This window comes from Paenibacillus sp. Y660 (genome assembly GCF_057221575.1).
The window spans coordinates 115,343-225,144 of sequence record NZ_JBXBBJ010000006.1 but is presented as its reverse complement, the minus strand read 5'-3'; the positions used below and the strand labels follow the sequence as shown (position 1 = coordinate 225,144).

General features: G+C 47.1%; 121 protein-coding genes, 1 tRNA gene, 1 pseudogene and 2 other annotated features (1 of these 125 cut by a window edge). Of the genes and pseudogenes, 100 read left to right on the top strand and 23 right to left on the bottom strand.

All coding sequences use genetic code 11. From position 1 onward, the window contains the following. Both AC2TDN_RS10370 and fni read left to right on the top strand, forming a co-directional pair. Window positions 1–238, top strand: a 238-nt coding sequence (locus AC2TDN_RS10370) for a hypothetical protein (RefSeq protein WP_484687904.1), incomplete at its 5' end; no start/stop codon positions are given. 295 nt (window positions 239–533) lie between these two features. After that, window positions 534–1,589 carry a type 2 isopentenyl-diphosphate Delta-isomerase gene (gene fni, locus AC2TDN_RS10365; RefSeq protein ID WP_482066398.1) on the top strand — a complete coding sequence of 352 codons (1,056 nt, stop codon included), beginning with the start codon at window positions 534–536 and terminating at the stop codon, window positions 1,587–1,589. 78 nt (window positions 1,590–1,667) lie between these two features. On the opposite strand, the gene AC2TDN_RS10360 is transcribed toward fni, so the two are convergent. Genes AC2TDN_RS10360 through AC2TDN_RS10350 form a run of 3 tightly spaced genes read right to left on the bottom strand, consistent with a single transcriptional unit; the run spans window position 1,668 to window position 5,184 of the window. Continuing rightward, a complete protein-coding gene (locus AC2TDN_RS10360) occupies window positions 1,668–2,762 on the bottom strand; it encodes a Ger(x)C family spore germination protein (RefSeq protein ID WP_484687903.1) in 1,095 nt (364 codons plus the stop codon). Then, window positions 2,759–3,856, bottom strand: a complete 1,098-nt coding sequence (locus tag AC2TDN_RS10355) for a GerAB/ArcD/ProY family transporter (protein ID WP_482066400.1) — start codon at window positions 3,854–3,856, stop codon at window positions 2,759–2,761. The genes AC2TDN_RS10360 and AC2TDN_RS10355 overlap by 4 nt, the downstream gene beginning before the upstream one ends. Continuing rightward, window positions 3,853–5,184 carry a spore germination protein gene (locus AC2TDN_RS10350; RefSeq protein ID WP_484687902.1) on the bottom strand — a complete coding sequence of 444 codons (1,332 nt, stop codon included), beginning with the start codon at window positions 5,182–5,184 and terminating at the stop codon, window positions 3,853–3,855. The genes AC2TDN_RS10355 and AC2TDN_RS10350 overlap by 4 nt, the downstream gene beginning before the upstream one ends. A gap of 184 nt (window positions 5,185–5,368) precedes the next feature. Here AC2TDN_RS10350 and AC2TDN_RS10345 point away from each other — a divergent pair, with 184 nt between their 5' ends. From AC2TDN_RS10345 to glpX, 3 genes are all read left to right on the top strand, one after another. Then, window positions 5,369–6,115: a class I SAM-dependent methyltransferase gene (locus AC2TDN_RS10345; RefSeq protein ID WP_484687901.1), complete on the top strand. Its 747-nt coding sequence runs from the start codon at window positions 5,369–5,371 to the stop codon at window positions 6,113–6,115. Further along, window positions 6,112–7,170 (top strand): MBL fold metallo-hydrolase, encoded by a 1,059-nt coding sequence (locus tag AC2TDN_RS10340; protein WP_484687900.1) that lies wholly within the window; start codon window positions 6,112–6,114, stop codon window positions 7,168–7,170. The genes AC2TDN_RS10345 and AC2TDN_RS10340 overlap by 4 nt, the downstream gene beginning before the upstream one ends. A 310-nt stretch (window positions 7,171–7,480) precedes the next feature. Continuing rightward, complete coding sequence (gene glpX / locus AC2TDN_RS10335) at window positions 7,481–8,452, top strand: class II fructose-bisphosphatase (protein ID WP_484687899.1); 972 nt, start codon at window positions 7,481–7,483, stop codon at window positions 8,450–8,452. Window positions 8,453–8,886: 434 nt separating this feature from the next. Here glpX and AC2TDN_RS10330 read toward each other — a convergent pair whose 3' ends face one another. Next, a complete protein-coding gene (locus AC2TDN_RS10330) occupies window positions 8,887–9,567 on the bottom strand; it encodes a TIGR00266 family protein (RefSeq protein WP_484687898.1) in 681 nt (226 codons plus the stop codon). A 367-nt stretch (window positions 9,568–9,934) separates the two neighbouring features. Beyond that, a complete protein-coding gene (locus tag AC2TDN_RS10325; RefSeq protein ID WP_482066406.1) occupies window positions 9,935–10,474 on the bottom strand; it encodes a phosphatidylglycerophosphatase A family protein in 540 nt (179 codons plus the stop codon). Between the two features lie 131 nt (window positions 10,475–10,605). On the opposite strand from AC2TDN_RS10325, the gene AC2TDN_RS10320 reads away from it, so the two are divergent. The 3 genes from AC2TDN_RS10320 (at window position 10,606) to rdgB (ending at window position 13,270) form a co-directional block, all read left to right on the top strand. Continuing rightward, a complete protein-coding gene (locus AC2TDN_RS10320) occupies window positions 10,606–11,658 on the top strand; it encodes a GerMN domain-containing protein (RefSeq protein WP_484687897.1) in 1,053 nt (350 codons plus the stop codon). 200 nt (window positions 11,659–11,858) lie between these two features. Next, the gene (gene rph, locus AC2TDN_RS10315) at window positions 11,859–12,596 is read left to right on the top strand and encodes a ribonuclease PH (RefSeq protein WP_482066408.1); all 738 of its coding nucleotides are present in this window, start codon (window positions 11,859–11,861) and stop codon (window positions 12,594–12,596) included. 5 nt (window positions 12,597–12,601) lie between these two features. Next, the gene (rdgB, locus tag AC2TDN_RS10310) at window positions 12,602–13,270 is read left to right on the top strand and encodes an RdgB/HAM1 family non-canonical purine NTP pyrophosphatase (protein WP_484687896.1); all 669 of its coding nucleotides are present in this window, start codon (window positions 12,602–12,604) and stop codon (window positions 13,268–13,270) included. Between the two features lie 73 nt (window positions 13,271–13,343). On the opposite strand, the gene asnB is transcribed toward rdgB, so the two are convergent. Then, window positions 13,344–15,188 (bottom strand): asparagine synthase (glutamine-hydrolyzing), encoded by a 1,845-nt coding sequence (asnB, locus tag AC2TDN_RS10305; protein ID WP_482066410.1) that lies wholly within the window; start codon window positions 15,186–15,188, stop codon window positions 13,344–13,346. Window positions 15,189–15,328: 140 nt separating this feature from the next. Here asnB and AC2TDN_RS10300 point away from each other — a divergent pair, with 140 nt between their 5' ends. Continuing rightward, window positions 15,329–15,661 carry a hypothetical protein gene (locus tag AC2TDN_RS10300; protein ID WP_484687895.1) on the top strand — a complete coding sequence of 111 codons (333 nt, stop codon included), beginning with the start codon at window positions 15,329–15,331 and terminating at the stop codon, window positions 15,659–15,661. Window positions 15,662–15,863: 202 nt separating this feature from the next. Beyond that, complete coding sequence (locus AC2TDN_RS10295) at window positions 15,864–16,472, top strand: P-loop nucleotide/nucleoside kinase family protein (RefSeq protein WP_484687894.1); 609 nt, start codon at window positions 15,864–15,866, stop codon at window positions 16,470–16,472. Between the two features lie 82 nt (window positions 16,473–16,554). Here the strand turns inward: AC2TDN_RS10295 and AC2TDN_RS10290 are convergent, their stop codons facing one another. After that, a complete protein-coding gene (locus tag AC2TDN_RS10290; protein ID WP_482066413.1) occupies window positions 16,555–17,448 on the bottom strand; it encodes a LysR family transcriptional regulator in 894 nt (297 codons plus the stop codon). A gap of 117 nt (window positions 17,449–17,565) precedes the next feature. Here AC2TDN_RS10290 and AC2TDN_RS10285 point away from each other — a divergent pair, with 117 nt between their 5' ends. Further along, entirely contained in the window at window positions 17,566–18,030 is a 465-nt protein-coding gene (locus AC2TDN_RS10285) for an HPP family protein (RefSeq protein WP_482066414.1), read from the top strand. Window positions 18,031–18,123: 93 nt separating this feature from the next. Here AC2TDN_RS10285 and AC2TDN_RS10280 read toward each other — a convergent pair whose 3' ends face one another. From AC2TDN_RS10280 to AC2TDN_RS10250, 7 genes are all read right to left on the bottom strand, one after another. Then, window positions 18,124–18,696, bottom strand: coding sequence for a YdcF family protein (locus tag AC2TDN_RS10280; protein ID WP_482066415.1), 573 nt, complete (start codon window positions 18,694–18,696; stop codon window positions 18,124–18,126). 179 nt (window positions 18,697–18,875) lie between these two features. Further along, complete coding sequence (locus AC2TDN_RS10275) at window positions 18,876–19,691, bottom strand: GNAT family N-acetyltransferase (RefSeq protein ID WP_484687893.1); 816 nt, start codon at window positions 19,689–19,691, stop codon at window positions 18,876–18,878. Window positions 19,692–19,847: 156 nt separating this feature from the next. Next, window positions 19,848–20,651 (bottom strand): LysM peptidoglycan-binding domain-containing protein, encoded by an 804-nt coding sequence (locus AC2TDN_RS10270; protein WP_484687892.1) that lies wholly within the window; start codon window positions 20,649–20,651, stop codon window positions 19,848–19,850. 471 nt (window positions 20,652–21,122) lie between these two features. After that, window positions 21,123–22,229 carry a site-specific integrase gene (locus AC2TDN_RS10265; protein WP_484687891.1) on the bottom strand — a complete coding sequence of 369 codons (1,107 nt, stop codon included), beginning with the start codon at window positions 22,227–22,229 and terminating at the stop codon, window positions 21,123–21,125. An 18-nt stretch (window positions 22,230–22,247) separates the two neighbouring features. Continuing rightward, window positions 22,248–22,628, bottom strand: coding sequence for a hypothetical protein (locus AC2TDN_RS10260; protein WP_484687890.1), 381 nt, complete (start codon window positions 22,626–22,628; stop codon window positions 22,248–22,250). A 1-nt stretch (window position 22,629) separates the two neighbouring features. Further along, window positions 22,630–23,241, bottom strand: a complete 612-nt coding sequence (locus AC2TDN_RS10255; protein ID WP_484687889.1) for an ImmA/IrrE family metallo-endopeptidase — start codon at window positions 23,239–23,241, stop codon at window positions 22,630–22,632. A gap of 68 nt (window positions 23,242–23,309) precedes the next feature. After that, a complete protein-coding gene (locus AC2TDN_RS10250; protein ID WP_484687888.1) occupies window positions 23,310–23,687 on the bottom strand; it encodes a helix-turn-helix domain-containing protein in 378 nt (125 codons plus the stop codon). A 150-nt stretch (window positions 23,688–23,837) separates the two neighbouring features. On the opposite strand from AC2TDN_RS10250, the gene AC2TDN_RS10245 reads away from it, so the two are divergent. From AC2TDN_RS10245 to AC2TDN_RS10010, 48 genes are all read left to right on the top strand, one after another. After that, window positions 23,838–24,098: a helix-turn-helix transcriptional regulator gene (locus AC2TDN_RS10245; protein ID WP_484687887.1), complete on the top strand. Its 261-nt coding sequence runs from the start codon at window positions 23,838–23,840 to the stop codon at window positions 24,096–24,098. Next, window positions 24,082–24,414, top strand: coding sequence for a DUF771 domain-containing protein (locus AC2TDN_RS10240; RefSeq protein WP_484687886.1), 333 nt, complete (start codon window positions 24,082–24,084; stop codon window positions 24,412–24,414). Before AC2TDN_RS10245 ends, AC2TDN_RS10240 begins: the two co-directional genes overlap by 17 nt. Before the next feature lie 180 nt (window positions 24,415–24,594). Continuing rightward, complete coding sequence (locus AC2TDN_RS10235; protein ID WP_484687885.1) at window positions 24,595–24,846, top strand: helix-turn-helix domain-containing protein; 252 nt, start codon at window positions 24,595–24,597, stop codon at window positions 24,844–24,846. A 214-nt stretch (window positions 24,847–25,060) separates the two neighbouring features. Further along, window positions 25,061–25,378 carry a hypothetical protein gene (locus tag AC2TDN_RS10230; protein ID WP_484687884.1) on the top strand — a complete coding sequence of 106 codons (318 nt, stop codon included), beginning with the start codon at window positions 25,061–25,063 and terminating at the stop codon, window positions 25,376–25,378. Further along, window positions 25,375–25,506: a hypothetical protein gene (locus tag AC2TDN_RS10225; RefSeq protein WP_484687883.1), complete on the top strand. Its 132-nt coding sequence runs from the start codon at window positions 25,375–25,377 to the stop codon at window positions 25,504–25,506. Before AC2TDN_RS10230 ends, AC2TDN_RS10225 begins: the two co-directional genes overlap by 4 nt. 339 nt (window positions 25,507–25,845) lie before the next feature. Continuing rightward, window positions 25,846–26,031, top strand: a complete 186-nt coding sequence (locus tag AC2TDN_RS10220; protein WP_484687882.1) for a hypothetical protein — start codon at window positions 25,846–25,848, stop codon at window positions 26,029–26,031. Continuing rightward, window positions 26,024–26,242, top strand: coding sequence for a hypothetical protein (locus tag AC2TDN_RS10215; protein WP_484687881.1), 219 nt, complete (start codon window positions 26,024–26,026; stop codon window positions 26,240–26,242). Before AC2TDN_RS10220 ends, AC2TDN_RS10215 begins: the two co-directional genes overlap by 8 nt. A gap of 126 nt (window positions 26,243–26,368) precedes the next feature. Continuing rightward, window positions 26,369–26,689, top strand: a complete 321-nt coding sequence (locus tag AC2TDN_RS10210) for a hypothetical protein (RefSeq protein ID WP_484687880.1) — start codon at window positions 26,369–26,371, stop codon at window positions 26,687–26,689. A gap of 13 nt (window positions 26,690–26,702) precedes the next feature. Continuing rightward, entirely contained in the window at window positions 26,703–27,911 is a 1,209-nt protein-coding gene (locus AC2TDN_RS10205; protein WP_484687879.1) for a replication protein, read from the top strand. Window positions 27,912–27,915: 4 nt separating this feature from the next. Then, window positions 27,916–28,182 carry a hypothetical protein gene (locus AC2TDN_RS10200; RefSeq protein ID WP_484687878.1) on the top strand — a complete coding sequence of 89 codons (267 nt, stop codon included), beginning with the start codon at window positions 27,916–27,918 and terminating at the stop codon, window positions 28,180–28,182. A gap of 22 nt (window positions 28,183–28,204) precedes the next feature. Then, window positions 28,205–29,296: a DNA polymerase III subunit beta gene (dnaN, locus tag AC2TDN_RS10195; protein ID WP_484687877.1), complete on the top strand. Its 1,092-nt coding sequence runs from the start codon at window positions 28,205–28,207 to the stop codon at window positions 29,294–29,296. A 112-nt stretch (window positions 29,297–29,408) separates the two neighbouring features. Next, window positions 29,409–30,731 (top strand): DNA cytosine methyltransferase, encoded by a 1,323-nt coding sequence (locus AC2TDN_RS10190; RefSeq protein ID WP_484687876.1) that lies wholly within the window; start codon window positions 29,409–29,411, stop codon window positions 30,729–30,731. A gap of 24 nt (window positions 30,732–30,755) precedes the next feature. Beyond that, entirely contained in the window at window positions 30,756–31,337 is a 582-nt protein-coding gene (locus AC2TDN_RS10185; RefSeq protein ID WP_484687875.1) for a hypothetical protein, read from the top strand. Between the two features lie 51 nt (window positions 31,338–31,388). Continuing rightward, on the top strand, window positions 31,389–32,150 hold the full coding sequence (locus tag AC2TDN_RS10180; RefSeq protein ID WP_484687874.1) for a ParA family protein: 762 nt from the start codon (window positions 31,389–31,391) through the stop codon (window positions 32,148–32,150). A gap of 30 nt (window positions 32,151–32,180) precedes the next feature. Then, window positions 32,181–33,080 (top strand): Lar family restriction alleviation protein, encoded by a 900-nt coding sequence (locus AC2TDN_RS10175; RefSeq protein WP_484687873.1) that lies wholly within the window; start codon window positions 32,181–32,183, stop codon window positions 33,078–33,080. Window positions 33,081–33,120: 40 nt separating this feature from the next. Then, window positions 33,121–33,339 carry a DUF3310 domain-containing protein gene (locus tag AC2TDN_RS10170; protein ID WP_484687872.1) on the top strand — a complete coding sequence of 73 codons (219 nt, stop codon included), beginning with the start codon at window positions 33,121–33,123 and terminating at the stop codon, window positions 33,337–33,339. Between the two features lie 91 nt (window positions 33,340–33,430). Continuing rightward, the gene (locus AC2TDN_RS10165; protein ID WP_484687871.1) at window positions 33,431–33,826 is read left to right on the top strand and encodes a hypothetical protein; all 396 of its coding nucleotides are present in this window, start codon (window positions 33,431–33,433) and stop codon (window positions 33,824–33,826) included. 815 nt (window positions 33,827–34,641) lie between these two features. After that, window positions 34,642–35,382, top strand: coding sequence for a hypothetical protein (locus AC2TDN_RS10160; protein WP_484687870.1), 741 nt, complete (start codon window positions 34,642–34,644; stop codon window positions 35,380–35,382). Window positions 35,383–35,440: 58 nt separating this feature from the next. After that, complete coding sequence (locus AC2TDN_RS10155) at window positions 35,441–35,986, top strand: tyrosine-type recombinase/integrase (RefSeq protein WP_484687869.1); 546 nt, start codon at window positions 35,441–35,443, stop codon at window positions 35,984–35,986. 382 nt (window positions 35,987–36,368) lie between these two features. Further along, entirely contained in the window at window positions 36,369–36,905 is a 537-nt protein-coding gene (locus AC2TDN_RS10150) for a hypothetical protein (RefSeq protein ID WP_484687868.1), read from the top strand. Next, complete coding sequence (locus AC2TDN_RS10145) at window positions 36,889–38,733, top strand: phage terminase large subunit family protein (RefSeq protein ID WP_484687867.1); 1,845 nt, start codon at window positions 36,889–36,891, stop codon at window positions 38,731–38,733. The genes AC2TDN_RS10150 and AC2TDN_RS10145 overlap by 17 nt, the downstream gene beginning before the upstream one ends. A 12-nt stretch (window positions 38,734–38,745) precedes the next feature. After that, a complete protein-coding gene (locus AC2TDN_RS10140; RefSeq protein WP_484687866.1) occupies window positions 38,746–38,982 on the top strand; it encodes a DUF6148 family protein in 237 nt (78 codons plus the stop codon). A 38-nt stretch (window positions 38,983–39,020) separates the two neighbouring features. Further along, window positions 39,021–40,616 (top strand): phage portal protein, encoded by a 1,596-nt coding sequence (locus tag AC2TDN_RS10135; protein ID WP_484687910.1) that lies wholly within the window; start codon window positions 39,021–39,023, stop codon window positions 40,614–40,616. Continuing rightward, the gene (locus AC2TDN_RS10130; RefSeq protein WP_484687865.1) at window positions 40,609–41,724 is read left to right on the top strand and encodes a head maturation protease, ClpP-related; all 1,116 of its coding nucleotides are present in this window, start codon (window positions 40,609–40,611) and stop codon (window positions 41,722–41,724) included. The genes AC2TDN_RS10135 and AC2TDN_RS10130 overlap by 8 nt, the downstream gene beginning before the upstream one ends. A gap of 1 nt (window position 41,725) precedes the next feature. After that, a complete protein-coding gene (locus AC2TDN_RS10125) occupies window positions 41,726–42,109 on the top strand; it encodes a head decoration protein (RefSeq protein WP_484687864.1) in 384 nt (127 codons plus the stop codon). Between the two features lie 14 nt (window positions 42,110–42,123). After that, complete coding sequence (locus tag AC2TDN_RS10120; RefSeq protein ID WP_484687863.1) at window positions 42,124–43,176, top strand: major capsid protein; 1,053 nt, start codon at window positions 42,124–42,126, stop codon at window positions 43,174–43,176. A gap of 12 nt (window positions 43,177–43,188) precedes the next feature. Then, a complete protein-coding gene (locus AC2TDN_RS10115; RefSeq protein WP_484687862.1) occupies window positions 43,189–43,497 on the top strand; it encodes a hypothetical protein in 309 nt (102 codons plus the stop codon). Further along, window positions 43,497–43,826 (top strand): hypothetical protein, encoded by a 330-nt coding sequence (locus AC2TDN_RS10110; protein ID WP_484687861.1) that lies wholly within the window; start codon window positions 43,497–43,499, stop codon window positions 43,824–43,826. Before AC2TDN_RS10115 ends, AC2TDN_RS10110 begins: the two co-directional genes overlap by 1 nt. Further along, a complete protein-coding gene (locus AC2TDN_RS10105; protein ID WP_484687860.1) occupies window positions 43,823–44,407 on the top strand; it encodes a phage tail protein in 585 nt (194 codons plus the stop codon). The genes AC2TDN_RS10110 and AC2TDN_RS10105 overlap by 4 nt, the downstream gene beginning before the upstream one ends. 10 nt (window positions 44,408–44,417) lie before the next feature. Then, window positions 44,418–44,867: a hypothetical protein gene (locus tag AC2TDN_RS10100; protein WP_484687859.1), complete on the top strand. Its 450-nt coding sequence runs from the start codon at window positions 44,418–44,420 to the stop codon at window positions 44,865–44,867. After that, window positions 44,864–45,157, top strand: a complete 294-nt coding sequence (locus AC2TDN_RS10095; protein ID WP_484687858.1) for a hypothetical protein — start codon at window positions 44,864–44,866, stop codon at window positions 45,155–45,157. The genes AC2TDN_RS10100 and AC2TDN_RS10095 overlap by 4 nt, the downstream gene beginning before the upstream one ends. A gap of 10 nt (window positions 45,158–45,167) precedes the next feature. Beyond that, a complete protein-coding gene (locus AC2TDN_RS10090; RefSeq protein ID WP_484687857.1) occupies window positions 45,168–46,622 on the top strand; it encodes a phage tail sheath family protein in 1,455 nt (484 codons plus the stop codon). A 10-nt stretch (window positions 46,623–46,632) separates the two neighbouring features. Then, window positions 46,633–47,148: a phage major tail tube protein gene (locus AC2TDN_RS10085; protein ID WP_484687856.1), complete on the top strand. Its 516-nt coding sequence runs from the start codon at window positions 46,633–46,635 to the stop codon at window positions 47,146–47,148. 14 nt (window positions 47,149–47,162) lie between these two features. After that, the gene (locus tag AC2TDN_RS10080) at window positions 47,163–47,450 is read left to right on the top strand and encodes a phage tail assembly protein (RefSeq protein WP_484687855.1); all 288 of its coding nucleotides are present in this window, start codon (window positions 47,163–47,165) and stop codon (window positions 47,448–47,450) included. A 155-nt stretch (window positions 47,451–47,605) separates the two neighbouring features. Then, window positions 47,606–50,275 (top strand): phage tail tape measure protein, encoded by a 2,670-nt coding sequence (locus tag AC2TDN_RS10075; RefSeq protein WP_484687854.1) that lies wholly within the window; start codon window positions 47,606–47,608, stop codon window positions 50,273–50,275. Continuing rightward, window positions 50,272–50,469 carry a tail protein X gene (locus AC2TDN_RS10070; protein ID WP_484687853.1) on the top strand — a complete coding sequence of 66 codons (198 nt, stop codon included), beginning with the start codon at window positions 50,272–50,274 and terminating at the stop codon, window positions 50,467–50,469. Before AC2TDN_RS10075 ends, AC2TDN_RS10070 begins: the two co-directional genes overlap by 4 nt. 3 nt (window positions 50,470–50,472) lie before the next feature. After that, window positions 50,473–51,495, top strand: coding sequence for a phage late control D family protein (locus AC2TDN_RS10065; RefSeq protein ID WP_484687852.1), 1,023 nt, complete (start codon window positions 50,473–50,475; stop codon window positions 51,493–51,495). A gap of 1 nt (window position 51,496) precedes the next feature. After that, a complete protein-coding gene (locus tag AC2TDN_RS10060) occupies window positions 51,497–51,904 on the top strand; it encodes a phage baseplate assembly protein V (protein ID WP_484687851.1) in 408 nt (135 codons plus the stop codon). After that, window positions 51,901–52,305 carry a phage tail protein gene (locus AC2TDN_RS10055; protein WP_484687850.1) on the top strand — a complete coding sequence of 135 codons (405 nt, stop codon included), beginning with the start codon at window positions 51,901–51,903 and terminating at the stop codon, window positions 52,303–52,305. The genes AC2TDN_RS10060 and AC2TDN_RS10055 overlap by 4 nt, the downstream gene beginning before the upstream one ends. After that, window positions 52,302–52,619 carry a GPW/gp25 family protein gene (locus tag AC2TDN_RS10050; RefSeq protein WP_484687849.1) on the top strand — a complete coding sequence of 106 codons (318 nt, stop codon included), beginning with the start codon at window positions 52,302–52,304 and terminating at the stop codon, window positions 52,617–52,619. Before AC2TDN_RS10055 ends, AC2TDN_RS10050 begins: the two co-directional genes overlap by 4 nt. Next, window positions 52,619–53,746, top strand: a complete 1,128-nt coding sequence (locus AC2TDN_RS10045; protein ID WP_484687848.1) for a baseplate assembly protein — start codon at window positions 52,619–52,621, stop codon at window positions 53,744–53,746. The genes AC2TDN_RS10050 and AC2TDN_RS10045 overlap by 1 nt, the downstream gene beginning before the upstream one ends. Beyond that, a complete protein-coding gene (locus tag AC2TDN_RS10040; RefSeq protein WP_484687847.1) occupies window positions 53,739–54,602 on the top strand; it encodes a phage tail protein I in 864 nt (287 codons plus the stop codon). Before AC2TDN_RS10045 ends, AC2TDN_RS10040 begins: the two co-directional genes overlap by 8 nt. Continuing rightward, window positions 54,602–54,898 carry a hypothetical protein gene (locus tag AC2TDN_RS10035; RefSeq protein WP_484687846.1) on the top strand — a complete coding sequence of 99 codons (297 nt, stop codon included), beginning with the start codon at window positions 54,602–54,604 and terminating at the stop codon, window positions 54,896–54,898. Before AC2TDN_RS10040 ends, AC2TDN_RS10035 begins: the two co-directional genes overlap by 1 nt. 12 nt (window positions 54,899–54,910) lie before the next feature. Next, a complete protein-coding gene (locus AC2TDN_RS10030; protein WP_484687845.1) occupies window positions 54,911–58,759 on the top strand; it encodes a LamG-like jellyroll fold domain-containing protein in 3,849 nt (1,282 codons plus the stop codon). Window positions 58,760–58,774: 15 nt separating this feature from the next. Next, a complete protein-coding gene (locus AC2TDN_RS10025; protein WP_484687844.1) occupies window positions 58,775–59,584 on the top strand; it encodes a hypothetical protein in 810 nt (269 codons plus the stop codon). Window positions 59,585–59,672: 88 nt separating this feature from the next. Beyond that, the gene (locus tag AC2TDN_RS10020) at window positions 59,673–60,158 is read left to right on the top strand and encodes a phage holin family protein (RefSeq protein ID WP_484687843.1); all 486 of its coding nucleotides are present in this window, start codon (window positions 59,673–59,675) and stop codon (window positions 60,156–60,158) included. Next, window positions 60,151–60,891, top strand: coding sequence for a peptidoglycan recognition protein family protein (locus AC2TDN_RS10015; RefSeq protein ID WP_484687842.1), 741 nt, complete (start codon window positions 60,151–60,153; stop codon window positions 60,889–60,891). Before AC2TDN_RS10020 ends, AC2TDN_RS10015 begins: the two co-directional genes overlap by 8 nt. 93 nt (window positions 60,892–60,984) lie before the next feature. Further along, window positions 60,985–61,680 carry a DNA-methyltransferase gene (locus tag AC2TDN_RS10010; protein WP_484687841.1) on the top strand — a complete coding sequence of 232 codons (696 nt, stop codon included), beginning with the start codon at window positions 60,985–60,987 and terminating at the stop codon, window positions 61,678–61,680. Window positions 61,681–61,725: 45 nt separating this feature from the next. Here the strand turns inward: AC2TDN_RS10010 and AC2TDN_RS10005 are convergent, their stop codons facing one another. The 8 genes and pseudogenes from AC2TDN_RS10005 to AC2TDN_RS09970 form a co-directional block, all read right to left on the bottom strand. After that, window positions 61,726–61,965: a Spo0E family sporulation regulatory protein-aspartic acid phosphatase gene (locus tag AC2TDN_RS10005; protein WP_484687909.1), complete on the bottom strand. Its 240-nt coding sequence runs from the start codon at window positions 61,963–61,965 to the stop codon at window positions 61,726–61,728. Window positions 61,966–62,193: 228 nt separating this feature from the next. Further along, the gene (locus tag AC2TDN_RS10000) at window positions 62,194–62,490 is read right to left on the bottom strand and encodes a hypothetical protein (RefSeq protein WP_339208316.1); all 297 of its coding nucleotides are present in this window, start codon (window positions 62,488–62,490) and stop codon (window positions 62,194–62,196) included. 172 nt (window positions 62,491–62,662) lie between these two features. Beyond that, a complete protein-coding gene (locus AC2TDN_RS09995; RefSeq protein ID WP_484687908.1) occupies window positions 62,663–62,746 on the bottom strand; it encodes a hypothetical protein in 84 nt (27 codons plus the stop codon). 17 nt (window positions 62,747–62,763) lie between these two features. Then, a pseudogene (locus AC2TDN_RS09990) lies at window positions 62,764–62,952 on the bottom strand (helix-turn-helix domain-containing protein); the annotation flags it as partial. 101 nt (window positions 62,953–63,053) lie between these two features. Continuing rightward, window positions 63,054–63,692 (bottom strand): hypothetical protein, encoded by a 639-nt coding sequence (locus AC2TDN_RS09985; protein WP_484687840.1) that lies wholly within the window; start codon window positions 63,690–63,692, stop codon window positions 63,054–63,056. 292 nt (window positions 63,693–63,984) lie between these two features. Next, window positions 63,985–64,185: a hypothetical protein gene (locus AC2TDN_RS09980; protein WP_484687839.1), complete on the bottom strand. Its 201-nt coding sequence runs from the start codon at window positions 64,183–64,185 to the stop codon at window positions 63,985–63,987. 23 nt (window positions 64,186–64,208) lie between these two features. Further along, entirely contained in the window at window positions 64,209–64,625 is a 417-nt protein-coding gene (locus AC2TDN_RS09975; RefSeq protein ID WP_484687838.1) for a type II toxin-antitoxin system HicB family antitoxin, read from the bottom strand. 56 nt (window positions 64,626–64,681) lie between these two features. Then, a complete protein-coding gene (locus AC2TDN_RS09970; RefSeq protein WP_484687837.1) occupies window positions 64,682–64,897 on the bottom strand; it encodes a type II toxin-antitoxin system HicA family toxin in 216 nt (71 codons plus the stop codon). A gap of 162 nt (window positions 64,898–65,059) precedes the next feature. On the opposite strand from AC2TDN_RS09970, the gene AC2TDN_RS09965 reads away from it, so the two are divergent. Next, window positions 65,060–65,254, top strand: a complete 195-nt coding sequence (locus AC2TDN_RS09965; RefSeq protein ID WP_484687836.1) for a hypothetical protein — start codon at window positions 65,060–65,062, stop codon at window positions 65,252–65,254. Between the two features lie 293 nt (window positions 65,255–65,547). Then, entirely contained in the window at window positions 65,548–65,859 is a 312-nt protein-coding gene (locus AC2TDN_RS09960; protein ID WP_484687907.1) for a YolD-like family protein, read from the top strand. 210 nt (window positions 65,860–66,069) lie between these two features. Here AC2TDN_RS09960 and AC2TDN_RS09955 read toward each other — a convergent pair. Further along, window positions 66,070–66,146, bottom strand: a tRNA-Arg gene (locus AC2TDN_RS09955). Between the two features lie 239 nt (window positions 66,147–66,385). Between AC2TDN_RS09955 and AC2TDN_RS09950 the strand changes: the two genes are divergently transcribed. The 39 genes from AC2TDN_RS09950 to AC2TDN_RS09760 all read left to right on the top strand — a co-directional run. Continuing rightward, window positions 66,386–67,291, top strand: coding sequence for a hypothetical protein (locus tag AC2TDN_RS09950; protein ID WP_482066418.1), 906 nt, complete (start codon window positions 66,386–66,388; stop codon window positions 67,289–67,291). A gap of 88 nt (window positions 67,292–67,379) precedes the next feature. Beyond that, window positions 67,380–68,669 (top strand): trigger factor, encoded by a 1,290-nt coding sequence (tig, locus tag AC2TDN_RS09945; RefSeq protein ID WP_482066419.1) that lies wholly within the window; start codon window positions 67,380–67,382, stop codon window positions 68,667–68,669. Between the two features lie 232 nt (window positions 68,670–68,901). Next, on the top strand, window positions 68,902–69,495 hold the full coding sequence (gene clpP, locus AC2TDN_RS09940) for an ATP-dependent Clp endopeptidase proteolytic subunit ClpP (RefSeq protein WP_053374767.1): 594 nt from the start codon (window positions 68,902–68,904) through the stop codon (window positions 69,493–69,495). 16 nt (window positions 69,496–69,511) lie between these two features. Then, on the top strand, window positions 69,512–70,768 hold the full coding sequence (gene clpX, locus AC2TDN_RS09935) for an ATP-dependent protease ATP-binding subunit ClpX (RefSeq protein WP_053374768.1): 1,257 nt from the start codon (window positions 69,512–69,514) through the stop codon (window positions 70,766–70,768). 192 nt (window positions 70,769–70,960) lie between these two features. Then, window positions 70,961–72,070 (top strand): flavodoxin-dependent (E)-4-hydroxy-3-methylbut-2-enyl-diphosphate synthase, encoded by a 1,110-nt coding sequence (gene ispG, locus AC2TDN_RS09930; RefSeq protein WP_482066420.1) that lies wholly within the window; start codon window positions 70,961–70,963, stop codon window positions 72,068–72,070. Window positions 72,071–72,338: 268 nt separating this feature from the next. Beyond that, window positions 72,339–72,818: a GerAB/ArcD/ProY family transporter gene (locus AC2TDN_RS09925; RefSeq protein WP_484687835.1), complete on the top strand. Its 480-nt coding sequence runs from the start codon at window positions 72,339–72,341 to the stop codon at window positions 72,816–72,818. A 488-nt stretch (window positions 72,819–73,306) separates the two neighbouring features. Then, a complete protein-coding gene (gene lonB / locus AC2TDN_RS09920) occupies window positions 73,307–75,010 on the top strand; it encodes an ATP-dependent protease LonB (RefSeq protein WP_482066422.1) in 1,704 nt (567 codons plus the stop codon). 37 nt (window positions 75,011–75,047) lie between these two features. Continuing rightward, complete coding sequence (lon, locus tag AC2TDN_RS09915; protein WP_482066423.1) at window positions 75,048–77,417, top strand: endopeptidase La; 2,370 nt, start codon at window positions 75,048–75,050, stop codon at window positions 77,415–77,417. Continuing rightward, a complete protein-coding gene (gene yihA, locus AC2TDN_RS09910; protein WP_482066424.1) occupies window positions 77,414–78,001 on the top strand; it encodes a ribosome biogenesis GTP-binding protein YihA/YsxC in 588 nt (195 codons plus the stop codon). Before lon ends, yihA begins: the two co-directional genes overlap by 4 nt. A 213-nt stretch (window positions 78,002–78,214) precedes the next feature. Continuing rightward, window positions 78,215–78,805 (top strand): non-ribosomal peptide synthetase module, encoded by a 591-nt coding sequence (locus tag AC2TDN_RS09905; protein ID WP_484687834.1) that lies wholly within the window; start codon window positions 78,215–78,217, stop codon window positions 78,803–78,805. 165 nt (window positions 78,806–78,970) lie between these two features. Next, window positions 78,971–79,654, top strand: a complete 684-nt coding sequence (locus AC2TDN_RS09900) for a DUF4309 domain-containing protein (RefSeq protein ID WP_482066426.1) — start codon at window positions 78,971–78,973, stop codon at window positions 79,652–79,654. Window positions 79,655–79,933: 279 nt separating this feature from the next. After that, entirely contained in the window at window positions 79,934–80,332 is a 399-nt protein-coding gene (speD, locus tag AC2TDN_RS09895; protein ID WP_053374775.1) for an adenosylmethionine decarboxylase, read from the top strand. Between the two features lie 198 nt (window positions 80,333–80,530). Further along, complete coding sequence (gene hemA, locus AC2TDN_RS09890; protein ID WP_484687833.1) at window positions 80,531–81,913, top strand: glutamyl-tRNA reductase; 1,383 nt, start codon at window positions 80,531–80,533, stop codon at window positions 81,911–81,913. A 22-nt stretch (window positions 81,914–81,935) separates the two neighbouring features. Further along, window positions 81,936–82,748 carry a cytochrome C assembly family protein gene (locus AC2TDN_RS09885; protein ID WP_484687832.1) on the top strand — a complete coding sequence of 271 codons (813 nt, stop codon included), beginning with the start codon at window positions 81,936–81,938 and terminating at the stop codon, window positions 82,746–82,748. A gap of 34 nt (window positions 82,749–82,782) precedes the next feature. Further along, window positions 82,783–83,427 (top strand): precorrin-2 dehydrogenase/sirohydrochlorin ferrochelatase family protein, encoded by a 645-nt coding sequence (locus tag AC2TDN_RS09880; protein ID WP_484687831.1) that lies wholly within the window; start codon window positions 82,783–82,785, stop codon window positions 83,425–83,427. Further along, a complete protein-coding gene (gene hemC, locus AC2TDN_RS09875) occupies window positions 83,427–84,398 on the top strand; it encodes a hydroxymethylbilane synthase (protein WP_484687830.1) in 972 nt (323 codons plus the stop codon). Before AC2TDN_RS09880 ends, hemC begins: the two co-directional genes overlap by 1 nt. 5 nt (window positions 84,399–84,403) lie before the next feature. Then, the gene (gene cobA / locus AC2TDN_RS09870; protein WP_484687829.1) at window positions 84,404–85,954 is read left to right on the top strand and encodes a uroporphyrinogen-III C-methyltransferase; all 1,551 of its coding nucleotides are present in this window, start codon (window positions 84,404–84,406) and stop codon (window positions 85,952–85,954) included. Window positions 85,955–85,974: 20 nt separating this feature from the next. Then, window positions 85,975–86,973, top strand: a complete 999-nt coding sequence (hemB, locus tag AC2TDN_RS09865; RefSeq protein ID WP_484687828.1) for a porphobilinogen synthase — start codon at window positions 85,975–85,977, stop codon at window positions 86,971–86,973. A gap of 4 nt (window positions 86,974–86,977) precedes the next feature. Next, on the top strand, window positions 86,978–88,279 hold the full coding sequence (hemL, locus tag AC2TDN_RS09860) for a glutamate-1-semialdehyde 2,1-aminomutase (RefSeq protein ID WP_484687827.1): 1,302 nt from the start codon (window positions 86,978–86,980) through the stop codon (window positions 88,277–88,279). A 9-nt stretch (window positions 88,280–88,288) separates the two neighbouring features. Beyond that, entirely contained in the window at window positions 88,289–89,299 is a 1,011-nt protein-coding gene (locus AC2TDN_RS09855) for an RluA family pseudouridine synthase (protein WP_482066434.1), read from the top strand. An 86-nt stretch (window positions 89,300–89,385) separates the two neighbouring features. Then, window positions 89,386–90,714, top strand: a complete 1,329-nt coding sequence (locus tag AC2TDN_RS09850) for a LysM peptidoglycan-binding domain-containing protein (RefSeq protein WP_482066435.1) — start codon at window positions 89,386–89,388, stop codon at window positions 90,712–90,714. 118 nt (window positions 90,715–90,832) lie between these two features. Next, window positions 90,833–91,073: a binding site (T-box leader), on the top strand. Window positions 91,074–91,129: 56 nt separating this feature from the next. Continuing rightward, window positions 91,130–93,772, top strand: coding sequence for a valine--tRNA ligase (locus tag AC2TDN_RS09845; RefSeq protein ID WP_484687826.1), 2,643 nt, complete (start codon window positions 91,130–91,132; stop codon window positions 93,770–93,772). A gap of 31 nt (window positions 93,773–93,803) precedes the next feature. Continuing rightward, the gene (locus tag AC2TDN_RS09840; RefSeq protein WP_484687825.1) at window positions 93,804–95,189 is read left to right on the top strand and encodes a bifunctional folylpolyglutamate synthase/dihydrofolate synthase; all 1,386 of its coding nucleotides are present in this window, start codon (window positions 93,804–93,806) and stop codon (window positions 95,187–95,189) included. A 7-nt stretch (window positions 95,190–95,196) separates the two neighbouring features. After that, the gene (murC, locus tag AC2TDN_RS09835) at window positions 95,197–96,591 is read left to right on the top strand and encodes a UDP-N-acetylmuramate--L-alanine ligase (RefSeq protein WP_482066438.1); all 1,395 of its coding nucleotides are present in this window, start codon (window positions 95,197–95,199) and stop codon (window positions 96,589–96,591) included. Window positions 96,592–97,390: 799 nt separating this feature from the next. Then, window positions 97,391–98,800 carry an SPOR domain-containing protein gene (locus tag AC2TDN_RS09830; protein ID WP_484687824.1) on the top strand — a complete coding sequence of 470 codons (1,410 nt, stop codon included), beginning with the start codon at window positions 97,391–97,393 and terminating at the stop codon, window positions 98,798–98,800. 61 nt (window positions 98,801–98,861) lie between these two features. Next, window positions 98,862–99,104, top strand: coding sequence for a DUF4321 domain-containing protein (locus tag AC2TDN_RS09825; protein WP_169082749.1), 243 nt, complete (start codon window positions 98,862–98,864; stop codon window positions 99,102–99,104). 54 nt (window positions 99,105–99,158) lie between these two features. Then, the gene (locus AC2TDN_RS09820) at window positions 99,159–99,788 is read left to right on the top strand and encodes a Maf family protein (protein WP_484687823.1); all 630 of its coding nucleotides are present in this window, start codon (window positions 99,159–99,161) and stop codon (window positions 99,786–99,788) included. 92 nt (window positions 99,789–99,880) lie between these two features. Next, complete coding sequence (gene radC / locus AC2TDN_RS09815) at window positions 99,881–100,573, top strand: RadC family protein (RefSeq protein ID WP_482066441.1); 693 nt, start codon at window positions 99,881–99,883, stop codon at window positions 100,571–100,573. Between the two features lie 38 nt (window positions 100,574–100,611). After that, entirely contained in the window at window positions 100,612–101,640 is a 1,029-nt protein-coding gene (locus AC2TDN_RS09810) for a rod shape-determining protein (protein ID WP_484687822.1), read from the top strand. A 37-nt stretch (window positions 101,641–101,677) separates the two neighbouring features. Continuing rightward, entirely contained in the window at window positions 101,678–102,562 is an 885-nt protein-coding gene (gene mreC / locus AC2TDN_RS09805) for a rod shape-determining protein MreC (RefSeq protein WP_484687821.1), read from the top strand. Then, complete coding sequence (mreD, locus tag AC2TDN_RS09800; protein WP_482066444.1) at window positions 102,559–103,083, top strand: rod shape-determining protein MreD; 525 nt, start codon at window positions 102,559–102,561, stop codon at window positions 103,081–103,083. Before mreC ends, mreD begins: the two co-directional genes overlap by 4 nt. 65 nt (window positions 103,084–103,148) lie before the next feature. Next, the gene (locus AC2TDN_RS09795; RefSeq protein ID WP_484687820.1) at window positions 103,149–103,814 is read left to right on the top strand and encodes a septum site-determining protein MinC; all 666 of its coding nucleotides are present in this window, start codon (window positions 103,149–103,151) and stop codon (window positions 103,812–103,814) included. A 3-nt stretch (window positions 103,815–103,817) separates the two neighbouring features. Continuing rightward, window positions 103,818–104,609, top strand: coding sequence for a septum site-determining protein MinD (gene minD / locus AC2TDN_RS09790; protein WP_169082743.1), 792 nt, complete (start codon window positions 103,818–103,820; stop codon window positions 104,607–104,609). 7 nt (window positions 104,610–104,616) lie between these two features. Then, window positions 104,617–105,765, top strand: a complete 1,149-nt coding sequence (locus AC2TDN_RS09785; protein WP_484687819.1) for an FtsW/RodA/SpoVE family cell cycle protein — start codon at window positions 104,617–104,619, stop codon at window positions 105,763–105,765. A gap of 164 nt (window positions 105,766–105,929) precedes the next feature. Next, window positions 105,930–106,847 (top strand): peptidoglycan DD-metalloendopeptidase family protein, encoded by a 918-nt coding sequence (locus tag AC2TDN_RS09780; RefSeq protein ID WP_484687818.1) that lies wholly within the window; start codon window positions 105,930–105,932, stop codon window positions 106,845–106,847. Beyond that, window positions 106,840–107,721 carry a M50 family metallopeptidase gene (locus AC2TDN_RS09775; protein ID WP_484687817.1) on the top strand — a complete coding sequence of 294 codons (882 nt, stop codon included), beginning with the start codon at window positions 106,840–106,842 and terminating at the stop codon, window positions 107,719–107,721. Before AC2TDN_RS09780 ends, AC2TDN_RS09775 begins: the two co-directional genes overlap by 8 nt. Before the next feature lie 38 nt (window positions 107,722–107,759). Next, window positions 107,760–109,007: an Rne/Rng family ribonuclease gene (locus tag AC2TDN_RS09770; protein ID WP_482066449.1), complete on the top strand. Its 1,248-nt coding sequence runs from the start codon at window positions 107,760–107,762 to the stop codon at window positions 109,005–109,007. An 84-nt stretch (window positions 109,008–109,091) separates the two neighbouring features. Further along, window positions 109,092–109,181, top strand: a sequence feature (ribosomal protein L21 leader region). A 15-nt stretch (window positions 109,182–109,196) separates the two neighbouring features. After that, window positions 109,197–109,508 (top strand): 50S ribosomal protein L21, encoded by a 312-nt coding sequence (gene rplU / locus AC2TDN_RS09765; protein WP_053374798.1) that lies wholly within the window; start codon window positions 109,197–109,199, stop codon window positions 109,506–109,508. 11 nt (window positions 109,509–109,519) lie between these two features. After that, window positions 109,520–109,802, top strand: the 5' portion of a protein-coding gene (locus tag AC2TDN_RS09760; protein ID WP_308998526.1) for a ribosomal-processing cysteine protease Prp. The gene runs 56 nt beyond the window's last position; the window shows 283 of its 339 coding nt (coding positions 1–283); the start codon lies at window positions 109,520–109,522; its stop codon lies beyond the right edge, outside the window.

Below are 109,802 nucleotides of genomic sequence, written 5' to 3'. Positions count from 1 at the left end.
CGATGAGCATCCAGAGATCAATCCGATGACGTACATAAAGCAAAGCATCCATGACGGTGCTCCGCTTCGTTTGAATATCCCGGATTGTGTCAAGAGCAATGAAAAGTCGAACTTTTCCCAAAGAGATCGCAAGATTGGCGCTCCTGCGCATTCGCCTTGTGAAAGCTTACGAAATCGTGGATTTTCAAGGGTTTGTTTCACTGAAATCACCTATTATCTTGAGAGATATACCCGTTAGAAAAGGTATTCTTCGCGATTATTGGTGTGATTTCCAAAAGTCAAGGGGTTTTCCGGTTTTTAGCTTACATTTCTATGACTATTAATCGGTTTCCATCGCTTGGAATGAACTGCATAAGTCATGCAAAGTCGTGGAGCAAGGAGCATGAATCAGAAAATTATGCTATGCTAGTAGGTAGTCGTTTTACACCATTGCACGGAGCTAAGGCACATAATAATTGATGAAGATAGAGAAGCGGAACGTGAGCTGCGCTGCCATAAAAGGCGCTAGCCGTTAGCGCTTGGGAGGAACAAGCATGACAGTAGATCAGCAAGCCGCAACCGCGAAGCGCAAAGGGGAGCATATACGCATTTGCTTGCAGGAGCAAGTAAACAGCGTTGGCATTGAAACGGGCTTGGAGCAATATCGCTTTAAGCATAATGCGCTGCCCGAAGTTTCCTTCAGCGAGGTGAGGCTGGATACGGAATGGTTTGGCAAAAAACTCGGTGCTCCGCTGCTCGTCAGCTCCATGACGGGGGGAACGGATGAAGCGGGCGCAATCAATCGACGTTTGGCTGTGGTGGCGGAGGCAAGAGGCTGGGCAATCGGTCTTGGCTCGATGCGCGCCGCAATTGAAAATGAGCAGCTTGCTGCTTCTTTCTCCATACGCAAGGATGCCCCTACCGTACCTGTTATCGCCAATATTGGCGCGGTTCAGCTTAATTATGGGTTCGGAATTGATTCCTGCCGCAAAGCGGTTGAAATTGCGGAAGCGGACGCGCTCGTCCTGCATCTTAATTGCATGCAGGAGGTGTTCCAGCCTGAGGGAGATACGGATTTTCGCAATCTGCTTCAATCGATTGAGCAGGTTTGCCAATCATTGCATGTGCCGGTTGGCGTAAAAGAGGTCGGTTGGGGGATCGATGCCGATACTGCAGAAGCGCTCGCTGGGGCAGGGGTTGCGTTCATTGATGCAGCTGGAGCTGGAGGCACCTCTTGGAGTCAGGTCGAGAAGTTTCGCTCGCAAGACGAGCTGAGAAGGCAGGCAGCCGAGGCGTTCACGGATTGGGGAATACCAACAGCCGAGAGTGTCATGGAGATTCGCATGCGGCTGCCGCATGCGAATATTATTGCTAGCGGCGGCCTACGGACCGGTGTTGACGCAGCGAAGGCGATAGCGCTTGGCGCTGATCTGGCCGGATTTGGGCGAGTGCTGCTTCCGCAAGCGGCAAACGGCACGAATCAGGTGTCGCAGGAGCAACTGCTTCAGCAATTCGAGCGTATTGAGTTTGAACTCCGGACGGCGATGTTCGGCATTGGGGCAGGCTCGATCAACGAGCTGCGCCAAACGAATCGACTGGTTCGCAAATAGAACAAGAGAGGGGTATCTTCAAGGTCCAATAGGACCTCGGAGATACCCCTTTGCCATGTGCATGCCTTCTTCACAGCTTTATTTGATAAGCCCTGTGCCTTCTATTTTAATATTCGCTCGAACGTTGAATTTAGCATTCGGATAAATCGATTTCCATTCCTCCCAAGCTCCCTTTCCGGGATGGGTAGCGCGATACCGAAGGCCAAACCCCATAGGATCAACGCCAGCCTTTTGAATTTTTCGCAAGAGGGCAACGCAGGTTTTGGCATATTCCTGATTCAGATGTTTTTCGATTGGCGCCCATTGTTCCTCATAGAGGTCCTTAGGCGCTTCCTCGAACACAACCTTCATTTTGACATCCATCGTAATCGTATCCTCGCCGTCGTGGTTGCCAATATGAAAATTGGAATGAATTTCAGTGAGGGCAACAACAAGATCCATTCCTTCAAACATGCCATGCATGGAAGACTTGGTGAAATTGCTGGAAAGCTGATTGTAAAGCTGTGACTCCTTGGGAGAGAGTATAAGCTTGATCCTTTTCTTATTAAGAAGAGCCGTACGATTGATAACAAAGCTTTCACTTTTATCTTTGGCGATAACAGGCATCAGTGGGTCAAGTCCTTCCTCAGTGGCACGCCTAGAAAAGTCTGATAAAGATTCTACATAAGTGTAGGAAGATTCTGTTCCGTCAGCTCCAAAGCTCAGAAATAACGTATTTCCTGGATAGCGCTCGGAGACCGGCTCCACATTAAGCAGGCTCTCAGCATCCGGCTTGCCAATGGCGATGTCGGCTACGCTTTGTATATCTCTCCTTCTCGTCATCCACTCCAGAAGGTTTTGATAGTCTTTACGTGCCAGCTTCTCGCCGATTAGAAATACTTTGCAATGCCCGAAATCGATCTCTTTGTCGACATAGGCTTTCAGCATCCGCACACCCTCGGCAATGCTTTCGGTATCAATCGTTTCGATTTGCGTTTTGGAAGCGCCTGGCTCGATTTTTGGAGAGGGCACAGCTAGCTGAAGCGTAAGGCGATAAGGTTTTTTTTCATTATCGGATAGGTCGATGCCGAGCGCAACGACAAAGAAGCGTTTGTCGATGTCTTTAAAGCCGCAGCCGCTAAAGAGCAAAGCAAAAATACCGATAATCAGAAAGGTTCGTGGCCATTTGTTCATGCTGTTTTTGACCTCCTGCTTAGCACGAATATCCATAGTACAGTCAGGATTTCAGCAATCATACGAATAATGAGCCAATACGTTGTAAGGAACAGGTTCATTTTTTCGTTCGTCAATACAAGATAGAGTATAGAAAGCACCGCAAAAATGCTGATAATTACATAGTTGGATGTTGGTGTTTTGGGACTGTCGATTTCCGGTTTGTTGTTTTTGAAGCAGACTTTAATAAATTCCATCGCTTGATGCCAGCCGGCCATTGTATAGACAAGCGTCAAATTCAAAAAAACAATTAAGAAAAGAAACAACACACGCTCAATAAACCCATACTGCATAAGCATAGAGTCGGCGGTAATGCTCCAGATATAAATATATTGGTTTACGCCTTCCGTACCGTGAAAACCGATCGGGACAAAAAAAGTAATAAGCAAAATCAGAGTACCGAAGAGCGGATAAACCCAGCGGAATTTAAAGCGGAAATTTGGCGGAAAGAGCCTATTAAATAAGGATAGATTAATATATCCGGTGAAAATATAAGTTGCTGCTGCAACTGACGTCAAGGTGGGCATTTCGGTTACATAATTGGCTACGACTCGAATCGCATCCCAGTTTAATTGCGGACTCCTTACTGCTTTGAACAAAATAAATATAATAATCGGAGCATTGACGATTAAGCCAATCTCCATGACAAACATGACGGAGAGCGTCGAGCGAGTGGCCGCGTAGCCGCATGCAAGGATCAGCATCACCAAAATGACAATCGTATTCGCGTCAGGGTTGAAAAAACGATTGATAAGGATGGCGTAAGCGACGACAACGATTGTTGACCCCATCCACCACATCATCGCAAAAAAAACCATTGAGATGACGACGAGCCAATGCGGGCAATGCAGCTTTAATATATCAGGCAAGCCCTTGCCGGGATACCTTGCCATAGCGCTCGTGTACATATAGACCAGTATCGTGCCAATAACAATGCCTACAAGAATGGAAGATACAGCGCCGTTATAACGGGCCTTAATTAAAATATGCGGAACGAACAGCATTAAGTTGATGAAGCTGACTAGTGTGAAGTTGTAAAAGACATACCGATTCACTTTAATCCCACCTGCCCGACATCGCCTTCTAACGGCCTTAATTTTCCGAATATACGCATATACGGTTTTCCGAAGCTTCTAAGATTGCAAAGATAAGTGAGATAGACAAACATGCCGACAGCGACTCCTGAAATGCCAAAAAAAATGGAGACGAGTATTAACGGATATTTTAAAAAACGGACTGCAAACGACAGTGAATTAACAGGAATAACGAAATTGGATATCGCAACGAACGACGTCACGATGATCATGATGCTGCTTACAAGTCCAGCTTGCTGTGCAGCTTGTCCGAGAATAAGCCCGCCAACAGTGGTGGCTGTAGAGCCAATGTAACGCGGCAAGCGGATACTGGCCTCAATAAGCGTCTCGATCATGAAGAGCATAATAAACACTTCAACAAACGAGGGGTAAGGAACGGCAGAGCGGCTGCCTGCAATCGAGAAGGCTAACTGAACGCGAAACAGCTCCGGGTTGTAGGATACGACCGAAATATAGAGAGCGGGAAGCGTGATCGTAAGTACAATGGAGGCGTACCTTAGAAATATAAGAAAACGAGTCATCCAATAAGCATCGTAGTCATCCTCCATCGCATGCATGAAATCGAAGAAGGTCGCGGGTAAAATGATCGCGAACATATTTCCTTTTAGAAGAATCACAATTTTGCCTTTGGATAACGCTTTTGTTATACGGTCAGGCCGTTCTGTGATTAGAAGAGTCGGAAACAAATGCTTCCGTTTGCCGACGAGAAGCTTCTCCAAATCCCCTGCAGCTTGAAGCATTTCAACATTAATCGTCGTTAATTTCGAACGGACATTTTCAAGCACAGTAGGATCGACACGGCGCTGATCATACAAGGCAAACACGGGCGTTTTGGACAAAGATCCGATCGTATACTCCTCCACGGACAGTTCCGGAGAAGGATACATGCTGCGCACGAGGTTAAGGGAAATATTTATATTTTCGCTGAGCGCAAGCTGCGGTCCTTGAATGGCGCTCTCTACCTGTGTTTGCGGGTTCTCAATGCTGATGATACGGACGACTTCCAACGAGTAAATGGCTTGATTTGCCTCGATCAAGACGTTTCCGCGTAGCAGAAGATCCTGCCATTTGGCGACATCCTCGATCTGCAGGTAATCGGGGTTCGTGTCCAACTGTTTTTGGAAAGAGTAGTTTTCTCTTGTAAAAGGGACGATGATAAAATCGTTAACTTTCTTTTCTTCACATAGAGGGGCGATATAAGCGATTTCGATGGTCATTTCGCTATTTTGTAACGTTTCGAGCTTGATATCGACTGCTTCGGCGAACAATAAGCGAATACGTTCAATCATGCCGATTCCCCCTTCGTTAAGCTGACAATGCATGGACTAAGCAATTGGATAAGCTTCCATAGTTTGTGCAAAAATCCAAAAACCATGCTTGGCGGGAACTGTTTTGCGGGCTGGGTGGAATTCAAGTACAATTAATCCATTATAAGCATGGGATTAGCGTGCTCATTACGAAGGAGAACAAGACATGAAACCATGGTATGAACAAAGCTTTGGCTCCGATTATATGCTCGTTTACAAACATCGAAACTACGAAAACGCGAATAAAGAGGTTCGAAAAATGATTGCATGGCTGAAGCTGCAGGAGGGTGCTGACGTACTGGACATTGGCTGTGGAACGGGCCGGCATGCACTAGCGCTAGCTGACTTTGGTTACACAGTAACAGGCGTGGATCTATCTCCTACTTTGCTGGAAGAGGCTGATCGTCACGATGAGAATAGCATGGTTAAGTGGGTGCAGGGAGATATGCGCGAACTGCCGTTCGAGGAAAGCTGCTTCGATGCAACGGTCAATTTATTTACTTCCTTCGGTTATTTCAGTGCTGAAGAGGACAATATCAACGTGCTGCGGCATATTCGGCGAGTGCTGCGTCAAGATGGCTCGTTTCTAATTGATTTTCTCAATCCTACTTACGTGGAGAAAACGTTAGTGCCCCAATCTGAACGGGTAGACGAGGAGTGCGGCTTGCATATTCAGGAGATTCGCTCCATTCGTGATGGGTGGGTGCAGAAAGAGATTACAATATCCGATCCGCAGTCGAAGGAGGAGCCGCGTCAGTATTTGGAGAGAGTAAGGCTGTACGATCTCAGTTGGTTCGATCAGCATCTTGCGGCTTGCGGCCTCGCGCTAGAACAGCTTTACGGGAATTACAATGGCTCGACCTACGATCAGGCAGCCTCACCGCGCATAATTATGGCAGGAAGGGCGAGATGACGATGGCAGAGCGAAATGGCGAGTTGACGATGACAGGGCGAAATGGCAGGACAAGCTTAACGGACCGATCCGTACTTACGGCAATGTGGCATGAGGGCTGGCTGCAGGTCAAGGTGCCGGTCCCCTTTTCGCTGAAATGGGTGAATAGCTATCTAATTCCTGAAGAACAAGGCTACACGCTTGTTGACCCTGGCCTGCGAACGAATGAAGCCATCGAGGTGTGGGCCGATGTCATGGAGCAATATGGCCTGCAGTGGCAAAATATTACGCGCATTGTGCTGACGCATCAGCATCCCGATCATTATGGGTTGGCTGGTTATGTGCAAGAAAGAAGCGGGGCGCCCGTATTCATGACGCGCGAGGCTCATAGCTACGCGAGAAGGCTATGGGGTGAGAACAGCGATTTTTCCGAGCATCTGCTATCACTGTATGCGGAGCACGGAATGCCGGCTGAACTAAGGGCGGCTATTGCGGAAAATCTTGATACATTCGTGAGCATGGTATCGCCGCAGCCGAAGGTAACTTATTTCGAGTCTGGAAGCCAGATGATGATCGGCGGCTTAAGCTGGCTTTTAATCGATGCGCCTGGACATGCGAGGGGGCAGGTCTGCTTCTATCAGAAGGAACGGCAGTGGATGCTGTGCGGCGATCAGGTGCTGCCGCATATTACCCCGAATGTAAGCGTTGTGCCGGGAGAGGAAGGCGATCCTTTAGCGGATTTTTTGAATAGCTTGCAAGAGCTGGGGACGTTTGAGGTCAAACTCGCTTTTCCCGGGCATCGTGATCCTTTTACCGATTTTAAAGGCAGAATTGCAGAACTGCAGCAGCATCACACACGCAGGCTAGACAAGATGGCGGCTATGCTGGAAGAAGAGCCCCTCACCGCCTATGGCATGTGCGAAGCTCTATTCGGCAGCAGGCTCAGCGGCAATGCCCATCAATTGCGATTCGCGATGTCGGAGACGCTAGCTCATTTGGTTTATTTGGAGCGAAAGGCTAGAATCGTTTCAACGGTCATCGATGGCGTTTATCGTTATTCCGCGCTCACGACGTAACGATCGCGGAAGATTGGGTCGAAGTCGAGATTTATGAATAGCCGATCCTTTTCCTATATGTGATAAGTATCGTTATAAAAGAGCATACTCTTACAGGACAACTCTGTGAGATGTGCTCTTTTCTTGTCCTATAGGGCAAATTGGGTAAACATAATAGGTCATGTCATCATATTAATGATTATTTAATGAAGATATCGAAATATATATTGCGACATAAATAAATATATGTTACATATTAAATAACGGAAACGACTTGAACATGTATGCTATTGAACTATTCCGTCATATGAGACCAAAGGGAGATTGGATTATGGAGAGAGAATTGGCATTAGAGCTGGTAAGGGTAACGGAATTGGCGGCGCTAGCTTCTGCTCCATGGATGGGAAGAGGCGATAAGAATAGTGCGGATGGAGCAGCAACGTCGGCGATGCGATATATGTTTGATTCAGTGTCCATTCGGGGAACGGTTGTCATTGGCGAAGGCGAAATGGATGAAGCGCCAATGCTCTACATTGGAGAAGAGGTAGGCAGCTTGAACGGTCCAGAGGTTGACGTTGCGGTTGATCCGCTTGAGGGAACGGAAATTGTTGCGAAAGGATTAAACAATGCAATGTCGGTACTCGCGGTCGCAGGGAAAGGACAACTGCTGCATGCTCCGGATATGTACATGGAGAAGCTGGCATTTGGTCCTGCATTAGTTGGCAAGCTGTCGATTACGGACCCAATGGACGTGACGCTTCGCAAGGCGGCAGATGCCTTAAATAAGAAGGTGTCGGATTTGACCGTTATGATTTTGGATCGCGCGCGACATGAGTCAATCGTAAAGGTGCTGCGCAAGGTGGGCGTTCGCATTAAGTTTTTGTCGGACGGGGACGTTGCGGGCGCGATGGCGCCAGCCTTTCCCGAGGCGGGCATCGATCTATACGTAGGCTCGGGCGGAGCACCTGAGGGTGTGATTGCTGCGGCTGCGTTAAAATGTCTAGGCGGAGAACTGCAGGGGCGATTGATGCCGGCAGACGGCAACGAATACAATCGCTGCGTCCAAATGGGAATAGACGATCCGTACCGCGTGCTGACGATGGAGGATATGATCGGAACAGGCGATGTTTATTTTGCGGCAACGGGCGTAACGCCAGGCGAGTTTTTGGGCGGGGTGCAGTATTTTCCGGATCAAAGGGCCGAGACGCATTCCATCGTCATGCGGGCAAAGACCAAAACGATACGCTTCGTCCGCGCGCTGCATTATTTGCCGAACAAGACGTTTCTGAATACTACTAAATAAAAAGGGAGCTGCTCCTTGAGGCTGAAAATCAATAAGGAGCAGCGCCCTTTCGTTCATATGCTCAACATTCTAATTGCTAGCTCTTGAAATCTTTTGCGATTGTGAGACTAGCTTAGGGAGTAACAGGAATTTCTCCTGTTAAATTCTCTATAATGGAGCTAATTTACTGTTTAACAGGAAAATCTTCCGTTAATTTGAGCACATTCACCATAATTGGTTGAAATGTGGAGAATTAACGGGAGATTTTCCATCTAAATGGGGATAAACACTGTATGCAGTAAAATTAGCTGGAGGTTTTCCAGCAAAACCTGGAAAACCAGCAAAACCAGCAAAACCAGCAAAACCAGCAAAACCAGCTGAAGAGCGTTGGCGCAAACTGTTATGTTATAAAAAATCAGAGTGTATCTCCACTGCGTTTCAAGAACATACAGCAGCTAGTTGCCGCCTGGTATGAACTTTTTCAGCCAGGTTCCGAAGCTTGCCGGATTGCGGGACTGGATCAGGACAACGCCTTCACCACGGAAGCGGCATACAAGTCCTTCGCCGCTCGTAATGCTTGACAGCCAGCCCTTCGATGCCTTTTCAATCTTATAATTCATGTAGCCAGGCCAAGCGACCAAGTGGCCGTTATCGACAATGACCTCTTCGCCTGCGCTCAGGTTTAGTGCATGGATCGCGCCATATGAGGAGAGAAACACGGTGCCTCTGCCGCTGATTTCTACGATAAAGAAGCCCTCGCCAGACAAGAGCCCCTTGCCTAGATTTTGCATTTTTGTGTTGACCTCTATTCCGCTGGTGCCAGCCAAGAAGCCGTCCTTCTGAACATATAGCTTATAAGAGCCATCGAGCTCGATCGCTTCTATATCGCCTAGTGAAGGCGGAGCCAAATGAACTTCACCTTGCCCACGATTCGCCGTCATCTCTTGGAAAAAAAACGTTTCCCCACTAAGCATCCTACCAAGCCCGCGCATGAATCCGCCGTCAGTGGTACCTTTTAGGTCGATAGTTGGCGACATGGAGACCATTGCGCCCATTTCGGCTTTAACGCTCTCGCCTGGATTCAGCTTCACTCTCAGCATGGCAAAGGAGCCTTTATAAAAAATATCGTAATTCATAAGTTATCCTCCTAAAGGTTTTGCGTAAGCAAAATCCTGCATCGTAAGAGTAGACCTAAAGGTTTTGCGTAAGCAAAATCCTGCATCGTAAGAGTAGACCTAAAGGTTTTGCGTTAGCATAAACCAAGTTCGTAATTGGCACTAAAGTGCTGCATCAGCAAAACTCTACATCGTAAAGGTACACGTAAAAGTTTTGCATGAGCAAAATCTGCTTCCAAGTCTATTTCTAAAGTTATCATCGACTATAAATATCCTAGTTCATAAGTGGATCTAGGGTTTACGTAAGCAAAACCCTAGATCCAGGTATTCCTGAAGGTTTTGCGCTGGCAAAACCCTTCCTACACTAATGCTATGTTTTGCATTTGCCCTAATCGAGCGGAGGCTGGGTAACGCCCTCTCGCTCCGCTTGTCTGCGGTGAGCCATTCGGCTGGCTGCAGAGGCAGCAATAGCGCCGACGATATCGTCGAGGAACGTATGTATCTCGCCGCTGGTCTTGTCATTCAGCCTAACCAGAATGCCAGGCTTTAGCTTATCGACGTAACCGAAATTCGTAAAGCCGATGCTTCCATAAACATTGACAATCGAAAGCGCCAAAATTTCATCACAGCCATAAAGGCTCTCGTCATGCTTGATCATATCCTGCAGCGGTGCCATCAGCTTGCCTTCCTCGGCGAGGATATCGAGCTGAATGCCGGTCAATACAGCATTTTGCACCTCGCGCTTTGACAGGACGGCATCTACGTGCACAATGCAATCCTCAGGCGTCAAACCGGGGAAATAGTCCTTTTGCAGAAAATGCACAAGCTCGGCGATTGCGAGCTTTGTTACTCCGCGCTTAATGAGCCATTCGTCTGTAGCATCAGCCACTTTGCGGCTATTGAGGCTATAAATTTCGGGATTGGACATGTTTTTGTTCCCCCTTAGGATTTTATGGACAAAACTGGTCTAAATCAGGGAAGGGCTCGTATACATAGTACTACAAATAAGGAGTTGTACAAAGCCGCCAGGCAAAACTTGATTAGGGAGGAAAGGTCAATATGATTCAAAAAAGATGGATTAGGGGTGCTGTACTTTCTGGAGTTTTGGTTCTGCCCATACTAACTGCAGGCTGCGGCCTGTTCCCGCAAGAGACAAGCAAGTCAATCGATCCGCCGCAGATCGAGGTGAAGGATGGGGTAGAGGGCGCAGAAACTGGACAGGCAGTAGGTGTTGGCGAAGAATCGCAAATGACTGTTTATCTCGAAGACCGCAATGGCTATCTGGCGCCAATCTCTCTCCAAACAACGATTGGAGCCAATGAGGCAGCGGGACAGAAAGCACTTGAAATGATGGTGGAGAACGGCGCCTACGCGAACCAACTGCCAGAGGATTTCCGAGCGGTTATTCCGCAAGGCACGCAAATTAAGTCCTACAAAATCGATAAAGAACAAAAGCTTGCTATCGTCGACTTTTCCGAGCCTTTCACAGGCTACAACCCGCAAGACGAGCGGACAATCGTAGAGGCCATCACATGGACGCTGACAGCTATGCCTGGAATCGAAGGGGTTGAAATCTGGTATGAAGGCGCGAAGCTGCCGGAAATGCCAGGCGACGGCTACCCGCTTGACGATACGCTGACGCGGGCAGTTGGCATCAATATCGAGGCTGCTGAAGGCGTGAACTACGCGCAATCCACACCGGTTACGCTGTACTTCTCGGCTCAAACCTTAAACGAAGAACAATATTACGTACCGGTAACCCGCTTGGTTGCTCGCTCTGCGTCTCCTACGCAAGCAGCGCTTGAGCAGCTTATCTCAGGTCCGCTTGACAAAAAAGAGCTGACCAGCGTTATTTTGCCCGATGTTCAAGTGAAGAACGTTGTTCTTGAGGGCGATGTCGCCACTGTAGATTTGCAGGATGAGGCGTATCAGGAAGGGCAGAAGCTTCCGACTGAAATGCTTCAAGCGCTTGTCCTGTCCGTCACCGAAAATTCGAAAGCTACAACCGTCCAAATCAAAGTGAACGGCGAATCCAACGTCGTGGACATGGCTGACAAATCCTACAGCGAGCCAGTAGGCAGACCGCATCATGTCAATGCCATTAAATCTTAATCAATCATCGGCTTGTACGAAGAGGCTGCGCCAAAGGAAATTCCTTTGAGCAGCCTCTTTTTTCTTTTTCAAGCCTAGCGGATGCAATTCGTTGCCCACTTTGTTAAAATAAGAAGGATTGTAGGAAGGATCAATTGGCTGCAACGAACATAAGTTTTTTTAAGCGAAACATACAACGCATCACTCAGGAGGAAATTAGCATGAGAAACGACGGTCGGCAACCGAACCAGCTTCGGCCGGTAACCATAACGACAGGTGTCAATAAATACGCTGAGGGCTCGGTCCTTATCGAGGTAGGAGATACGAAGGTCATTTGTACGGCAAGCCTCGAGGATCGTGTTCCTCCTTTCATGAAAGGGCAGGGCAAGGGCTGGATCACAGCCGAATACGCGATGCTTCCGCGAGCTACCCATTCGCGCAATATTCGCGAAGCGGCAAAGGGCAAATTAACCGGACGGACGATGGAAATTCAACGGTTGATTGGCCGTGCCTTGCGCTCGGTCGTTGATTTACAGGCGCTCGGCGAGCGGACGATTACGCTTGATTGCGACGTTATTCAAGCTGATGGCGGTACGCGTACGACGTCGATTACCGGGGCGTTCATCGCGCTTGCGATTGCGATCAATAAGCTGTCCGAGAGAGTGCAGTTCGCCAAATACCCGATCACTGATTTTCTGGCATCGGTAAGCGTAGGCGTCATTCAGGAGCGGGCTTTGCTCGACCTGAACTATGAAGAGGATTCCAAGGCAAAGGTTGATATGAACGTTGTTATGACGGGCAGCGGCAAATTTGTTGAGGTGCAGGGCACGGGCGAGGAAGCGCCTTTTTCAAGGGAAGAGCTTAATCAGTTGCTGGCATTAGGGGAAGAGGGCATCGCGGAGCTGATCAGCAAGCAGCGTGATGTGCTTGGACCTTTGGCGGCTCGAATCGGAGGCTAACGGGCATGACGAAGCATTCGATTTTATCCCATGAGGTTATTGTCGTTGCGACCAAAAATGCAGGCAAAGTGAAGGAGTTCGCGCACGCGCTCCAGAAGCTAGGCAAGGAGACGGCAAGCCTGCTGGACTATCCGCAAATTCCAGATATCGTTGAAGACGGCGAGACGTTCGCTGCGAATGCGAGGATCAAAGCGAAGACGACGGGCGATGCGCTGGGCGTTCCCGTGCTGGCTGATGATTCTGGACTACGCGTCTTCGCGCTTGGCGGAGATCCGGGCGTCTATTCGGCTCGCTACGCGGGTGAAGATGCGACGGACAGCGACAACAATGCGAAGCTGATTCAGGAGCTGGCACGCTTGCAGCAAAATAACGAGCTAACGGATTTAGGCAAGCTGCCCGATGGCTCGCAGCTGCTGAGCAAGGCGCAATTTGTTTGCGCATTAGCGCTGTACGATCCGGCAACAGGCGAGTTTGTGGAAGCAGAAGGCACCGTAGACGGCGTGATTACGGATATTCCGCATGGCTCCGGCGGCTTTGGGTATGATCCGTTATTTTGGCTTCCAAGCTTAAACCGCGGAATGGCTGAGCAGACGAAGGAAGAGAAGCAGCAGATCAGTCATCGCGGCGAAGCGCTCAGGCAGCTGCTTCCGCTGATTGCGCAAGGTAACCTTTAAGCAAAATAAAGCAACCCCATCTATAGCGAGCCGATTTCGGCGCTAGCAGATGGGGTTGTTTTTTTACCTTATATCAGCCAATTACGATTTTGTACTGCTTCAGCCATAAATTCACTTGATACAAATAAGCGAACAGCTGCGGACCGGACATAAGCTGGCCGAACCAAGGAATGTTCGATTTTGCTGAATCCGACTCTGCAAGCTCCCTGACTTTTTTCACATTGATCAGAGGAAGAAGCGGTGAGGTTGGATCGTTCAGCACATCCAGCAGCAGCCCTTTGACGGCAGCTAAATAATTCGGGTTATGCGTTTTGGGATAGGGGCTTTTTTTGCGAGTCAGCACATCATCGGGAAGAACGCCGCGCAGCGCTTTGCGTAAAATGCCTTTTTCCCGGTCGCCGGATGTTTTGATCTCCCATGGAATGTTCCACACATACTCCACAAGGCGATGATCGCAGAAGGGGACTCGAACCTCCAGCCCGGCTGCCATGCTCATCCGATCCTTGCGGTCAAGCAGCGTAGGCATGAAGCGCGTAATGTTCAAATAAGACATTTGCCGCATTTTGCGGAGCTGCTCGGACTCGCCATCAAGATGGGGTACTTCGGCTATGGCCTGCGCATAACGGTCGCCAATGTAATCAAGCGGCTTGATCCAAGCGGCTACGTCGGGGGCAAGCAGATCGGCGCGCATGGCGGAAGCAAGCGACCATGGGAACGTATTTGCATTCAGCGCCTCCTCGCGATGGAACCAAGGATAGCCGCCAAAAATTTCATCGGCCGCCTCGCCTGATATCGCTACGGTAGCGTCCTTCTTGATTTCATGGCAGAACAGCAGCAAGGACGCATCGACATCAGCCATGCCGGGCAGATCGCGGGCGAAGGTAGCGGCTCTCAAAGCGCCAACGAGCTCCGGCGTATCGAACTGTATCGGATGATGGATCGTGCCAAGATGCGTCGTCATTCTCTCAATCCACGGTGCATCGCTGTTGGGCTGGAAGGCATGCGCCTTAAAATGCTTGTCGTTGTCGGTATAATCGACGGAGTACGTATGGACATTGCCCTGCCCGTTGTCATTGTAATAATTGACGGCAAGCGTCGTCAGCGCACTGGAATCGAGTCCGCCGGAGAGCAGGGTGCATACCGGAACGTCAGATACGAGCTGGCGCTCAACCGTATCCTTGAGCAGCTCTCCCACATGCTCTGCGGTTGCTGTGACATCATGCTCATGGGGACTGCTTTCAAGCTGCCAGTACGTAACCGTCTTAATGCCAGCGTGATTGACCGTCATGCAGCGGCCAGGCCTGAGCTCGCTAATTTGCTTATATACGCCTTGACCAGGCGTGCGTGCCGGTCCAAGGATGAAAATTTCCGCAAGTCCCTCTGCGCCGACCTCCGGCTTCACCGCCGGGTGGGCCAAAATACATTTTTGCTCCGATCCAAAAATAAATAAACCGTCCTGCGTGCTGTAGAAGAGCGGCTTAACGCCAAGCCGGTCACGAGCGAGGAACAGCTCCTGTTCTGCTGCATTCCATATCGCAAATGCGAATATTCCATTAAACCTCTCCACACAAGCCTTGCCCCACTCCATATAAGCGACCAGCAGCACTTCCGTGTCGCAGCTTGTCGTAAACGTTCTGCCTCTGCTTTCCAATTCCTTGCGGAGCTCAAGCGCATTATACAATTCGCCGTTATAGACGACGACATATTTGTCATCACCGGTATGGCGGATCATCGGCTGTGCGCCGTTCTCCGGGTCAATAACGGATAAACGCCGATGGCCTAAAGCGCAATGCGCTGATATCCACGTGCCGGAAGCGTCGGGACCGCGCGGTGCAAGGGTGTCGGTCATCTTCTCTAAGCTTTCACTTTGCTTAGTCAGATCACGGTTCCAATCGATCCAGCCGGTAATTCCACACATCGATCTCATTCCTCTCTTTTGCTGGTCTCAAAGTAGCGATAATATCAGTTATATGCGGAAAAAGGGATAAAATGTCTGTCCGGCGGGGGATGCTAGAGGTGGCTGTAAAAGTTAATGAGGCAGGAAGGAGCATGCGATTAATGGCTGACAATGAAGCAAGGAGCGAGGAGCGCAAGCCATATTACGTTTCGGTTCAAGCGGGTCAAATATTAGAGGACCCGGAGGCTGCAGCATATGAGCTTGAGATTATAGTGAACGAGGAAGAGCATACGCGGCTAAGAGAGCTGATGGACGAGCTGTCCAGCATGGATGAAGCGGAGATGTTTCATTTCACCCGTCATCCTTTCGGTACGGCGAGCAACAGTGAAATTAACGAAGGTTATGACGCATTGATTCAACGCATTTATAAGCAGTTGTACGAGTATGGTTCGGATGCGACGAAAAGGCATATCGAGTCGATGCAGCTGCTATAAGTTTGATCACCGAAAGATAAGGGTGCCTAGAGCGAGGCTGCTGCTGGGCATCCTTTTTTTGCTGTCCTCCAAAGGCAATAGGCCTTGGGGGGGAGTCCCCTCTTTAGTATAGTCTTAATATGGTCTTAATATAGGAGAATATTCTATTAAATTGTCGGAATAAATGATATACTTCTACAAAAAATAGTGGAGGGTTTTCGTTTTGCAAAAGTTGGTTTTTTTCGTCGGCGTAGCAGGAACAGGCAAAACAACAGTAGCTAGAAAGCTAGCGGATCGCATTCCAGCAGCTTTTCTAGATCGCGATACAATAGGCGGTAGATTTGTAGAGGCGATTTTGGAGCAGAATGGCCTTGATAAGAGAGATCGGGATTCCGATTATTATAAAAAACATTTGCGCAATTTGGAATACGATACGGCGAAGGATGTCTGCATTGAGAACCTTGCAGCAGGGCAAAACGTATTTATGATTTCTCCTTTTACGGCCGAGCTGAAAAACAAGCAATGGATCGAGGATGTGCTCGCGGCAGCCGGGCTCACGAAGCTGGACGTGGACGTGAAAGTCGTTGTCGTCACGCTGCTCGACATGGAGCTGCAAAAGAACCGCATCGTAGGCCGTCAAACCGAGCGCGACCTGTGGAAGCTCAACAATTGGAGCGACTTTGAGAAGCGGATTGAATTTGTGCCTCAGATTAACTGGGACATTCCAAGCTCATCGGTTCTCTTATTTGATAACAGCGATGAGCTTACGGATGAGAAAGCAGAGCAATTATTCCATTTTGTAAATGAGAAGCAGGCGACCTTATCGGTTTAATGCTTTCCTAATAAAAATAGCAGAGCGGCTTCATGCGGTTAATTACCGGTGAAGCCGCCTTTTTTGTGCATACCAATCGCGATCAATTAGCTTCAAAATAAGCTTTTAAGTGCTGGATGAGAGCCCTTGCAGCCGCTTTGGGCTCGCGTGATTTGTGAGTAATGAAGCCATGCGTAAGCGTTAATTCCCGCTCATAGGGCAGTGAAAGAAGCGTGCCTGCGTCGACCTCCTTGGCGATATTGGATTCGGGCACGAAGGCAATTCCCATGCCGCAGCCGACGGTTTGCTTGATCAGCTCGACGCTCGGAAAGAACAATTGGTCGGAAAGCTCCACATCGACGCCTCGCAGCACATCGCGGCCGTATGAGTGGTAGATGCACTGCTCTCCAAAGCTGATAAAAGCGGAGTCGTACAGCGACCGCCAGCCTTGCTGCTCGAACCGCTCGCGAACGGAAGGGGCGCAGACCAGTGCCAGCTTCTCTTCAAGGAGGGGCGTAAATAGCAGGTCATCTCGTTCCGGTGCCATTGGGACGATTCCGAGGTCGGCGCGATGGCTCGCTACCTGATCGGTTACATCATGCATAAGACCTGGCGTCAAATGCAGCTTGATCTTCGTAAATTGCTTGAGGAAGCCAGTTAGAAAAAGCGGCATATGCGACACCGCAAACGACTCAAGGGCGCCTAACCGCACGATGCCGGTGGGACTGTCCGATTCCACGAGCGCATCCTGCAGCGACTGCCCCAGCTGGATGAATTGGTAGGCAAAGGGCGCGAGCTGCAACCCGGTCTCCGTCGGCTCGACGCCGCGCGGCAATCGGTGAAACAGCTTTTTCCCGCTAGTCAGCTCCAAATGCCGAATATGCGAGGTTACCGTCGATTGCACATAGCCAAGACGATCCGCTGCCCGGCTGAAGCTTTTTTCCTCCAGCACAGCGGTAAACGTAATGAAAAAACGTCCTTCCCATGATTCAAGCATATCGCCAGCCTCCTTAGATATCGAAAAATGAAATACATATCACCGAAAACATTCAATATTCAAATAGATAGCGCTATGATAGCATAATATTTAACAAAACGAAACGAGGTGTAGGAAATGCTGAGGAAAATAAGCTGGAAGCCTTTGGCTGCTGCTATAGGAGGAACGGCTGCGATAGCATTATTGCTGCTAATGGGCGATGCGGCTTCTGTAACGCTGCTGATGGCACCATTTGGCGCAAGCTGCGTTATTGCTTTCGTATTGCCGGAGAGTCCACTTGCGAAGCCCAAGAGCATTGTAGGAGGACATCTCATTAGCACGGGAGTAGGTCTAGCCATGCTTCAATTATTTGGGACGTCCACTTGGTCTCTCGCGCTCTCCGTAGGTCTTTCCATCCTTCTGATGCAATATACGAGAACGGTTCATCCACCCGCTGGCGCTGATCCGCTTGTCGTTATGCTGAGCGGTGCAAGCTGGTCGTTTTTGGTCACGCCGGTCTTGCTGGGAGCGGTCATCATCGCAATAGCCGCCTATGTTTACCGCAGGATGCTGGCATCCAAGCCTGCCGCGGCAAGGCAATGAAAAGAAGGCTGCTCCAATCGGTTTATACCGGGAGCAGCCTTGTATGGTTTAAACCTAATTCTTTGCAGCAAAAAACCCTTTTTATTTATATTATTATTTGAAGAGGTATTTATAATATGCTGGGAATTCTCGTATTATTGAGTAAATATCTCTAAACTCAAAGATTTTGGCATGTGCTGAATACACTTCTTTAATATCCATTTTTCTAAACACTAATTTTGTCCTAGATACATGAAAATATTGAGTAATAACCATAACGGAGTCTAATTCTAATTCATTTATAATCTTGCTGGTATTTTGGGCGGTCATATATGAGTTGTACCCATTATTATCCTCTATAATTTTATCTTCCGGTATCCCTTTATCTATTAAGTAAGATTTCATAACCTTTGCCTCATCGAAACCTTCCTTACCAATACCACCACTTACAATGATAAAAGTAAAATAGCTCCCATCATAAAGTTCTACGGACTTATCTAGTCTTGCTTTTAACCGCTCAGAAGGCTGTCCATTAGCTTCTACTTTATTTCCTAATACTACAGCTACGTCAACAGGTTTTAATTCATCTTTCAACCCATCTATTATTACGAAAGTAGTGTGAATGATAAACCAGATGAAAAGACTTGCTGCTAATATTAAAAATCGTTTAATGAAAACAAAGTTCAATCTGTCACCTGCATTCTCTCATTTTTTATTCATAATCCTTCCTAAATATTATCACACTTGGGCACATGAACATTCCACGCAGACATACCATTACTCTCCTTAAAATTGGAATCAATCGCTAAATTCATCCGATATCCTTTAATTCCTATGACGTTGAGTGGTTGAGATATCCTACCCGTTCAATAAGAATTACACGTAATATGTGTACTAAATAAAGTAAAATTGACAATGGAAAGTTCCATTGTAGTTTGATATCCTAAGCCTTCATATACGCGAACAGCAGGCAAGTTATTTGCCAATACGCCTAGATAGACATCTGGTGAAAGTTTTTTACCGAGGTGTGTCAATTCACTTGTCAGGAGCTTAGCTAATCCTCTTCCTCTGTAATCTAACCTGGTAACGATGTTCCCAAGCTCTACAAGCTGAGAGTCATAAAAATGGTAGCCGCCCACAGCTATGAAATCTTCCCCTTCCTTAATTCCAAGAAAAGGACAATTCTCTAACTCACTCCTAGTAAAAAACCTCATTTCACCACTATGTAAAAAATCAATCACCTCGGAATATTCGTTTTCACTAATTTTTTTTGCAATGTGAGATTCAAGGAGCTTCGATTCATTCTGATGCTTCATAGTTAAAAAACGCTGAGGAATCCCTTTGATGAGACCGAAGGATTGAAAAAGTTTAAGGTCCCGTTGACAGAGTATCGTGCCACAAACAGCATTTTCGTCAAGTTTGATAGTTTCTCTTGTAAAAGCAATTAGTTCTGGAAAAAAGATGTCCAGCTCTTCAACTCGGAAGAAAGAAAAGGCAGGAAAGGAAAGTTCGCCAAGATAAGCTAATACGGCTGTAAGTTGGCTATTAATAAATTGACAAAAATATAGAGCCTTCTCCTTGCGTTGAGTTAAATAACTATAAAAAAGCAAATTCTGGTCTGCATTAATGTGGGGCAATAACTCAAAAATTGTATCGTGAGTAAGCAATCGATGGGAAAACAATTTAGACACCTCTCAATCTATATATTTCTATTTTAATGAATAAGGTGAATAGACTTAAAGGGTATTTATACGATATTTTACATTTTCTTATTGAACTGCCCGTTAGCTCAACGCGACTGCCCATTCATGCCGGCAGCCGCGTAGTTTTTTGATATATTAAAAAGTGACGGGAACCTCCACCAAATCTTGAATGCTGCCGTCGCGAGCGCTCCGTGTGTACACCATTATTGTACCGTTTTGTGTAGTGGGAGACTGATCAAACTGGAGCTGTACGTTGAATACTCCAAAGGCTAGAGCGCCTTGTGCAGCCGTTGCAGCCCGTTCTTCCGTAATGATACGCCCCATCGCGTCGCGAATTTGGTAATTTATCGTCGCTTCGAACGCTCTAGCGCTACCCGTCAAATGCTGTCCGGGAGCAATCCTCGTTCCGGGCAAAGGCTCTAACACTACAATATTCGTCGAGGACGGAAGCGGGACGACCAAACGGAAACCGGGATAAATGACATCAGGTGATAAACCCTGGCGGTTTCGGTTGGCTCGAATCAATTCGCTCATCGGTGTTCCGAAACGGCGGGAGATCCTGTACAGAGTGTCTCCCTGCTCTACTTCGTATACGAAGGCAGCAATATAAAGCAGCTGTGCGACTCGGAGAATGTCCGGATGCTCTATTTGGTTGAGTCCGGCCAACATATCAACGCTTACAGAGAAACGTTCGGCGATCCTAAATAGTGTATCTCCCTGCTGAACCTGATATAAAACAGAGCTTTGCTCCGCCATACCTGGCAATCTCGCTAACAGTACTTGACCGGGAAAGATTCGGTCGGGGTCTGTAACAGGTGGATATAACGCATTAATCTGCACTAGCGACTGTACGTTGGTGCCTAATTGTTCAGCAATCGTATACAAGGTGTCACCCGGACGAACAGTATACAGCAGGTGGGTCCCTGATGAAATTGGCATGGGAACGCAGCTCCTCTTCAAGTAGGTTATTACCCATCATATGCCGTATTCGTCCGCTAACGTGATTTTTGTTGAACTTATTGCAGCACCGAAAGCAAAATCAACAATATGTACAGCCCATCCGGGGTTCAAACCATTGCACAACAAGAAGAGTTAGAACTGATATTAACTGTTTGGAATTGGGATCATCCAGTACAAGATAGAGTAACGAAGATGGACTGGGGAATAAAGCCGCTTGTGTGTAAAATAAGTGTGAAAAAAATCAAAAACCTATCGTATTCACACGAACCTCATCACAAAAGAAAAAACCGAAATCACCCTGAAATATCAAGGTAGCATCGGTTAATGTATATTATTTAATTGATATAAGTTGATCTTAATGGCGTCCCGGAAGGACGTACTTATTATGTGAAAAACCCTTATATATCAAGGATTTTAAGCGAATTTGTGTAAACCGTGTGTAAAATGAAATCAGATTACCATGCTTTCAAATGTCTTAATTGTACTTTGTACATCGCGTTCTCGAAGCTCTTTGACGATGTGTGCATAATACTGCATGGTCGTCTCAATATCACCGTGTCCAAGACGTTCACTTACGTAATAAATTGAAACGCCTTTATATAGCAATATGCTGGCGTGAGTGTGTCTCAAGCCGTGTACTGTTATTGGTTCAATTTTGAGTTTTTTAAGCAATATACCCAATGCTTTGTTAGCTCCATTGTTACTTATCACTTTATATTTTGATTGAGGGCTATAGAAGACCAGTCCATGAATATTTTCCGGTGTACGCTCGAAAAGTTCCTTAAACAAATCCATGGTTTTTTTGTCCATAGTAATCGTTCGATTAGATTGTTCATTTTTTGTAGGTCCGAATCCCTCATGCATCTTATTTGTGTAACCCCAAGTCTTGGTAATTATAATTTCATTCGTTTTAAAAGAAAAAGATGACCTTGTAAGTCCGACCAGTTCCCCAAATCTCATTCCAGAAGTAAGACCCAACAAAATAAGATAATTTATAAGTGAATTAAGATTGCTGCTTAGTTCCTTTAGTACTCGTTTGCTGTCAAAGTAATTCAAATGTTTTTCTTCCGGACGTTTTGCCGGCACAGCCCCAGAAAAGGTTACCCTCCGGGTGAAGTCTGAAAAAATAATCCCTTCATCCATTGCTTCTTTCACACAAGCTCTAATATGAGTGTTTATCTTCCTTGTGGTGTCTTTAGCCCTGCTAGCCCCATATTCGTTCAGAAATGCCTGATAGGAGCGTTTCGTGATGTTCTGAATAGGAATACCGCCAAATTGTTCTTGTATTGTTTTAAGCGTATTTAGATAGCGTTCCATCGTGTTCTTAGCAATGTTAGGCTTGTAGACTTTAAGCCATTCTTCAAAATATTGGTCAAAGGGCTCTAAACGTAAATGGGGAGTAATTCCTTTCCTGATTTTGTCTTCGATCTCGGAAGCTGCTACTTGTGCTTCTTTTTTTGTATTGAAACCACCTTTGCGTATTGGTTTATTTTCGCCGTTAATCATTCGACTTATTGTGTATTGCCAGGTCTTACCTCGCTTCACGAAACTAGCCATAATAATCCTCCTTGTCGCTTAGTAAATAAGAAATTCACGGAGACTATACTGCAGAGTTTCCTCAATGTCACAAACTCGCAGCACAATGCGTTGGACATGAGATAAATCAAGCGTATCCGGCTTTGGATGAATGGCATGCCTAGCCGATTCTCGAACTATTGAGAGGGAGACGCCCAATAAAAGATCATTATCAGCATGTCGTGTGTATGCGTGAGCTGGAACAGAAACGGCTTCGCGTTCAGAATTAATCTCATCAAAGGTCATACGTTCGAATGGAGCATGAATATCTATGTACAAGATTTTTTCCCAATCGTAGTGATGCTTGTCGATGATCATCCATATTGGATTCATTTGCCGATTCTCGCCACTTTCTTCATACACGACCTTAACGTTTAACATTTTACATTCCCTTCTTTCCAGACACTTGTCGATGTAATTGATCTAGAATTTTCATTGTAGTTTCAGAATAACTGTAAATAGCTGGTCTAGGTGTAGTTCTAGCTCTTAGGTTGCGGTCGTAACGCTCTTGTCTGATTCTTCCGTAGATTTGTTCCATTCGACGTATTACGAGCTCAGGAGACAATTTAAACGACTCTGACAGAACTTTAAGGTAATCCGATTGATACTGAATAGGTTTAAATTCTTCAAGCATGAAAGAGGGCATCGCTGCATACAGCTGAAATAGAGTAGCTTGGGCTTCCTGGAGATTTACAAAAGAAGAGGGCAGTTTTCTTTGATTGCCCACGTGTAAAGCTAAATGACCTAGCTCGTGAAAAAAATCTTCTCGTTGGACATGCTCGGTATCTTGAGAATTAAGAAACATGAGACAATCACCGTCATCGTAAATTACTTTTGTATATCCATCGGCGTAAACGATGTCGGCTTCAAACAAGGATGCTATTATATCCAGTCTCATGTCAGACGCGAATAAAATGCCATTCTCTCTGTAAATGTTAGTAATCCATACTTCTAAATCCGTAGGTTTATATAAAGCGAGGTTAAAGTGAAACAAAGTTATCCCCCTTGATGAGAATGTATGTTCGTATTACAGGGTAAAAAATATAGCCCGTGAAGAGGCTATTATTTTCTATTTTCATTTTCACGATCTTTTTTTCTTTTCTCTTTATGCAAGCGAAACATTTCAAGTTGTTGCTTCAAATGCTCAGCTTCTTCCTCGTCCATTTCTTCTGGTGGTCCTCCAAGGTAAGCAATATATACTTCGCTGTCCGTATCTGTTTGTGAATTTATGCTAGGCGATGGATTGTCTGATCGACCAAGCAGGTAATCTGCATTAACTCCAAAAAAATCAGCAAACTTATTAATAATTTCAATGTCGGGTTTTCGTGTTTCGTTTTCATAACCAGATATTGTAGATTCAGCCAAATTGAACTTCTCGCCGAATTTTTTCATAGTTAACTTCTTTTCTTTTCTTAATGCTCTAATTCGCTCGCCGTACATGATATCTCACCACCTTGTATCTATTATACTTCGCACTTTGCAAAACGAAAAGATAATCTCTAATACTTTGCAAAATGCGTTGACACTTTGCGTATTGCGTAGTATATTGGATTCACAAGCAACGCGATATGCAAAGTTGAGGTGATGAGATTGATCAGTACTATCAAGACAGCTAGATTATCAGCAGGTTTCAGTATTGAAGAAGCTGCAAAAAAACTTGAAATACCAGCAGGATATCTATCGCAAATTGAAAATGGATTAAGGCAAGTAAGCACTGAAAGAGCTGACGAGATTTCATTTTTGTATGGTAAGAAGAAAGAAGAAATTTTTTTAGCAACTCGCTACGCAATACGCAAAGTATCAGTCGTTGCATCAGAGAAAGGAGATGTGAAAAATGGAACAACGTCTTAATGTTCAGATCACAATTCCGATCCCTTCGGATTCTGTCCTGATAAGCAAAGTCGAGTTGGACGAGCTTAAGAAAACAGAATTGTCAGGTGTGTATTGGACAATGAAAGATATTGAAGCTCGCATAAATCGTAAAAGCGAATGGATTAAAGAGAATATTCTTTTCCCCTCACAGTTTAGAAAGTTTCTCGATGTAGACCATGGCGGGTTTGTATTTTATCCAAAGGTAAAAGGTCAGACATGGAGCTTCCATGCTTTGAAAATGGCAGAGTTCCTTGATAAAAGATTTAATCAAATATTTAAAAATGTTGCCAGTTAAAAAATTACCCGACATCGGGTGCGCTGATGTCGGGCTAGGTGAGGGGAACGTTGGCAATTAATCAACACTGTGATACATGCAGTTGAACGGTATAGCTGTATTATATGTTGATTTTTCCGCTATGAGATTCCAACTAGGAATATATTCCCAAATGGAATATTTAAAGGAGGAGCAAGCGTAATGACTGCCGGCACTTTGTTGAAACATTGTAGGGAAAAGGCTGGGATCAGCCAAGTCAAGTTAGCGAGGCTGCTAAATAGATCACAATCAAGTATAAGCAAGCTTGAGAAAGATCAAAATCCGGTAGATGTAGTAACCTTTAGGGATTGGACAAAGATTACTAATCAGATGGAAGCAGGAATTGCTTTTTTATACGGAGTGGATCCAGCGTCCATTTTACAAACTGTGTTGCAAATATCGGGAGCAGCTTAATAGGAGGATGGATCGATATGACGCTGGAGGTTATGGCGCGGTTATGGTTCCACAAAAGTCCGCTGCAGCATGAAGTAATCGTCAAGAATTTGATCAAGAAATCTAGAAAACAAAAATGATCACTCCGGATTAGGGCCCGAAGTGATCACGCACTTAAAAATAAAAGTTACCGCCATTATAGCACATAACCGGCGGTCGGCAAAGGATGGTTCATATGAGCATAACGTTCACGGAAATCAAATTGCCAGAAGCTCCGCTGGAGCTCCAAGTAAAGATAAATGAATATGCGATTCATGGATACGAGCTGATCGTTATTCAACAGGCGACCTACTCCACTTCATATTCAAATTTCACTTCTCTTCTGTATAACGGGAATGAAAATGTCATTTTAGAATTCGTAGAAGGACGCTTTGGCTCACGAATCAATGCAAAATCATTCTTTGATTGTGATATCGCTTGGGCTTTGATGTACTCTTCAACACTTCAAAAGAAGATAGCGGGTATCCCTTTGAAAAGGAGTGTAGCCATATGAAGAAGCAAGCCTACGTCACAGCAAACAACGGCTTTGTAAGTATGGAGATGTCCATTTTAAAGGCTTACGTCTTTGCTTTCCGGCCGGAGCAGCTCGGTAACGTAAACGTTCGAGTCAACAAGATATGAATCTTTCACTCCAATTCAACCCAGTTCCTAAGCCAGGCAAACAAGCCCGTAGTAAACCGACACAGCGGCAGCTTGGCGAGATCAGTGAAAAGGTAGACAGCGAACTAAAAGAGCGATCAGGCAGTATCTGTGAGGTTCAAAGACATTGCCGAGGCGATAAGGCGACCGAGCGAGCGCACACCATAGGAAGGCGACTTATCCGACATAAAACAACGGTAATCGATTTGTTCCATGTCTGTAAGAATTGCCATTTATGGCTGGACGAGCAGCCGGAGGGAATTCGCTTCAAACGATTGGTCCGCGAAATAGGTACCACGGCATATATAAGGAGGAAAATGCATGCAGAAGCGCCTTGAAGATATTCTTGGAAGATCCCTCAAGCCAGAAGAGGAACGACTTATTACTTGGCTGGAGGGATGGAATTATGATACACGAGCCACTGCTGAATCCTTGTTTATCGCATGTTACAGAGCTGGGCAAACGGATATTGCGAAAAAGGTAAAGGAGCAAATAGGAGATGCGTAAAGGTTGGCGTAATCGTGATTATTTTCGGATGGGAGTCAGTCGTGACGGCGGAATAACTTGGACGCAGGAAAATGTGAATATAAGAGAACTTAATCCAGAACATGCGACCCTTAAGGTTGGGGATATTTTGTGGTTTCAAGGCAGCCGGTTTGATATTGATGAAAGGAACGGCAAACTGCAGGCAATCTCAAATGTAATGAAAACGATATAGGCGATTGCCTTTATCGTCGGGTGTCTTGAGCGCCAGCTCAGGGCCTCCGACGATGCAGAGCAAGCAGGCATCATTGCTCATTGACAACTGAATAAACCTATTAAACTAGCGAAAGCGAGGTGCACAGTGCAAGTAGATTTGCTAGCCGATCCACTACCGGCTCAGAAGTGGGATAGCCACCGCTGGCAGAAGTTGTTCGCGGTCATTGTCACGAACGTAAAGGACCGCGAGTTGGCTTACATGCTGCTTTGCCGTATGCACAGCATACGCTCCATCGGTACGGTCTTACGCCGCGATATGAACGGTCTAAAGATCGTGCCGCTGCTCGATCCCGAGGGCGGTTGGCCAGACATGGAATTTTGGGAGTCAATCAGAACGCAGTATTTAGTACCCTACTCGCTCGAAATCAAGCACCTTATCGGGCTTGTAGCAGAGCAAACAGAATAGAGGAGGGAAGCGCTTGGAGTCCCAGGTGAATCCTCAGCCCGACGACCAAAATCTTAGAATCGCGCTCTCCATACATAGGGCGATGAACCGAGCTAAAATCACGGCAAGGCAGCGCAGTATTTTGGATTTCATCCTTAGCTTAAGCTGGGGGTGCGGCAAGCCTTCGGCTATCATTCCAAATCTTAAAGATTTTAATTTGTGTGGTGTCGGATCAAATCACATCAAAGGAGAACTGCAGACGTTAGAATCATCCCATGCGATTATATGGGATCGTGAGATTAACGCCTTCCAGTTCAACAAGCATTTTGATCAGTGGTCATTTGATCCAATTAAGGGGTTTGACATCGAAAAATGGAACAAATTGCTGAGCGATAACATCAAAATTCGCTCACCGAATTTGATAAAAACGTTTCCTAAAAAGGGAAACAAACTTCCCAATATGGGAAACAGGCTTCCAGAATCGGGAAATGAAATAGTTCCCGAAATGGGAAATGAACTTCCCAATATAGGAAATCAGTTTCCCGAAACGGGAAATGAATCGCTTGAAAATGATGCAGTCAATCAAAATGTGACTGCGGGCGACTTCCCAAAAAGGGAAGCGGAAACTTCCCGAAATGGGAAATACAAACTTCCCAAAAAGGGAAACCGAATGTTTAGTTTGACCAGCAGTAACAAGGGATTCCGGCTCTCTATAGCTAGTAATATAGCAATTATTATAGCTAAAAAGAAAAAGAAAGATGATGAAGATAAAGCTGCGGTTCCCTTTTCGAAATCTGAATCCTTTTATGCAGCTCACATCCGCTTATTCCAAAAACCACTTACACCATTTCAAGCGCAGAAATTCATAGTGTTCATCGATCAAGACAATATGGAGGAGAAGTTGATTATTCATGCTTTTGAGCGAATGAAGCAGAAAGCGGATAACTACAGCCTTAACTTCGTTACAACAACGCTGGAAAACTATTTCCACTCCGGAGCCTTAACCGTTGAACAAGCGAAATTAGTGGACGAGAGCTTTGATAGTCGGAAACAGGCTTCAAGCAAAGGCGGTAGCTGGTCGAGAAAGCCAAAAATTGATATCGTTCCCGAAAGCAAGGGCAAGTCAGATATTACAGATGTTGAGCTTCGCAAAATACACGACCTCGGACGCAAGATTGAGGGGAAGCAGCCTCTTACTGACGATGAATTCAAAACAATTCTCCGAGAGACGAGAAAGGAGTGATCACGTGGGAAGACCCAAAACAGAACGGAAAATCATCGTCTGTGATGAACTTAACCTCTCATGGCGTAGTGAACAAATAGAGGACCTATTGCGACTACGTGAAGAGAGATATTCCATTCAGCAAATAGCTAAGTATTTCCGCCGTCCGCGTAAAGAGATTGTTGTCGCACTTACTGATATTTTACCCGAAGCCGATCTTGCTGAAATGCTGGGAGATTGGTGGGGCGTGAGGGCTTATAACAAGCCGAAAAAATTCGAATGCATGGATTGATCATGGTAGAAAGGGGAAACCAATGAAATTTGTAATACACCGGAATGTTTTGCTAGCCCCGTTATCTCAAGCTGCGGAAGCCGCAGACGGAAAAAGTCAATTGTCGCTAATTAACGGAGTCTACATCGAAGCTACTGACGGTGGGCTACGACTTGTCGGAACGGATACAAAATTAACGATCGAGAGCGTCGTACCAACCACAGATGTTGAGATTCTGCAACCTGGCCATATTGTGTTAGTAGCGAAATCGGTTGTGGAAATCGTCAAGAAAATGCCAGATGGATTGATGCGAGTCGAGGTGATTGGAACAAAAGTGCGATTCATATCAGGTAAATCCAAGCTTGAAATGTCGGGTACTGACTTAATTGACTGCCCTTACCCAGCAATCCCCGAAGGCAATGCAATTACGCTGGACTGGGAAACGTTCAAAAAGATGCTTACGCAATGCTCTTATGCCATTTCAAAAAGCGAAACGGAGCCTATCTTGATGGGGATCAGAACAGAAACGCGAAACGGCAGGCTGCTGTTAACAGGGTGCGACCGAACGCGTTTGGCAATCGTTTCTGAGCCGGTTGATTTCGAAATACCACAATCGGTAATTATATCCGGTACCCATTTGAGGAAAATAAGGAATCTGTTCAGTAGCGGCAGCGTCAAGCTAACTCTCACTAACAACAAAGCAATCTTCCATACGGACAAGCTCACTGCTTATATTCAGATTCTTGAGGGGACTTACCCTCCTGTCGATCGTATTATCGAACCGAATAACGCAACCAAGATTATGATTCCCACGCAGGCGTTAATTGGTTCCGTTGAGCGAGCCCGGATAACATCGGAATCAGATAAGATATTCGTTCACATCGCGAACCAAGAAATGAATATCTCCAGTCATAACGACTCCGGCGGGGCTGCCGACGAATCAATCCCACTTGAGCAATTCGAAGGGGAAGAAATGCGGATCGCACTTAATTCAGAGCATTTCCTTGAAGCTCTTAAAGCGGTTGAGGACGAGGAAACAACGATTCGTATCATTGGTGTAGAAAAACCTTTAATTATATCCAACGGTGATGAAGACTTCGGGGTCCACGTTATCACTCAGTTATTAAGCAGATAGGAGGGGTACGCATGCAGCAGGAAATGATTTTTGAACAAATTATTCTTGAAATTGTAGATGGCTATCTTGTTGTTCCAGAACCTCAAAAAGACCATGTTGAAGCCGGTGCACAATGACAGCTCCATTACGGAAGGCGAGTTTATTCAGCGGGATCGGTGGGATCGATCTAGCAGCACACTGGGCAGGCATGGAAACAATCGTCTTCTGCGAGAAAGAACCTTTCCCGCAAAAGGTACTCCGCGCGAGGTTCCCAGGCATTCCAATCATTGATGACGTTCATGATTTTACAAAAGAAAGGTTGATGGCAGATGGCGTCATCACAGAAAGACGTTCAATTGACATTATTTCCGCCGGATATCCTTGCCAGCCTTTCTCCCATGCCGGGAAGCGAAAAGGCGAGAACGATGACCGCCACCTCTGGCCGGAGGTTAAGCGAGTACTGGAGGAGGTCCGACCCCGTTGGTTTATTGGTGAAAATGTGTCTGGACACATCAGTATGGGGCTCGACGATGTTCTTGCTGACTTGGAAGGAATCGGTTACACCGCATGGCCGATTGTTTTTCCGGCTTCGGCGGTTGGTTCGCAAAACAACAGAGAAAGAGTATTCATTGTGGGCTACTCCGAGCGCAGCGGACTCGGTAGGGAGTCACGGTGGAGGGCAAGGAAAGAGTTTAAGATCGGACATTTCGAACTGGAAAAAGGGTTTGTGGTCAACCCCTCAAGCTCGGGACTATCGGAGTGCAGACAAACCGAAGTCGCCTCGACTAGCCCGGAAGAAAGAACAAGGCTGGACGTTGAATTTGAACGATCAAGTGAAGTTATGGCCAACCCCAAAATCGTGCGATGCAATTATGGGAATGACGGCTCGGACCAGTGGAAGGCCGATAGAGAAATCGACCCACCTGCAAACACAGGTTCATTTGCAAAGGAAGCTATGGCCGACACCGAGAGCGAACGATGCGGAAAAGCGTGGAGAGATAAACGCGGAAGATTTACGAAACGGCCTTCCTGGAGCAGTGCGGATGTGGGGAACGCCGACAGCATCCTCTTACAAGGGCAGCAGCCCGCACGGATCGATCCGTCACAAAGAGGAAGTACGGAGAGGGAACGTCAAAGGCCAAGTGATGGAAGAAGACAACAAGGGCCAATTGAATCCGGATTGGGTAGAATGCCTAATGAATTTTCCAATTGGCTGGACGGATGTGGATTAAACCCATTAAACGCCTTGATTGAATTTGTAAATCAGTATCCCCAGCCAGCGCCTATGGGAATGGATCAATACGATTGGGAACCCCCGAGAGTCGCAGAGAAAGTGCCTGCTAGGGTTGAAAGGCTAAAAGCGATAGGAAACGCCGTTAATCCTTTGCAGATATATCCGATCCTTTATGCAATAAGAATCATAGATGAATGGCTTGATGCTCATACAACAAAATGAATATTTGAGAAGGAAGGTGAAGCTATGAGCTTGAAGGGTACGAAAATACTCATTCCAGAAATACCGAAGGAATGGGAACAAAGGACGCGTTCGGGGCATACAAACGTTTGGAATGACGAGTTTTATAAAAATGGATTGCCTGAAATAAAACTCGATCCGCCAATTCGAGGATTGTATGCGGAAAGATTTGAGGACGGATGGTATTGGGTTTGTGGATGCCACAAGTGTCTGGAAAACGGCAAGCCCTACTCTTACATTGTTTGCGAAGAACATAACAGATGCAAGACCTGTAATACACACCGATCGGAACTGAAAGAAGCGCCTTGGGGATCTCCAGATGGATTCGAATGCAAACCATGCGCAGATAAAAAGAAGAAAGAGCGAAAACGCAAGGCTTTAAAAGAAGCTCGGGGAAAGGGACATTCAGAGGATGATTGTTGGTATACGGATAAGCTTATTTGTCCGGTATGCGCTTCGGAGTGTTCTAACGACGATATGGATTCTGGAGAACATGATGTGACTTGTGGCATCTGTGGCACTGACTTCACCGTTGAAATCGAGTACGAGGCAAGGTATACATCTAGTTTGAAAAAAGTTAATTCATAGTTCAACGATACAACATATTGAATACAGAAATACATGGGGAGGGGAAATAACATGAAAACAATATCCGTTATTAACTTAAAGGGTGGAGTAGCAAAGACAATCTCTGCTGTAAATATCGCCCATATCTTGGTCGTGGTACACGGGAAGCGAGTGCTGCTGGTAGATAACGACAAGCAAGGTAATGCATCTAAGATGTTTAACCTACATAACTATGATGCACCAAGTATTGCAGAGGTCATGACAGATCGGTACGTAAACCTTGATAGCATCATCGCTCATACTTCATATGCAGGCTTAGATGTTATTCCTGCAAATATGAATCTATTAAATGCTAATTTGCAGGTGTTGCTAGACAGCACACGACCACAGCAAACAAGGCTGCGCACAGCGCTCAATAACATATCAGAGCGATATGATTATTGCATCATAGACAATGCACCAGACATCAACATATCAACCATAAACGCACTAGTAGCGTCACAGGACGTAATCATACCTGTAAAGATAGACAAGTTTGCTTTTGACGGTCTAGCAGAACTTAAAGAACAGATAGATGTTACCCGTGAGGAGTTAAACCCAGACATCATACTAAAAGGGTGCTTTGTCACTTGCTATCAACGTAACGAGGTAAACAAGCAGGGCGAGGAATGGATTCAAAGTCAATCCGACTTTCCAGTGTTTCAAACTCACATTCGTAAAACGGAGAAGGTCGATGAAAGCACATTTGCAACAACACCGATTATCGATTATTCCCGCCGATGTGGTGCCGCAATGGACTATCTCAGCCTTGTGGACGAATATTTGAAAATGTGATCGAATTGGACACAAAAGGAGTGAGCAGGATTGGCAAAGTTCAACCTTAACCAATTGCTGGGTGCAAAGCTGGAAGAAACAGCAGAGCGCGCAGGAATCCAAGAATATAAAATATCGCACTTATCCATACACGACCTTGAACCATCGTTAGACAACTTTTATGCCGTTGAGCAAATCGAGGAGCTTAAAGCTTCCATAGCATCGTTCGGAATAAAGCAAAATCTGATTGTTATACCTACAGGTGGCGGTAAGTATAGGGTAATAGCTGGGCATCGTCGCCGCCTAGCTGCTCTTGCCTTAGTGTTAGATGGCAATCAAGAGTTTGAACGAGTCCCGTGTGTCATTGAAACAGAAGGAGATGAGTTACGGGAGCGGCTACTTCTAATCACAACCAATTCAACAGCTAGGCAGCTGACGGATTGGGAGAAGATCAAACAAGCTCAAGAAATGAAGTCCATTATTGAGCAGATCAAGAAGCGAGACAAGATACCAGGCAGGCTGAGGGATTTAGTAGCAAGCGCGCTAGACACTTCTCCAGCTCAGGTTGGTCGCATGGAAGCAATCACAAAGAACCTTGCTCCTAAGTTCCAAGAAGAACTTAAGGAAGGGCGCATAAACATGTCCGCCGCCTATGAGGTATCGAGCATGCCAGAGCAGCAGCAACAGGCGGTGTATGAGGAGTACGCATCTAAAGGGAGTATCACCATAAAGGCTGCAAAATCAATTAAGCAAGAAGACGCGAAGGCCATTCAGGAGCCGAAGCAGCAGGAGATTGAGCTTAAGCCATGCCCATTCTGCGGTAGTAGGGCTGAGTTGTTTAAGGATAACATTAACTACAAAGCGACTTGCAATATATGTTGTGCAAGCAGTCGCTTTGCTAATGACAAGAAAGAAGTTGCTAGACTATGGAACATTCGTTCAGGACAATGAGTGATGATTGAATATTAAAAATCATGAGAGGTGATCAAGGATGAGCGACATGGTAAACCATCCACAACATTATACTTCCGGTAAGGTTGAGTGTATAGATGCGTTAGAAGCTGCTACAGTTCATCTTACTGGAATCGAAGCTGTATATACCGCAAATGTAATTAAATACTTATGGCGTTGGAAACAGAAAAACGGTGTGGAAGATTTAAAGAAAGCACAATGGTACATTAACCGACTAATCGATAAGCAAGAAACATAAAAAAGCCTCCGGCCAGTGTTGGGGAACGCGCGCCGGAGGTCTTCTAAACATACTCATCTTCTATTATACACAAATAGAGAGGATGAGGGGAATGTTGGCAATGGCATGGGACTGGTATGGTGAGCAAATTGAATTATTTCCAAAAGCAACAAAAACAGAATTAAAGAACGCGAAAGCAGCTTTATCACGCTATCGTCGTATGAAATCAGTAGTCGAGGATTTCGAAGCAAGAGGAATCGATTCGCTTGCTCAAAAACAATTAGGTGTATACAATGCCTATAAAGCAAGCGTCGGTATCATTGATCGAGCTGTCAACCTCATACAGGACGACGATGTAAAGCGCATGATCGACGTCAGGTATATTAAAGGGCAGCCGCATCATGTGACCGTTGCGCGATTCGAGATATGGCACCGTTCAACGGTTGATCGCAAAATCAATAAAGGTATTGAGTCGATAGCAAATACGCTCAAGCTTTGGGAAACGTGAATAATTTGCGCGTAAATCGCGTGAAAACAGCGTCAAAAATAAGAGTGCCTACAGGGTACAGTTAGATTCATAGAGCAGCAATGCTCGGGTGAATCCTACTGTACCCTTATCACTTGTAGGACTCGGTCACGCGGTGGGTTATCCAACCTTAGGCGCTAGTCGCCAGGCGTGTGATGATGAGGCGGGGTTAAATGCCCTTAACAAGGTTGACTTGTCCCTTGTTCAGTTTGCCGGATAATTCCGACGAGCTGACCAATTGATAATTTAAGGAGTCGCTTATGCGGCTCTTTTTGTGTGTATAGGAGGCGAGCCGGTTGAGGTTTACAAGAAGATTACCCACTGTAAACGACAGCAAACAACAACCGGCTAAATGCCGTGGCTGTCCATGGGGCAGACAAGAAGGTTCAAAACAATTTTGCAGCAGAGTGAGGTGTCCCAAAGATGAAAAAATGGTTGACAAAGTTACTCAAGAGATTTGCCCCACAGGCAGCTCCAGCGCCTCGCAATTGCAAGGAACGCCGTCATGGCAGACAATAGTGAACCGCAGTTAAGCTGCATCACATAGATACCTCAATATGTAGTTTGTAACTATTGAGGAAAGGAGCTGCCCTGCACTGTCGGATAGCAACCGAAATCACGATGAGGAGGCACCTTCATCCTGGTAACACACCTTGCAGGGCAAACAAAAAGAGCCGCAGGGATGCTCTCCCATACGACTCTCTGACCGATGCTTTCGGATTTAACCATATCATAGCATATATTGTCCGATTATGGAAGATGGTGTATGATACTATCGAAGAGGTGTTCGAGGGATTATGAAAAATTTATATTCAATTATTATAGTTTTAGTGTTATTACCAATATTAATAAATTACGGTCTATTAAGTTGGCATATGCCTGGTGTTCAAGGTGATGCTAGAGGTTGGTTGGCGTTTTTCGGAAGTTATTTAGGGTTAACGGGTGCTATTACGATTGCAATCTTTAATGCTAAAAAACAAAAAGAAAGAGAGGAAAAAAAGGACCGTGATCAAAACAGGTCATATCTTGTCATGCATGACTTTATTGCACCTTTAAAGCTCAAGGGTATTAAAACACACGATAATAGCAGGGTAATAGAAACACCGGGTTATTTATCCCTTTTACGTAGAACTTCAAAGAGCGACTACGATACTACTCGGACAGCATTTATGAAAATATCTCATCATGGAGCCTCAGATTTAATACTTGATTGCAGAATAGAAGCTAAAGTTCAAATCGCTGGCCAAAAAGATTCTATTAATATTATCGAAATAGATATCGGGGTGTTCGAAAAAGGTATAGAACTTTTTTTTCCACTGGTTCCTTTAAATTTTCCTAAAGATGGAGTCATTCAGATTGATAAAATGGCATTTGAGTACACCACTCTTAAAAACGAAAGAATTAAACACATACATGATTTAAAAAATATGAAGGCAAAGATATCGTTGATAAATTCAGATGGTACCGATGAAGTATTATTTGCTCATGATTTGACTAGTTCGACATGGATATATCCAAACAAAAATATACATACATAATTAGACACCTTCGGGTGTTTTTTTATTTTCTCTGTAATTGAACTAATGAGGTGGTGGTATGAAGTACGTTGAACCGATTAGAGATAAAGAGGTCATTGCTGACATCCGAAAGAAATTAATATTAGAAAACAAAATAAGAGACTTAATCTTCTTTGAGTTAGGCATTAATACTGGCCTTCGTATATCAGATATTCGATTACTTAGAGTAAGGGATTTAAAGCGCGATCTTTTATATCTCACAGAGGTTAAAACCAATAAGCAAAAAACGTTTGAAATGAATCCAAATTTGCGAAGAGAATTATTAGCGCTTGTCCGTGACAAGGATGATGATGAGTTCTTACTGAAAAGTAGGGAAGGCGTGAATAAACCTTTAAGTCGATCAATGACTTATAAGATATTGCGGAAGATTACCAAGGGTTACAAGATAGGACCGGTAGGGAATCATTCACTACGAAAAACGTACGGATATTTTTATTATAAAGAGACGAAGGATATAGCGATGCTTCAGAAGATATTTAACCATTCGTCGCCATCTATTACGCTTAGATACATTGGCATTGCTCAAGATACGATCAACCTAGCGACGAAGCGATTTAGGATCTAGTTATCCATAATGCGGGCATGTGTAACTCATATTATACAAGTGGGTCAATCCTTTGTGAGAGTAAGGAAAAGAAGCGTATCACCAATTATCCTCTCTATAAGATATGGGTAACTCGTGGATAACGTGGAAACCCAGTGGATAACTGCCATTTCAGCCCATTTGCAACGTTCCAATTCAGCCCAAAAAGGTACTTCTGGGCTTTCAAATAGGTGCGGGTGCGCGTGAGCCCGATTTTCATCTAGCGACAGAAAAAATATGGTCGTTGCGTTTCGTGGGTCTGCCATATGCAATGCTATGTATAAATAAACAGGAACCTGAAACCCTTATTTGTCAAGGGTTTTTTGTGTTTTCATGTGATGAGGAAGGGGGCGGACAAAGCGAAATGATAAAAGAAAAAAGCGAAGAAAGCGAAATGCTTTTCACGACAAATCAGATGGCAAAACTTCTTAATTTGAGCAATCGCCGCATTCAGCAGTTGGCAGAGGAAGGCATTCTCGTAAAACTTAATCGCGGTAAATATAAGCTTGTCGTAAGCGTTCAACAATACATTCAAAGTTTGCAGGCTAGAGATGGTGGAACAGATGCCGAAGTGGACTATTTTGGCGAGCGAGCTCTGCATGAAAGAGCGAAAAGACAAATGGCTGAAATGAATCTATCGGTTATGAAAGGAGAGTTGCACCGATCTGAGGATGTATCTCAAGTCATGAACGATATGATTGCTGCGTTCCGCTCCCGGACTTTAGCTATTCCGACTAAATTGGCCGCTCAGTTAGTCGGTAAAAAGATGCCGGTCATCCTGCAAATGCTGGGAGATGCCGTTTATGAAGCGTTAAATGAATTATCGCTTTACGATCCGCAGAAATTCCACGAATTGAATGAGAACTATGTCGAGGAACATGCCGATGGCGAATCGGGATAAATTATATCGCCTCTTTCGAGAATGCGCGAAAGTTGCTGCGCCGCCGCCACAGCTAACCGTATCGGAATGGGCGGACGCTTATCGGAAATTGTCACCTGAAGCTTCGGCAGAGCCTGGTCAATGGCGGACAAGCCGCGCTCCGTTTCAACGTGATCCGATGGATGCACTCAATGACCCGAATGTAGAAACGATAATCTTAATGTGGTCAGCACAGGTGGGTAAAACGGAGATTATTCTGAATACGATTGGCTATTTTATCGACCAGGACCCGGCTCCTATCATGTTAGTACAGCCGACGGAGCTGCTCGCTGAGGCGTTTTCTAAAGATCGGCTAGCCCCAATGTTGCGGGATACGCCGAAATTACGTGACAAAGTGAGAGATGTAAAGTCACGGGATAGCGGGAACACCCTCTTGCACAAGAAGTTCCCTGGCGGACATATTACGTTAGCTGGTTCAAATGCGCCTTCTTCACTTGCAAGTCGCCCGATTCGCGTTGTTTTGCTCGATGAGGTGGACCGATATCCAGCATCAGCAGGTACAGAGGGCGATCCGGTTAACTTGGTTACGAAGCGAACGACAACATTTTGGAATCGAAAGCGAATTTTAGTAAGTACGCCGACAACCAAAGGGATATCACGCATTGAATTTGCTTATGAACAAAGTACCATGGAGCAATATTGTTATCCATGTCCAAGCTGCGAAGAATACCAGCCATTGACATGGCCGCAGCTTCACTTCACCTATGACGAGGAAACGAAGACAGCAAGTGACGTAACACATGCTTGCCGCTCTTGTGGTGAAATGCATGACGAGTATGTGTGGAAGGCTGTTGAGGCGAAGTGGATTGCACGTAAGAAGAATGCTAAGACAAGAGGATTTCATCTAAACGAGCTGTCGAGTACATTTGTTTCTTGGTCTGAGGTCGTCCAAAATTTTATGGAGGCCAAGCGGGGCGGGGTTGAACAATTAAAGACGTGGACGAATACGTCGCTTGCAGAAACGTGGGAAGAACGCGGAACTGGTGTTGAATCAGAAGGACTAATGAAGCGTTGCGAGCCTTATTCTGCTGATGTACCGGATGAAGTTCTGCTGCTCACATGTGGGGTTGACGTTCAGGATAATCGATTGGAGTATGAAATTGTTGGATGGGGCGAGGAAGCGGAGAGCTGGGGTATTAAGTACGGAGTCATCATGGGTAATCCAGGGCAAAAGCACGTTTGGGATATGCTCGATGCTCAAGTCATTAATGCTTCGTTTGCTCGATCGGACGGCGCAGACATGCAGGTGATGTCAACGGCGATCGATACTGGCGGTCACTTCACAAAAGCGGTATATACGTACTGTAAAAAGAGGGAGCTGCGGCGAGTATGGGCGATAAAAGGTAAAGGCGGAAATGGTATCCCTTTAATCATGAAACCTAAACGGAAGAATGACGCAGGCGTTTGGCTTTTTAATATAGGTGTTGACGTTGGTAAAGATACATTAGCATCGCGGCTTGCTTCGGATACCATCGGGGCAGGCTATTGTCATTTCCCGGCTTCTCCTGATTACGATGAGAGTTATTTTAAAGGGCTAACTTCTGAACATAAGGTCATGCGTTATGTCAAAGGAAGACCATCCTTTCATTGGGAATTGAAACGAGCCGGTTCCCGAAACGAGCCGCTTGACTGTCGGAATTATGCCAATGTCGCGCTTGAAATCATTGGTGGGGAGACGGTCCTTGCTGCACTGTTACAGCGAAGGCAGGAAGAGAATGAACCATCGAAGGCAAAAGCTGCGGCTACACCAGCGCGGCGAAAAGGTGTCGTGAATAAAGGAATCGGATAGGAGGGAATACGATTGAGTGAAAGATTGCTAGAGCTGAAACAACGCAGGCTTGCTTATCTGCAATGCGAAACAGCCATTCTGACGGGTGCACAGAGTTATGCCATTGCCGGCCGTAATTTGACGAGAGCAAATTTATCAGAAATTACGAGCATGATTAAACAGCTTGAAAGAGAGATTGCAGTTGAGGAATCCAAGGCTGCCGGACGTGGTCGTAACCGCGTATTTGGTGTTATACCGCGTGATATTTAGCATGCGTTGGATTGGGAAGGAGGGTGAATAATTTGAACATGACCGATCGATTGGTGTCTTTCTTCAACCCCGAAGCGGGTATGCGGCGTGTGGCTGCACGTGAAGTGACGAAGGTGTTAAATGGATACGAGCAAGGCGGAGCCAGTCATCAAAAGAAAAGCATGCGTGGCTGGATTGCGAATGCGTTAAATCCAAAGGATGACATTGATCGCTCACTTGAAACGCTGCGTGGGCGCTCAAGAGATCTTTATATGAACGGAGCAATTGGCGCGGCAGCTCTTAAAACGGCTAGAACGAATGTGATTGGTTCAGGACTTCGGCTTAAATCACGGATTGACGCGGAAGTCTTGGGTATGAGCAATGAGCAAGCCGATGAATGGCGAGGCAAGGTTGAAAAAGAGTTTGCGATTTGGGCGGAGTCAAAGCATTCAGATGCCATTAAAATGAATGACTTCTATGATCAGCAGGGGATTGCTTTCCTTGGCATGCTTATGAATGGCGATTCGTTTGCGTTGTTTCGAAACGAGAAGCGTACGCCCTGGATGCCCTATGGGCTACGCCTTCATCTGATTGAAGCCGACCGGATTAGTACGCCAATGGGTTCAAATGTGATTGGCGATAGGGTAGAAGGAAAGGCAAGCAATGGAAACCGAATCATATCGGGTGTGGAGGTGGATCAGAACGGCGCGCTAGTTGCTTATCATATCGCGAACTCGTACGCTACCGATTACAGCTCGAATCAAATACGTAACTGGACAAGAGTGGAGGCATATGGCTCGCAAACGGGCTGCCCAAACATTCTCCACCTTATGGATACGGAGAGAGCTGAACAGCGCAGAGGCGTTCCGTTTCTTGCGCCGGTAATCGAAACGCTTAAGCAGCTCACCAGATACACAGAGGCAGAGCTGATGGCGAGCGTCATTGCAGGCATGTTTACGGTATTCATTAAATCGAATGGACCATCATCGGATATTCCACTTGGAAACATGATAGGGCCAGAGCAGCAAGTGGCTGCTGGCGATCCAAACGCTTACGAAATGGGCATCGGCGCTATTAATGTACTTGAGCCTGGCGAGGATGTTGAAATTGCGAATCCAGGGCGACCAAATTCGAATTTTGATCCTTTTGTTACGGCCCTATGTCGGCATATTGGGGCAGCGCTTGAAATTCCCTATGAACTGCTTCTTAAATCCTTTCAATCGTCATACTCAGCTTCTCGTGCTGCCTTACTGGAAGCGTGGAAAATGTTTCGTATGCGAAGACAATGGACGGCCAAAGAGTTTTGTCAGCCGGTTTATGAGGAATGGCTAGCAGAGGCAATCGCGCTCGGACGAATTCACGCGCCGGGCTTTTTTAATGACCCTGCCATTCGTAAAGCATGGGTAGCAGCTGAATGGAATGGACCAGCACCCGGTCAGCTTGATCCTGTTAAAGAGGTCGCTGCATCTGAAAAGCGTATTGCGCTTGGTCTTAGTACGCATGAGCGGGAAGCCATTGAAATTAATGGTTCAGATTTTTGGACGAACGTACAGCAGTTGGCCGTTGAGAAACAAGTGCTGGCAAACGCTGGCGTGGTCGTGGGAATTACGCCAGCAACAGACCCAGAGAAGGAGGTGAAACAAGAAGATGAGTAAGTTTTGGCAATTTAACAGCATCAATCCTGCAGCAGGTGAACTGATTTTATACGGGAGTATTAAATCAGAAAAGCCTTGGTGGGTGGAGGGCAATGATGGAATCTATCCTCGCCAATTTGCGGATGATCTTAAAGCACTTGGAGCTATTACAGAACTAACGGTTCGGGTAAACTCCGGAGGCGGTGACGTTTCAGCTGCTATTGCGATTTATACGCAGCTTAAAAGTCATCCGGCTACCGTTACGGCGATTATTGATGGCATGGCAGCAAGCGCCATGACGATTGTTATTATGGCAGCAGATGTCATTAAAGCGGCAGCTGCTGCGCAGGTGATGCTTCACGATCCGCTGCTTATGTTGTATGGCCTTTACAATTCGGGTGATATGGACAAGATGAAGGCGATTCTCGAAACCTCGAAGAACAGCATCATGAACGCCTACATGAACAAAACCGGACGCGATCGAGCCGAGCTTTCAGCCCTGATGTCCGAGGAAAAATGGATGACGGCAGAAGAGGCAAAGAAAGAAGGATTTGTCGACGAGATTATGTTCGAAGAAAAAGTCGAAGCGACCATAACCAATGACAATCGATATATGGTTGTTAATTCTGTCACGCATGATATGTCGCAGTTCACTAGCCGGCCGATCATTTCGAAGCAGGCTGCACTTGCGCCTTCATACCCAATCATTCCACTAGTTCAAAATCATATAAAGGAGCGTGAGAATACCGTGGAAATTAAAAACATGGACGATCTTAAAAAGCATTACCCCGATATTTACAATGAGGTCGTGAATGCAGCAACTACAGCTGAGAGAGCGCGGATGAAAGCTATTGACGAAATAGCAGCAAATATTTCGAGTGATCTCGTAGCATCCGCGAAATACAATTCTCCTATGAATGCAGCTGAGCTTGCGCTAGCCTCGATGAAAGCTGATGCGGGCAAAGGTATCACACATATGGAAAATCGACAGCAAGAGCTTCAACAGAATGCATCCATTCATTCTCAAACACCACCTGGTCAAGAAGAATTGAAAAAACAAGAGGAAGCACAAAATATCGACTTGATCGCTGCGGCAATTAATGCTGGACGCGGAACGGAGGGGAAATAGAATGAGCAATCTAGTGAATAACGATTACGGCTCGACCACAGCTGACAATCTCATTGCAGGCACCACGCATCCTTTAGATACGAGGGGCATTGTTGTGGCATCCGGGCAAGGGGTTTTAAAGCGTGGTACAGTCGTTGGCATCATAACAGCTTCAAAGAAAGCGAAAAAAGCAGACAGCACCAGTGTAGACGGCAGCCAGTCGGCTAACTGCATTTTAACCAATGATATCGATACGACCGCTGGCGATGTTAAGACATCGGCGTATTCATCCGGTCTATTTAATCGAGATGCGCTCGTATTTGGCGGCGCAGATACTGCAGCAAATCATGAAGCAACCTTGCGACTGAACGGGATCTTTCTAAAAGACGTTCAGGCCTATGAATAGGAGGAATATCGAAGATGAATTTGGATTTATATAAAACGATTACTATGCTGCAGGCGGTCCGTAAGACGCTGCCACTTCGTAAATTTTTCTCAAGCACGTTCTTCCCGACACCGAAAACATTCGTGACGGAGGACGTGCTTTTTGATTACAAAAAAGGGAAGCGTCCAATGGCGCCATTTGTCGCGCCACGTGTTGGCGGCATTACCGTGGCCCGTGACGGTTTCAAAACGAAAAAATACACGGCTCCCAAAATTGCACCGCAGCGCGTCCTAACACTTGATGATCTTGTAACGCGTGGAATTGGCGAGAATTTGTACAGCCAGCAGACACCTGCTCAGCGCCAAGCGCAATTGCTCGGTACGGATCTCAGCGAGCTCGATGATATGATCGCACGCCGAATTGAGTGGATGGCGCGGGAGCTGCTGCTAGGTAAACCGATTGTTGTTAAAGGCTTCATCGATAAACTCGATTCGGAATTTGTTGAAGATGAAATTAATTTTGGTTTTACGAATAAAGTCACGCTCACAAGCACGGCTAAGTGGAATGATGCAGGATCTGCTGGGAAGAAGTACGAAAATATGGAACAATGGCGCTTAAATGTTATCAAAACAGCTGGTTCAGCGCCAACAATGGCGATCTTCGGTCAAGGAGCATGGAAGCAATTCCGATCTGATCCTGAAATCGATAACATGTTGAAGCAGCAAAACTCTACATTGGCATTAATGCATCCTAGCGTAATAGATGAAGCTCTAACCTATTGCGGCAAGCTTCCCGGTCTCGGTTTGGAACTCTACACGTATTCTGCCTGGTTTATTGATGATGAAGGTGTTGAACAGCCATACATTCCGGAAGATCATGTCATTCTATGTCGTCCAAACCTTGGGAATTTCTCATACGGAGCTGTTACACAGCTGGAAGCAGATGGACAATTTCACACATATGAAGGCGCAAAAGTTCCTAAGTCCTGGTCAGACCAAAATGCAGATGCGCGTATGATTCGTTTGACGTCTCGACCTATCCCAATCCCTGACGATGTCGACGGTTGGTTCGTCGCTGACGTTTACTAGGAGGCTATGGTTATGAGCGTAATAGTAAGGGCTGGGCAGGTCGACGACGGTGAAAATATCTATAATGCTGGCGATATCATCGAAGGACTGAGCGAAAGAGATGAACAAGAGCTTTTAGCAGCTGGCGTCGTGGATGTTTTCGAACAAGACGATTTCGATGAGCTAAAAGAGAATAAAAAGCCAGTAGATCCTCCTGCAAGTGATAATGAGGAAAAGGATACAGGTGATGATTCTGAACCGGAAGAAGAAGCAGGCAGTGAAGGCCCTAACATTACAATCCCTGGTCTTGATAATGCGCAGAAAAACAAACGGAACAGATAATGATGAGTGCCTTTAAGGATCAAGCTACTCATGATATTTCGATTTTTATCAATACGGATGAATTTGCAGACTTTCACGTGGTGGATGGCAAGGCAATTCGAGCGGTCATATCTGAAGCTACGGACAATGTACACCCTCTGGATTATGCGGAGGGTGTTTCGCTTGTCCGCAAGTTGGCACATTTTGATGCTGCTGAATTTGATATTGCGTTCGGTGGTATCCCTCGCGATAGAGTCCGCCTGACGCTGGACGGTGTCACATATACCGTTGTCAAATCATCGGACGACTGCGGAATCTACGCGGTTACGTTGGAGGCGAATGTCGATTGAGGGTAGAGGGCATGCGCGAAGCTGTGAAGGTCGTCAAGGCACTAAAAGAAAAGATGGATGATGCGGCTTCAAGAGCTTTGAATCGCGTTGGTGAAGGCGTTGTAACAGAAGCTAACCGCAAGGTTCGAGAGACCTATCAGATCAAAGCATCAGAAGTTAAGGGCGCTATGAAACTGGTTTATTCATCTGCTTCTTCCGGCGAGGTCATCATTAAAGCGAGCGGCCCTAACCTACCATTGACGCGGTTTAAGTACAGTCCGAAAAGCTGGAATCCAAGGAAGCCAAAACCCGTCAAGGTTGAGGTTAGAAAAGGGGAGTCCAAGACAATTAGGTCTGCTTATATTCGGGATACAGGCTCAAAAGTCATGGTGATGAAGCGTAAATTTCCGACTGGCCAGAGTGGTGCAAAGCGGAGAAAGAACGCACAAGGAAATTACCCTGAATTGCCAGTAGAAGAATTGCGCAGCCCAGCGGTTGCAATCATGATGAACGCGCCAGAAGTAATCAAACACGTCGAGGATCAGGCCGAAGAACGCATGTACAAGCGGATTGATCATGAAGTCGGTCGTATCCTGAAATGAGGTGACCAGGTTGTCTACCCCGGTTTTGCTCAGTGGAGCTATAAAGCGATTTATCGAGGCTGTTATGACGGATAACGTATCACAGCAGCCGGCAGTCCATGAATTTTATCTGCCCGAGAAAGTATTGGGAAACCAGAACGTTCCTGAGTTTCCGTATATCATTGTACGGCTTCATAAAGGTGAAATACAGGCTGACGGTCATAAGGTGATCGTTAATTTGTATTTCGGAACGAAATCGGAAGACGCAGAAGCACCTAAAGACATATTCAACGTGATGGAACGTGTGAGGATGGCACTTTTGAAAAAGCGAACATTAGAAAATCAATTTCGACTTGAAATTGAGCAGCCAAACGCATACAAATGGGAGTTTTTCGAGGGGCAGTCTAATCCGGAGTATATCGGCCAGGCTATCACGACATGGACGCTCCCAACTATAAGCGAGGAGGTAGAAGGAATATGAGTGAAGCAGATCAAGAATCAGAAAAAAAAGAACGTAAAACAACCGCTAAGGCAAAATCAGTCGAACAACTTATTTATGTGGGTCCTAACCTGCCAGGTGGACGCCTAACACAGTTCACTGTTTTTAAGGGTGGCGTTCCTGCATACTTGAGCGATTTGATTGAGCAGCACTCCGCCATTACGGATCTAATCGTCCCTGTTATATCTATGGTGGAAGCGCAGAATAATTCGCAGCAAGCAGGCACATCAGAATATGAAGCATATCAAACGCTCAATGCGTTGAGAGGATAGGAGGCTTTACATGGCACATGGTGTAACAGTAAATGAGCAAGCAACATCGGTACTATCACCGGCGCAAGTCGCGTCAGCGATTCCTGTCGTTGTTGGTACGGCTCCGGTCAATTTATGTAAGGCGACAACGTTACCTGTTAACGTTCCGATCCTGGCCTATTCGTTTGCTGAAGCAGTTGGTAAGCTTGGCTATTCGGATGATTTTGCATCGTATAGCTTGTGCGAGGTTATGGATTCGCATTTCCGTCTTTTTGGTTTATCGCCAGTCATCTTTATTAACGTTCTCGACCCCGCAGACCACAAGACAACAGTCGCTCCGGCAAGTGCTCCGGTAGCAGCTGGCGTTTTGAAACTTTCGGTAAAAGGCGTCATGCATGCGAGTGTCATCGTTAAATCATCCGATGGAGTCACGCCGTATGCCAAAGATACGGATTACACGCTAGCGTTTGATAATGATGGAAATACGATTGTGACTCGTAAGTCAACCGGTGCAATTCCGGCGAATGCAACTGCATTGCAGGTAGGATACGACAAGCTGAATCCTGCTGCTGTAGATGCTGCGGATATTATTGGCGGCGTGGACGCTGGGACGGGCAAACAAACGGGCTTGGAGCTTATTAATCAGGTGTTCCCACGGTTTGGTGTAGTTCCTAGTTTAATTTTAGCTCCTGGTTACTCAACCGATCCGACCGTCGCGGCGATTATGGTTGCAAAGGCAGGTAATATTAATAGCCATTTCAAAGCGATCGCGCTAACGGACATCCCGTCCACTGTTGCCGGAGCGGATGTTTATACGGAAGCACCTGGGTGGAAAAACACGAATAACTATACAGCGATTCGCCAAATTGCTGCATGGCCGAAAGTTGCGATCGGCAGCAAGCAGTATCATTTATCTACTCAAATCGCCGGGACTATCGGGGCTACAGATGCAGCCTATAACGGCATTCCATATGCTTCCCCATCTAATAAGCCGCTTAAAGCAAACAGTGCAGTCTTAGCAAATGGGTTAGAAGTGTATCTCGGTCCCGATCAAGCCGCTTATCTCAACGCTAACGGCATTGTGACGGCTCTTAACTTTATTGGGGGATGGAAGTCATGGGGCAACCATACAGGCGCTTCTCCGGCGAATACGGACGCCAAGGATGCTTTCATAGCCATTAGACGCATGTTTGATTGGATTGCGAACAGTATCGTCCTGACGTATTGGCAGAAGGTCGATGATCCAACCAACAAACGCTTGATTGAGACGGTGACGGATAGCATCAATATTTGGCTCAATGGTTTAACGTCGGTTGGGGCGTTGCTGGGTGGCCGTGTAGAATTTAATGCCTCCGAAAATCCTGTAACGGATTTACTAGGGGGCATTATTAAATTCCACGTCTATTTGACCCCTCCAGGGCCGGCACAAGAAATGAATTTTATACTGGAATACGATTCGAGCTATCTCGGTTCGCTATTCGGATAGGAGCTGACGAATGAAGATACCTGAAAAAGTTACGAATTACTCCGTATACCGTAATGGATCGGAGTTTTTGGGGACGGCAGACATTGAACTGCCGTCCTTTGAATCGTTGTCGGAGACTATTAAGGGGGCAGGTATTGCGGGTGAGATCGACAGCCCGACAATTGGTCATTTCGGGGCATCGTCCGTAACGATCAACTGGCGGACAATCGACCCTGCATCTATCTCGCTATTAGCGCCAAAGCAGCATGCGCTTGATTTTCGGATTGCGAGCCAAACATTGGATTCGTCGACTGGTCTGTATTCAAGCGCTCCAACAAAAATCTCTGTCCGAGGAATTCCAAAGAATTTGAATCTCGGCAGCTTGGAGGTAGGGGCTACTACCGGAACGAGTAACGAGCTCGAGGTGACCTATGTCAAGATTATTGCAGGCGGTAAAACGATCTTAGAGTTGGATAAATTCAATTCGATTTTCATTGTAAATGGCGTTGACTATCTCGCCGCAGAGCGCGCAGCTCTCGGTAAATAAGGGGAAATGAGCAAATGAATGAAAAACAATATGTATTGAAAAAGCCGATTGAATTTGACGGTGAAACAGTAACTGAAATCGTTCTTGATTTTGATTCACTCGAATCGGACGATATCCTTTCAGCTGAGCGCCAATTCAAAACCGAGAGCAAGGAATTCGTTCCGGTTTTGGAGGTCGCAAAGGGATATCTGGCGCATGTTGCTGCAAGAGCCGCAAAACAACCCGTCGAATTTATTCGATGCTTGAACGCAAAGGACTTTTCTGCGGTAACGATGTTGGCACAAAATTTTTTGCTAGGCTAGGGATAGCCGAAGAGGGAGGGCTGCTACTGCTGCGAAAGCACATAGCAGCCCTTTCTCGCTCTTTGAACACGCCTATGACCTATTTTTTAAGTGTCCCTATAGGCGAGCTTCAGGAATGGGCAAAGGCGGCCCAGCAGCCGAAAAAGAGGTGATTTATGGCTGGTAAAGTATACAAGATAGCTTTTGAGCTAGCCGCGAAGCTGGAAGGAAGTTACACGTCGGGCATGACGCGAGCGTTGCACGATTTAAGCGAATTGGAACAACGAGCACGTGAGCTGAATGCCATTCGCATATCCGGTGACATGGTTAGACCGCTGCGGGATGGCTTGCAGGACCTCGAGCGTCATTTCCGTGATATTCGTTCCAATCCTGTTCCTAACGGTATGTTTGGAAACATGAATACGGAGCTGCGCGAAGCGGTTGCGAATTCAAGAGCTCTCCTACAAAACCTTCGCCAAATCAGCACCATTCGCATGCCTGGTAACATGTTCGGAAACGACATGCAAAGGTATTTAAGAGAAGTGCAGGACCTTGAACGCCGCATGCGTGATTTACAAGATGCAGGCGGTCCATCAGGTGGTGGAGGTGGAAGTGGAGGTCCTTCGGGTGGAGGAGCTGGCGGCGGTGGTGCGCTAGTTGGTGGCGTCGCGGTTATGGGCGGCGCAGCATTAGCGGCAGGAGCTGCAATTGGTCTTGCTGGTGCAGCCACCTATTCATTTGCTGACGAGTACAGCACAGCGATGGCTCAAATCCAAGCTTCAACCGGAGCAACAGAGACTGAGATGAGCGATTTCAGCAATGTCGCCAAAAACATTTACAATCAGGCTATCGGTGAGAATTTTTATGATATTGCTGAATCTTTGAGCCTAGTGGAACAAGTCACGAAGCAATCGGGTGCTGCGCTGGAGAGTACCACTCAAAATGCCATAGCATTCCGTGATACATTTGGTGAAGACGTGACAGAAAGTGTCAAGGCAGCTGATACGATGATGAAAAACTTCGGAGTAACCAGCGACCAGGCATATAACCTTCTTGCGCAAGGTGCTCAGAATGGTTTGAATAAGTCAAACGAGCTCCTAGATAGCGCGAATGAATATGCACCACACTTTTCCACACTTGGATTCAGCGCAGCTGAAATGTTTGATACCTTTGGCGCCGGCTTAGAAGCTGGCGCTTTTAATTTGGATAAGGTTGGGGATGCCGTTAAGGAATTCAACATCCGATCGAAAGATATGTCCAAAACCAGTGTGGATGCTTACAAATCACTCGGTATGAATGCTAAAAAAATGTCAGCAACATTTGCTGCTGGCGGCCCCGCCGCACAAGAAGCTTTCCGTACTGTAGCAGCCGCTATTTCTTCAATCGAGGACCCGGTGAAAAAGAACGCGATCGGCGTAGGTTTGTTTGGTACGCAGTTTGAGGATTTGGAAGCTGGAGTAATCGAGGCAATGGGTACTGCCCGTAGTCAGTTTGATATGACTAAGGACAGCATGGGCGAAATTACTAAAATAAAGTACGACACGATTGGTAAGGCATTTCAAGGCATTGGCAGACAGCTTCAAACGGGTCTGCTGCTTCCCATTTCTAATGCTGCGCTGCCAATGTTGGAAAAGTTCAGTGGGTTTCTAGCGGAAGCAATGCCTGGCATTCAAGCTGCTTTCTCGAAGGTAGGTGCTGCAATCGGTCCTGCGGTTGACAAAATATCTGGACTTGTTTCGGGCATTTGGGACAGCTTCAGCGGCGACGGTGAAAATGCTGCGGGAATCGGTTCATACATCGAAAATTTGACTGGTATGTGGACAACGTACAAGGATAATGTTCTGGCTATTTGGGACACCATTCAGCCGCATGTGATGAGTGTTATGGGTTCTATTGGCAAGATAATCAAACAATTATTTCCCGTCATCGTATCGATTGCAAAGGTGTTTGTTCAAGTGGGCACAAAGATTATAGCGACGATTATGCCGATCGTAGGCTACATTAATTCAAAACTTTGGCCCGTGTTATCGAATATATTTACTTTCCTCGCCAAAGATGTCATGCCGGCTATATCAGGCGTTATCGCTGCAATATTACCGAAAATCATGATTGTTGGTGATAAAATCGCAGAGCTATTTACAGCAATTTGGGGCATCATCAAGCCGATTGTCGATGGCATATTTGATGCGTTTAACTTTGTATTCCCGATCATACAGTCGATTGTATCCAATGCGATAACAGCGATTGGCGGTGTACTAAGTGGTCTATTCGACGTGTTGGGCGGAATCATTGACTTTATCACCGGTGTATTTACGGGGAATTGGGGTAAGGCTTGGGAAGGTGTACGAGGCATATTCGAAGGCATATTCGACGCACTAGGATCTGTTCTGACATTTCCGATCAATCTTGCAATCGATGCAATTAATGCCGCCATTCGAGGCATCAACAAGGTAAGCATTGATGTGCCAGATTGGGTACCAGGTATTGGCGGTGAAACATTTGGTGTAAGCATACCCGAAATTCCGAAAATCGGCGGATATGCTGATGGAGGATATGTCACACGGCCAGAGCTCGCTTGGGTCGGTGAAGGAAAATCGAATGAGTGGATTATTCCTGAGAATAATAGCCAGCGTAGCCGTGACTTATGGCATTCAGCGGGATCTTCGATGGGCTTGACCTCACCTTCATCAACTGAAAGTGGTGATTTCTATTTCTCGCCAACCTACAATTTCTATGGTAGCGCCGATAAAGAAGCGGTACAGCAAATGGAAAAGCGTACCCGTCGTGATTTTGAACAAGAATTTAACGCGTTTAAGGCACAACAAAGGCGGGTGGGCATGGCGTGATCTATACAACCACTCAAGGCGACTCATGGGATATGATCGCATACAAAATATATGCGAATGAGAAGCTCATGCTTTTGTTGATTCATGCAAATCAGGCGCACGCTGCAACGGTTATCTTTTCAGCAGGCATTGAATTGTCGATTCCGGATGCACCTGCTGAACTGCCGGATCAGCTGCCGCCGTGGAAGAGGTGAGGTATGCAGCAAGCACGTAGTGCTGAAGTGATTGTAAATTATAATGGCAAGGATATAACGGCTGATCTTGCAGACTCTCTGATGGATCTTAGCTACATGGATAACCCTAGCGGCCAATTGGACGACCTTCAACTGACTTTAGAGGACCGAGAGCGTAAATGGCAAGGTGCATGGAGCCCCGCGGCGGGCGATACCATTAAGGCATCCATTCGAACCATCAACTGGAACGGTCCGAATGAATCAAAAACGTATCCGTTAGGCTTGTTTGAGGTTGATTCAGCCACACTGAATGGGCCGCCTGACACGGTACAAATTAAAGCCTTGTCCATACCGGCGGGAACATCGGCGAGGCGCGAAGTACGTTCAAAGGCTTGGGAGAAGATCACTCTCAAAGCTATTGCAAAGGATATTGCAAATCGCTCAAAACTCTCATTACTCTACGATGCACCGGATAACCCTTCTTATGATCGAATCGATCAAGCGGAGAAATCAGACATGTCCTTCCTGCTTGATCTTTGCACGAAAGAGGGGATTGCTCTAAAGGTTTCATCGGGCAAATTGGTGCTGTTTGACGAGGCTGAATACGAACGTCGTTCTACTGCTGCTACGCTCACTAGAGGGATTGATTCTATCATAAGCTATTCATTCGGCTGGAGCTTAACAGATGCGGCTTACCGGGCCTGTCAGATTGTTTATAGTGATCCCGTTAAAAAGAAAGATGTGAAAGTGCTCTACACACCGCCTGGAGCGCCTTCGAGCGGCCCTCTGCTTAAGATTAATGAAAGTGTAAAGTCACAGGCAGAGGCTCGAAGGATTGCCCGAAATCGTTTGCGTGAAGAGAATAAGAATTACGGTCGCGCCAGCTTGCAGCTTGCGGGGGATATTCGCATGTCATCGGGCTTGACCATTCAGCTATCTGGCTGGGGGCGTTTTGACGGAAAATATATCATAGTTAGCGCCTCACATTCGGTAGGCAGCAGTGGTTATAGTACGAGCATCGAAATTCGCAAAGTATTGAGGTGGTAACATGACTCTATTAAAAAGTATGATTCGGTCGGGAATCGTTTCATCAATCAACGCTCAGCGATGCACGGTACGCGTTACGTTCCCTGATGTGGATGGTCTGGTCAGCGACGAGCTGCCGCTATTATTGCATACAGGTATGTTTGCAATGCCGGCGGTTGGGTCGAGTGTATTATGTGTGTTCTTGGGAAATGGCATTAGTACGGGATTCTGTCTTGGCACATTTTATACGACAGCTGACACGCCTCCATCGAATCAGGTGAAGCAATTCGGTATGTGGTTTCCGGATGGCAGTCATGTTTACTATAGTCCGGTCGACGGTATTCTTCATGTAAAACCGATGAGTAAAGTTAAGATTGACGGCGATCTCGAGGTTACGGGTACGATCAACTATGGGGCGTTGTTTCCATGATAGGCTCCTTTGGAAAAGTTGTATTTGTAGCTACACCAAAGACGATCCGCACGTTTACTGATTTTAGTCGATCAACTGCTGGTCGATGGGCGAAACATGAAATCATCGGTAAAAAACCACTCACCCAGCGTATTGGCCCTGGACTGGATACCATTAGTTTTAATATGCGATTTGATGCCGGATACGGATTGAACCCGCGTAAGGAATTGGATGCGCTTGTCGCCTTAGAGCGTGAAGGTAAGGCTGTAGCGCTAACGATAGGCGGTAAGGGCATAGGCACGGGATTGTGGGTTATAACGTCTCTCTCGCAAACCTGGGATGTTCTAGACAAGAACGGGAATATCATTGTCGGTAATGCCAGCCTATCCATAGAGGAATATGTGGCGGTGAACAAAAAATGATTGAAGTGAATGACGTGCCGGTACCCATAAACTTCAGCCCCAACCTAGCTGAAGAAATAACACAAAATGTGAGGACAATCATCAAGACCGTGCAAGGCAGCGTGCCTTTTGATAGAGCTTTTGGTCTTGATTCTAGTGTGTTAGATGAGCCAACACTCATAGCTCAAGCACGCTTAACGGGGTTGATAACAACTGCCATTCAGACTTATGAACCTCGCGCAATCGTCGTTCAGGTCTCATTTGAATCGGATGACCAAAACGGCATGATCAAGCCGATCGTTCAAATTGAAATTATAGAAGAGGTGGTCGAATAATGGCCCTCGTAGAATTACCCGAATTTGAATTCGTGAGTACCGATGTGACGGATACAGTAGACAACTTAATTACTTCTTTTGAGGCTATCAGCGGTCGCGCAATTTATCCAGGCGATCCTATACGCCTCTTTTTATTGTCTATAGCGTCCATCATCGTCCAGCAGCGGACTTTAATCAATCTTACGGCCAAAGCGAACCATCTACGGTATGCGCCGAGCGGCATCCTAGACGAAATGGGGTATTTTACCGAAACGACTCGCTTTCCTGCAGCGGCTGCTACAACGAATGTTCGTTTTACATTATCTGTTGCACAAACCTTTGCAGTCGGTATCTTGGCTGGTACAAGAGTATGCAATGAAGGAGATCCCAAGCGATATTTTGCTACTCACAGCTACGTTGAGGTCCCCGTTGGAGCGAGCTTCGTTGATGTGGAGGTAACTTGTACAGAGGCAGGTGAAATCGGGAACCGTTATAAACCTGGTCATCTGACTCAGATCGTTGATCCGATAGCTTATGTTGCCTCTGTTGTTAATCTAACGGAGAGCTGGGGCGGGACCGATGAGGAAAACGATGATGCTTATCGGGAACGTATACGAACAGCGCCAGAAGCCTTTTCCGTGGCCGGACCGATCGGCGCTTATCAGTATCTCGCGAAGACAGCCAGTTCTTCGATTGTGGATGTTGCTGTGCATTCGCCTGCTGCCGGAGAGGTTGTCATCGTACCGCTCCTGAGCGGTGGAGTGATTCCGAATGCAGACGTTCTTGCTTCGGTGGAGGCAATCGTCAGCGACAAAACTAGGCGACCGCTTACGGATTTGGTGACTGTATCTGCTCCTGAATCAGTGAGTTATGTCATCAACCTAACCTATTGGATCGATCGCGAACGAGCTGCCGAAGCATCCGGCATTCAAACGGCTGTAACTAAAGCGGTAACGGAATATATCCTTTGGCAAAAATCGAAGCTTGGGAGGGGAATAAATCCTTCCGAGCTTATTCGTCGTATTATGGCTGCTGGTGCATATCGCGTAGATGTAACCTCGCCAACGCATTCAAGTATAGGTGAAACGGAGGTTGCGATAGCAAGTGGAGCGGTGACGGCGATATATGGTGGTTTGACCGATGATTAATATTCAAACGGCCAGCATCATGAACCTGTTGCCGTCCAATCTTCAAGCAGACCCTGCGATAACAGCTGCGGCTCATGCTATTGATAACGAGCTGCAGAATGTCACGGAGGCGATCTTCAAACTCTGTTATTTTAATCGTTTTGATGATTTATCATCTGCCGAGACGGACGAGCTCGCTTGGCAATGGCACGTCGATTTTTACGACCCAACGTTGCCGCTCGAGAAACGCCGCGAGTTGGTCAAACGCAGCTATGCATGGCACCGAAGAAGAGGAACACCTTCAGCGGTGGAGGAAGTTGTATCCGCAGCGTTCGATTCCGCAGAAGTAAAAGAGTGGTTTGATTACAGCGGCCAACCTTATCATTTCAAAGTCGTGACACGTGAAATGATTACAGCCGAGAAGTTTGAGAAAGTGGAAAGGGCAATCAATTCGGTTAAAAATGCTCGTAGCGTACTGGATGATATCGAGGTAAATCGAGATTTTAAAGATTCGATTGAAATTAGTTCATCATTCAGCCGACTAAGTTACCCGTTCCAAGCCTTCGCGGGGTCGCAGACCTTTGCAGGTACGAAGTACGGCGGACCGACCGTTGTTATGATCCCGCCAAATCCGGTTTACGATAACGGAACGCTGGAAGCGAGCAGCACGCTCGAAACGAAGAAGCAGGAACCATATAGTATAACAGGGCTTATTTATGCGGGAACAAGTAGAGCCGACATTCCTGCCATTATCAAACCGGACGATCAGGCTGCAGCATACGAAAATAGCCTAACAGAAAGTCAAACATATAGCGTAACAACGAAAGTCTATAAAGTTGTTGGCACCATACATGCAGGATCGGGGGAAGTGATCTAATGGCTATAACAACAGGAACGCACCAGAAAATGAAGGATTGGTTTAAGGGGCTAATATCACATGGAACCTACACGATAGGCAGTGTAGTCAAAACGATGCCGGTACATTCGTTAGCGCTTGTAGGCGACGTTATCACATTGCAATTTTATTTGGATGATTCGGTAAGTGGCTCGATTACAAGATTTCAAGTCATCGATACAGCGGGCGCCGTATTCGACGATCAGCCCGAAAGTATCACGAAGCCAGCTATTAACGGGCTGCTTATTACATTCAAATACACCCTTAAACGGGTATAGGGGGCTTAATCGATGCAATATACAAAAACAGACTGGAAGGACCATATCGTAGACAGCGGGGGAACGGTAGTTCAGCAGGGTACACCATTAAGTGCTGGAAACCTGATTAAGCAAGAAAAAGCAATAAAAGACGCTACGGTATTCCTTGCGTCAGAACTAGCTTCTCAGTCCGCTCATAGTGGAGTATTGGATCATGTAGCAGCTATACGTTCCACAATTAATGGGGGAGTAGGAAGTCCGGGCGAAATCCAAGTGCCTGACGCACCGAACATGGTAGTTACTGTAAATCAAATAGGGCTGCGGGCTTTTAGCGCCTTAATTGCGGGGAACGTCTTATTTATTGATAGAATTAATTATGTGGGGGTTAACCCGTTTAACTTCGCCGTTCTGCCCAACGCTCCTGCGGCAGGCGAACGCGATGACCTGGTATTCTTGGAAGCTTGGCGCGACCAATTGACGCAGGACTGGCAGACCCGTCTACGGACCGTACCAGGAGTAGACTTCAAGACTTATCCAGAAGGTTTATCAAATTCAACAACTATTGCCGATGGAACTAAGCTTACCGCGCAGGGCGGTAATACGGCACCTACTACGTATACCTCTGACCAAATTAGTATGTTTTATAGTTACGTATCAAGAAATATTTCAAGTATAACAGGTAAGAAGGTATCCCTAAACGACGTAGGATTATATGTCGCTGGGGACGGCAGCGACACAGCAAAGGGCAACCTTAAGACTTACGATGGATATGTATACGCGATTCCACTTTTTAAAATAAACCGCCGCAATACGACCGCTTATAGCGCAAATAATGCGAATGGCGCTCAACTTTTCGAAGCTGCTCCGGGAAGTCTTACGGTATCAACAATAGGCTCGTATACGTGTACTTACGGAGGATCCCCGGATGCGGATATGGATGCCTATTGGTCTTCGAAAATTGGAAAGAAATTCTTCGATTATTCGGTTTTTGCTAACCCTATTTTCGCTTACGGCGCCATGCTTACAGCCGTGAATACTACGACTAATACGTTAACTTTCGATAAGCCCATGCTTGGAGGAACGGGCCGTTTAGTTGGAATAGCATCGGATCGACCGGATGGTCTTTTTTCTAACATCGTTGACGAACGCGACATTACAGACCTACGCCATAAAGTGTACCTTACGGCGCCAAGCTTCAATCAATTGCTGATTGACGGAACGGACCAACTATTACGGGGAGCTTCCCAGGCAGAACGTCGAAAAGCTATGCGTAAAACGTACGTCGGTATACGTAAAACACCGCTGGACGCTAACCATGTTTTCTATGCTTCGTATGACGGTACCGCAGTAGCCGAAGTAGGGGGCGCGCCGAGCGACGCAGGAGCAAAGACATTTACACCTGGAATAACTGGCGCAGCGCTTAAAGGTATTGCGAAGTATCCCGTAAATATTGCTCTAAATATGCCGTTTACTATAGACGCCTGGCTTAAAAAATCAGACGTTCTGGACTGGCAGAATATCGTAGCCCTGGTAGACGGTGATGGTAAACAGATAACCCTTTACTATAACGGTACATCGGGCTTGGGTATCCATATAAAACATAATAACCAGCACGCATACGCGGGAATAAAGCGCGAAGATTTTCCTAACGTCCTTTTCCATTTACGGGTAGTAGTCAAAGCAAACAGCTACGACGTCTATCTTAACGGTGTATTGAAAAAGACGACCGCCCTATTCGTCCCAAATGGAGGTATTAACGTAACGACCGTCGTTGTAGGTTACAACTACGATACATTGACTAATACCGCTTACCCACTGGGCGTAAATGACCTGGCTATTAGTAACGTAGACAGGGGATCGGTATTCGCGTCGCTTCCCGCTGATTATATCGCAGGCTACGCAGACGTTACGTCAGCGCTAAACTACCAGCGTCGTATTAACAGCGACGTATTGACTTCTCAGAAATCCTATGCGGTGGCGAAGGTACAGAACCAAACGCAGGAGCGCGGCGTAACGGTAACGAAAGGCGCGGGCGTAAATACCGCGGCCTGGGAAGCTGGCGACAAAATTAAGGTAAAGGGCCTAGCTGGGGAAATTATTGGGGGCGTAATTGACAGTGACACCGCGCTGGCTAGGGTAACAGGGATCGACGAAACGGGCGCGAAGGACGTTCTTATTGTAGACGACGTATCGAAACTAGCCGTAAACGATGTTGTTAGGCTCTTTTCGCCTACCGCTAACGACGTTACTATATCCGCGACCATAACAGCTATAGACGCTCCTAATAAAAGGGCTACGACTGACGCTACAGGCTTTATGGCGGGCCATGTTGGGTACTATCTAATCGAAACAACCACCAGCACGTCAAGTCCTGTAGTACGCGCCATTATCGCAGGTGTATCGACTACGGTACCGGGAACCTGGGCAAGCTTGGGAACGAACGAAGCCGAAGTAACCCTTGGTACGCTGCCTGGCGGCCTTGACATCGAAGAAATCATTATCGAATACAGCCTTAACACGCCCGCCGGCCAAGGTGGGCTATTCCAGGTTTATACGAATATCCTAGCAGGCGAAGCTAACGGTAAGAAGCTGATAAAGGGCAGTTTGGCAATAATGGACGACTTCGTAGGTAAGATCGCAGGTAGCACGACTGTAAACCCTAATAAGGCGTACAGCGCAGTAGGTGCAGCGTTGGCAACACCGTCGGCTCCAGGCGCGGAATTTAGCCAAGCAGACTACGATGCTATTAAGCTATTGGATAATTCCCTCAAGGTAACGACGACCAGCGTAAACGGGGAAAAGGCACAGAATGTGATTGCAATCGACGCGATAAGGGAGTGGGAAGATAAATACGGGCGAATTCCTGGCTGCTATACTGTGGCCGAGAAGGTGACCTGGCTACGTGCCGGTAATGTGGCTAAACTCACATTCAATATACACGCATATGGCGTAGGACCAGGAGGGAATAAAGTTTCCCTCCTTTTTTGGAACCCTACGGGCGTAGCAGCCACACCTAATGACACCTGGCGCGATTCTTCGAAAGTAACTACTACTAACAGTGTTGTGACTAAATTATCTATTGTTGCCGCTGATACGGTATCTAACTTTCATGGAAACCCTGCTAACCTAATAGATAGTGCAGGTTACATTTATTACATGGCTCACGCTGAACCGTCGGACGGGGCAACAGCTTCGACTCTTTATGTAGACCAGATAAATATCGAATTTACAGTCGTCTCGAAAACGGGATACGATACGCTGGTACCCGAAAACCCGCGCCGCGACGCTGGACTTGCTGGCGTGCTTTACGTACGTAGGCAGACCCGCGAAATCGAAAGCTTATTTACTGGCAACGACGAGGATAACGGCATTGTCATTATTGGGGACTATGTTCCAACGCAGGAAATATCTACGGCGACCCTGTCGGGAACGCGGGACGTATTACTAGGTGTACAAGGTTTCGTTCTAACCGCAGGGACAAATAGGGCATACGATAGTTCGGGTAATATAGCCTACGCGAACGCTATAGCCCGATTACTGGGGCCTGATAACGCGCTTAATTACCAGGTAGACCCACAAGCGCTGGCTTCTAATTCACCATATAATGTAGGTTCAACCGCTGGCGTAATTCGTTACTGGTACCCAGATTTACCATTTGGCGGGGGTGCAGCGACTACAGTATATACCGACGGTATTCCTGCATGGGCGGTAAACGTGGCTGAATTCTTGTCGGGAATGCCTCGCCTGATTGAGTACAACGGGGAAGTCCTGCTGTATATCGAATTAAGAAAACGCAGCGAACTATCTGGTACAGGTTTGGGTGGCGCTGCTACTGGCAAGAGGTACTTCCGCCTGCCAGGTCGACCGCTAATCAAACTATAAGGGGGAACGCGAACGATGGATAACGTAGTATTTAATAGGCATGATCATATGGTAGTGGGGCTTAACCGCCCCGCTTTAAATCCCGGCGAATATTCCGTACAGCTGCCGTACGAAATCAAACTAGCGAAAATAGTAACGACTATCGACGGTGAAAAGCACAAAACTAACGACCAGGGACAGCCACTATATAAAGATAACGTAGTGGTAGACGACCAGGGCGTAGATTCCTTCGATGAAGTAACCGAAGCCCTTAAAGCTACCGCATGGGAGGAACGACCGAATAACTACACATTGGTAAATGCTGACGGCACGAGCGAAACGACCACGGTTACGGCATTGGTACCGACCGAATGGGAGGAACTGCAGCCCATAATGATACCGAATGAAGTTACGACACACGTAAGTTTCTTGGAATCTCCAACACTGTTCACTTATGATGAGGTCTTGGCCGCGAAGATCGACAGCTTTCAAGGACAATATGAACGCGACCTTGTTCACTATGACGAAGACTTCTTACTATCTAACTTCGCCGACGAACTAGCAAGCCATGCGGCCAACATGGGCGATGGTATTATGGCTCTGCACCCAGGTATCGGCAACTGCCGAACGGTGAAGCTAGCACTGAGGAAATCAGCCCAAACTATCCAGTTATATCTGGAATCGCATCCCGGAGTTAAGGCCGAGATCGGGGCTACGTCTACTACATTCGTAGAAGTTGTTGAGGGAATCGCGGAGCTGCCAGCTCCGGCAACTGATGTTTATGTTCGATTCACGAACACTACAGATAAATACCGCGACGTTTACGCCTTCGGAATTTTGGTTTAAGCGAAAAGCTCAATCAGCCCCGTACCTAGCGGGGCTTTTTTTAATGGAATTTAAAAATATCAATAAGAATCTGAGGAGATGGACAAAGATGACGAAACAATTATTCTCGTTCGAATTTACACCTGACAAGATTTTCGCAGCAGGAATCGGAGCTGCTGTTGCTCCATGGATTGATTCGATCTATGGAGAGGGACGGTTGATTCCAATCGGACTCTTGATTGTCGCAATCATTTTAGATTGGATGACAGGCATTGCAGCTTCGCTAAAGGACAAGACGTATAGCTCTGAGTATGGGAGGCACGGCATTTTACGAACATTATTCCTTCTAGCGTTTCCTGTACTGGCAAACCTTCTAGATTTGATGATGGGTACTCCTGGACTGCTGTTCTATGCTATAACACTTGGTTTGGTTTATCACACATGGCAGTCCCTTACGGCGAATGCCTATCGCGCAGGATGGGGAAAGTGGATTCCGGAAACGGTCGTAAAGTACATCGACAGCGAGCTGAAGGCAAAAGTAGATCGAGCTTCCCAACGAGGAGCCGGTACGGAAGGAACGAATAAGCATGGTTAATTATACGATTGACCACATATCAAGAGGGACGGCCTTTAATCGCCGTCCTGCCATTGGTATGACTGCGACGACTTTAACCATACACAACACAGGGAATCCTTCCAGCACAGCTAAGAACGAGAGGGATTGGCTATCAAACTTGACGAATGCACGTACTGCTTCCTTTCACATTGTCGTGGATGAGTACGAAGCCATCGAATGCCTACCGTTGATCGAAAACGCCTGGCACTCTGGCGATGGTAATGGCAGCAAGAGCGGCAACCGAACATCAATTGGCATAGAGATATGCGAGAGCGGTGACTATGCGAAGACGCTCGAAAATGCAGCGGAGATGGTAGCAAGCATGCTCGCGGCTCGCGGCTGGGGTGTTGATCGGTTGCGGCGTCATTATGATTGGAGCGGAAAGGTTTGTCCGCGCTTGATGTTCAGCGGCGGCAGCTGGGCGGGATGGATTGCATTTAAAAAAATGGTTGCAGCTAAGTTGCAACCCAATATTGAGGAGGATCAACCAATGACAGCAACAGAAAAAAGGGCGTTTGAAGATTTGACGAAATTAGTCAAAGAGCAAGGAAAACAGCTGGATGAGTTGAAACAGCTTGTGCCGGCTCCTGCTTGGTTTGGTAAGGAGTTCAAGAATATTGATTTAGGCAGCATCATTCATGATCCAAAATTCACCGAGGAAGGCTGGCGTACGCTTGCTGTTTCATTACGTGCTCTGATTATGACTCAATAACCAATTACGCTAGTAAATTGAATGATATTAATCATCAGCCGTTTGGCTGGTGATTTTTTTTGCTCAAAAATAGAACATAGGTTCGATAGGAGAATGACTGTGATATATAATATGGATTGTATAGAAGGTGCAAAGAAGTACATTAAAGATGAAAGCATAGATTTGATTGTTACGGACCCGCCTTATAATTTAGGTTTTGGAGGAACGTCTCAAACAAAATCAAAAAAACCTAGGTTTTCAATTATTGCAAACGATAACTTATCAGATAGAAATTATCAAAGGTTTACCTTTCAATGGCTTCGGGAAGCATATCGGATTTTAAAGCCAGGACATCATATTTATGTATTTATTGATTGGCGGAAGTATCCTCAAATGGCATTATGGATGAGGCGCTGCGGCTTCGTCATTAAGAACTGTATTGTTTGGGATAAAAAACATATGGGTATGGGGCATCAATATCGTTTTCGCCATGAATTTATTATATTCGCTGTAAAGGGAGAAGGTAAGGTAAGAAGGATCTCAACACGATCGTCAACGGATATCTGGAGCATACCAAGGATATCTGGAAACAAAACCGTTCATCCCACTGAAAAGCCAGCTTTGTTAATGAGGGATATTATTTTAAACAGCAGTCTAGAAGGAGAAATGATTGCGGATTTCTTTGTAGGCTCGGGTCCAGTACCGGTGACCGCTAATGAGTTAGGACGTGAAGTTATTGGGTTTGAACTGGATAGGACATATTTTGAGATTAGTAATGAGAGATTGATCCAAACGATTCCTCCAAAATAACATAAAATAGCTCACTGATCATGCGGTTGGTGGGCTATATTGCGTTTAAACAGCGATTCCTTTGACATCAGAATTACTGATAGTTTTAGGATGCTCCACGACTCGTCTCCATTTTTCCATGTTACATGATTCATAATTTGGGCATTTTCTATATTCTACAAGTGCATCATCTAGGGTTTGGCTGGCTGTAAGAACAGATGCGTCTACGAACGAGCTAACTCTATTATATGCTTCAGTCATTTCAGTTCTTAATTTTTCGATATTTTCTTTACAGGTACATTGCATCTTATCTTCGACCCTTCCAACACTCCAATGATAGATAGAGTTTACAACAAATGATCGAATATTACAATATGTGGAATAAAATAAAACCCTCACTAACCTTATTGTCAAGCCCCAATATTGTAGACAATGAAAAAAGCCCAAGAAATGAACTGTTAAATGACAAAGCGGCAGACCAAATTCTGGTCTGCCCTTCATTGATTGAACTATCGTTCTCCGTTAGCTCAACGTTTAATTGTATTCCCCTTTAAATGGCTTTTTAAAATCCCGTATTTGTTTGTTATTTTGATCGTATTCAGCCCAATAGAACACATCTCTAAAATCTATTTTTGCAATGTTGAGATATTTTTGAAGCTGTTCAATACTTCCTTCAGATAAAAACAAAATTGATCTAATTAATCTCAATATAAACTCTTCTTCGGTGTGGAAAAAACTTTGATTAGTTAGTAGGTCTTCAACAAAATCGTATTGATCCTTATATTCCTGCTGTATTTTTTCAATAATATCCAAAGGAAGAATTAAACTCATATTTCAACTCCGAGCTTAATGGATTTTTGAAATTAATGGCACTACCGCAGTTTCTCATAACGTCTTATTTGCGATGACCGTAAATTTCCCATATCTGAGGTATTCGTGAAGAGATCAAACTATCCTGCCCGTTTAATGAATTGCAGTCTAACATTTGATTTTTGTCTAACGATCATGCTGTAAATTTTAGTCGATATTCAATTGGTGTCTGTTTGTTTAATTTAATTTGAATCCGTTCATTATTGTAAAATCGAATGAACTCTTTCGGCCTCTATTATCCAATAATCCATATTCACCTTGTTTTCTAAACTTATAGACCCATTTACGAACCCTATCTTTATCTTGTATCCCATACTTCTCAGTAATTTGCCTATACGTCCACTTCTCATCCTCATGTAACCGTACGGCTTCCTGCCTTATTTCCTTTGTATACGATTTATTTGGTTGTTCTTTCTTCCTCATAAAAAATACCCCCTAAAGTATCATCGGTTCCCCATATGGGTTTTTCCAATGTCAACTATAAAGGGAGCACTTCAATGCGGTCGGTGGGCTTTTGTCATTTATTACTTGAGGCTCTTCTGAATCTCGGCTGCAGCTTTTAGCATTTGTGATTCGTTCGCTAAAACGGATTCACTTTCTGCCGTTTCTACCCCGCGATACACATATTTCACATTTTGCAAGAAATCGAAAGCGAATGCGTCAAGTGGCAGCCCTTCCGAATCATTAATTAGATGTTCAATTGCTGTTGCTCTAAAAAGAGATGATAACATATAAATATCGTTGTCCGGATCGGATAGGTATGTGTCATTAGATAATTCAGTTAGCATAAATTTTGTGAACTCGAGCGCTTCGTCTTGCGTTAATTGATAGTCCTTAGCTATGACTGTAACAGCGTCGAATTTCTCCGTTTTTGAACCCTCGCCAGCAGCAATGGCATTCACTTCACTTTGCCAGTCGGAACTTATAGTTACTGGATCCTCGGTCGCAGGAGCTTCTGTTTCTTTCGATGGTTCAGTTACTTCAGGCTCTTTCGTTGCCTTTGGCGCTTCTGTTGTCTCGATCGTAGGACTAGGAGCGACAGCAACTGTCTTGGCGTCTTTGTCGCCTTGGTTGCCCGCGATACCGATTATTCCCAATACAATGATGACTGCCCAAAACCAAACCTTTTTATAAAAAGGCTTCTTTACTGATTCTTTCAACATAATTCCCCCTAAACAAATTTAATCCAATAGTACTATATACTTCCTGCTTTGCCTATTGGTTTCATACATCAATCCCAAAAGTCATCGAACTTAATAGTCTTGCCGGGTAGTGGATCGTTTATGGCGTCATTATGACTGGAGCGGAAAGGCTTGTCCGCGCTTGATGTTCAGCAGCGAAAGGCTGGCGCACGTTGGCAGTTGCGCTGAGAGCGTCCAAGTAAGCAAGAGCCCACTAACCTTGCGGTTGGTGGGCTCTTTTTCTATTTTCCCAAGCGCTTGGGATTTTGGTTATTCATTGTGTTTCACGCCGACTTTTTCGTTCAAAGTAATCATTTGCATTACTCGCATGTTCGTACACACAATCAGCAAGCATTTTCAAAGCTTCATCTTCGCCACGAGTTTCTTTAAAAAATTTAAAATCCTCCAAAGCTTGCTCAATCATTGACTGTTTAAATTCTTCTTGCGTTGCACATTCACGAAGTCTCTTTCCCATATGATCACCGCCTATTCATAATGTTACTTGTGGTTTGTTTCTATACCTAATGCTTCTTTAATCGCACTCTGAAGTAGTTGGGAAAAATTCAAGCCAGCATCCTCTCCTGCTTCTTTTAACCATTTTGGCATAGTACAGTTTTTTGTAACAGCCTTGTTGGCAGCTTCCTCACGATAGGGAGGGAGAAATACGTCAACGAATACAATCCGATCAGTTGGATCTAAATCCTCTATTGCGTCAAGTTCAGATGGAGCAGGAGGTTGCCAGCCTTTTTCTTCTACTTCAAGTATTCGACTGATTAACATTTCTTTAGCCTTACGAACGCCATCAACTACATCATCAGCAATAACTGCAGTGCCAGGAAAATCGGGGAAATATAATCCATATCCGCCGTCTGAAGCTTTTTCAACTACAACAGGATAGATAAAACTGTTAGTCATTTTAAACACGCTCCTCGATCTTATTTGGAGGTAAGAGGTTTGGGAAAAACCCGGGGTTAGAAGCTAACCCCGGAAGTCTTTTCGATGTTCTTGAGTGTTCCTTTCGGAACTACTCTGCCTGAGCCGTGAAAGCTTATATCAGCGAATCGACTTGAATCCGTTTTGTGTATGTAGCGTTGATGACTTGATTTTGGATTATGATTTGCTGATTTTATGAATCCTGCTTTCTTCAAGCCTTGTAGCACTTCCCTTGTTGTGACTTGTTTTCCCAACCTCGTTACCTCCTTTCTATATATTCATTTTAACACGCATTATTACGCGCGTCAACAATTATATACGCATAATAACGCGTGTTAAAAAGACTGAACACAATATTTACAAACAAACGTTCGCATAATATAATGAGAACAAACATTCGTATTGGAGTGATAGGTATGATCGAACGCTATGTCGGCCGGACAGTACAAATTATTTACAATGATCGCAAACGAAATATCTCGATACGGTTAATTCAAGTGTTATCCGTCCGAAATGGAAAGGTCAAAGCCTTTTGCCTGAGTGCGAATGCGATACGTGTGTTTAATGTTGAAAGCATAATTGATGCGGAGTTAATTAAACAGCATGCTTGATGATAATGCCCGAAAAGTTTTGATTGTACTTTGGAACACCTTTCAACACAAACCTTCCGTAATTAATGTGCCATATCTTAGCCAACGATCACAGAGAAGCGAAGAACAAATAAAGGAAGCAATAAATCTTTTGGTCAAAGAAGGGTTTGTTTTATGGGATAGAAACGCCAATACATTTCAAGTTCTCTATTCGAGAGAACATTTGAAACCTAGATCGTTATGAGGATGGAAACATGAAGGAAGTTAACCGGCTAGATCCACAGAGTAACAAAATGTGGTCGAGTAGTAGAATGATGTTGCCTGAGCATGTGGTTGCAATAAACAAGCAGCGTAAAGAATTGGAGGATATTGACTTGGCAAAAGCAAAAGGACCAAAACGACCGACGAGGGACGAATTTGAATTAGAGGAATTAGGCGAGCGCCTGGAAGAAGCTCAGCAGGAAGAATTAGAATTAAAGTTAATTGTTTGGAATTGGGATCAACCTGTTAAGGGGAAAATTACAAAGATGGACTCTCGAACAAAGACAGTTCATATTGAAAATCTAGGGGACATAACAAAGGTTCCTTTTATGGACATTATGAAGGTTCAGACAAGTGATACTTAATAGTAGAAACATTAAGTCCCTAAATTAAGTTAGGGGCTTTTTTATTTCAAAAAACCTGTGTGTAAAAAATGTGTAAAAAAAAATCAAAACCTATCTTATTCTATCGTATTCTAATATTCCACAACACAAAGAAAAACCCGCCTAATCCCTTTGATATCAAGGTTTCAGCGGGTTTATGTAAATCATTAAAATGATATAGGTTGATCTTAATGGCGTCCCGGAAGAGATTCGAACTCCCGACCGACGCCTTAGAAGGGCGTTGCTCTATCCAGCTGAGCTACCGGGACACAAGCAATAATATACCACAGGCATCGATATTATTGCAAGCACATTTTTAATATCATCGGTAATTTATTCTAATATTTGCTTTATGCATCGCCTTGATGCTACATTTGTTTTTTCTTTTGTTCGTACATGGTATAATCGTACGCAAGATTGAACGAATGAACAAACGGTATGACCATAAGGCGGTGTTATCATTACAACTCCCAATGACACACAAGGCGATAACAAGGATAACGTTTATTTGTTCCCTAGCATGCTGGACCATTATCAGGTACAGTTAACCCGTATGCTGGAAGCGGAACAATACGGGGAGGCCAAGGAGTTGCTGCGCTTTTTGCTGCAATGCCAGGGCGAGGATGCGCGCCATTATGAAGAGTGGGACAGTCTTCTGACATGGCTCGACATGGCTTTTCCTGAAGACGGAATCGGTGACGCAGGCACAGGCTACGTGATGGCCAATCGGGAAAAGGAAGAGGACGAGGCGACCATGCGTGAGCAGCTTCTGAACCCTCCCGACCAGGATGAGGCTTATGTAAACCAAGTGCTTTACATCATGCAAAATCATCCGATGATCGATCAGCAGATACTTGCCCTTGAACGCGCCGCCTATATTCAATCCCCGGACATGGACGAATCTATCAAGAAATGGCTGGCAACCGAGCAGGTGCACCCGGTCGTTCAATTTAAGGCCCTTCAATGCTTGCGCAAGCGAGGAGCGAGCGGATTGCTTACTTTGGATAGATTGGGAGAAGCTGTGGAGTTCGAACTTGAGGTTACGCCACTCTCCATGGACGATTTTCCGTCGCCGGTAATTCGGATTTTAGAGCGGACGGAGCAGGTAGCCGAGGTTGATGATCCAACTTTGCCGCATTTTGCCAGAGAGCTTTGGAAGGAAAGTTTGCAATTTTTGTATGGTACGGCTGCTTATCATTGGATGCTGAGAGAAGACGAGGATACGGTCGATTATTTCGCAGCTGCGCTGCATTTGACACTGCTCCTTACCGTATACGGCTCGGCGAACGATGACGATATTCGTGATACATACGGCATTACCGAAGGATTAAGATTCCGTTATGAGCAAGCGTGCAAGGCGTTGCGGCAGGTAGCAGTGCTTCAGCAATCCGGGGAAGATGAACCAGAGTCTTGATAATCTGGCCCAGCTTGTTTATAATAGAATGGTTTATGAAACGTGACTACTACTGATGCATGAGCATTTTCGGAGGGGAAGGCATAAAATGAAAGCAACTTGGGAAAAAATAGACAAGAACATCGTATCGATCGACGTGGAGGTTGAAGCGGAGAAGGTATCTGATGCTCTTGATCAAGCGTTCAAAAAAGTGGTTCAAAAAGTAAACGTACCTGGATTCCGTAAAGGTAAAGTGCCGCGCGGCATTTTCGAATCCCGCTTTGGAATTGAAAGCTTGTACCAGGATGCAATTGACATCCTGCTGCCAGATGCTTATTCTGATGCAGTAAAAGAACATAATCTTGAGCCGGTTGACCGTCCTGAGATCGATGTTGAGCAATTCGCAAAAGGAGATACATTCAAATTCAAAGCAAAAGTTATCGTTAAGCCTGAAGTTACGCTTGGCGAATACAAAGGCTTGGAAGTTGAAGCGGTAGCTTCTGAAGTTGCGGAAGAGGAAGTTGCAGCTGAGCTTGAGCGTTTGCAACAGCGTCATGCTGAGCTTTCTGTTGTTGAAGAAGGCGCTGCAGAGAACGGTGACATCACGGTACTTGACTTCGACGGTTATGTAGACGGCGAAGCATTCGAAGGCGGAGCAGGCGAGCGTTATTCGCTTGAGCTTGGTTCTAATTCCTTCATTCCTGGCTTCGAAGATCAAGTTGTCGGCATGCAAATCGGCGACTTCAAGGACGTTGAAGTAACGTTCCCTGAGAGCTACCACGCTGAGCACCTTGCAGGCAAGCCTGCTGTGTTCAAAGTGAAATTGCATGAAATCAAACGCAAAAGCCTTCCAGCTCTTGACGATGAGTTTGCTAAAGACGTCAGCGAGTTTGATACTCTTGAAGAGTACAAGCAGGACCTGGTAGGCAAACTGAAAGAGCGTAAAGACCAAGAAGCCGAGCAAGCTCGTGAAACGGCTGTTATTGAGAAAGCTACAGCAGCGGCGGACGTTGAAATTCCTGAGCCGATGATTGTTACTGAAACAGATTACATGATTAGGGATTTCGAAAACCGACTTAAAGCGCAAGGAATGGACATGGAGCTTTACTTCCAGTTCTCCGGCCAAAGCGAATCCGTTCTTCGTGATCAAATGAAAAGCGATGCTGAGAAGCGCGTTCGCAACAACCTTGTGCTCGATGCTATCGCTAAAGCAGAAGGTATTGCTGCAAACGAAGAGGACTTGAACGAAGAGTTGGAAAAGCTGTCCAAAGCATATAACCGTCCTTCCGAGGAGCTACGCACAATTTTCACGCAAAACGGTAATATTAACAGCCTTCAAGAAGACATCTCGCTGCGTAAAACGATCAAGTTCTTGCTTGAAAACAGCAAAGCGGTTTAATTTATCACATAAGCTAAACTAAATAAACGGTTTGTCTCAGGATAAGGCACGTCATTGGTACGTGCCTTATTTTGACCCTACATATGAAAATGTGCTTGCCCTGGAGGCTAATCTCCGTACATATCGAACGGCCGTCGTCGTATACTGTATAGTATTGGAAAAATGACATCAATACGATGACGTGTTACAATAAGTAAGTAACCAAAGTCATAAACGAAAAGAGGTTGGTCGCATGAATCTAGTACCGATCGTAGTCGAACAAACAAATCGCGGGGAACGTTCTTACGATATTTACTCCCGTTTGCTGAAGGACCGTATTATTTTCCTTGGGAGCGCAATCGATGATGATGTAGCAAACTCCATCATTGCACAGCTGCTGTTTCTGGCGGCCGACGATCCAGAGAAAGACATTCATCTGTACATTAACTCTCCCGGCGGCTCAGTGACTGCGGGTATGGGTATATTTGATACGATGCAATATATTAAGCCTGAGGTGTCCACGATTTGCATGGGCATGGCAGCAAGCATGGGCTCGCTTCTTCTGACAGCGGGCGCGAAGGGCAAGCGTTTTGCGCTTCCTAACGCAGAGGTAATGATTCACCAGCCGCTTGGCGGCGTTCGCGGTCAAGCTTCTGATATCAAAATCCATGCGGATTGGATTTTGAAAACAAAGCAAAAGCTGAATCAAATTTATGTAGATCGCACCGGACAGCCTTATGAGAAAATCGACCGCGATACCGACCGTGACAATTTCATGAGCGCGGAAGAGGCTCTTGCCTACGGTTTGATTGACAAGGTGATTACAGCACCGGTATCGACGATTTAATCAAAGGGGTGATTACATGTTTAAATTCAACGACGAAAAAGGCCAGTTGAAATGTTCATTCTGCGGCAAATCGCAGGATCAAGTACGTAAATTGGTTGCCGGTCCCGGCGTCTATATATGCGATGAGTGTATCGAGCTGTGTACCGAAATTGTTGAGGAAGAACTCGGCAATGAGGAAGAGCTTGATCTTAAGGATATTCCGAAACCGAAAGACATCCGGGCTATTCTGGATTCTTATGTCATCGGTCAAGAGTTTGCCAAAAAATCGTTGTCTGTAGCGGTATACAACCATTACAAACGGATCAATTCCGGCAGTAAAATCGAAGACGTAGAATTGCAGAAGAGTAACATTTTGCTGCTGGGTCCTACGGGCTCCGGTAAAACGCTGCTTGCTCAAACGATGGCGAAAATTTTGAACGTTCCTTTTGCGATTGCTGATGCAACCTCGCTTACTGAAGCAGGTTATGTTGGTGAGGACGTTGAGAACATTTTGCTCAAGCTCATACAGGCTGCAGACTATGATGTGGAAAAAGCGGAACGCGGAATCATTTATATCGATGAGATCGATAAAGTGGCTCGCAAATCGGAAAACCCATCGATTACGCGCGACGTGTCGGGCGAAGGCGTTCAACAAGCGCTTCTTAAAATATTGGAGGGTACGGTTGCATCCGTTCCGCCGCAGGGTGGACGCAAGCATCCGCATCAAGAGTTTATTCAAATCGATACGACAAACATTTTGTTCATTTGCGGCGGCGCGTTCGACGGGCTGGAGTCTTTGATCAAACGTCGTATCGGCAAAAAGGTTATCGGCTTCAGTTCCACTGGCGAATTGCAGAAGGATCTTAAAGCTGGCGAATACTTAACGATGGTATTGCCGGAGGATCTGCTCAAATTCGGACTTATTCCGGAGTTTGTTGGCCGTCTGCCAATCATCTCAACGCTTGAGCCGCTTGATGAGCCGGCACTCGTTCGGATTTTGTCCGAACCGAAGAACGCGCTTGTGAAGCAGTATCAGAAGCTGCTTGAGATGGACAACGTGAAGCTCGATTTCGAGCCGGCTGCACTTGATGCCATCGCGAAGGAAGCGATCAAGCGCAACACTGGCGCTCGCGGCTTGCGTGCGATTATCGAGAGCATTATGCTTGAAGTCATGTACGAGGTGCCATCACGCGATGACCTAAGTACTTGCCTCATCACGGAACAAACCGTTCAAGAAAAAATTATGCCGGAGCTTACGGCTAAGAAGACCAAGAAGAAAGAAGAGAGCGCGTAATCTAGCGTTCGAATAGAAGAAGCTAAGTTTACACTTATAGCTTAGCTATATTTCACCGCGAAACGAGCTTTAGCTGCCGATTGACAGCTAAAGTCGTTTACGCTCGACTACCGTCATTGTTTCCACCCAGCCGCGCGGTTTTTTGCCGCCAGTCAAAGGGTGGACTTTGCCGTTCATGGGAGAGATAAGCTTATGTACTTACGTCAAGATACGGTACCGGTTAAAGTCGGCAATCTAACGATTGGCGGCAGCAACGAGGTTATTATTCAGAGCATGTGTACCACTAAGACTGCTGACGTAGAAGCGACTGTTGCTGAAATATTGGGGCTTGAGGAAGCTGGGTGCCAGCTTGTCCGGGTTACCGTCAATAACAAGGAAGCGGCAGAAGCGATCAAAGAAATTAAGAAACGCATTCATATCCCGCTTGTTGCGGACATTCATTTTGATTATCGTTTGGCACTGCTTGCTATCGAGAACGGCATCGACAAGGTTCGGATTAATCCGGGCAACATCGGTCGCCGGGAACGGATTGAGGCGGTTGTTAAGGCATGTAAGGAAAAAGGTATTCCGATTCGGATAGGCGTTAATGCGGGTTCCCTGGAAAATCATTTGCTTGAGAAGTACGGTTATCCGACTCCAGAAGCGATGGTTGAGAGCGCCCTTTTCCATATCGGCATTTTGGAGGAGCTTGATTTCCACGATATTATCGTGTCGCTCAAAGCGTCCGATGTACCGATGGCGATTGCTGCTTACTCCATGGCCGCTAAAGTGATCAAATATCCGCTTCACCTTGGCATTACGGAAGCTGGCACACTGCATACGGGCACGATTAAGAGCTCGGCAGGTATCGGTGCACTGCTTGCGCTCGGTATTGGCAATACGCTAAGGATCAGCCTCAGCGCCGATACGGTAGAAGAGGTTAAGGTCGCTCGCGAGCTGCTCAAAACCTTTGGACTTATTACGAATGCTGCTACTCTTGTATCCTGCCCGACCTGCGGCCGATTGGATATTGATCTATTCTCAATCGCCAATGAAGTAGAGGACTATATTTCAAAAATTAAAGTACCGATAAAGGTGTCTGTGCTGGGCTGTGCGGTTAATGGCCCTGGAGAGGCTCGAGAAGCGGATATTGGCATCGCAGGAGCTAGAGGCGAAGGCATGCTTTTCCGTTATGGAGAGCTGATTCGCAAGGTGCCTGAAGCTGAGCTGCTCAGCGAGTTAAAGAAGGAAATCGACGAAATCGTACGCGTGTTTGAAGCTACTGGCGAAATTCCAGGCCGGAAGCATCATGCGCCGGCATAACGCTGATCAAGAGGCTTATTTACGTCATTTATTGACGTGAATAAGCCTCTTTTTTTTGTTCAAAGGCCAGCTGCTTTTTTCCCTTGCTAATAAAGATGCATATTTTACGGGAAATAAGGAAAAATATTGGTTACAGCTTGCGAGGAGCAAAGGAGGGGGGGACGGACTTGGAGCGTATTACGCTGAATCAGCTAGGGTCCATGATCGTATTGTTTTTAATCGGCAGCTCCTCTTTGTTCTTTCTGGCTAATGCTAATCGAAAACGCCGGTGCTGGATGAAGGCATCACGAAGGTTTGGGATGAAGCCTTCCCAGAGCTGATTTCCTTTCCTTTTGGTGAAATGGTTTTATTTTTGATGTTTTGGAGATATACGGAAAATAAAAATGACATGGTAAGCATGACGATTAAATGCAATCTATTTTCAGGCTTGTTTATTACGCTGACGAACTTGCTCATTTTTTCTGTATCAGGCAATCTTGCCGGAAAGTTAGCCGTTCCTCTCATGCAGGTGACCAACCTCATTGAATTTGTCCAATTTTTGGAGCGAATTGACCCTTTTGTAGCTTTGCTGCTCTTTACAGGCGTATTTATCAAGTTGACCGCCTATTATTTCGGAGCTGTGCTGGCTTTGTCATATTTGATAAAGCTGCACAGGATATACATTATTCTTTCTGTCGGAGAAGTCATTTTTTTTGGCTCTTTTGTATTCCGAAACTATATGGAGCATATATGGTTTGGCTTTGGGTGATTTTATTTTGTTTCGAATGAGCGACGTATTCGTATGTACGGCATCAAGTAAACCCTTCCTTAGGCCCGCGAACAACGGTTTGCGTGCTCGGTTCCTCAAGCAGCGATCGGTGCGGCATTTATCGCCGCGGTGTGGCTAGGCATTAAGCCGCTACTGAAAAAAGGAATGCACCGAGAATATATGCTGTATGCGTCGATGATTGTTTGGACGGTCTATTTATTTGCATCTGAGCATGATGGTTGGCCGTCAATGACGCTCGTTGCGCTAATAGCCTTTCTGTTATCGCCTATCGACCGTTTTCTAAACATAATGAGTTGGCTGAGCTAATAATGAGTATCGCGAAAAATAACTGCTTTAACGGTTATTACCACTTCGTAGGGGCAATACTATCAAATACGCATGCTTATTACGGATAGGTTGCTTATTTGAATATAAGCTTACAACTAAGACGGCATCAGCCGTTTGCGCTTGAGAGGAGCGGATTGCTAATGAGTTTAAGTGTTGTATTGATGTTGATTCAAGTGTTTTTTGCGGTCGTAATTGGCTTGTATTTCTGGAACTTGCTGCGCAATCAGAAGACGAACCGCTCGGCCGTTGACCGAGAATCGCGCAAGGAGATGGACAAGCTGCGGAAGCTAAGGAGCGTTTCCCTTACGAAGCCTCTAGCTGAGAAGACAAGGCCGCAAGCGATGCAGGATATCGTAGGGCAGCGTGACGGCCTGCGTGCCTTAAAGGCGGCGCTGTGCAGCGCTAACCCGCAGCATGTCATTATATATGGACCGCCGGGTGTCGGGAAGACAGCTGCGGCCCGCGTCGTGCTGGAGGAAGCGAAAAAAAATCCTTCCTCGCCGTTTTTGCCGGAGGCGAAATTTACAGAGATCGATGCGACGACCGCTCGTTTTGACGAGCGTGGAATAGCCGATCCGCTCATTGGCTCCGTGCATGACCCGATTTACCAAGGGGCAGGTGCGATGGGGGTTGCCGGCATTCCACAGCCTAAGCCAGGTGCTGTGACGAAGGCGCATGGCGGAATTTTGTTTATTGACGAAATAGGTGAATTGCATCCGGTTCAAATGAATAAATTGTTAAAAGTGCTGGAAGACCGTAAAGTATTTCTGGAGAGCGCTTATTATAATTCGGAGGATTCGAATATACCGGTGTATATTCATGATATTTTTCAAAATGGACTGCCTGCCGATTTCCGTCTAGTCGGCGCGACAACGCGCTCGCCGCAGGAGATTCCACCTGCTATCCGTTCCCGCTGCATGGAAGTGTTTTTCCGTCCGCTGCTTGCCGATGAAATTGCTTTGGTAGCCGAAAACGCGGTCAAAAAAATCGGCTTCCCGCCTTGTCCTGAAGCGATTGATGTCGTTAAGCGGTACGCGACAAACGGACGCGAAGCGGTTAATGTTATTCAGCTTGCTGCGGGTGTCGCTTTATCTGAGAAGCGAGACAGTATTTCTGCGGGTGATATTGAATGGGTCGTCAATAGCAGCCAAATTCCGCCGCGTCCTGACCGCAAGGTGCCTGAGGCGCCGCAAATCGGCTTCGTAAACGGTCTTGCCGTGTATGGACCGAACATGGGAACGCTGCTTGAAATCGAAGTTAGCGCGATCCCTGCGGCTGCCGGCAAGGGGCAGTTCACGATTACCGGTGTCGTTGATGAGGAGGAGCTTGGCGGCGGCTCGCGGACGCTTAGAAGAAAAAGCATGGCAAAAGGCTCAGTGGAAAATGTCATTACCGTATTGCGCCGAATCGGCTTGAATCCGCAGGATTTTGACCTGCATATCAACTTTCCCGGCGGCACGCCAATTGACGGACCTTCTGCCGGAATTGCAATGGCAACGGCCATTACGTCAGCGATTAAAGGCATTCCGATCGATAACAAGCTGGCGATGACCGGCGAGGTTGGCATCCATGGCAACGTGAAGCCTGTTGGCGGCGTGTTGGCTAAGGTTGAGGCTGCTTTCCAAGCAGGTGCAAAAACAGTTATTATCCCAAGGGAGAACTGGCAGGCGATTTTTGCTGATTTGGAAGGGCTTAAGGTCATTCCGGTTGAAAAGGTGGAAGAAGTGTTTAAGTATGTATTCCCGGATGTCGAGGTGTCCCCTGCTCGGGTGGATGCTCCGCTCGGAACAGATCTTTTTATCGCTTCTTCCGTTCCTTATTTGCAGGCTGATTCCGTAGAATGATAAACTAGGTTAGACGTTAACATTTGGAGGTGCTGGTGTGGGACCTAGTAAATCGAAAGGTCGTCGGCTGCCCTTGCTTCCGCTAAGAGGGCTACTCGTTTATCCCAGCATGGTGCTGCACCTTGATGTGGGAAGGGACAAATCGGTTCGTGCGTTAGAATGCGCGATGGTCGAAGATCATATGATATTGCTTTGTTCACAGTCTGAAGTGAACATTGAGGAGCCGACGGAGGAAGATATTTATAAAGTCGGCACCATTGCGAAGGTAAGGCAGATGCTTAAGCTGCCCAACGGGACCATTCGCGTACTCGTGGAAGGCGTTACGCGCGCGGAAATTTTGGACTATTTGCCGAATGACGAGTTTTATGAGGTATCGGTTCGAGAATTGCCGGAGCAGGAAACGGATGATCCAGAAGTGGATGCCCTTATGCGCTCCGTATTAAATCAATTCGAGCACTATATTTCGTTGTCGAAGAAGGTTACGCCAGAGACGTACGCGGCCGTATCCGACATCGATGATCCGGGCCGGCTTGCAGATGTCATTACAAGCCATTTATCGCTTAAGATCAAGGATAAGCAGGACATTCTTGAAACGGTCGATGTTGGCGAGCGCCTCGAGAGGCTGCTTGATATTTTGAACAACGAGCGCGAGGTGCTTGAGCTCGAGCGCAAAATAAACCAACGCGTCAAGAAGCAAATGGAGAAGACGCAGAAAGAATATTATTTGCGCGAGCAGATGAAGGCGATCCAGAAGGAACTTGGCGAGAAGGAAGGCCGTGCAGGCGAGGTAGAGGAGCTGCGGTCGCAGCTGGCTGAATCTGGCGTGCCGGAGCTGGTGAAGGAGAAGATCGAGAAGGAAATCGATCGGCTCGAGAAGATGCCGTCTACCTCTGCGGAAGGCGGTGTTATCCGCAATTATATCGATTGGCTGCTTTCCTTGCCTTGGAATAAGACGACGGATGATGATCTAAGCCTTAGCAAAGCAGAAGCTATTCTGAATGATGACCATTACGGTCTAGAGAAGCCAAAGGAGCGGGTGCTCGAGTATTTGGCAGTGCAGCAGCTTGTTAAGCAATTGAAGGGTCCAATCCTTTGCTTAGTTGGTCCTCCAGGCGTTGGTAAAACTTCGCTTGCCCGTTCCATCGCCAAGTCGCTTGGACGCAAATTCGTACGCATCTCGCTCGGCGGCGTGCGTGATGAAGCGGAGATTCGCGGTCATCGCCGTACTTATGTAGGCGCGATGCCGGGAAGAATCATTCAAGGCATGAAGACGGCAGGCTCGCTTAATCCTGTATTCCTGCTCGATGAAATTGACAAGATGGCGATGGACTTCCGCGGCGATCCGGCTTCTGCGCTTCTAGAGGTGCTTGATCCGGAGCAAAACAATACATTCAGCGACCACTTTGTCGAGGTTCCGTTCAATCTGTCCAATGTCATGTTCGTGACAACGGCCAATGCGATGCACAACATTCCCCGTCCGCTGCTGGATCGGATGGAAGTGTTGTACATACCGGGTTATACGGAGCTTGAGAAGCTGCAGATCGGGAATCGTTATTTGCTGCCGAAGCAGAAGAAGGAGCATGGCCTAACCGAGGAGCAGCTAGTTATCTCGGAAGAAGTGCTGCTGCAGCTTGTACGGGAGTATACGCGGGAATCCGGCGTTCGGAATTTGGAGCAGCAAATCGCGGCGGTATGCCGGAAGGCAGCGAAGCATTTTGTATCCAAGGAGCAGGAGGAAACGCCTGAGCCGCTTGAAGTTACGAGCGATCTGCTTAAGGAGTGGCTTGGACCTGCCAAATTCCGTTATGGCCTCGCCGAGAGCGAGAACCAGATCGGTGCGGTTACGGGTCTGGCGTGGACAGAGGTTGGCGGAGATACGCTTGTCATCGAGGTTACGGTAATGCCGGGTAGCGGAAAGCTAACGTTAACTGGTAAACTAGGTGATGTCATGAAAGAATCCGCGCAAGCCGCGTTCAGCTATACGCGCTCGAAAGCGATCGAGCTGGGCATAGACCCAAGCTTCCATGAGAAAAACGATATTCATATCCATATCCCAGAGGGAGCCATTCCTAAGGATGGTCCATCTGCGGGCATTACCATTGCAACAGCGCTTATTTCAGCTCTTACGAATCGTTATGTGAACAAGGAAGTAGCGATGACAGGCGAAATAACGCTCAGAGGCCGTGTGCTTCCGATTGGCGGTTTGAAAGAAAAATCGCTTGCCGCGCATCGTGCAGGCATTCGCAAGGTGCTGTTGCCGAAAGAAAATGAACGGGATCTACGGGATATTCCCGATAGCGTGCGCAATGATATGCAATTTTTTCCTGTCAGTCATATGGATGAAGTGCTGCAGCATGCGTTGCTTCCGATTCAAACGGAGGAGAAGGCAGGTACATCGATTTTATGAAAATTACACAAGCTCAGTTCGTCATCAGTGCAGTAAAACCCCATCAATACCCAGAGGACGCCTTGCCAGAGATTGCTCTGGCAGGGCGTTCGAATGTCGGAAAATCATCATTGATCAATAAGCTGATTTTACGCAAAAACTTAGCCCGTACGAGCTCGCAGCCGGGCAAGACGCAGCAGCTCAACTACTACCGGGTCAATGATCTGATCTATTTGGTCGATTTTCCGGGCTATGGCTATGCAAAGGTATCTAAGACACAGCGCGTTCAATTTGGCGAAATGATCGAACGCTATATTCGCGATCGCGAGCCGCTTAAGCTGCAGCTGCTCGTCATCGATATCCGTCACGAGCCTTCGCAGCAGGATCAGCAAATGTACAAATGGCTGAAGCATTATGAGATTCCAACCTGCATCGTTGCAACGAAGGCGGATAAAATTCCAAAGTCAAAATGGGACAAGCATATCAAGATGATCAAAAAGACGCTGGAAGCAGATCCGCGCGATTCCATCGTCTTATTTTCCTCAGAATTAGGCCTTGGACGCGAGCAGCTTTGGGATATTATTAACGAAGCGATTGCAACATAAGGTAGCAAGTGCAGCAAGTTATGATATAAAGCAGAGGATACAGTGAAAAAGTCGGCATTCCTCGTGAATTCTACCGTTATTTTGTGGAATATGCGAGAATATCGGGAATGGACCGCAGGAATAAAATATTTGGATCACGTATAATATACTTAAGCAACAAGAGCAGAGTACAAAGACCAAACCGTGCAAGTTCAAAGAATTGAGGAGATTTTTATGGCTAAGCGGCTAGCCACAGAGTATGTTAATGCCAAACTGCAATTGACGAATGAAGAGATGGCTGAGTTTATCCGTTTATTTGAAGAGCAGCAAATTCACCTTCAGGTGCTAGTGCTCGATAATGGAAATCAGGAGCTCGTTCTCGAAGATGTAGCAGGGAGGGAAGAAGTCCGACTGACATTTGAACGTCAACAAGACTATTATGTATGCGTACTATCTTGCCGTCTTGTTCAACCGAGGCTGACCAATGCCATGCGAAAAGCAGTATCTGCTTTCCGCGGGAACGCGATCGTCAACCGAATCTACAGTCATTATACGATGATCTATCATTATAAGAATGGTTCCGTTCACCAAATTGTCGAAAGCTCTAAGACCGGCGACCGTGTCGTATTCGAATTTAAGGATACGCTAGGTCAATTAGAGCGGGTGTTCCGCAGTCGTCTGATTGAACGTGAGATTGGCCTTCTGGGCAGCGCAGTCAATGAGTTGCTTGATCTTCGCAACCAAACGAAGGACGCGAATGAAATTAGCAAGATCGATGAGCGATTGACCGAGTTGACTCGCAAGCTCTTCGCGTTAGAAGCATAATGGAGCAATTTAAGAAGGAATAGGGGAGCCGCTGCTGCGGCTTCTCTTTTTTTTTCCTAATATTACACGAGTGTAGAGAGCAACATTTTTCACTCTTTTGCAGTTTGTAACAGGGTATAGCGATTTGGAGACACTAAGATACTAGACATAAAGAGGAGATGAACCATGTTAAACCAAACGAAACGATTCAAACAATTCGCAGTCGGCTTTTCCTTTGCGATTGCCTTATCATTGACAGCTTGCAGCAATAATGAATCGAACAGTGATCCCACTCCGCCTCCAGCAACGTTGGCTCCTGTCGAACAGCCAAGTACAGAGCCAAGCATAGAACCTATTGCTGAACCAAGTACAAAGCCGTCCCAGCAGCCAAGTGAATCGGCAGGAACGGAGAATGGCGAAGCAGACAGCGGGACACAAACCGGTGTGCTGATCGGTTCGATATATGATCTGGCCAAGGAAGGGAAGGTCGCAGGCAGCGACTACGCTGCGCACGTCGCGCTTTATGATGATATTGAGAAGAAGTGGGGCAAGGCTGACGTAAGTGACTCTGCTGGGAAAGGCATGTATGCGACTTATGAGGACAAAGGCATTACCTTTGGCTACAACAAGGGCATGATTGTTTTTGATGTAAGATCATATGCGGACGAGCTTCATGTGATTACGTTAAAGGACCTTGAGATTGCTCTTGGCAGTGCGGATGAGACGGCGGTTAACGGTGCGGATGAAATTTACACATATCAAGTGAATAAGCAGTATCAGCTAAAATTTATAATTGCGAAAGAAACAGGAAAGGTAGATCATATCTCCGTACTGAGTCCTAAGGATGCTAAAAATAATATGGCGGGGTAAGTGGAGCTGTTGTAGCGGGATAAGCTTACCTGTCATACATTGAAAACGGGGCTGGGGTATATGCTTTTCCAGAACGCAAAAAAAAAGTATTGCAATTATTTCGGATAGATGTTATTTTTATTCTCGTTGAAAAGATTTATTGAAGATAATAATAGGAACCAGGATTCACTCAGGACATAGTTATGTTGCGAGAGATTTATCCCTCGAGAAGTGAATGACGTAGGTCCTAGCGGATGAAATTTTTCAAACATTTTATTCCTAGGAAGGGGGAACCGGAAGATGGAATACTCAACTTTCGGAAGACACGTTGCTGTTGATACTTGGGGTGTAGACTTTGATCTACTGAACAGCGCTGAATTTTTGCAATCACACATGGTAGAGGCTGCTGAAGCATGTGGTGCTACTGTATTGTCAGTTCAAGCAAAACAATTCGATCCTCAAGGCGCAACTGTACTCGTGATGCTGTCGGAGAGTCACCTCTCGATTCATACGTATCCAGAGAGAGGCTTTGCCGCGCTAGACTGTTATACCTGTGGTGAAACTGTAGATCCTCAGCTTGCGATCGACTACATGCTCGCTGTGTTGAAGCCAAAAGCGACTTATGCGAAGAAGCTTGTACGCGGTATGGGCGAACTGCAAGTGGAAGAACCGAAAATGAAACAAACTGAGCTCGTCTAAGAGCTTTAAAACTTATCGATCATAGTGAAATAACCATGGATGGAATCCATGGTTATTTCTTTGCATGAAAAGGGAATAATGAGGGTGTACTTTTCAAATATTATTCATAAATGAACATTATCTGAATGTCCAACTATGCTATAATTATCGTTAACATCAAGGCAAAGACGCACTAGAGAAGGAGGCAGGTGACCGCGCATGCACATTATCGCAGTAGGACTGAATTATCGAACGGCTCCCGTAGAAGTAAGAGAACAGTTTGCTTTCGCGGAACGGGATTTGCCGGAGGCATTGATACAGCTCATTCAGACACAAAGCATAATGGAATGTGTCATAGTAGCGACCTGCAATCGTACGGAGCTATACGCAGTTGTAGATAGGCACCATCTATGTGGACATTACATTCGCAGCTTTATGGAAAAGTGGTTTAAATTGCCTAGACAGCAATTTACGAACCATTTATATATGTATGAGGACGAGAAAGCAATCGATCATTTGTTCCGGGTTACAAGCGGGCTGGATTCGATGGTTATTGGCGAAACTCAAATATTGGGACAAGTGAAAAACGCATTTATGCTTGCACAGCAGCAGAAAACGACAGGTACCGTATTCAACATGCTGTTTAAGCAAGCCGTTACAATGGCCAAGCGTGCTCATTCCGAGACGACGATTGGCGAATCGGCTGTTTCCGTCAGCTACGCTGCGGTGGAGCTGGGAAAACGGATTTTTGGCCAATTCAACAAAAAAACGGTAATGGTTATCGGCGCTGGCGAGACGAGCGAGCTTACGGCTAAGCACTTATATGCAAATGGCGCTGACCGCGTTGTGGTGGTGAACCGGACTTATGAGCGGGCAGCAAAGCTGGCGGATAAGTTTAACGGCTCCGCATGGTCAATGGAAGAGGCGGCCGATAAGCTGCATGAAGCGGACATTATCATTAGCTCGACAGGATCGGACGGGTATGTGCTGACACGTAAGCAGGTTGCTTCAGCGATGCAGCGTCGCAAGGCAAAGCCGCTGTTCATGATCGATATTGCGGTTCCGCGTGATTTGGACCCATCGATTGCGGCGGTCGAGAACGTGTTCTTGTACGATATTGATGACTTGGAGGGCATTGTGGAAAGTAATCTGGAGCATCGCCGCCAAGAAGCAGCCAAAATCGAAGCTATGATCGCTGAAAAGATCGACCTGTTTGAGCAATGGTATAAAACGCTTGGCGTCGTTCCGCTTATTAGATCGCTGCAAACGAAAGCAGCGGGCATTCATGAGGAAACGATGAACAGCTTGACGAATAAACTGCCTGATCTTGGCGAGCATGAGCTCAAAGTAATCCGCAAGCTAACGAAGAGCATCGTTAACCAGATGATGCAGGACCCGATTTTGCGTATCAAAGAAATGGCCGGCGAGAAACGAGCAGATGAAGCGATGGATATGTTCGTCAAGCTGTTCGCGCTCGAGGATGAGCTTACCAAAACGCGTCAAGCTGAGCTTGAAGCAGCAACAGCTGCTGTCGCTGCAGAAAAAAAGAAAATCGTTCAACCCCATGCAGCCGCGGCGGTATTAGCACCTATTACAAGATAGATGGCCGCAATGTGGAGGAACTATGGTGACGCAAAACTTTTTATATGATGCGATACTTTATATTTACGCCCTGAGCCTCCTGTTTTATTTCTCCGACTTCATTAACGCAAGTCGGAGAGCGAAACGGATGGGTACAGGGCTGCTTATTTTTGTTTGGGTATTGCAGACTGGTTATTTGGTTGCTCGCATCATGTCCCATTTGCAAATGACCGATATATCGACGTTTGAATATTGGCTATGTTTTTCATGGTTGCTCGTCACCATATCGTTAGTCATCAACCGATTTATAAAGATTGATTTTGTCGTATTTTTCGTAAATGTAATTGGCTTTGCTGTTTTAGCGCTCAATCTCTATAGCAGCCCTGGAAACGGTGAATCGCTAGAGGTTTGGAAAACGACAAGAGAGCTATTATATATTCATATTAGTCTTATACTGTGCGCTTATGCGGCGCTGACGCTTGGTGCTTTGTTCGCTGGCATGTATATGTTCTTGCATAATCAATTGAAACGAAAAAAGTGGACGAACTTCGTCCGCAGACTGCCGAGCTTAGATACGATTGAGCGGTATGGAGATCGAGCCGTTATTATCGGCGTTCCGCTGCTTGCGATGTCGCTTGCCATTGCGGTTACTTCGTTGCTTGTCGAAGGACGACCTGGGCTGCTGCTGGATTGGAAAGTGCTGTCTTCATTTGGAACATTGATTATGTATGTGATTTATGTGTATCAGAGAGCGATGCTGAGAAGGCCTGGGCTGCAATTAGCCCGTTTGTATATATTTTCGTTTGGCTTGCTGCTTTTGAATTTATTTTCTAATTACTTTTCTTCCTTTCACTAGTGAAGGAACGAGGCAGCAGGGAGGAAAAGCCTAAATGAATGGATATTATCCGGTCGTCTTGCAGCTAAAAGGCAAACGCTGCGTTGTAATTGGAGGCGGGAGCATCGCGCAGCGTAAGCTGCTTGGGCTTCTGGAAGCGGGAGCGGACAAGGTGTGGGTCATTAGCCCATCGTTCACTCCGAGAATCGAAAGCCTAGCCGCAGAAGGGAAGATCGTCACCTTTCAGCGCGAGTACAGCGAAGCTGACCTGCGGGGGGCATGGCTTGTTTTTGCGGCAACCAATGACAGCCTTGTGAATGCAGAGGTAGCAGCTGCCGGGGAGCAGCTCGGCGTTCTCGTAAATGCAGCGGATGAATCAAGGAGCAGCTCATTTATCTCTCCCTCAGTTGTGAGAAGAGGCGATTTATTGCTGGTTGTTACGGCTTCGGGCGCAAGTCCCGCATTATCGCAGCAGATCAAGCAGGAGCTGGAAGCGCAGTATGGGCCGCAGTATGAAGAAATAACGATCCGGCTTCGGCGTTTGCGCGAGCTTGTGCGAAGCAGGATATTGGATGAGCAGGACAGGCAGACCGTTTTAAAGCTTGCAGCCGAGGAGGCTGTGCAGCAAAGGAGAAACAGCATTGACATCGATGAATGGCTGGAGAGCTTGCTTCATCGGATAGACAGGGGGCTTACATAATGGCAGCGGAAAATGCAGGAAAACGAGTCATCGTTGTAGGAACAAGGCAAAGCGCACTCGCTTTAACGCAGACGGGTCAAGTGATCGAGGAGCTGAAGCGCATCAGCGAGAAGCATGGCTTCAATTATACGTTTGAAGTGAAAAAAATAGTGACAAAGGGCGACCGTATTCTGGATGTCACTTTGTCCAAGGTAGGCGGCAAGGGACTATTCGTAAAAGAAATTGAGCAAGCGCTCGTTGACGGCGTTATCGACATGGCTGTTCATAGCATGAAGGATATGCCTTACTCGCTTCCGGAAGGCCTGATTAACGGCGCTATTCCGAAGCGTGTAGATCCAAGGGATTGCCTCGTCATGCGTGAAGGAGGCAGCTTGGATGATTTGCCTCTTGGCGCCCGAGTGGGTACTAGCAGCCTGCGCCGCTCCAGCCAGCTCAAAAATGCGAGACCGGATCTTCAGCTCGAATCCATTCGCGGCAACATCGATTCCCGAATTCGCAAATTGGAAACGGAAGGCTTTGACGCGGTTGTGCTTGCTGCTGCAGGCCTTACGCGCATGGGCTGGCAGGATCGCATTTCCTCGAATATTCCTGTGGATGTGTGTCTGCCTGCTGTAGGACAAGGAGCGCTAGGCATTGAATGCCGCGAGGATGACGAGCAAATACGGGAATTGCTGTCTCTGATCAATGACAATGAGACGGAGCTGACCGTACGCGCGGAGCGCAGCTTTTTGGGTACACTGAACGGAGGCTGCCAAGTGCCGATTGGCGCTTATTGCGTACTCGGCGAAGAAGACGGCGGCCAAAACGGCAAGCGCCAGCTCGTTATGACGGGAATGGTCGGTTCGCCTGACGGCACAACACTGCTGAAGGAAATGAAGCAGGGGACGGACCCCGAGCAGCTTGGACGGGATGTAGCAGCTGCACTCATCGAACGGGGTGCAGACCGCATTTTAGCTGATATTGGGGAGTGACAGGCTTGGACAAGGGGAAGGTTTATTTGGTTGGCGCCGGACCGGGAGATCCGAAGCTGATTACTGTACGTGGACTGGAATGCTTAGAGGAATGTGACGTTGTCGTTTACGATCGTTTGGCCAGCCCGAGACTTCTTCGGCATTTGAAGCCGGGGACAGAGAGAATATACGTCGGCAAGCTGCCGGACCGCCATACGATGAAGCAGGAGGAAATCAATCAGCTGCTTGTTGATTTGGCGCTGCAAGGCAAGACGGTTACGCGTCTGAAGGGCGGCGATCCTACGATTTTTGGACGTGTTGGCGAAGAGGCGGAGCTGCTCTATGACAACGGAATAGAGTTCGAAATCATACCCGGCATTACTTCGGCCATTGCCGTACCTGCTTATGCAGGCATTCCAGTCACGCACCGTGATTTAGCCTCATCTTTATCCATCATTACGGGTCATGAAAGTCCGGACAAGCTTGATCGCTCCATTCATTGGGATAAAGTAACGAATGCAACGGGCACCCTTATTTTTCTTATGGGCGTTGCCAAGATTGGATATATAGCCGATCAGCTTATCAAGCACGGCAAACCGCCTGAAACGCCGGTTGCGCTCATTCGATGGGGGACGAGAGTCGAGCAGCGTACCGTCGTCGGCACGCTCGAGACGATCGAGAAGATCGTTAAAGAGGCGAACTTCCAGCCTCCGGCCGTAATCGTCGTCGGCGAGGTGGTGCTGCAGCGCGAGAAGCTGAAATGGTACGAGAATAAGCCGCTGTTCGGCATGCGGGTGCTTGTTACGCGAGCTAGATCCCAAGCAAGCGAGCTTGCGGATCAGATTGAATTGCTAGGCGGAGAGCCTTGCGAATTTCCTGTCATTGAGACGATTGAGCCTTCCGAGACGGCTGCTATTGATAAGCTGCGCGAGCAGCTTGAGCAAGCGGAGCAGTATCAATGGCTTATGTTTACAAGCGTAAATGGGGTAGAATATTTTTTTGGCTGGCTTCGTAAATTCCGAATTGATATGAGAAGATTTTTTGGCGCCAAAATCGCAGCGGTCGGTCCTAAGACGGCAGAGGCGCTCGTAAAGCGAGGCTTAGTGGTAGAGGAGCTGCCTGCGAAGTTCCATGCGGAAGGACTGCTGGAGCAGCTCTCTCCGCAGCTAATAGCTGGCGAGCGCGTGCTGCTGCCGCGAGGCGATCTTGCGCGGGAAGTACTGCCGCGCGAGCTGAAGGCTATGGGGCTGCTGCCAACGGAAATAGATGTGTACGAGACGGTGCTTGCGGATCAGCAGGACGAGCTGGCGCTTGAATGGATTCGCGAGAAGGAGATTCATTTGATCACGTTCACGAGCTCGTCAACCGTGACGAACCTGCTGGAAGTATTAAGGCGCAAAGGTGTGCCAAATCCAGTGGAGCTGCTGTCGGATATTCCGATTGCGAGCATTGGTCCGATTACAACGCAGACGGCAATTGATGCGGGCTTGAAGGTCGCCATTGAGCCGGAGGATTCGACGCTGGCCGGCTTGCTTCAGGCCATTGCCGATTATAAGCAAAGCAACAAGCAACCATAGTGAGGAAGGAATGATTAGCTATGATTTTTCCACAAGTTAGAAATCGCAGATTGCGCAGAACGGCCGCTCTTCGGAGCATGGTAAGGGAAACGGTTCTAAGCGTAAATGATTTTATATATCCGATCTTCGTTACACATGGCCAAAATGTAAGAAATGAAATTCCGTCGATGCCGGGTATCTATCATTTATCCATGGATCTTCTGGAGCAAGAAATTCGCGAGGTCGTTTCGCTGGGCATCAAGTCGGTGCTTTTATTCGGAATTCCTGAGACTAAGGATGCGATCGGTACTTCGGCATATGACGCGAACGGTATCGTACAGCAGGCAATTCGAGCCGTTAAGGAATGGGCGCCAGAGCTTGTTGTCATTGCAGATACCTGCCTATGCCAATTCACCGATCACGGTCATTGCGGCGTCGTGCATGTCCATGAGGGTACAGGCGTTGCAGAGATCGATAACGATTCCTCCTTGGATTTGCTTGTACAAACGGCTGTGTCGCAAGCGGAGGCAGGAGCAGACGTTATCGCGCCGTCAAATATGATGGACGGCTTCGTCATTGCCATTCGCGAAGGGCTGGACGATGCTGGCTATAGCGATATTCCTATCCTTTCGTACTCCGTGAAATTTGCCTCTGCCTATTACGGCCCATTCCGTGATGCGGTTCATTCCGCGCCGCAATTCGGTGACCGGAAGACTTATCAAATGGACCCTGCAAATGTACGCGAGGCGCTGCGCGAAGCGGAATCGGACATTGCCGAGGGCGCTGATATGCTTATGGTGAAGCCAGCGCTTTCTTATCTAGACATTCTCCGCTTGCTGAAGGATAAGTACAACCTGCCGGTAGCCGCGTATAACGTAAGCGCCGAATACTCGATGGTGAAGGCTGCTGCTGCCAATGGTTGGATTAATGAGCAAGCGATCGTGCTTGAAACCTTAACGGGAATGAAGCGCGCAGGCGCTGATCTTATTATCACGTACCACGCAAAGGATGCGGCTCGTTGGTTAAGAGGAGAGGGGTAAGCAGATGAGTGATCAGTCGAACGTTAGAAATGACGCACGCTCGGTAGCTGCTTTCGCGAGAGCGAAGCAGGTCATACCAGGCGGAGTGAACAGTCCGGTTAGAGCGTTCAAATCGGTTGGCTTAAATCCTGTATATATGGAGCGGGGAGAAGGCAGCCGCATTTATGATATCGACGGCAACAGCTATATTGATTACGTAGCTTCATGGGGCCCGCTCATTATGGGACATGCCCATCCCGAGGTCATTGAGGCGATTAAGCGGACGGCGGAGAAAGGGACGAGCTTTGGCGCCCCAACCGAGCTGGAAACGTTGATGGCGGAGCTTGTCTGCGAGCGCGTTCCTTCGGTTGATATCGTCCGCATGGTGAACTCCGGTACGGAAGCGACGATGAGCGCCTTGCGCCTTGCACGGGGATACACGAAGCGCAACAAAATTTTGAAATTCGAGGGCTCGTACCATGGCCATGCCGACAGCTTGCTGATCAAAGCAGGCTCTGGCGTAGCTACGCTTGGCTTGCCTGACAGCCCAGGCGTGCCTGAGCATGTGGCCACACACACCATTACGGTGCCTTATAACGATATTGAATCCGTGAAGCTTGCGTTCGAGAAGTTCGGCGAGGAAATCGCATGCGTCATCGTTGAGCCGGTTGCCGGCAATATGGGTGTCGTACCGCCGCTTCCCGGGTTTTTGCAAGGACTTCGCGATGTGACGACGCAGTACGGCACTGTCCTTATTTTTGACGAGGTTATGACGGGCTTCCGCGTGGGCTACAGCTGTGCGCAGGGGCTTTATGACATCAAGCCGGATCTTACATGCTTCGGCAAAGTCATCGGCGGCGGACTGCCGGTTGGCGCATATGGCGGCAAGCGAGAGCTCATGGAGCTGATTGCGCCAAGCGGACCGATTTATCAAGCTGGAACGCTGTCAGGCAATCCGCTTGCAATGGCCGCAGGCTACACGACGCTGAAGCTGCTTACGCCGGAGGTTTATGAGCAGCTCGAGCGCCAAGCTGTCAGACTGCAGCTGGGCTTTGAAGCGAATGCCCGCAAACACGGTATCGCAAGCACGATCAACCGGGTAGGGTCAATGGTTTGTCCATTCTTTACAGATAACTTTGTCATTAACTACGAAACCGCCAAAACATCCGATCTGGAACGGTTCAAGAAATATTTTGCGTCAATGCTTGATTTAGGAGTAAGCGTGGCACCTTCCCAGTTTGAGGGAATGTTCGTCTCCGCGGTTCATACGAATGAGGATATTGACGCAACAATCGAAGCGCATGAAATTGCGTTTAGCCGTCTGTAGGAGGAAAATATGATGATCAATGGGCAAGTAAAGCGGAACGGGCAGTGGCTGGAGCTGGATTGGCAAGCTTTAGGCGTAGGGTCCGCTTCCGCAGCCGTTGATCCCGATTCGGAAAAAGATCCGGCCAATACGCCGGAGCTTGCACAGCCGCGGGCTGGCAGCCATCCGCATGTCGTGCGGCAGTGGCTGCTGGCCCGTTCTTTTTTTCCGCAGAAGTGGATCAACAGGCTATTTTCAATTGGCGGCATCCAGTGGAACGGGGATAAGCTTCAGCTGTTGGCTTTTCCGGCTATTGACCCGAAGGAGGATTCGCTTTATCGCAAAGCTACTATGCCGTCCCATTTGGAGGCGCCTGCCGTTATTTACGAGGATGATTTTTGCTTGGTGCTCCACAAGCCTGCGGGAATGGCCGTGCATGAAGCGTTTGCTGGGCAAACCGGCACGCTTGATGAGGCAGCGGCTAGACATTTACTGAGCCAGGGTGATCCGCTCACCGTCCGGCACATCCATAGACTCGATGATGATACTTCGGGTCCTGTGCTTTATGCCAAAAATGATTTGGCTCAGTGGGAGCTGGATGAGGCTATGCGCGCCAAGGCGATAGACAGGCATTATATTGCAGTTGTGCATGGACGATTGGCCAAGCCGTCCGGAACGATCAATCTTCCAATTGGGAAGGACCGCCACACCAAAGCGAAACGGCGCGTATCAGTGAGCGGCGAGCAAGCGATTACACACTACGAGACGATTGATGCAAGCTCGCAGCTGTCGCTTCTTCGTGTGAAGCTGGAGACTGGCAGAACCCATCAAATACGCGTTCATCTGAGCTATATCGGCCATTCGCTCGTAGGGGACGGCTTGTACGGAGGCGATGCGCGTATGCTTGGGCATCAAGCGCTTCATGGGGAAAAGCTAGTTTTTCCTCATCCTTGGACCGATTCGCCCGTTGAAGCGGTCGCCCCTTGGCCGCAGTGGCTCGTACAGCTTTCGGAAAACATACATTCCCGTTCAAAAAGATAGTCATGCTCCTGCCTAACATCCCATATAGATAAGTAGTGAATGTAACGTTAGCCCAAGCATTCAGTATGAGAGGGGAGGACTTAGGCGTGTCGGATCAAACGAACGGATTACGCTTTGACGTGTATGAGCGCGTCCATTTGCCCGATGATGTAGCGGCAATTGACGAGCTGGAGGAGATTGAGCTTGTTCCCCGTATCCAGGTCATCGATCAGGGGGATCACGCCGTACTTCGAGGGCAGCTGCTTCTGAGCGGAATTTATAGGAGTCAAAATGATTCCGAAAATTCGTTGACGCTTGAGCACTGGATACCCGTCGAAATAACGCTGCCGATGAATCGCATATCTCGGCTGGACGATATTTCGATTGAAATCGATAATTTTGATGTCGACTTATTGTCTGCCCGCACATTAAACATTACAGGTGTCCTTTCTCTAAGAGGCATTTCCGCTCAGCCTGTACAGGAGCAAGAGGAACTCTGGCGGGAAGAGCCGTTCACGGTTGTCCATCAGAGGGAAGCTTTCGAGGAACGCGCCATTGAGTTTTTAAACAGCCAATATCCTGCAAACGAGCAGCCGTACATACCGGAGCAAAATGATTTTGCTGCGCAAGAGGAGTTCTCATTCCAGCAGCGGCCGGAAGTGTCGGATGGATCGGATGACTCGATTGCATCGAATGAAACGAATGAATCGGAGCCTGCGGTTTTGATCTCATCGGCATCGTATGATACCGGATGGTCGTCCTCGCAGCTGTTCCCAAGCTCAGCGCAGCAAGCAGAAGTACCGGAGGAATTCCAAGAGGACGAGCGGGAAATCACGTTATCCTCCCAGCAAACGAGTCATGAGGGCTGGCTCGCGAATTCCGAATCATATGCGAATTTCCCAACTAGCGCTGAGCAGGAGCAATCGCCGTTCCTGAGCGCGCAGCCTGCTTTAGAGCAGGAACGCAGTGAGTTTGAAGCACAGGAGCCGCCTTTTATCATTCCAGATGCACTGCCGCAGCAGAGGCAAGATCCCGAGCAGGAAAAACCGGAGCTGCGCATCGCGGTCGGAGGCAAGCAGCCACAGCCTCAGGATGGAAGCGGATCGCCGCCTGATGTGGGCATTCTTACGCTGCTTCAGACTAGCAGGCGAGAGCAAGCAGCCCGTCAGGCAGCTGAGGAGGTTGTCGCTCAGCAGCGAGCGGATGAGGTTGCAAGAGTACAAGCGTCGGGCGATGAGATCGAATGGAAAAACTTATTTCTCGGCAAACGTTCGGAGGATACGGAGTTCCGTAAGATTCGGATGTGCATCGTGCAGAGGGATGAGACGCTTGAGGTTATTGCCTCGCGTTACAGCTTGAACCCAAGAGAAATTATCATTTATAACCGCTTGGATGATTCCAGCGTGACCGAAGGACAACTAATCTACATTCCATGATGGTTAATTATTACACAAAAGCCCCTATTGCTCATTATTTTGAGCAACAGGGGCTTTTGTTATGCGAGTTTGGTTGACTCAGAGGTACAACAAAGGTATGATTAAACATATATGCGTTATAACGACGTTGAAGGGGAATAGTACGCAGCAAAGCCTTCAGAGAGTGGAACCGTTACGCTGAGAGGTTCTGCAGGAAGTGACTGCTACGAGTCGCCCCGGAGTTGCCTGAGTCAAGCTAGAGCAACCTGTGCTCTACCGAAGTCAGGCCGGCCGCAGCCGTTATCTGTTTGAGTGTCATGCGGATTTTGTTCGCATGGAACGAAGGTGGTACCACGGAAGCTAAACCTTTCGTCCTTTATGATAAGGGCGGAAGGTTTTTTTGTTTTTGTAGATCGATTTATGGAGGATGGAACGAATGTCAGAAAATCAAACGACAACTGCAATGCCGACAACCTATGATCCGAAGGCAGCCGAGCAGAAATGGTACGATTACTGGATGCAGGGCCAATTTTTCGAGGCAGGCAAACGCCCGGACGCAAAGCCGTATACAATTGTTATCCCGCCTCCAAACGTGACTGGAATGCTTCATATCGGGCATGCGTTAGATTTTACGCTGCAGGATATTTTGATCAGAACGAAACGTATGCAGGGCTACGATGCGCTTTGGCTCCCAGGGTCGGACCATGCGGGTATTGCAACTCAGACAAGAGTAGAGCAAAAGCTGCGCGAGCAAGGGATCTCCCGCTACGACCTGGGACGGGAAGCTTTCCTCGAGAAGGTATGGGAGTGGAAGGAAGAGTATGCGAATACCATTCGCGAGCAATGGGCGAAAATGGGTCTTTCTCTTGATTATTCGAGAGAGCGGTTCACGCTCGATGAAGGGCTATCCAAAGCTGTTCGCGAAGTATTTGTCCGTCTCTATGAGAAGGGGCTTATCTACCGCGGCAAAAAGATCATTAACTGGGATCCAGCCGCACGCACAGCGCTATCCGATATCGAGGTAGAGCATAAAGAAGTTAACGGTCATTTGTACCATTTGCAATATCCGCTCAAGGACGGCTCCGGCTTCATAACGGTAGCAACGACTCGTCCAGAGACGATGCTGGGCGATTCAGCGGTAGCTGTTCATCCCGAGGATGATCGCTATAAGCATCTGATCGGTCAACTGATTGTGCTTCCGATTGTCGGCCGCGAAATTCCGATCATTGCGGATGAATACGTGGATAAGGAGTTTGGGTCAGGCGCTGTGAAAATAACGCCGGCGCATGATCCGAACGACTTCGAGGTTGGCGAGCGTCACAGCCTGCCGCAAATTATCGTCATGGACGAGACAGGCACGATGAATGCTGAAGCAGGTCCTTATCAAGGCCTCGATCGCTTTGACTGCCGCAAACAGCTAGTGAAGGATTTGCAAGAGCAAGGCGTTTGCATTCAAATAGAGGATCATGTTCATCAAGTAGGGCATAGCGAGCGCAGCGGCGCTGTTGTAGAGCCATACCTGTCTACGCAATGGTTCGTTGCGATGAAGCCGCTTGCTGAAGCGGCAATTGCGGCGCAGAAGGCAGGCAAAGGCGTTAACTTCGTGCCGGAGCGGTTCGAGAAAATTTATTTGCATTGGATCGAGAACGTACGCGACTGGTGTATTTCCAGGCAGCTTTGGTGGGGCCACCGGATTCCGGCATGGTATGACGAGGCGACAGGCGAGATGCATGTATCCCGCGAGGATATGGCGGGAGACAACCTGAGCCAAGACAATGATGTACTCGATACTTGGTTCAGCTCCGCGCTATGGCCGTTCTCAACGCTCGGCTGGCCGGATCAAACCGAGGACCTGAAGCGTTTTTATCCGACGGACGTGCTCGTTACGGGCTACGATATCATTTACTTCTGGGTTGCGCGGATGATCTTTACGGCGCTTGAGTTTACGGAGCAGTCACCATTTAAGGATGTACTGATCCATGGCCTTGTTCGCGACTCCGAAGGACAAAAAATGTCCAAGTCGAAGGGCAACGGCGTCGATCCGCTTGAAGTGATTGAGAAATACGGCGCAGATGCTATGCGTTATATGATCTCTACTAGCAGCACGCCTGGACAGGATTTGCGCTTCCGCTTTGAGAAGGTAGAGCAGGCACGCAACTTCGCGAACAAAATTTGGAATGCATCGCGCTTTGCGCTTATGAATTTGGAAGGCGTGGAAGCGAAGGACATCGATATTACCGTTAGCTTGGGTACGGCGGATCGCTGGATTTTGCACCGTTTAAATGAAACGGTTCGCGATGTAACCCGTCTAATCGACAGCTACGAGTTCGGTGAAACCGGACGTTTATTAAATAACTTCATTTGGGATGATCTATGCGACTGGTACATCGAGTTCGCAAAGCTTAGCCTATACAATACGGATGAAGCAGCGAAAAAGGCTACGCAATCCGTACTGGCTTATGTGCTGGACCGGACGCAGCGTCTGATCCACCCATTCATGCCATATATCAGCGAAGAGATCTGGCAGCATTTGCCGCATGAGGGCGAGACGATTACTCTTGCCGATTGGCCGGTATATGACACAGCGCTTGAAGCGCCTGAAGCTGTCAAAGAGATGGAGCTGCTCATGGAAATGATTCGTGCGGTACGCAATATCCGTGCGGAAGTAAACGTGCCGATGAGCAAAAAGATCGAAATGCTGATCAAGCCGTCAGGCGAGGCGGAAGCAGCGATCTTATCGCGCAACGAAGAATTCATCAAACGATTCTGCGGCACGTCCATGCTTGAAACGGGCTTGCATATCAGCGCGCCTGACAAAGCAATGACGGCTATCATAACCGGAGCTGAGCTTTATTTGCCGCTTGCTGGCTTGATCGATATCGCGCAGGAAATTGCAAGGCTGGAGAAAGAACATCAGCATTTAACTACCGAGGTGGAGCGGGTTGAGAAGAAGCTCGGCAATGAGGGCTTTGTAGCGAAAGCGCCAGCTAAGGTTATTGACGAGGAACGCGCCAAAATGAACGATTATGCAGACAAACGCGATAAGGTGCTGGCTAGAATTGCGGAATTGCGCGGATAACGCTGCAAAAACGGAAGAAGGTTCGAATAGTATGACAGAGCATAATGTTGAGCAGCGGCGCGGAGAGCCGCTGCAATCCTATAAAGAAGCGGTAGACTGGATTACAGGGCTCATTCCATTCGGCATTCGCCCCGGTCTTGACCGGGTCGAGAAGCTGATGGAGATGCTGGACAATCCGCATCGCAGATTGAAGTTTATTCATATTGCCGGAACGAATGGCAAAGGGTCAACTTCCGCTTATTTAACAAGCGTATTGCTTCGCGCCGGATATGATGTAGGAACCTTTACATCGCCGTATATAACGAAATTTACGAATCGGTTTCAATATAACGGCGTCGATATCGAAGAAGAGACGCTTCTAAAGCTGGCAAATGATCTCAAGCCTCATGTCGAAGAAATCGCAGAGACAGAGCTTGGTTCGCCGACGATGTTTGAGGTATCTACAGCGCTTGCCATTCTTTTTTACGCAAAGGTTACTTATCCCGATTATGTCGTTTGGGAGACCGGGCTTGGCGGAAGGCTTGACGTAACGAATATCGTACATCCGGTCGTTTCTGTCGTTACGAATATCGGCCATGATCATATGGACCGTCTTGGCGACACGATCGCTGCCGTCGCAAGCGAGAAGGCCGGCATTATTAAAGCAGGCATTCCGGTTGTCAGTGCGGTAACGCAGCCTGAAGCGATTGAAGTTATTAAAAGAGTTGCGGCTGAGAAGCAGAGCACACTTTACTTACTCGGTGAGCAATTCCACGAAACGGCACTTTCGGTTCGCGAGGATGAGCAATCCTTCTCCTTTACGAATTTGTTCCGGAGCATCGAACCACTTACGATCACGCTTAATGGGGCACATCAACGCACGAATGCGGCTGTCGCGGTCATGACGCTTGAGGTGCTGCGCCAATACAATGCACTTGTGGTCGAGGACGACGTTTTGGCGGAAGGGCTGCGGGCTGCGGCTTGGCCGGGACGTCTGGAGATGGTTTCACAGGAGCCACGGATTTTAATTGATGGCGCACACAATCCGGAAGGCGCGGAATCGCTTGCAGATGCATTAAAAACCATCTATAAGTATGATCGTTTACATCTTATGATGGGTATGCTGGAGAATAAGAATCATCAGGATGTTCTTAAGCATATACTACCAATAGTGGATACGATTATTGTGACCGAGCCTGATTTTCGGATGAAAAAAGAAGCTCCCGCTTTGGCTGAATTAGTACAAGAAATGCGGGAAGAACAGCCTGATAAGTATTCTTTCGAGCTGGTAGTCGAACAGAATTGGCAACATGCATTACAAAAACTACAACAGTTAACCGGGGAAACAGACCTTGGGGTCGTGACAGGTACGCTTTATTTAATAGCTGACGTTCGCTCCCGCATCTTGTATAACTCGGATTCTGAAAAAGGTTGGTGAACCGTCTTTGAATACGGCAGAACACGTTCATTTCATCGGAATCGGCGGTTACGGAATGAGTGCCATTGCCCGCGTCATGCTGGAAATGGGCTATAAGGTGACTGGATCCGATGTCGCGCGTCAAGAATTAACAGAGAAGCTTGCTGCAAATGGTGCCAGCATTTATATCGGTCATCAGCCGGAGAATGTAAAGGGAGCGGATCTGGTCGTTTATTCGACGGCGCTTTCTAAGGATAATGTGGAACGGAAGGCAGCAGAGGAGCTGAACATTCCGGTTTTGCATCGTTCGCAAATGTTGGCAAGATTGATGAACGCAGGCAAAGGAATTGCAGTCGCCGGCGCTCATGGCAAGACGACGACCTCTTCCATGATCGCGCTTGTTATGGAAAATTGCGACGCGGACCCTACCTATATTATCGGCGGCGAGATCGTTAATGTAGGCACCAACGCCAAAGCGGGTAAAGGCGAGTATGTCGTTGCGGAAGCGGATGAGAGTGACGGGTCGTTCCTGCACTATCACCCAACGCTAGCTATCGTAACGAATATCGAGCCGGATCATCTTGAAAACTATGACGGCGATTTCGGCAAGCTGAAGGCTGCCTACGTACAATTTTTGCAGCAGGTGAAAGACGGCGGGAAGGCAATTGTTTGCGCGGATGACGAGACGGTTAACGAACTGATACCTCAGGTGTATAAGGGCAATATCGATTCATCGCAGCTTGTCACCTATGGCATTGACGGCGAGGCAGACTATAAAGCTCATAATATCGTGCTTGGAGACCGCAAGGTATCCTTCACGATGACGCATAACGGAGAAGCGCTTGGAAATGTGGAGCTTTCTGTTCCAGGGCTTCATAATGTTTATAACGCTATGGCAACCGTCATTACTTGCCTTGAAGCGGGCTTGTCCTTCGACAAAATCGCGGTAGCGATTCAATCCTTTAGAGGCGCTAAACGTCGCTTCCAAGTGCTTGGTGAAGTCAATGATATATTGGTTATCGACGACTATGCCCATCATCCGACGGAGATCAGAGCGACGATCAGCGCAGCCAAAGCGACGGGCAAACGCATTATTGCGGTATTCCAGCCGCAGCGCTACACGCGGACGTTTTTCTTGTTCGAGCAGTTTAGCCGCGCGTTTCCCGAGGCTGACCAGGTGATTATAACTGATATCTATTCACCAGCTGGCGAGCTTGAAATCGAGGGAGTAAACTCGCATAAGCTGGTTGAGTTGATCAAGAGCAACAGCAACGCGAACACCAAGTATTTTCCAACGAAAGAGGAAGTGCTTGAATACTTGACGGCAAGGGTTGCCCCAGGCGATCTTGTCATAACGATGGGTGCAGGCGACATTTGGAAGGTAGCGGATTCGCTGGCCAAATCGTTGAAAGCAGCCCACTAGGCGCAAATGCCCGTTGGTTCCATATTTGGAATCAACGGGCATTTTGTATTTTTGCGTTTGGTGTGCGAAACGCAGCTCACAAACGCCATCCCACTAACCGAGTTAGTCGCGAAAAATGGTCCGAGAAGTTTACAAACGATCTGCGTGCTCTGCAAGGTCACAGACAGTGCTCCAACAAAAACGCATCCTCAATAGTTATGTTAATTAGCCCGATCCGCCGAGCCAACAAACAATGAATAGACGAGTCGACTTCTACACTATTTTTGAACGCGGATGCTCCTGTTAGATTTTGTTCCTCGTATAGAGCTAGTGCCCAAATTTCTACTGCATTTTGTGCAATGTAAAATCCTATTAATGCCTATTCGCATTGCTACGTTGCAGTTTCAGCAGCAGAATCCGGAAATATCCCTCGATACTCCATCCAGGAAGCTATTTCTGCTGTATTTACTGCAGCGTAGCATTGTATTCCAGCTATCATGTCAGGATTCTATTGCACAAAGTGCAATGTACGAAAGCGCGACTGTGTTGTAGAGCTAAAGCGCTTATATAAAGTGTATAGATGTAAGTTGCTTCACTCTTCGTGTCCCGCAGGGACGAAAGCGATCCACAACAAACCCAGTTATTAAGCGTCCCTCAAGCTCCCACGTTAGTCCAATTGCGGGTGTCCAGAGGGCGCAACTCTTGGGGCCCTCCCTTGGAAGGGAGGGTTTGGGTGGGTTCGAAAAGCTACGACCCCGGTCTAAATCTCTTAAAAGTCTCATAGATTATTACTAGAAGAACGGGACAAGGAGTGGATGATATGAATCAAAAAAACCGAATCACCTATCGTTTTGACCGCAATGGACAGTCTATTAACAATGAAAAGCGCAGCACGGACGAGCACTATGAGGCTTCATCGAATAGCGCTTCCTCCCAAACGAACGATTATAATGCCAATAAACCGGCTAAAAAGAACGTTATACCGCTTTATCCGTACACGGAGCAGCAAGCCAGCAGCGAGATCAACCCTTGGAACAGCCCGTTCCAAGAAGATATAAGCGCTTTGGAGCAGCTAATAAGAGATTCGGATACGAAGCCTGTTCCAACTGCACCTACACAAGTGCCCTCCTTGAAGAAGGAAAAGCCAAAAGCGTCAAAGCCGGTTGTCGTGATGGCTCCAATACAGGAGGACGAAAATGATGTTGACATGGAGGAGAGCCATTTTAAAACGGAGGTTCACGAGGCTATTCAACCTTACGAGGACGAGCTCGTATATGACGAGCCTAGAAGAAATAAGCAGCAATATACGCGATTGAAACGCAAGGAAGGAACGCCATCTTGGTTTAATGTGTTTTTGTCGGTTGCGGCAGCGCTCGCTACGGGAGCGTTGTTCGGTTATTTGCTGTTGTCATTGTTTACAGGAGTAAGCATTTGGCCTGGAGGATCAGACGAAGCCCCGCAAACGCTGCCAGTAACCGGCAATGAGATAACCGGCGATGCAAGCGGGGGCAAAGCAGGGAATGCAACCAATAAAGGGGAAGGCACACTGCCGTCAACCGACAATAACTCGGCTGCTAAACCAGATCCGAATGCGGCGATGGTTAGCCTTGAAGGTCTGGATCAAACGTATTTTATGCTGCAGTTTGGCGTTTTCAGCAATACGGAGGGCAAGGACGCTGCACTGGCTCAGCTGGCGGAGAAGGGACTTGCTGGCGCGGCGCTGACAAGCGCTGCTGATTACCGCGTATATGCTGGAATGGGCGGTGATCGAGCCAAGGCACAGACGATCCGCGGGCAGATGGCTGACCTGGATCTGTACATCAAGGAAGTAAGTTTAACGGCTCCTAGTAAATTGCCTTTTAAAGGTGAGCAAGCTGCCGCGCAAACTTTCTTCACGAAGACGGAAGAAATCGTCCAAATGCTGGATGAATTGACAATAGCGCAGCTGGAGCAGCCTACATTGTCTCCGCTTAGCGAAGCTGCGGCAGCATCCTGGCAGACCGAGCATCAAAAATGGACTAAAAATGCAGCAACGATGCGAATAGGTATAGAGGATGCGGCAGGGAAAACCTACCTCGATAAGGTCATTCAAGCGATCAATACGGCGGCAAAATCGATGGTTGAGTACGATAAAAAGCCTTCTCGCGCCTATTTATGGTCGACGCAAACGCAGCTTATGAAGGCGATCATTTCCCAAAAAGAATGGTTTGAGTCCATCAGCGCATTGTAAACGAATAGGTTCATGCGTATAATGGACGTAGATGTCATTTCATGGCGAGAGGCGTTGAAAGATGAAGAAAAACGGCTGGTTTCTTCTCATTTTTATCATAATTGGCTTGCTAGCCGGCGCGTTGGTGTCGAGGTGGCTGGCACCAGTCTCAGGCATCTCTTTTTTGACGAAACCGATTGAAGCAACATGGTCTCCAGCTATCGATCTATATGTGCTCAGCTTCAACCTTTCGCTGCATCTTCAAATTAGTATGTTCAGTTTGATTGGAGCTGCTCTCGCGATTTGGCTGTACCGCAAAATGTAGATCGAGGAAGCAAGTATTACGGAGACAAGTACGAAGGAGCGCAGCAATTATTTTATGGAATCTAAACTATCACGCAACGAAGCGATAAGCCAGCTTGTGCTGGCCTCTTCGTCACCGCGCCGGAAGGAACTGGTCGCATCGCTGGACCTTTCTTTGCCGGTTTATATTTTGTCTACAGATACGGATGAAACGATTGAGGCCAGCTGGTCGCCGGAGCAAGTTGTCGAACAGCTCAGTCTGCGCAAAGCGAATGCTGCTTTGAACCTGCTGCAACAAAAGCAATCAGTCGAGGCGTCTCTAATTATTGGCGCTGACACCATTGTTGTCCTTGAAGGCGATGTGCTGGGCAAGCCAGTTGACGATGATGAAGCGAAGGCTATGCTGAGAAGGCTCCAGGGGCGTGCCCATGAGGTTTATACAGGCATCGCCTGCGTGCTCTCGTCGAATGGGGAAGCACAGATTGCACACCGTATGACCAAGGTGAAGATGAAGCCGCTGAGCGAGGAGCAGATTGCAAGGTACGTCGCTACCGGCGAGCCGCGAGACAAAGCAGGCTCTTACGGCATTCAAGGCTTAGGATCAACGCTTGTTGATGAAATCGAGGGCTGTTACTTCAATGTTGTCGGTTTACCGCTGTCTCTGCTATCGGACATGCTGGCTTCTTATGACATTGCTGTTTTTTAGGCATGGTCGCAAAATATTCGATCGGATTATTTTTCAAAAATTAGGCAGGATATGATTGAACCTTATTTTTTAAAAAAAGGCGGGTTTGGGACATGGAATCGCAGCAATCTATGATTTTGCGTGAAATCCCCCATGAGGAACGTCCAAGAGAGCGCATGATGAAATATGGGGCAGAAGCACTTAGCCATGCTGAATTGCTTGCTATACTGCTGCGAACAGGCACACAGCGGCAATCCGCTGTGCATCTGGCGGGCACAATACTCAAGCAATGCGGCAGTTTGCGTAATTTAATGGACATGAGCATGGAAGAGTTGACGGCTATTAGAGGAATAGGCCCCGCCAAAGCGCTGCAGCTTCGCGCAGGCATCGAGCTAGGGCGACGAATTACTCGCAGCAGGCTCGGCGATATTGTTACCGTTCAGAGGCCGCAGGATGCCGCGGACTATGTGATGGAGGAGCTCCGGTATTTGAAGAAGGAGCACTTCGTATGTTTGTTTTTGAACACCAAAAATCATATTATTGCCCGCGAAACCTTATCGGTAGGAACACTTAACGCGTCGCTGGTACATCCTCGCGAAGTATTTCGTGCAGCCATTCAGCGCAGCAGCGCATCTATTATCTGTGTTCATAATCACCCTAGCGGCGATCCCACTCCAAGCCCAGAGGACATTGCATTAACGAAGCGTTTGGCAGAAGCCGGACAGCTAGTCGGAATAGAATTGCTAGACCATTTAGTTATCGGAGACGGACGGTTCGTTAGTTTGAAGGAACAAGGCTATATGTAATATAATAAAGTGATCGGCAATTAGAAGGGAGCAACAACATGTTTGGTGGTTTTTCGAAAGATTTGGGGATTGACTTGGGAACAGCGAATACGCTTGTGTTCGTCAAAGGAAAAGGGATTGTAGTAAGGGAGCCGTCTGTGGTGGCCCTTCGTACGGATACAAAAACAATCGAAGCAGTTGGCGAGCAAGCCAAAAAAATGATCGGTAGAACGCCAGGCAACATTCGTGCTGTTCGTCCCATGAAGGATGGCGTTATCGCCGATTTCGAAACGACGGCAACGATGATCAAATATTTTATTCGCCAAGCGCAAAAGCAGCGCTCTTTATTCCCGCGCCATCCTAATGTTATGGTTTGCGTGCCTTCTGGCATTACAGCGGTTGAGAAACGCGCGGTAGAGGATGCGACAAAGCAAGCAGGAGCTCGCGAAGCTTATACGATTGAAGAACCGTTTGCAGCGGCTATTGGCGCTGATTTGCCCGTTTGGGAGCCAACAGGCAGCATGGTTGTGGATATCGGCGGCGGAACGACGGAGGTTGCAGTCATCTCGCTGGGCGGCATCGTTACCGCGCGCTCTATTCGAGTAGCTGGCGATGAAATGGACGAAGCGGTTATCCAGTATATAAAGCGTCAATATAATCTCATGATTGGCGAGCGGACAGCGGAGCAGCTGAAGATGGAAATCGGATCAGCGCTTCCGTTTGATAAACCAGAAACGATCGAAATTCGCGGACGCGATCTTGTATCGGGCTTGCCTAAGACGCTTGCGATCACTTCTGACGAAATTACGGAAGCATTAGCAGACACGGTTAATGCGATTGTTGACGCCGTTAAAGTAACGCTGGAGAAATGCCCGCCGGAGCTTTCTGCTGATATTATTGATCGGGGAATCGTCCTCACTGGCGGTGGCGCATTGCTTCGCAACTTGGACAAGCTGCTGCAGCGCGAGACTGGCATGCCGGTCATTGTTGCGGATAACCCGCTTGATTGCGTGGCGATCGGCACAGGCCGCTCATTGGACAATATTCATTTGTTCAAAGCAAGAAGTTCATCTCGTTCAAGACGCTAGAAATCGTTAATTGGGGAAACGGATATGAAATGGGCAGGTGATCGAGCTGTTAAAGCTGATGCGAAATAAGCGTATGTTTATGCTTATGATCGGGTTTATTTTGTTTATAGCGGTCATCGGCTTTTCACTGAGTGATCGCAAGGAATTGTCTTGGCCGGAGAAGTTTCTAAAGGATACAACAGCATACGTACAGCAATGGTTTTACAAGCCCGCTGGTTCTATAGCGGGCTTCTTTGAGGATATTAGCAATCTTCGCACGATCTATGAGGAGAATGAGCAGCTCCGCATTACAGCGGCTGCTTATGCTCGGGATAAGATCAAATACAACTTTATCGAGAATGATAATAAAAGGTATAAGGATGAGCTTAAGTTCACGCAGCAGCAGAAGGAAATGTATAATTATAATTATTTAATTGCTCAGGTTATATCCGTCAGCAATGATGCCAACAATCGGACGCTAACGATTAATTTAGGATCCAAAAGCGGCATTAAGCCGAATATGGCAGTAACGACCGTAGATGGTTTGGTTGGACTTGTAAGCTCGGTAACGCCATACACGGCAGCAGTAACGCCGATTACAGAGCTGGATGAGGCATCGCCAACATTCAATTCCATCGCCGTTACGATAATGGGGCGAGAGGATGACTCATTCGGTATTTTAAGCAGCTACAACAAAGAAACGTCCAGAGCGGTCATGTCAAAAATCGCGGAGACCGATAAGATGGAATTTCAGGATACGGTCATTACATCTGGAAATGGAAATGTTTATCCAAGAGGACTCGTAGTCGGTACGGTAGAATCGAAGCAGCTTGGCGATTTTGGGCTTACCTATACGGCATCGGTTGAGCTCTCAGCCAAATTCGACCATTTGACTGAGGTGTTTGTCGTTCAAGTTCCTGAATTGGAGGATGCCAAGCAATGAGCATGAACCGAATCATCCTGCTTATGGTTCTTCTGTTCATCTTGGAGGGAGCCCTAATGCCATGGATCATTCCTGCTGGCTTCGGCCATCGGATCATTCCTCACTTCGTATTTGTAATCGTCATCTATTCAGGACTCTACAGCAGACGACATTTAGCGCTCTTGCTCGGAGCAAGCTTTGGCATGCTGCAGGACGTTGTCTATTTTGGCCATTTGCTTGGTATAAATGCTTTCGTTATGGGGTTGATGGGTTATTTTACGGGCGTTCTGCTGGAACGCCGCCGTTCAACAATCATGATGGCGATATCGGTTATCGGCTTTGCGTGCATCTTATATGACAGCGTCATTTATTTTATTTATAAAGTGTTTCGAATTACGAACGAGAGCTACGCATGGGCACTTATCGATCACATCCTTCCTAGTTTATTTCTTCAGCTGGTGTTTGCCCTCGCATGCTACGTGCCTGCCAGAAAGCTGTTTGAAGGCCAGTCTAAAGTGAAATCGGAAAAGGATGAGGAATAAAATAATGGCACAGGCAGGAATTTGTTAGGGGGAGCAAGAATCCATTAGGTTGGGGAGGGACGAACTTGACCGATAAGCAGCATATTATAATTAAGGGCGTAAAAGAAGGTCTCGTGTTCCTTCTCGACGATAAATGTGAATTTGCGACGCTGCTGGATGAATTGCAGTACAAGCTGGAAAAAACGCATCAGCAGCTGCTCGCAGGACCGCTTGTTCACGTTCAGGTGAAGCTGGGCTCGAGACAAGTAACGGATGACGACAAGGATCGTATCAAAAATGTCATAAGGTCGCAGGGGAACTTAATGGTACAGTCCGTAGAATCCGAAGCGCCTAAGATCGATTCACACCAAGGGCAGCAGCCTAACATGCAAGTGCTCACGTCTATTATTCGTTCAGGTCAAACCTATGAGCATGATGGCGATTTACTTTTAATCGGCGATTTGAATCCAGGCGGTACTTTATTATGCACGGGCGATATATATGTGCTTGGAGCTTTGCGCGGAACAGCACATGCGGGAATAGGCGGGCGGACCGATGTAATCATTGCGACTTCGCTCATGCGGCCTACACAGCTTCGCATTGCTGATGTGATCAGCAGACCGCCAGAGGAATGGATGACCGGCGATGCATCAATGGAATTCGCCTTCTTAAGCGAAGGCCGAATGCAAATCGATAAGCTAGCGCAATTATTCCGCATACGGCATAATCCTATAATGTTTAAAGGAGTGTAGAACATGGGAGAAGCGATTGTTGTGACATCAGGTAAAGGGGGCGTCGGTAAGACGACCACCTCGGCGAACCTGGGTACCGCGCTAGCTTTGCTTGGCAAGAAGGTATGCATGGTTGATACAGATATTGGACTACGCAATCTAGACGTGGTCATGGGATTGGAAAATCGGATCATTTATGATTTGGTAGACGTTGCCGAAGGGCGCTGCCGTTTGAATCAAGCGCTCGTGAAGGACAAGCGCTTCGATGAGCTGTATATGCTCCCTGCTGCACAGACGAAGGATAAGGATTCCGTTACGCCTGAGCAGGTTCGCAATATGATTTTGGAACTCAAGAAAGAGCATGACTACGTTATTATAGACTGCCCTGCAGGAATCGAGCATGGCTTTCGCAACGCGATTGCGGGCGCTGACCGAGCTATCGTCATTACGACACCGGAGAATGCGGCTGTGCGTGATGCTGACCGTGTCATTGGTTTGCTTGAGCAGGAGAAAATCCCAAGCAAGCTTATCATAAATCGCATTCGTCAAAATATGATGAAAAATGGCGAGATGCTCGATATCGACGAAATTTGCCAAGTACTAGCTGTTGATCTCGTTGGGATCGTGCCTGATGATGAAAAAGTAATTTCTGCTGCAAACAGCGGAGAGCCGACGGTTATGAATCCGGCTTCGCGCGCCGCTATCGCCTACCGAAACATTGCGCGCCGCATTCTCGGCGACATGGTTCCGCTCATGCTTCTCGATGAGAAGGCGGGAGCATTCAAGCGTTTCCGCAAGTTCCTTGGAATAGGATGATTACAACTTGCTTAACAAATTAAAAAAGCTGGACTGGGGAATTTTAATTATTCTAGTATTCCTCATGATTATCAGCACAATTGTTATCCATAGCGCTACTGCAAATTTTCCGAAGTACGCTGGGTCTGATACGAAACAGCTCATCTATTACGGTCTTGGTTTCTTTATCGCTATCGCAGCTACCTTGTTCGATTATAGAATTGTGCTGAAAAGCTGGTATGTACTATACGGCATAGGCGTTGCGATGCTGATTCTCGTTTATTTTTTTGGCGCGGTCATCAATGGCGCGAGAGGCTGGTTCCAGTTAGGAAGCAACATGTCGTTTCAACCGGCTGAAATCGTCAAAATCATACTCATCATCGGAATCGCCCATTTAATGGGACGACGCCAAGGGGATCGGTTGACGCTTACGCAAGATTTGCTTCCTATAGCCGCATTCGCTTTTTTGCCTTTCATGCTCGTAATGATTCAGCCTGATCTGGGAAATGCAATTATTTACCTTGTTATCGTGCTAGGCATGCTGTGGATCGGGAATGTGAAGTACGCTCATGTCGTTACTGGACTTGGAGTTGTTGTTCTAGGCTTGGTTCTGTTCGTTTCATTATTCAATACATTCAATCAGGAAATCTATGATTACTTGAAAGATCATGAAATGGGACACTGGCACAAGCGGATCAATACGTTTATCAACCCGGAGGAAGCAACGGCAAATGATAGGCATCAATCGGAAAATGCGCAAATTGCCATTGGCTCCGGCGGCTTAAACGGCGATGGATATATGCAAGGCGATATGAAAAATCGCGGCTTTATCCCATATCCTTACTCTGACTCGATTTTTGTCGTCATAGGCGAGGAGTTTGGCTTCCAAGGAGCGGCCATCCTGCTGCTGCTGTATTTCCTGCTCATCTATCGCATGATCATCATAGCCTTCAAATGCTATGATTTGCGAGCCTCATTTATCGTAATTGGAATTGTGTCCATGTATGTGTTCCAGGTGTTCCAAAACATCGGAATGATGATTGGAATTATGCCAATAACAGGAATTACGCTTCCATTTATCAGCTATGGAGGAACGTCTCTCCTGCTCAATATGCTGTCTATCGGACTCGTATTCAGCATTAAAGCGCATCAAGAAAAATATGAGCTGGCCGATTAAAGGCAAAGCGAGCGATAAGCTGCTTCTAGGACGAAAGTCATCCGAATGAGGGTGGCTTTTTTTTTGGTGAAAATCATCCTCGCATACTTGTCTCATCCTCCACATATTCATGTATAAAAGAACAAGCTGTCGCAGCGACGATGGAAGCGGGGGAGGAGCAGGAGATGCAAATGAAGGATAAGGAAAAGCAGGTCAAACAGCAGAAGACGAAAAGCTTGCTAAATCGGCAATCGACGGCAGATTCAATTAAGGACAGTGATCACGCAGCGCATGTCCCTTATAATCATGTATATTTTGATCATGACGATAGGGAAGAAATAGAGCTTGATCCCGAGGTTGTATGGAAGGCCAATCCAAACCCTTGGGCAGGCTGGAATGAGGACAAGGGCTTTGGCAATAAGAGAAGCTATGTCAAAGGGCCTGATCTTACCGATAAAATAGATCCGCGGTACGTACGGAACAGGCATCCTTTTCGCAGAGAGCTGAAATCGAAGTTTGTCATTGCTTTATTGTTGTTTGGGACGATATGGGCGATGTTCCGATATGATACGGAGTATACCCTTAAGGGACAAGCATTGGTGAAGCAGGCGCTTACCGATGAGATCGATTTTGCCGCTGCCGCCGCTTGGTATAAGGAAACTTTCGCTGGCGCTCCTTCTTTTATCCCTATATTTGAGGACAAGACATCAGATGCAATCGGCGCGGACGGCACCGTCAAGCTGCCCGTCGTGGCGCCTCTGCAAGGAGGCTCGCTAGTGCGTACCTTTGCAGAGCTGCTGAACGGCATAGAGCTGGCTGGGAAATCAGAAGAGCAGGTCGTAGCTGCGGAGACGGGCAGAGTACTGCTGTTAACGGATCAGAACGAGAAAGGCTCGACGGTCATCATACAGCATGCGAATAAGCGCGTGACGATCTATGGGCTGCTTGGGAAGACAGACGTGCAGGTGAATGACTGGGTTGAAGCGGGTGATCCGATTGGCAATCTGCTGAAGGCGGAAGGCACGCAGCCGAGCTTGCTTTATTTTGCGGTGAAGCAGAACGAGCTGTACATCGATCCTGTGGGTGTGATACCGATTGATTAAATGGAAGGGCATTGTATGGTCGATCCATCCGCTCTTTGTCATCATCATGCTTGGGTCGGTCATGACGGGCTATTTTGCCGAGCTGTTTACTTTGTTTTTGCTCGTGCTGGTGCATGAGATCGGCCATGTTGTCATGGCGCTTAGCTTCGGCTGGACCGTTCGAGAAGTTAAGCTGCTTCCCTTTGGCGGGGTAGTGGAGGTAGAGGAAGCTGGCGGCGTTCCTGCAAAAGAGGAAGCTGTCGTAGCTATAGCGGGTCCTTTGCAAAATGTATGGATGGGGCTTGCTGCATGGGGCTGCGGACAGCTTGGGCTATGGGACCAAGGGTGGGCGGAGTATGTGTGGAAGGCGAATCTGATGATCGGTTTATTCAACCTGCTGCCTATTCATCCGCTTGACGGCGGCAAGCTGCTGCAGGCCGCTTTAAGCTATACCGTCAATTACTACAAAATGCTCGTCTGGTCAGCCCGCATCAGCTTGTTATTTAGCGTAATCATGCTCATTGGCTCCCTGCTTCCTTTGCTTGTCTATAAGGACGGCATTCAGCTCAATCTCCTTATCGTCGGCTTATTTCTCTTGATGACCAATTGGACGTACTATCGAAACGTTCCCTTTTTATTTTATCGCTTTCTGATGTATCGCGACCGTGTATCGGTGCAAGCGATGACGAGGGGGCATATTGCGAGTCCGATTATCGTCAATGGGAGGCAGTCGATTCTCTCCGTTGCCAGACTGTTCCGAAGGGAGCAATACCATCTCATTTATATGGTAGAGGCATCCAGCAATGAGGTTAAAGTGCTGCCGGAGCAGAAAATTGTCGAAGGCTGCTTGTCGGAAAATAATCCCAATCGTGCAGTGTCGGAACTTTTCAGTTAAAATAGATGAAAAGCGTACTGGCAGGTGATTATTCAGGAATGAAGCAAATGCTGATGCACGTAGACGGTGAGATGTTGCAAACAGCCGTGCTGGAGGATGGCCGCTTAGTTGAATTTTTTATGGAGAAAACAAAAGCAAGCAGTTTGGTTGGCAATGTCTATAAAGGTCGTGTCGTGAATGTTCTGCCTGGTATGCAGGCGGCATTCATTGATGTCGGACTATCCAAAAATGCTTTTTTGTATATTGATGAGCTGCTTCATCCTCATTTGGAAAAACAGCCCGCACAAAAGCCGCAAATTCAGGAGCTGATCAAACCGGGTCAGGAGCTTCTCGTTCAGGTGATGAAGGAGCCGCTTGGGGGCAAGGGCGCCCGCGTGACGACACACTTTACGCTGCCTGGCCGCTGGCTCGTCTATATGCCGAATGCCGATTATGTCGGCGTTTCCAAAAAAATCGGCACGGAGGGCGAGCGTATGCGCTTGCGCGGCATCGGCGAGAAGCTGAGGGAGCAGGAGGAAGGCATTATTTTGCGCACCGCGGCTGGAGGGGAAAGCGAGTGTTCCTTATGTGCCGACGCGGCGCAGCTGCGCGAAATATGGCATGGCATTAAAGAACGGAGCATAGAGGCTCATGCGCCGTACGAGCTGCACCGAGAGGCTGGACTTATGAGGCGTGCCATTCGCGACACGCTGACGATAGACATGGATGAAATATGGATCGATGACGAAGCTAGGTTTGAGGAAGTATCAGCGCTGCTTGAGGAGATGACCCCTCAGCTTCGCGAGCGTTTGAAGCCGTATAAGCAGAAGAAAGGGCAATCTCTATTCGATGCTTACCTTGTGTCAGAGCAAGTAACGCGTGCATTCGAGCGCAAGATCCTGCTTGTCAGCGGAGGTTATCTCATTTGGGAAGAGACGGAGGCGCTCACGGTCATCGATGTGAACACGGGTAAGTTTACGGGAACCTCCGGTTTAGAAGATACCGTATTTCGCACGAATATGGAAGCGGCTGACGAGATTGCGAGATTGCTTAGAGTAAGAGATGTCGGCGGCATTATTATTATTGATTTTATCGATATGGAGCAGGAAGAGCATCGCGAGCATGTCATGCAAAGACTGACAGAGAAATGCCGCAACGATCAAACGAAATGTACGATCCTGGGCTGGACTAAGCTAGGGTTGATTGAGATGACACGAAAAAAAGCGCGTGAGAACGCCGTCCGCCAACTAACGGAGCGCTGCGAGAGCTGTGGAGCGCATAACAAACGGAGCGAAACACTGAAATAGTTTATTTTTTCTTCGTAGAGGAATTGATATAGCTTGCATAGTGTGGTACACTCTTTGGGTGTGTGTCTCGTACCTCGTAAGGAATGAGACGTACAAGTACCGCTCCGATTGGGTACATAAGCGTTTGCGGCGCAAGCTGCAGGCCACCTGAATTAGGCGAGTCTTCGAAAATAAGGAGGTGCACCAACAATGTTTGCAATCATCGTAACAGGCGGAAAGCAATACAAAGTTCAGGAAGGCGATGTTATCTACATCGAAAAACTGGATTCTGAAGCAGGCGAGAGCGTAACGTTTGATCGTGTTTTGGCGGTTTCTAAAGGTGACGGTCTTGTAACTGGAACTCCGGTTGTTTCCGGCGCTACAGTAACAGGCAAAGTCGAGAAACAAGGCAAAGGCCAAAAAATCATCGTTTACAAATACAAAGCCAAAAAGAACTATCGTCGTAAGCAAGGTCATCGTCAACCGTTCACAAAAGTAACAATCGAGAAAATCCAAGCGTAAGAGGAATTTCTATGATAACCGTTACATTTGTACGGAGAGCCGCTGACAGACGTATCGTATCATTTGCAGTCGAAGGACATGCTAAATATGCGAAGCCCGGCAAAGATATCGTTTGCGCGGGCGTATCGGCCATTTCGGTCGGTACCGTCAACGCGATCGAAGCTTTAGCAGGAGAAGAGCTCCCCGCTAAGATGAAGAACGGCTGGCTGTCGTCGGACATTCCGACGCTTGCAGACGAGGCTTCAGATGGCCGGATGCAGCTGCTGCTGGAATCGATGGCGGTTATGCTTGACA

What these genes read in the sequence shown, in the direction of transcription:
- fni (WP_482066398.1), top strand. Translation starts at nt 534, where the DNA reads ATGACAGTAGATCAGCAAGCCGCAACCGCGAAGCGCAAAGGGGAGCAT.
- AC2TDN_RS10360 (WP_484687903.1), bottom strand. Translation starts at nt 2,762, where the DNA reads ATGAACAAATGGCCACGAACCTTTCTGATTATCGGTATTTTTGCTTTG.
- AC2TDN_RS10350 (WP_484687902.1), bottom strand. Translation starts at nt 5,184, where the DNA reads ATGATTGAACGTATTCGCTTATTGTTCGCCGAAGCAGTCGATATCAAG.
- AC2TDN_RS10345 (WP_484687901.1), top strand. Translation starts at nt 5,369, where the DNA reads ATGAAACCATGGTATGAACAAAGCTTTGGCTCCGATTATATGCTCGTT.
- AC2TDN_RS10340 (WP_484687900.1), top strand. Translation starts at nt 6,112, where the DNA reads ATGACGATGGCAGAGCGAAATGGCGAGTTGACGATGACAGGGCGAAAT.
- glpX (WP_484687899.1), top strand. Translation starts at nt 7,481, where the DNA reads ATGGAGAGAGAATTGGCATTAGAGCTGGTAAGGGTAACGGAATTGGCG.
- AC2TDN_RS10330 (WP_484687898.1), bottom strand. Translation starts at nt 9,567, where the DNA reads ATGAATTACGATATTTTTTATAAAGGCTCCTTTGCCATGCTGAGAGTG.
- AC2TDN_RS10325 (WP_482066406.1), bottom strand. Translation starts at nt 10,474, where the DNA reads ATGTCCAATCCCGAAATTTATAGCCTCAATAGCCGCAAAGTGGCTGAT.
- AC2TDN_RS10320 (WP_484687897.1), top strand. Translation starts at nt 10,606, where the DNA reads ATGATTCAAAAAAGATGGATTAGGGGTGCTGTACTTTCTGGAGTTTTG.
- rph (WP_482066408.1), top strand. Translation starts at nt 11,859, where the DNA reads ATGAGAAACGACGGTCGGCAACCGAACCAGCTTCGGCCGGTAACCATA.
- rdgB (WP_484687896.1), top strand. Translation starts at nt 12,602, where the DNA reads ATGACGAAGCATTCGATTTTATCCCATGAGGTTATTGTCGTTGCGACC.
- asnB (WP_482066410.1), bottom strand. Translation starts at nt 15,188, where the DNA reads ATGTGTGGAATTACCGGCTGGATCGATTGGAACCGTGATCTGACTAAG.
- AC2TDN_RS10300 (WP_484687895.1), top strand. Translation starts at nt 15,329, where the DNA reads ATGGCTGACAATGAAGCAAGGAGCGAGGAGCGCAAGCCATATTACGTT.
- AC2TDN_RS10290 (WP_482066413.1), bottom strand. Translation starts at nt 17,448, where the DNA reads ATGCTTGAATCATGGGAAGGACGTTTTTTCATTACGTTTACCGCTGTG.
- AC2TDN_RS10285 (WP_482066414.1), top strand. Translation starts at nt 17,566, where the DNA reads ATGCTGAGGAAAATAAGCTGGAAGCCTTTGGCTGCTGCTATAGGAGGA.
- AC2TDN_RS10270 (WP_484687892.1), bottom strand. Translation starts at nt 20,651, where the DNA reads ATGCCAATTTCATCAGGGACCCACCTGCTGTATACTGTTCGTCCGGGT.
- AC2TDN_RS10265 (WP_484687891.1), bottom strand. Translation starts at nt 22,229, where the DNA reads ATGGCTAGTTTCGTGAAGCGAGGTAAGACCTGGCAATACACAATAAGT.
- AC2TDN_RS10260 (WP_484687890.1), bottom strand. Translation starts at nt 22,628, where the DNA reads ATGTTAAACGTTAAGGTCGTGTATGAAGAAAGTGGCGAGAATCGGCAA.
- AC2TDN_RS10250 (WP_484687888.1), bottom strand. Translation starts at nt 23,687, where the DNA reads ATGTACGGCGAGCGAATTAGAGCATTAAGAAAAGAAAAGAAGTTAACT.
- AC2TDN_RS10240 (WP_484687886.1), top strand. Translation starts at nt 24,082, where the DNA reads ATGGAACAACGTCTTAATGTTCAGATCACAATTCCGATCCCTTCGGAT.
- AC2TDN_RS10235 (WP_484687885.1), top strand. Translation starts at nt 24,595, where the DNA reads ATGACTGCCGGCACTTTGTTGAAACATTGTAGGGAAAAGGCTGGGATC.
- AC2TDN_RS10230 (WP_484687884.1), top strand. Translation starts at nt 25,061, where the DNA reads ATGAGCATAACGTTCACGGAAATCAAATTGCCAGAAGCTCCGCTGGAG.
- AC2TDN_RS10225 (WP_484687883.1), top strand. Translation starts at nt 25,375, where the DNA reads ATGAAGAAGCAAGCCTACGTCACAGCAAACAACGGCTTTGTAAGTATG.
- AC2TDN_RS10220 (WP_484687882.1), top strand. Translation starts at nt 25,846, where the DNA reads ATGCAGAAGCGCCTTGAAGATATTCTTGGAAGATCCCTCAAGCCAGAA.
- AC2TDN_RS10215 (WP_484687881.1), top strand. Translation starts at nt 26,024, where the DNA reads ATGCGTAAAGGTTGGCGTAATCGTGATTATTTTCGGATGGGAGTCAGT.
- dnaN (WP_484687877.1), top strand. Translation starts at nt 28,205, where the DNA reads ATGAAATTTGTAATACACCGGAATGTTTTGCTAGCCCCGTTATCTCAA.
- AC2TDN_RS10190 (WP_484687876.1), top strand. Translation starts at nt 29,409, where the DNA reads ATGACAGCTCCATTACGGAAGGCGAGTTTATTCAGCGGGATCGGTGGG.
- AC2TDN_RS10185 (WP_484687875.1), top strand. Translation starts at nt 30,756, where the DNA reads ATGAGCTTGAAGGGTACGAAAATACTCATTCCAGAAATACCGAAGGAA.
- AC2TDN_RS10180 (WP_484687874.1), top strand. Translation starts at nt 31,389, where the DNA reads ATGAAAACAATATCCGTTATTAACTTAAAGGGTGGAGTAGCAAAGACA.
- AC2TDN_RS10170 (WP_484687872.1), top strand. Translation starts at nt 33,121, where the DNA reads ATGAGCGACATGGTAAACCATCCACAACATTATACTTCCGGTAAGGTT.
- AC2TDN_RS10165 (WP_484687871.1), top strand. Translation starts at nt 33,431, where the DNA reads ATGTTGGCAATGGCATGGGACTGGTATGGTGAGCAAATTGAATTATTT.
- AC2TDN_RS10160 (WP_484687870.1), top strand. Translation starts at nt 34,642, where the DNA reads ATGAAAAATTTATATTCAATTATTATAGTTTTAGTGTTATTACCAATA.
- AC2TDN_RS10155 (WP_484687869.1), top strand. Translation starts at nt 35,441, where the DNA reads ATGAAGTACGTTGAACCGATTAGAGATAAAGAGGTCATTGCTGACATC.
- AC2TDN_RS10150 (WP_484687868.1), top strand. Translation starts at nt 36,369, where the DNA reads ATGATAAAAGAAAAAAGCGAAGAAAGCGAAATGCTTTTCACGACAAAT.
- AC2TDN_RS10145 (WP_484687867.1), top strand. Translation starts at nt 36,889, where the DNA reads ATGGCGAATCGGGATAAATTATATCGCCTCTTTCGAGAATGCGCGAAA.
- AC2TDN_RS10135 (WP_484687910.1), top strand. Translation starts at nt 39,021, where the DNA reads ATGACCGATCGATTGGTGTCTTTCTTCAACCCCGAAGCGGGTATGCGG.
- AC2TDN_RS10130 (WP_484687865.1), top strand. Translation starts at nt 40,609, where the DNA reads ATGAGTAAGTTTTGGCAATTTAACAGCATCAATCCTGCAGCAGGTGAA.
- AC2TDN_RS10125 (WP_484687864.1), top strand. Translation starts at nt 41,726, where the DNA reads ATGAGCAATCTAGTGAATAACGATTACGGCTCGACCACAGCTGACAAT.
- AC2TDN_RS10120 (WP_484687863.1), top strand. Translation starts at nt 42,124, where the DNA reads ATGAATTTGGATTTATATAAAACGATTACTATGCTGCAGGCGGTCCGT.
- AC2TDN_RS10115 (WP_484687862.1), top strand. Translation starts at nt 43,189, where the DNA reads ATGAGCGTAATAGTAAGGGCTGGGCAGGTCGACGACGGTGAAAATATC.
- AC2TDN_RS10110 (WP_484687861.1), top strand. Translation starts at nt 43,497, where the DNA reads ATGATGAGTGCCTTTAAGGATCAAGCTACTCATGATATTTCGATTTTT.
- AC2TDN_RS10095 (WP_484687858.1), top strand. Translation starts at nt 44,864, where the DNA reads ATGAGTGAAGCAGATCAAGAATCAGAAAAAAAAGAACGTAAAACAACC.
- AC2TDN_RS10090 (WP_484687857.1), top strand. Translation starts at nt 45,168, where the DNA reads ATGGCACATGGTGTAACAGTAAATGAGCAAGCAACATCGGTACTATCA.
- AC2TDN_RS10085 (WP_484687856.1), top strand. Translation starts at nt 46,633, where the DNA reads ATGAAGATACCTGAAAAAGTTACGAATTACTCCGTATACCGTAATGGA.
- AC2TDN_RS10080 (WP_484687855.1), top strand. Translation starts at nt 47,163, where the DNA reads ATGAATGAAAAACAATATGTATTGAAAAAGCCGATTGAATTTGACGGT.
- AC2TDN_RS10075 (WP_484687854.1), top strand. Translation starts at nt 47,606, where the DNA reads ATGGCTGGTAAAGTATACAAGATAGCTTTTGAGCTAGCCGCGAAGCTG.
- AC2TDN_RS10065 (WP_484687852.1), top strand. Translation starts at nt 50,473, where the DNA reads ATGCAGCAAGCACGTAGTGCTGAAGTGATTGTAAATTATAATGGCAAG.
- AC2TDN_RS10060 (WP_484687851.1), top strand. Translation starts at nt 51,497, where the DNA reads ATGACTCTATTAAAAAGTATGATTCGGTCGGGAATCGTTTCATCAATC.
- AC2TDN_RS10055 (WP_484687850.1), top strand. Translation starts at nt 51,901, where the DNA reads ATGATAGGCTCCTTTGGAAAAGTTGTATTTGTAGCTACACCAAAGACG.
- AC2TDN_RS10050 (WP_484687849.1), top strand. Translation starts at nt 52,302, where the DNA reads ATGATTGAAGTGAATGACGTGCCGGTACCCATAAACTTCAGCCCCAAC.
- AC2TDN_RS10045 (WP_484687848.1), top strand. Translation starts at nt 52,619, where the DNA reads ATGGCCCTCGTAGAATTACCCGAATTTGAATTCGTGAGTACCGATGTG.
- AC2TDN_RS10040 (WP_484687847.1), top strand. Translation starts at nt 53,739, where the DNA reads ATGATTAATATTCAAACGGCCAGCATCATGAACCTGTTGCCGTCCAAT.
- AC2TDN_RS10035 (WP_484687846.1), top strand. Translation starts at nt 54,602, where the DNA reads ATGGCTATAACAACAGGAACGCACCAGAAAATGAAGGATTGGTTTAAG.
- AC2TDN_RS10030 (WP_484687845.1), top strand. Translation starts at nt 54,911, where the DNA reads ATGCAATATACAAAAACAGACTGGAAGGACCATATCGTAGACAGCGGG.
- AC2TDN_RS10025 (WP_484687844.1), top strand. Translation starts at nt 58,775, where the DNA reads ATGGATAACGTAGTATTTAATAGGCATGATCATATGGTAGTGGGGCTT.
- AC2TDN_RS10020 (WP_484687843.1), top strand. Translation starts at nt 59,673, where the DNA reads ATGACGAAACAATTATTCTCGTTCGAATTTACACCTGACAAGATTTTC.
- AC2TDN_RS10015 (WP_484687842.1), top strand. Translation starts at nt 60,151, where the DNA reads ATGGTTAATTATACGATTGACCACATATCAAGAGGGACGGCCTTTAAT.
- AC2TDN_RS10010 (WP_484687841.1), top strand. Translation starts at nt 60,985, where the DNA reads ATGACTGTGATATATAATATGGATTGTATAGAAGGTGCAAAGAAGTAC.
- AC2TDN_RS10005 (WP_484687909.1), bottom strand. Translation starts at nt 61,965, where the DNA reads ATGCAATGTACCTGTAAAGAAAATATCGAAAAATTAAGAACTGAAATG.
- AC2TDN_RS10000 (WP_339208316.1), bottom strand. Translation starts at nt 62,490, where the DNA reads ATGAGTTTAATTCTTCCTTTGGATATTATTGAAAAAATACAGCAGGAA.
- AC2TDN_RS09985 (WP_484687840.1), bottom strand. Translation starts at nt 63,692, where the DNA reads ATGTTGAAAGAATCAGTAAAGAAGCCTTTTTATAAAAAGGTTTGGTTT.
- AC2TDN_RS09980 (WP_484687839.1), bottom strand. Translation starts at nt 64,185, where the DNA reads ATGGGAAAGAGACTTCGTGAATGTGCAACGCAAGAAGAATTTAAACAG.
- AC2TDN_RS09975 (WP_484687838.1), bottom strand. Translation starts at nt 64,625, where the DNA reads ATGACTAACAGTTTTATCTATCCTGTTGTAGTTGAAAAAGCTTCAGAC.
- AC2TDN_RS09965 (WP_484687836.1), top strand. Translation starts at nt 65,060, where the DNA reads ATGATCGAACGCTATGTCGGCCGGACAGTACAAATTATTTACAATGAT.
- AC2TDN_RS09960 (WP_484687907.1), top strand. Translation starts at nt 65,548, where the DNA reads ATGTTGCCTGAGCATGTGGTTGCAATAAACAAGCAGCGTAAAGAATTG.
- tig (WP_482066419.1), top strand. Translation starts at nt 67,380, where the DNA reads ATGAAAGCAACTTGGGAAAAAATAGACAAGAACATCGTATCGATCGAC.
- clpP (WP_053374767.1), top strand. Translation starts at nt 68,902, where the DNA reads ATGAATCTAGTACCGATCGTAGTCGAACAAACAAATCGCGGGGAACGT.
- clpX (WP_053374768.1), top strand. Translation starts at nt 69,512, where the DNA reads ATGTTTAAATTCAACGACGAAAAAGGCCAGTTGAAATGTTCATTCTGC.
- ispG (WP_482066420.1), top strand. Translation starts at nt 70,961, where the DNA reads ATGTACTTACGTCAAGATACGGTACCGGTTAAAGTCGGCAATCTAACG.
- lonB (WP_482066422.1), top strand. Translation starts at nt 73,307, where the DNA reads ATGAGTTTAAGTGTTGTATTGATGTTGATTCAAGTGTTTTTTGCGGTC.
- yihA (WP_482066424.1), top strand. Translation starts at nt 77,414, where the DNA reads ATGAAAATTACACAAGCTCAGTTCGTCATCAGTGCAGTAAAACCCCAT.
- AC2TDN_RS09905 (WP_484687834.1), top strand. Translation starts at nt 78,215, where the DNA reads ATGGCTAAGCGGCTAGCCACAGAGTATGTTAATGCCAAACTGCAATTG.
- AC2TDN_RS09900 (WP_482066426.1), top strand. Translation starts at nt 78,971, where the DNA reads ATGTTAAACCAAACGAAACGATTCAAACAATTCGCAGTCGGCTTTTCC.
- speD (WP_053374775.1), top strand. Translation starts at nt 79,934, where the DNA reads ATGGAATACTCAACTTTCGGAAGACACGTTGCTGTTGATACTTGGGGT.
- hemA (WP_484687833.1), top strand. Translation starts at nt 80,531, where the DNA reads ATGCACATTATCGCAGTAGGACTGAATTATCGAACGGCTCCCGTAGAA.
- AC2TDN_RS09885 (WP_484687832.1), top strand. Translation starts at nt 81,936, where the DNA reads ATGGTGACGCAAAACTTTTTATATGATGCGATACTTTATATTTACGCC.
- AC2TDN_RS09880 (WP_484687831.1), top strand. Translation starts at nt 82,783, where the DNA reads ATGAATGGATATTATCCGGTCGTCTTGCAGCTAAAAGGCAAACGCTGC.
- hemC (WP_484687830.1), top strand. Translation starts at nt 83,427, where the DNA reads ATGGCAGCGGAAAATGCAGGAAAACGAGTCATCGTTGTAGGAACAAGG.
- hemB (WP_484687828.1), top strand. Translation starts at nt 85,975, where the DNA reads ATGATTTTTCCACAAGTTAGAAATCGCAGATTGCGCAGAACGGCCGCT.
- hemL (WP_484687827.1), top strand. Translation starts at nt 86,978, where the DNA reads ATGAGTGATCAGTCGAACGTTAGAAATGACGCACGCTCGGTAGCTGCT.
- AC2TDN_RS09855 (WP_482066434.1), top strand. Translation starts at nt 88,289, where the DNA reads ATGATGATCAATGGGCAAGTAAAGCGGAACGGGCAGTGGCTGGAGCTG.
- AC2TDN_RS09845 (WP_484687826.1), top strand. Translation starts at nt 91,130, where the DNA reads ATGTCAGAAAATCAAACGACAACTGCAATGCCGACAACCTATGATCCG.
- AC2TDN_RS09840 (WP_484687825.1), top strand. Translation starts at nt 93,804, where the DNA reads ATGACAGAGCATAATGTTGAGCAGCGGCGCGGAGAGCCGCTGCAATCC.
- AC2TDN_RS09830 (WP_484687824.1), top strand. Translation starts at nt 97,391, where the DNA reads ATGAATCAAAAAAACCGAATCACCTATCGTTTTGACCGCAATGGACAG.
- AC2TDN_RS09825 (WP_169082749.1), top strand. Translation starts at nt 98,862, where the DNA reads ATGAAGAAAAACGGCTGGTTTCTTCTCATTTTTATCATAATTGGCTTG.
- AC2TDN_RS09820 (WP_484687823.1), top strand. Translation starts at nt 99,159, where the DNA reads ATGGAATCTAAACTATCACGCAACGAAGCGATAAGCCAGCTTGTGCTG.
- radC (WP_482066441.1), top strand. Translation starts at nt 99,881, where the DNA reads ATGGAATCGCAGCAATCTATGATTTTGCGTGAAATCCCCCATGAGGAA.
- AC2TDN_RS09810 (WP_484687822.1), top strand. Translation starts at nt 100,612, where the DNA reads ATGTTTGGTGGTTTTTCGAAAGATTTGGGGATTGACTTGGGAACAGCG.
- mreD (WP_482066444.1), top strand. Translation starts at nt 102,559, where the DNA reads ATGAGCATGAACCGAATCATCCTGCTTATGGTTCTTCTGTTCATCTTG.
- minD (WP_169082743.1), top strand. Translation starts at nt 103,818, where the DNA reads ATGGGAGAAGCGATTGTTGTGACATCAGGTAAAGGGGGCGTCGGTAAG.
- AC2TDN_RS09780 (WP_484687818.1), top strand. Translation starts at nt 105,930, where the DNA reads ATGCAAATGAAGGATAAGGAAAAGCAGGTCAAACAGCAGAAGACGAAA.
- AC2TDN_RS09770 (WP_482066449.1), top strand. Translation starts at nt 107,760, where the DNA reads ATGAAGCAAATGCTGATGCACGTAGACGGTGAGATGTTGCAAACAGCC.
- rplU (WP_053374798.1), top strand. Translation starts at nt 109,197, where the DNA reads ATGTTTGCAATCATCGTAACAGGCGGAAAGCAATACAAAGTTCAGGAA.